This window comes from Oceanibium sediminis (genome assembly GCF_003265325.1).
In the GTDB taxonomy this organism is placed as follows: domain Bacteria; phylum Pseudomonadota; class Alphaproteobacteria; order Rhodobacterales; family Rhodobacteraceae; genus Halovulum; species Halovulum sediminis.
Genome location: NZ_QGNX01000003.1, coordinates 451,000 through 556,154, shown reverse-complemented (window position 1 = coordinate 556,154; position 105,155 = coordinate 451,000). Strand labels below are relative to the sequence as shown.

The following is a 105,155-nucleotide window of genomic DNA, read 5'->3' as shown; positions in this document are numbered from 1 at the left end:
ACTCAGGCGAATGCTGCTTCCGTTTCGACATCTCTGATCTCCTTCTCGTCGAAGATCAGCAGACAGCAAATCATAGCTTACGTCAGCGTCCGATTTTCGGGGGGCAGCTCAGTAACAACCGGTGAGCTTTTCCCTCCTCGCGGGGAATACGCGACCGTTATTCAGGCGCTAAACTCGCTCACTCCACGTCAACGGGCCTCAGCAATCAAATTGCTTCTGACTTTTGTGAATGCTCTTGAAGAGAAATAGTCCCTTAGGTCCGCCCATTTCCATGGCCACCAATATGGGAAGTCAGTTCGCATGAGCCGGGCTGACGATAGCGATGCCAAGACAGCCTTTCCGGCGGCCTAGTGGACTGCCACAGATCCGGCCCATCTGCGGGCGGCCGCAGATCGTCGAATGGCAGGGCGTCCCTTCGCGCCCTCCCCTCACCCTCTGGCCAGCACCACGTGCGAGGAGTGGGGGAAGCGCATCGCGGTTCCGTCGAAGCACGGGCCAAGGCCCTGCAGGAACGCGTCTATGGCGCCTTCGATCCTGTCGTGCGCCAGTCCTGAAAGCTTGTCGCCGGTGTGCATGCCACCCATCGCGCCAGCGGCGAAGGCCCTTGCGTCCGGGTGGTGGAGGGTCAGCGTCACGGCGTCGATCTGCACGTCCCGGAAGCCGGCGCCCTCGAACAGGGCGTGCAGCCTGTCACGCTCCGGCAGCCCGCAGATCGCGCGGACCGCGTTCCCCGCGTCCGGCCCGGCGAATGCGTCCAGCGCGTTTGCCTGGGCCTGCAACATCGGGTTGGCGTCGAGTCCCCGCTGGACGCAGAAGGCGACGCGCCCGCCGGGTTTCAGCACGCGGCGCACCTCGGCCAGAGCGGCGGCCTTGTCGGGGAAGAATTGCAGCGCCTGCTGGCAGAGGACCAGGTCGAAGCTGGCGTCTTCGAACGGCAGATGCGCGGCGTCCGCCTGGCGCCAATCGATGTCGGACGCGGCACCGGCGCCCAGGGCACGGGCCACCTCAAGCATCTCGGCGCTGTGATCGGCGGCCGTCAGGCTGGCGATATCGACGCCTGACCCGGCAATCGCGCGGGCGACGACCCCGGTCCCGCAGGCGAGGTCGAGAATATCCTCCCCCGCCCGGGGATCGGCGCGCCGGACAAGTTCTTGCGCCCAGGGCTCGAAGATGACCGGCACCAGGACGGACTGGTACCGGTCGGCGAAGGTTGTCGCCCTGGCTGCGGTTTCGGTCATCTTGCGTTCCCCCGACGGAAGGCGGGCGGCGGATCGGCCCGCGGAATGCTCCCAAGCCCTTGTGCGAAAGTCTAACCGATTGCGGGGCGCAAATACAGGCTGAGCCGCGCGTCGGGGACCCGGCACCATCGGCGGAAAACTCCCCCGGTGATTGATCGGGAACAAACTTCGTTCCCCGGGGGTGGCGTATCCAGCCTTCATGACCAAGAAAATTCTGTCCCTCCTGATCGTCCTGATCGCCGTGACCCTGGGTGCCCCGGCGATGGCGCAGACGTCGCCATCGGTCCTGTCCCGCTTCCTGCCCGAGGTCGCCCCCGGCGACCTGGTCGAAGGGGCGGACGCCTGGGGCGCGATCCGCAGCGATGTGCCCGTCGCCCCCGTTCTGCGCGGGGGCGAGGTGCTGGGCCACGTCTTTATCACCTCGGACTTCGTGGGCACCACGGGGTATTCGGGCAAGCCGATCCACACGATGGTCGCCATCGACGGCGATGCGCGTGTGCTGGGGGTTGACCTAGTCAAGCATTCCGAGCCGATCGTGCTGATCGGCATCCCGGACCGCAAGATCCGCGACATGGCCGCGGGCTATCGTGGCGTGGACCTGGTGGCGGAGGCAGCAAAGCGCGGCTCGGCGCATGACCTGAACATCATCTCCGGCGCGACGGTCACGGTGATGGTGATCGACGACGGCATCATCCGCGCCGGGCTGAAAGTGGCGCGCGCCCTTGGCCTGGGCGGTCTGACGGCCCAAGTGGCCAGCGGCCCCGCCTTCGAGGTGGACGCAAGCGCCGAAGCGCCCGAGGACTGGATGGAGATGGAAGGCGACGGCACCGTGCGCCGCCTGTCGCTGGACGTGGGCCAGGTCAACTCCGCTTTCGAGGCGATGGACGATCCCCGCGCCGCGCGGCGCGCGCTGAGCGAGCCGCCCGAAACCACCTTCATCGACATGCAGATGGCGCTGGTCAGCGTGCCCGGCATCGGGTCCGCGATCCTGGGCGAGGCCGAGCAGCGCAACCTGACGGAGTGGCTGGAACCGGGCGAGCACGCCATAGCCGTCTTCGGGCGGGGGATGTATTCCTTCAAGGGCTCGGGCTACGTGCGCGGCGGAATCTTCGATCGGATCGTGCTGATCCAGGACGACCTGACCGTGCGCTTCCGCGACCGGGGCCATCGCCGCATCGGGACCATCGCTGCCGAGAATGCACCCGAGTTCACCGAGCGGGACATCTTCAAGATTCCCGCCGACCAGGGGTTCGATCCCGCCCGCCCCTTCCGCCTGCAACTTCTGGTCCAGCGCGAGGTGGCGGCGATCGAGAAGGTCTTCACGACCTTCGAGCTGGGCTACCAGCTGCCCCCCGCCTACCTGCGCGCGCTGGCGCCGCCCGCCCCGCCTGCCGACACCGCCGCCAGCGGCCCGTCGGCGGACGAACTTGCCGCGCAATCCGAGCTGTGGCGCCGGGTCTGGCAGGGCAAGACGGTCGAAATCGGCGTGCTCGCGGCGATGCTGACCGCGCTGACGGCGGTGTTCTTCTTCCAGGGCTGGGTCACACGCTCGGCACGCTTCACCTACTGGTTCCGCATGTCGTTCCTGGCGGTGACGCTGGTGTTCCTCGGCTGGTACGCCAACGCGCAGCTTTCGGTGGTGAACCTGATGGCGCTGTTCGGCGCACTGACCACCAACTTCAGCTGGCAGGCGTTCCTGCTGGATCCGCTGACGTTCATCCTGTGGTTCTCGGTCGCGGCGGCGCTGCTGTTCTGGGGGCGCGGGGCCTATTGCGGCTGGCTCTGCCCGTTCGGCGCGTTGCAGGAGCTGACGAACCAGGCCGCGCGGCGCATCGGCATCCCGCAGATCACCCTGCCCTGGGGCCTGCATGAGCGGCTCTGGCCGATCAAGTACATGATCTTTCTGGGGCTGTTCGGCGTCTCGCTCTATTCCATCGAGCAGGCCGAGCGCCTGGCCGAGGTGGAGCCGTTCAAGACCGCCATCGTGCTGAAGTTCATGCGCGCCTGGCCCTTCGTGGCCTATGCCGTCGCGCTGCTGATCGCCGGGCTGTTCGTCGAGCGGTTCTACTGCCGCTACCTCTGCCCGCTTGGCGCGGCGCTGGCGATCCCGGCGCGGCTGCGCATGTTCGACTGGCTGAAGCGCTACAAGGAATGCGGCAACCCCTGCCAGACCTGCGCCAACGAATGCATGGTCCAGGCGATCCACCCCACAGGCGAGATCAACCCCAACGAGTGCCTGAACTGCCTGCATTGCCAGGTGCTCTACCAGTCCGAAACGAAATGCCCGGTCGTCATACGCAAGCTGAAGCGGCGTGCGGCGGTCGGATCGGCCGAGGTGCCCCGCAAGGACGCGGGCGCGATCGGCAATCATCCCAACTTGAAACAAGGGGAAAGGAAGGAAAGCCATGCCTGATAAAGTGACAAAGGGCGTCAGCAGACGGGGGTTCCTCGGCACCACCGCCACGGGCGCAGCCTACCTCGGAAGCGGCGGCGGCAAGCTCGGCCTTCTGGGCGGCACGGCGGCGCTGGGTGCCGCAGGCGCGACGCGCGCAAGGGCGCAAGCCACTGGCCACGAAGGGCTGCCCGGCCCCGGTGAGCTGGACGAATACTACGGCTTCTGGTCCTCGGGCCAGACGGGGGAGATGCGCATCCTTGGCGTGCCGTCGATGCGCGAGCTGATGCGCGTGCCGGTGTTCAACCGCTGCTCGGCCACGGGCTGGGGGCAGACCAACGAAAGCCTGAAGGTGCTGACCGAAGGCATGCTGCCGGAGACGAAGGAGTTCCTGGCCGCGCAGGGCAAGAAGGTCCATGACAACGGCGACCTGCACCACGTCCACATGTCCTTCACCGAAGGCAAGTACGACGGGCGCTTCCTGTTCATGAACGACAAGGCCAACACCCGCGTCGCGCGTGTGCGCTGTGACGTGATGAAGGCCGACAAGATCATCGACATTCCCAACGCCAAGGCGATCCACGGGCTGCGTCCGCAGAAATGGCCGCGCACCAACTACGTCTTCGCAAATGGCGAGGACGAGGTGCCGATGGTCAACGACGGGCAGGTGCTGGATGATCCCAGCCAATACGTGAACTTCTTCACCGCCGTGAACGCGGACGAGATGACCGTGGCCTGGCAGGTGATGGTGTCGGGGAACCTCGACAACACCGACGCGGATTACGACGGGAAATACGCGTTCTCCACCTCCTACAACTCGGAAATGGGGATGACCCTGCCCGAGATGATGGAAGCGGAGATGGACCACGTCGTCATCTTCAACATCGCCGAGATCGAGAAGGGCATCGCCGAGGGCGACTTCATCGAGTTGAACGGCGTCAAGGTGATCGACGGGCGCAAGGGCCGGAACAAGAAGTATACCCGCTACGTTCCGATCCCCAACAGCCCGCACGGCATCAACATGGCGCCGGACCGGGTGCACCTTTGCATCGCGGGCAAGCTATCGCCCACGGTCAGCGTGCTGGATGTCACGAAGTTCGATGCGTTGTTCGAGGATGACAGCCTCGACCCGCGCTCGGTCGTGGTGGCGGAGCCGGAACTGGGCCTCGGCCCGCTTCACACCTGTTTCGACGGCAAGGGCAACGCGTTCACCACGCTGTTCCTCGACAGCCAGGTGGTGATGTGGAACATCGAAGACGCGATCCGGCTTTATAACGGCGAGGACGTGGACCCGATCCTGAACAAGCAGGACGTGCACTACCAACCGGGCCACAACTCCACCTCCATGGGCGAAACGCTGGAGGCGGACGGCAAGTGGTACCTGTCGATGAACAAGTTCTCGAAGGATCGCTTCCTCAACGTCGGTCCGCTGAAGCCGGAGAACGAGCAGCTGTTCGCGCTGAACGGTACCGAGATGGAGCTGCTGCACGACGGGCCCACCTTCGCCGAGCCGCATGACTCGATCATCGTCCACCGCTCGGTCGTAAACCCCAAGAACGTCTGGGACCGCAACGACCCGATGTGGGCCGACGCCCGCGCCCAGGCGGAAGCGGACGGGATCGACCTGGACGACTGGCAGGACAGCGTGATCCGCGACGGCGACAAGGTGCGCGTCTACATGTCCAGCCAGGCGCCGGAGTTCAGCCTGCCCAGCTTCACCGTGAAGCAGGGGGACGAGGTGACGGTCTATGTCACCAACTTGGACGACATCGACGACCTGACTCACGGCTTCTGCCTGAACAACCACGGCGTGGCGATGGAAGTCGCGCCGCAGGCGACCGCCTCGGTCACGTTCACGGCGTCGAAACCGGGCGTCTACTGGTACTACTGCCAGTGGTTCTGCCACGCGCTGCACATGGAAATGCGCGGCCGCATGTTCGTGGAGCCGACAGGCACATGATCCGGCGCGTCCCCCTTTTCGCCCTTGCGGCGCTGCTGGCGACGGCGTTCTGCGCCGCCGCCGCGACGGTCACGGTGCCCGCCGACGCGGGCCGCCTGGCCCGCGCGCTGGCCGGAGCGGAAACGGGGGACGTGCTGATCCTTGCACCGGGGCGGCACGCCGGCCCGGTGACCATCACATTCCCCCTGACACTGCGCGGCGAACCCGGCGCGGTGATCGACGCGGGTGGCGCGGGCTCTGTCGTGACCGTGGACGCGCCAGACGTGACCGTCACCGGGCTGACGCTGACCGGATCGGGCCGCTCGCACGAGGAAATCGACTCCGGCGTCAGCCTGACCCGAAACGCCCGGCGCGCGCAGATCCTGGACAACGACATCACGGGCAACCTTTACGGCGTGGACATTCACGGCGCGCGGGACGCGCTGGTAAAGGGCAACCGCGTCACCGGGCTGCGCCTGCAACGCATGAACGCGCGGGGCAACGGCATCTACGTCTGGAACGCCCCCGGCGCGGTGGTCGAGGACAACGATATCCGCTTCGGGCGCGACGGCATCTTTTCCAACATCTCAAAGCGCAACACCTATCGCGGCAACCTGATGCGCGACCTGCGTTTCGCGGTGCATTACATGTACACCAACGACAGCGAGATCGCGGACAACGTCTCAATCGGCAATCACCTTGGCTTTGCGCTGATGTACTCGGACCGGATTACCGTGCGGGACAACATCTCGATCCGTGACCGGGACTACGGGCTGATGCTGAACTACACCAAGGCGTCGGACATCTTCGGCAACGTTGTGCTGCGCGGCGCCGAGAAATGCGGCTTCATCTACAACAGCCACCGGAACCTGCTGGCCGAGAACATCTTCGACGGCTGCGATATCGGCATCCATTTCACCGCCGGGTCCGAGCGGAACACGATCACTGGCAACGCCTTCATCGCGAACCGCACGCAGGTGAAATACGTCGGCACCAGCCACGTGGAATGGAGCCATGAGGGCCGTGGCAACTACTGGTCGGATCACCCGGCGTTCGATCTGAACGGGGACGCGCGCGCCGACAGCGCCTATCGCCCCAACGACCTGATGGATCACATCCTGTGGTCCCAGCCCGCGGCGAAGCTGCTGCTGGGCGCCCCGGCGGTGCAGCTTGTGCGCTGGAGCCAGGAACAGTTTCCCGCCACCCTGCCCGGCGGCGTCGTGGACAGCCACCCGCTGACCGCCCCGCCCCGGCGCGCGGTTCCCGACACATACCTCGAACTGGCCCGGCACGATCCGCTCTGGGCGACAGGAGATCGACGTGACGATACTGAGCATTTCCAAGCTGACTAAGCGCTACGGGCGCAGCCCGGTGCTGGAGGGCGTGGACCTGGCGCTTTCGCCGGGTGAGCGGGTGGCGCTGCTCGGGCATAACGGCGCGGGCAAATCCACGCTGATGAAACTGGTGCTGGGCCTAACACGGGCCAGTGCCGGGCGGATCGAGGTGGCGGGCCATGCCCCCGGATCCGCCGTGGCGCGGGCGCTGACCGCCTACCTGCCGGAAAACGTGGCCTTCCACCCCTCGCTCAGCGCGCGCGAGCAGATCGCCCATTACCTGCGCCTGCGTGGCAAGAACCCGCGCGACGCCGCCCCCCTGCTGGAGCGTGTGGGCCTTGGCGATGCGATGGACCGGCGCATCGGCACCTATTCCAAGGGGATGCGCCAGCGCGTCGGGCTGGCGCAGGCGCTGATCGGGCGGCCCCGCCTGATGGTGCTGGACGAGCCGACCAGCGGGCTGGACCCGGTGTCGCGGCGCGAGTTCTATGCCCTGCTGGAGGAACTCGCCGCCTCTGGCAGTGCGATCCTGCTGTCCTCCCACGCCCTGTCCGAGGTCGAGACAAAGACCGACCGCATCGTCATCCTGTCGCGCGGGCGCAAGGTGGCCGAGGGCACGCTTGACGCCCTGCGCACCGAAGCGGCGCTGCCCCTGACGGTTCACTTGCGCCCCCGCGAAGGGCAAGGGCCCGCGCTGGCCGCCGCCTTTCCCGAAGCGCAGCGCCGCGCCGACCTGCTGACGCTGACCTGCCCGCCCGCGGAAAAGATGGCGCTGATGGCGCGGCTGTCGCGCGCGAACGGGGCGCTGGCGGATTTCGACCTGCTGCCACCCAGCCTTGACGACATTTACGCCCAGATCAGCGGGAGGGCCGCGTGATGATCTCCCGTATCCTGTCCACCGCCCGGATCGAGTTCCTGATCGCGCTCAGGAACCGCTGGGTCACCATCGCGATCGCGATGATGATGCTGTTCTCGCTGGTCCTGTCGGTCGCGGGCTCTGCCCCCTCTGGGGCGCTCGGGGCGGATCGCCTGTCGGTGACGGTGGCGAGCCTGACCTCGCTGTCGGTCTACCTCGTGCCGCTGCTCGCGCTGCTGATTTCCTTCGACGCCGTCGCCGGAGAGGTGGAGCGCGGCACCCTGCCCCTGCACCTGACCTACCCCCTTGGGCGGGGCGGGCTGCTGGCGGGCAAGCTGGCTGCGCAACTGCTGGTCGTCGCCCTGGCGGTGACGCTGGGTTACGCGGTGGCCGCCGTCGTCGCGGTGCAGGCCAGCGGAGCGGCGGCGCTGGCGGGGCTGCCCGCACTGTTTCGCCTGATCTGGACCTCGGTCCTGCTGGGGGCGGTGTTCCTGTCGCTGGGGCACGCGATGTCCTCGCTCTCGCGCCGTCCGTCGGGGGCGGCGGGCATGGCCATCGCGTTGTGGCTGGTGTTCATCGTGCTTTACGACCTTGGCCTGTTGGCGGCGGTCGTGGCCGATGACGGCGGCGCCTTCACCACGCGGGTCTTTCCCTGGCTGCTGGTCGCCAACCCGGCGGATGCGTTCCGCATCTTCAACCTTGCCGCGTCGGACGCGGTGGGGGCGGCCTCCGGGCTGGCGGGGGCGGCAGATGCGATCGCGATCTGGAAGCCGCTCGCCTCGCTGCTGCTCTGGCCGCTGGCCGCCGCACTGCTGGCGCGCGCCGCCTTTGGAAGGGTTCAGCCATGAAACGCCTGTTCTTCGCCTTCGGCATCCTTGCCCTTGCCGCCTGCCGGGAGGAGGTCGTGCAAAAGCCCGATCCCGTGCCCCTGACGGCCGAGGCGGTGGGCTACTACTGCCAGATGGAGCTGCTTGACCACGAGGGACCGAAAGGCCAGGTCCACCTGGACGGGCTGCCCGCGCCGCTGTTCTTCGGGCAGGTGAAGGACGCCGTCGCCTACCTGCACATGCCCGAGCAAAGCCACACCGTGCGCGCCACCTACGTGCAGGACATGGCAAGCGCCACAAGCTGGGCCGCGCCGGGCGCGTGGATCGCGGCGGAAGACGCAGTATACGTCATCGGCTCAAGCCAAATGGGCGGCATGAACGCGCCGGAATTCGTGCCCTTCGCGACAGCGGACGCCGCCCGCGCCTTTGCCGCGCACCACGGCGGCGAGGTCCGCCGCTTCGCAGAGATCGCGCCCGAGGACGTGCTGGCCCCTTCCACCCCTTCCACCGCGCACGGGGGGCATGACGCCGACGCGGATATCAGCGCCCGGCTGAAGGCGCTGAGCACCACGAACGGGAGCAATTGAGATGAGACTTTCACGACGCCGTTTCCTGATGTTCGCCTCCACCGCCGCGCTGGCCGCCCCCCGGGCGCAGGCCTACCGCTGGCAAGGCACCGCGCTTGGGGCGCGCGCGCAGATCGTGCTCGACCATCCCCGGGCCGAGCGGATCACCCGCGACGCCCTGGCCGAGATCGACCGCCTGGAAGACGTGTTCAGCCTGTACCGGCCCGGATCTCACCTGCGGCGGCTGAACGCCGCGGGCCGCCTTTCGGCGCCGCCCTTCGAATTGCTGGAATGCCTCGCGACCGCGCGGCGCGTGCACGCGGTGACAGGCGGGCGCTTCGATCCCACGGTGCAGCCGCTCTGGCAGGCGATGGCGCAGGCTTGGGCCGCCGGGCACCCGCCGGACGCGCGCGACGTGGCGCAGGCGCGCGCGGCAATAGGTTTCGGGCGGGTACGCTTTGACAGCACCGCGATCCAGATGGACCCCGGGCAGCGCTTGACCCTGAACGGCATCGCCCAGGGCTATATCGCGGATCGCGTCGCCCGCCTGATGCGCGCCGAAGGAATCCAGGACGTCCTGGTCGACACGGGCGAGATCGTCGCGCTCGGCGGGGCGGACGGTCGGGGCGGCTGGCCCGTCACCATCGCGCACAGCCCCGAGAGGCGCCTGCTGACAAATCGCGCGATAGCGACATCCGCCCATGACGGAACGGTGCTGGACCCCAGGGGGCGGGTCGGGCATATCCTTGACCCTGCATCGGGGGCCGAGCGCCGCCCGGTGGTGCGCAGCATCTCGATCAGCGCGCCCAGCGCGGCGCTGGCCGATGCGCTGTCGACGGGGCTGAGCCTTGCCGGCGGCACGGCGGAGGTCACGGCGACGTTGCGCCAACTCAAAGACGTCCGGCTGGAAAACCTCCAGACAGACCCGGAAACCCAATGACGAAGGAATACAGGATGCACATGAAACTGACCATGCCGATAGCTGCCGCGCTCTCCCTCTTCGCGGGTGCGGTTCAAGCCGCTGACCCCGCCACGGGGGAATCGGATTTCAAACGGTGCCGGGCCTGTCATGCCATCACCGCCGACGACGGAACCGTCATCCAGAAGGGTGGCATGACCGGGCCGAACCTTTATGGCCTGATCGGGCAAGCGCCGGGCACTGTCGAAGGCTTCAGCTACGGCCCCTCGCTGGTGGCCGCGGGCGAGTCCGGCGTCGTCTGGGACGAGGAAAACCTCGCCGAGTATATCGAGGACCCGAATGAATGGCTCCAGGAAGTCCTGGACGATCCCAGCGCCAAGTCCCGCATGACTTACAAGCACCGCAAGGGGTCCGAGGACATGGCCGCCTACCTCGCCACGCTCGGCGGCGACAGCTGAGACGCTTGAATTCGGGGCGGCGGGCGGGCTCTGAACCCGCCCGCCGCCCCGGATGACTCCCCGGCGGGGTTGCCCCGCTGAATATGTTTCGCTTTCCGCCCGAATCCGCTACCGGTGAATGGACCATCTTGTCCTTCCGCAGCCCCGGGCGAAAACGTGCTCAAACTCGACGCAAGCCTTCTGAACGACATTCCGCCCTTCTCGCGCCTGTCGTCCGACCAGATCCGCGAGATCCTCGACCAGGCCACGCCCCAGCGCTGGGACGAGGGCGCGACGGTCTTTCGTGCCGGGGACGAGGCGGAGCGTTTCTTCCTGCTTCTCGACGGCACCATACGGGTCGTGCGCACGACGCCCGAGGGTGAGCAGATCGTGCCCCTGCACATCCCGCGCGGCCAGCTTTTCGGAATCGCCCCTGCGCTCAGCCTGACCGCCTATCCCGCCAGCGCGGTCGCGGCCGAGGAATGCCTGACCCTGTGCTGGCCGTCCCGGCTTTGGCAGGGGTTCGTCGCGCGCTACGACGGCTTCGCGTCCGAAACCTGGCGCACCATCGGCGAGCGGATGCAACACCTGCACGACAGGGTAGAGGAACTCGCGACCCGCGCGGTCGAGCAGCGGATCGCCGCCGTCCTGTTGCAGATCCTCAACCAGTCCGGGCGCAAGGTGAAGACAGGGATCGAGATCCCCTTCCCCATCACCCGCGCCACCATCGCCGAGATGACGGGAACCACCCTGCACACGGTCAGCCGGTTGCTGTCTGCCTGGGAAAAGCAGGGCATCGTCGCCAGCAGCCGCAAGCACATCACGGTCACCGACCCGCACAGGCTGGTGCTGATCAGCGGCTCCGGCGCGGATCAAAGCTTCCTGAAGTGATCGCGTGCAGCTCGGCGCGGAAATCGGCTTCGTCCAGGCGGTATTCCCGGCAGGCATCGACCACGGTGTGAAACCGCGCGATCGGGCAACCGACACATAGCATTCCATGTTCCACGAAGATCGCGGCCGTGGGCGGCCAGAACCGGAACATCTCGTCCAGCGTCAGGTCGGGATCATCGAGGTCCTTCTGCATGACGGCTCTCGTCGCTGGGTCCTGCCCCACCCTGTCAGATTTCGCCCGGGCCGAGGTTGTGCTGCCGCAAGAACCACGCCGAAGAGGTAGGAAATCCGCACGCCCCGTCAGCGCAGGCTTGTGCAATCGCCCCCTCATGTGCTGATCTCGTCTGGCGGCAGTTATGACGCGGGCCCCCGACAGGGGCGCGCGCAACAACTTTCCGCAGGGCGCGTGGAGTGTCTTCCGGACCCGCCCGGCGTCGTTTGGCGCAGAAACCTCCGCATATCGCGGGTGCCCGGTTGCGGGCATCAGAACATGCGTTGCCGGGGCCTTGCTCCCCCGGATCATGGAAGGAAGACCATAATGCGTGCAGGCGTCATCGGACTTGGAAACATGGGCAGCGGTCTGGCCCGCAACCTGATCGCGAAAGAGTTCGAGACCACCGGCCTCGACCTGTTGGAGGCGCGGCAGAAAGCCTTCGCCGACATGGGCGGGCGGCCCGCGACATCGGTCGCCGAGGTGGGCGCGGCGGCGGATGCGGTCTTCGTCATGGTGATGAACGGGGACCAGGCGAAAGCCGTGATCCTCGGGCAGGACGGGCTGGTCAGCCACATGCCGCGGGGCGGCGCGGTGATCCTGAGCGCGACGGTGAAACCCGCGGAAGCACGCGAGATCGGCGCCGCGATGGACGGCTCGGGCGTGCACCTGATCGACACGCCGGTGTCGGGTGGCTTTCCCGGTGCGCAGGGGGGCACGCTGACGATGATGGCCGCTGCCCCTGACGACGTGCTCGACGCTTTCGCGCCGGTGATGCAGGCCGTCAGCGCCACGATCCACCGCGTCGGCACCGCCCCGGGCGAGGGGCAGACAGTCAAGGCCTGCCTGCAATCGCTGATCGGCTCAATCTTCTCGGCCACGTTCGAGGCCGCGGCCCTGGCCGCCAGGGCGGGCGTTCCGGGGGAAACCCTGCTCAAGGTCTTTTCCACTAGTAGCGCGGGATGCGGCTGCGTGAACACCGCGCTGGAAAACATCATCGACCGGCGGTTCGAAAACACCGGCTCGGGCATCGGCACGATGCACAAGGACCTGACCATCTCCATGGACCTGGCGCGCGAGCTTGAGGTGCCGATGCACACCGCCGCCGCCGCGATGCAGATCTTCCACGCGGGCAAGTCGAAATACCCCGACGGCGACAACTGGGCCTGCACACGCGTGATCGAGGATATCGTTGGGGCGCAACTGCATCGCGGGGGGGCCAAATGAAGCTCGGGGTGATCTGCGATGGCATCAGCCGGGACCTGGCCCATGTCGTCGATGTCATGGATGAGTTTGGCCTGGAATACGCCGAGATCCAGTTCGTGGGTGAGACGGAAGTCGGCGATTTCAGCCCCGAAGAGCTGCGCGAGATCGACTCGCTGCTGCGCGGCAGGGGCAAGCCGGTGTCCTGCCTGTCCCGGCACGTCTTCGCGGGGATGACGGCCGCGAACAGGCCCGGCGACGCTCTGCACACCACCCATATGGACGCTCTGAAGCGGGTCATCGACACCGCGCATGTGCTGGGCAGCCCGCTGGTGCGGATCATGACGCCGAAGAAGGAGCAGATCCTCTGGGGCCACAACGGGGCGGAGGTCTGGAACGTCGCCCATGGCGCCTGGAACGCGATGCTGCCCCTTATCGCCCCGGCCATCGACTTGGCCCGCGACGCTGGCGTCACCTTGGTGGTGGAGACCGGGAACGGCACCATGGTCAACTCAGCCTTCACCGCGCGGAAGCTGATCGACGACCTCGACGCGAAAGGCGTGCTGAAGGTCCTGTGGGACCCCGCCAACAACTGCTGGTGCCATGAGCGCGCCTTTCCCGACGGGTACGACGAGTTGCGCGGCGGCTACCTCGGCCATGTGCATATCAAGGACGTGACCGTGGACACCCCTCGCGCGACGCTGCGGGTTGAGCGGATGGGGGAAGGCCAGCTTGCCGAGCAGTTCCAGCCGCTCGCCGATGCGATGCGCGCCGACGGCTATGACGGGGTGATCAGCTTCGAAAGCGTCTATCACCCCGGAAACGGCGATTTCGAGCAGGGGTTCCGCCAGTGCATCGGGCGCTTCAAGGCGCATTTTTCCTGAGCCAGCGGGCGGCGTTCCAGGCCGCGGACAGGCCCGTGGGACGGCGGCCCCGGACAGGAATGCAACCGGTTGCAAAAATCTGAAATTTCGGTACATTGAGTCGCATCACCAAGGGACTCGCGTGACGGCATGCAGTTGATCGCCCTAAACCACATGACGGCTCCGGCGCTTGATACTGAAGCGTTGCTCCATCTGGCGCAGGACCTCGGCTTTGCCGGGGTCGAATTGCGCAACGACCTGGCCCGCCCGCTGTTCGACGGCCTGGCCCCGCGCCGTGTCGGCGCGCTGGCCGAGCGCTGCGGCCAGCGGATCCTGGCCCTGGCCGAGGTCAAGGCGTTCAACGATCCCGACCGGCCCGATTTCGACGATGCTGTCGCCCTCGCCCAACTGGCGCGGGACTGCGGCGCGCAAGGCATCGCGCTGATCCCGCGCGTCGCGCGCAAGGCTATCCCCCGCGAGGAACAAATCGCCGCGCTGGAAACGGCGCTGACCCGGCTGCGCCCCCTGCTTGAGGCAGCGGAGGTGACCGGCCTGATCGAACCGCTCGGCTTCGTTGAAAGCACGCTGCGCCACAAGCAGGACGTGGCCGAGGTGCTGGACACGATGGGTAACCCGCCGTGTTTTCGCATCGTGCATGACACCTTCCACCACCACATTGCAGGCGGCGGCCCGGTCTTCGCCGCGTTGACGGGCATCGTGCATGTCTCCGGCGTGGTGGACCCCGATGTCGCCCCGGACCAGATGACCGACGCGCACCGCGTGCTGGTCGACGCCGGCGACCGGCTGGGCAATATCGACCAGCTGCGCGTGCTCCGCGCCGCGGGCTATGACGGCCCCGCCTCGTTCGAGGCGTTCGCGCCCGAAGTCCACGCCCTAACCGACCCCGCCAGTGCGCTGGCGGCGTCCAAGAGTTTCATCGAAACCCGGATGCAGGAACTTACCGCATGACGGGCGACATGAACCAGCAACCTCACAAGAGGTCCCGGCATTCATCACTCGTGCGCCGGGCACGATCCAAGGGAGGAAACAAATGAAAAAGATGCTTTTGACAACCGGCCTCGTCACGCTGCTGGGCACCTCGGTCCTGGCCGAAACCATCGGCGTTTCGATCGCCCGGTTCGACGACAACTTCCTGACCGTCATGCGCAACGGCATGGAAGAGCACGCCGCCACGCTGGACGGCGTCGACCTTCAGGTCGAGGACGCGACCGACGACGTGGCCAAGCAGCTTGACCAGATCAACAACTTCATCGCCTCGGGCGTGGACGCGATCATCGTCAACATCGTTGACACCTCGGCCGCCGACGCGATGAGCGCTGCTGCCGAAAGCGCGGGCATTCCCCTGGTCTACGTCAACCGCGAGCCGACGAACGTGGATACGCTGCCCGACAACCAGGCTTTCGTGGCCTCCAACGAGATCGAGTCCGGCACGCTGAAGGCGTTCCAGATCTGCCGCAACCTGCGGGCCGCGGGCAAGTCGGGCGGCGCACGCGCCTACATGCTGATGGGCCAGCTGTCCAACCAGGCCGCGATCCAGCGTTCCAAGGACGTCGAGGACGTGCTGGCGATGGACATGTGCAGCTTCATCACCCTGATCGACAGCCAGACGGCGGAATGGTCCCGCGACCAGGCGCAGGATCTGATGACCAACTGGCTGTCCTCGGGCGAGCCCTTCGACGCGGTCTTCGCCAACAACGACGAAATGGCCATCGGCGCGATCCAGGCGATGAAGGCCGCGGGCATCGACATGGCCGACGTGGAAGTCGGCGGCGTCGACGCGACCCAGGACGCGCTGCTGGCCATGCAGGCCGGTGACCTGGACGTGACGGTGTTCCAGGACGCCAACGGCCAGGGCGCAGGCTCGGTCGATGCGGCGCTGGCGCTGGCGCGCGGTGAGGACGTGGAGCAGAAGGTCTACATCCCCTTCCAGCTGGTCACCCCGGACAATGTCGACGAGTTCCTGTCGCGGAACTGATCGCCCGGCAAACATATGGCAGGGGGCCGCGTCGGTGGCGACGGCCCCCTACCCCACAATACGAAAACGCGGCATCCAGGGGGAATGACTGATGGCAGAGGCAAGCCACGGCACCGGCGGACTGACCTTCGACAAGACCAAGCGGCAATGGCCGAATGAAATGAACGTCTTTGGCGCGCTGATCCTGATCGTCGCCATCTTCGAGGGGCTTGGCGCGCTGATCATGGGGCAGAGTTTCCTGTTCGACAGCAACGACCGCTTCGACAGCATCTTCAACGAGGCGCGGCTGAAGATCATCATCCTCCAGGTGGCGATCATCGGCATCATCGCGCTGGGGGTCACGCAGGTCATCATCTCGGGCGGGATCGACCTGTCGTCGGGCTCGGTCGTGGGGGCCACGGCGATGATCGCCATGAGCTTCGCGCAAGTGGCCGAGGTGAACGGCAACCCCAACCCCAAGGCGGTGTTCGGCCCGGCATGGATGGACCTGCCGATCCTTGTGCCGATCATGGTCGGCCTGCTCTGCGGTATCTTCGCGGGCATGATCAACGGGCTATTCGTGGCCTATGCCCGCATTCCCCCCTTCATCGCGACGCTGGGGATGATGGTCTCCGCGCGCGGGGTGGCGAAGTGGTGGACGTCCGGCCAGCCGATTTCCTTCCCGACGGAAAGCTACGCGGCGATCGGCAAGGGCATGATGCCCGTCATCATATTCGTGGTGCTGGCGGTGCTGTTCCACCTGGTCATGAAATACACGCTTTACGGCAAGCACACCTACGCCATCGGCTCGAACGAGGATGCGGCGCGGATGTCGGGCATCAACGTCGCGCGCCACAAGGTGCTGGTCTATACCATCGCGGGGATGCTGGCCGGGGTTTCGGCCATCGTGCTGACGTCAAAGAACCTGACCGCGCAGTCGGGCATGGGCATCATCTATGAACTCGACGCCATCGCCATGGCGGTGATCGGGGGCGTGTCGCTTGCGGGCGGGCGCGGCTCGATCATCGGGACGGTGATCGGGGCGCTGATCTTCGGCGTCATCATCTCGGGCTTCACGTTCCTGCGGCTCGACGCCTTCTACCAGGAAATGGTGAAGGGCGGGATCATCGTGGGGGCCGTGGTCCTCGACCAGTGGCGCCAGCAACGCGCCGCGCGCAGGGCATGAGGGGGACAAGACCATGAGTGACACCATTCTGGAAACCAGGGATCTCACCAAGCACTACGGCGGCGTGCACGCGCTTGAGGGGGCGGACTTCGTGCTGAAGCGCGGCGAGCATGTCGCCATCATGGGCGACAACGGGGCGGGCAAATCCACCTTCGTGCGCCAGATCACCGGGGTGGAACAACGCACCCGCGGCGACATCATATTCGACGGCAAGCCGGTGCATTTCGCCGGCCCGCTGGAGGCGCGCGAGGCCGGGATCGAGACCGTGTTCCAGACGCTGGCCCTGGCCGACGACCTGGACGTGCCCGACAACCTTTTCCTGGGGCGCGAAAAGCTACGCTTCAAACTGGGGCCGTTTTCGATCCTGGACTACAAGGGGATGCGAGAGGCGACGCTGGCGGGGCTGGAAAAGACCGCCGTGAAGATCCCCAACATCCGCAACACCATCCGCAACATGTCCGGCGGGCAGCGCCAGTGCGTCGCCATCGCGCGCACCGCCACTTTCGCCAGCAAGCTGACGATCATGGACGAGCCGACCGCCGCCCTTGGGGTGCAGGAAACCGCGCAGGTGGAAAACATCATCCGCACCCTGAAAGAACAGGGCGAAAGCCTGATCCTGGTCAGCCACAACATGCGCCAGGTCTTCGACCTGGTGGACCGCATCGTGGTGTTCCGCCGCGGGCGGATCGTGGCGAACCTGATGAAGGAGGACACCGACGGCCAGGACGTGGTGGCCTACATCACCGGCGCCAAGACCGGCGCGGAATACGAGGGCGCGGCGTGAAGCTGATCGACCTGACGGACCCCTTCTTCCGCCCGCGCTGGGTGCGGGCGGCGGTGGTCGGCGTCGCGATTGCCTGGGGGCTGTTCGAATTCGCCACAGGCGCGCCGTTCTGGGGCGTTTTCTTCGTCGGGCTCGGCGCGGTCACCGCTTGGCGTTTCGCCACCATCGACTATGGTGCGCCCGACTGATCCCCCCCGCTTCGCAGGTTGAGAAAGGCGCTGCATGGCCGTGACCCTGAAAGACGTTGCCGAACTGGCTGGCGTTTCCCGCTCGGCCGTGTCGCGCACCTTTACCGAGGGCGCCTCGGTGTCCCAGCGGACCCGCGAGAAGGTCCTGGCGGCGGCGGAAAAGCTCGGCTACAGCCCGAATTTCATCGCCCGCTCACTGGCAACCCGGCGCACGAAGATGATCGGGCTGGTGTCCAACAACTTTCATAACCCGATCTTCCTGACCGTCTTCGACCAGTTCACCCGCGGCCTCCAGGAACGGGGCCTGCGCCCGCTGCTGGTCAACCTGTCGGGCGAAACCGAGCCGACGCATTCCGTGCAGATGCTCCAACAGTACTCGGTGGACGGGGTCATCGTCGCCTCCTCCACGCTGAAGCCGGGGTTTTCCAAGGCGTTCCGCGATGCGGGGATGCCGGTGGTGCACACCTTCGGGCGCTATGCGAAGGCCCCGCTGGTGCACGTGGTGGGCATCGACAACGTCGCCTGCGGGCGCATGGCCGCGAATGAGCTTGTGCGGCGCGGCTACAAGCGGCTCGCCTTTCTCGGCGGACCGGCGGCGGCAACCTCGACCCAGGACCGGCAGAAGGGGTTCCTCGACGCGCTTGAAAAACTGCCCGGGATCGAGGTGAGCGTTTCCTTCGCCGAGGCGTATTCCTTCCGCGCCGGGCGAAACGAGATGCTGCGCCTGCTCGACCAGGGCCAGCAGGCCGAGGCGTATTTCTGCGGCGATGACGTCCTTTCCATCGGCGCGCTCAGCGCCGTGCGCGACCGTGGCCTGGCCGTGCCGGGGGACATCGGGATCATCGGGCTGAACGACATGGAGATGTCGGGCTGGCAGAACATCGACCTGACGACGATTCACCAACCGATCGAGCAGATCATCGACGCCTCGATCGAGGTGATCGTCGCCATGCTGGAGGATCCGGCCATGAAGCCGGAAGCCCGGCTGTTCCCCTGCACGGTTGTCGAACGCGGCACCCTGCGCCCGGCGGCGTAAGAGCGGCGAAAGGGCCGGCCCCAGCCCTTGGGGTGGCGCTTTTCCCTTCGGCATTCCGCGCTTTATACCAGCCATATGTCAGAGCCGGTCACGCACCGCCCGGCGGCAGCCAAAGTGCCATCCCGCCCGGACTGGCTGGCGCTGGCCCGGCACGCTGCGCACTTACCTCCGGGCCGGGTGCGATCCATAGGGTGGGTTATTCCAACCCACCCTTCGCGATGCGCCTACCCCTCGCGGAACATCGGGGGGCGGGCGTCCAGCCACGCGCCATCCTGCTTGCCGGACTGCGCCACCGCGACCACCGCCGCCATGGAGCGTAATCCGTCTTCCGCACGGGGATACAGGTTCGCGGCCGGGTCCATCTCGCGCCCCGCCTTGCGGGCGGAGATCGCCTCGTGGAGGTCCTTGTAGATGTTGGCGAAGGCCAGCGGCATCCCCTCGGCATGGCCGATGGTCACACGGCTGGTGCGGTCCGCCTCGGGCGAGAGGTTCGCCTCGCCCCGCTCGATCACCTGCAAACGCTGGCCGAGCGGCATGTAGTAAAGCTGGTTCGGTTGCTCCTGCGCCCAGCGCAAGCCGCCCGTTTCCCCGAACACCTGGATGCCGAGCCCGTGCTGCCGCCCGATCGCCACCGAAGATGTCCAGAGCCGCCCGACCGCGCCGCCGTCCATGCGGAAGTTGACCATCGCGTCATCCTCCAGCACGCGGCTCTCGATGCAGGACACGGTGTCGGCACTCAGCTTCGTCACTTCCTGGCCGGTCACGAAACTGGCCATGTGCAGCGCGTGGATACCGCAATCGGCGAACTGGGCCGAAACCCCGGCCTGCGCCGGATCGTAGCGCCAGCGCACGCGCGGGTTGTCGGCGTCCGCCGCATCCGCGTGATGGCCGTGGGCGAATTCCGCGTTGACCAGCCGCACTTTGCCGATGTCACCGCGCGCGATCATCGCCTTCATGTGGCGCACCAGCGAATAGCCCGAGTAGCCGTAGTTCACCGCGCAGATCCGGCCGCTGGCGGCGGCGGTGCGCACGATGTCCTCGCCCTCCTCCACCGTCATGGTCATGGGCTTTTCGCAGAGCACGTGAAACCCGGCCTCAAGGAAGGCCTTGGTGATCTCGTAATGGGTGGCGTTGGGGGTGGCGACGGTGACCAGGTCCACCCGGTCGTCGCGATTGCGCTCCCCCTCCAGCATCTCCTGCCAGCTGCCGTAGGCGCGATCGCCCAGGCCAAGGCGGCGGCCGTAGTCGATGCCCTGCTCGGCGCGATGGTCGAGCGCGCCGGCGGCAAAGGTGAACAGCCCGTCGAGCCCCGCGCCAAGGCGGTGTGCCGGTCCGATCTGGCTGCCTTCGCCGCCGCCGATCATGCCCCAGTTGAGTTTCTGCATGGTCGTAGTCCTTCTCAGAAACCGATGCTTTCCAGGTAGGCGCGGTTCGCCTTCGCATCCTCCATCGGGGTGCCGGGCAGGGACGGGTCGCAATCCTGCTCGACCGTGCACCACCCTTCGAAGCCCGCGTCCAGCAGCACCTGGCGCACGGCGGGGAAATCCACGTCGCCTTGGCCGAGGTTGCAGAAGATGCCCTGCCCGCAGGCCTTGTAGAAACCGGTGCGGTTGGCCACCACCTCGGCCTTCACGGCCGGGTCGATGTCCTTGAAGTGCATGTAGCTGATCCGGTCGATATGGCGTTTCATGAAGGCCACCGGGTCGTACCCGGCGTAGGAATGATGCCCGGTGTCGAAGCAGATTTTCAGGATCTTTTCGTCCACCTCGTCCAGCAGACGCTCCAGCTCCGGTTCGAAATCCATGAACCCGGCGGCATGGGCGTGGATGCCCACGGTCAGGCCGTATTCCTCGGTGCCCATTTTCGCGATGGTGGCCAGCCGGTCGCGGAACGCTGCCCATTCGGCGGCGTCCATCTGCTCGGCCTCGTCCGCGCGACCGGCGGTCGGCGCACGCCGTTCCGAGATGCTGTCGATCAGCACCAGGTGCTTGGCCCCATGGGCCACCAGCGCCTTGCAGGTGCGCTGACTGGCGTCCATCACGTCATCCCATTTCGCGGGATCGTGGAAGGCGCGGAAGATCACGCCGCCGATCAGGGTCAGGTCGTTCTTCGCCAGTTCCGCACCCAGGATCGCCGGGTCTTCGGGCATGTAGCCGATGGGGCCAAGCTCGATCCCCTTGTAGCCTGCCTCGGCGCATTGGCTCAGCACCGACTGCCAGCTGGGATAGGACGGGTCGGACGCGAACTCGATACCCCAGGAACAGGGCGCGTTGCCGATACGGATAGTCATTGGGATGCTCCCCTTTTTCAGAAATCTTCTATGTCGACCCAGACCGCCGCGTCCGAGGACGCGTGGGCGGCGGCGACGATCCGGTTGACCTCCATCCCGTCGCGGAACGTGGGCCAGATGCTTTCGCCTGTGTGAATGGCGGTCAGGAAATCCTTTGCCTCGATGATGATCTGGTCCTGGTAGCCGGTGCCATGACCGGGCCCGAGGCAGAACGGCTGGTAGTCGGGATGCGCCGGCCCGGCAAGGATCCTGGTGAAGCCGCGCGTCGCCTCCTCCCCCTCCATACGGTAGAGCCAGAGGGCGTTCTGATCCTCCTGGTCGAAGCGGATCGCGCCCTTCGTGCCGGTGACCTCGTAAGCGTAGCCCATCTTGCGCCCGGTCGCGATGCGGCTGAAGTGCATCGCCCCCATGGCGCCGCAGCCGAAACGCACCATCATCTGCGCCTGGTCGTCGTTGGTCACCTCGCCGCCGGGGCGGGTGGCGTGCACCGTCTCGACCTCGGCCACCAGGCTTTTCACGGGGCCGACAAGGGCCAGCGCGGCGTTGATCATATGCGGGGCCAGGTCGCCCATGGTGCCGTTGCCCATGCCGGTGGTGCGCCAGGTGGCGGGGGCCTCGGGGTCGGCGAAGAAATCCTCGGTATGTTCGCCCCTGAACCAGGTGATGTCCCCGATCGCGCCCTCGGCGATCAGCTGGCGCGCGTATTGGGACGCGGGCGTGCGGATGTAGTTGAAGCCGACCATGTTGATCGCGCCCGAGGCTTCCGCCGCCGCAACCATGGCGCGGCTGTCCTCCAGCGTCGCGCCCAGCGGCTTTTCGCAAAACACCGGCTTGCCAAGGTCGAAGGCCGCTTCGGCGATGGCGCGGTGGGTCTGCTGGGGCGAGGCGATGACAACCGCCTCGACGCGCGGGTCGTCCACCAGAACTTGCCAGTCGTCCGTCGCCCGCGCGAAGCCATAGGCCCGGCGGTACCGCTCGGCCGAGGTGGGCGTGGTCGCGCAGATCACCTCCAGCCGGGGGCGCAGGGCGGTGTCGAAGACCCCGCCAACGGCGGCGTGGGCCACGGAATGCGCCTTGCCCATGTAGCCGCCGCCGATGATGCCGATTCCAATCTCCGTCATGCGTCGACTCCTTCGGGGCTGGGTGGTGAAATACGGTTTGCAACCGGTTGCAAAACTTGTATCCTGAGAATCGAAAATCCGTCAATGGGCAATCGCATGACTGACACACCTCGCACTGTAACTCTGACCACCGCACAGGCGATCATCCGCTGGCTGGCCGCCCAGTACATCGAGATCGACGGCAAGGAAGTCCGCATCTGTGGCGGCGGTTTCGGCATCTTCGGGCATGGCAACGTCACCTGCCTGGGCGAGGCGCTTTATACCATGCAGGACGAGCTGCCGCTCTATCGCGGGCAGAACGAACAGGGCATGGGCTTCGCCGCCGCAGCATACGCGAAATACAACCTGCGTCGGCGCTTCATGTTCACCACGGCCAGCGCCGGGCCGGGCACCGCGAACCTGCTGACGGCGGCGGCGCTGGCCCATGCTAACCGCCTACCGATGCTGATGCTTTGCGGCGATGCCTTCCTGACCCGCCTGCCCGACCCGGTGCTGCAACAGCTTGAGCATTTCGGCAACCCGAGCCTGGGCCTGAACGACGCGTTCAAGGCCGTCAGCCGCTACTGGGACCGGATCACGCATCCCGCGCAGGTGATCCAGTCGCTGCCCGCCGCGCTGAACACCATGCTGGACCCCGCCGATTGCGGCCCCGCCTTCATCGGCCTGCCCCAGGACGTGCAGGGCTGGACCTACGACTACCCCGAGGCGCTGTTCGAGAAGCGCGTGCACCGCATCCGCCGCCAGGCGCCCGACGCGGGCGAGGTGGCCGACGCCATCGCGCTGCTGAAAACCGCCAAACGCCCGATGATCATCGCGGGCGGCGGCGTGCAGTATTCCGGCGCCGTGGCCGAACTGACCGCCTTTGCCGAAGCCGCGCAGGTTCCGGTGGTGGAAACCATCGCCGGGCGCGCCAACATGCTGGACACCCACCCGCTGAACATCGGCCCGATCGGCGTCACGGGTTCGGACAGCGCGAACACCATCGCCGAGGAAGCGGATGTGATCCTGGCCGTGGGCACCCGCCTGCAGGACTTCACCACCGGTAGCTGGACCGCGTTTTCGCACGACGCGAAGTTCATCGGCGTGAACGTGGCGCGCCACGACGCGGCCAAGCACCTGTCGATGACGGTGGTGGGCGATGCCAAACTGGCGCTTCAGGCGCTGGCGTCAGACTACCGCGCGCCAGAGTCTTGGGTGACCCGCGCACAGGCCGAGCGCGCAAAATGGGTGGACTACGTGGCCGAGAATGTCGCGCCCGGCAACCGGCCCAATTCCTACGCGCAGGCCATCGGCGTGGCCAACGCGCTGGTGGAAAAGCGCGACCGTGTGGTCGCCGCCGCCGGGGGGCTTCCGGCGGAAGTCACCGCCAACTGGCGTACGCTGGACATCGGCACCGTGGACGTGGAATTCGGCTTTTCCTGCATGGGCTACGAGATTGCCGGCGGCTGGGGCGCACGCATCGCCCAAGCCGAGGTGGAGCCGGACGCCGACACCGTCGTCTTCACCGGTGACGGGTCGTATTTGCTGATGAACTCGGACATCTACTCCTCGGTCCTGACGGGCAAGAAGATGATCGTCTGCGTGCTCGACAACGGCGGCTTCGCGGTGATCAACAAGTTGCAGAACAACACCGGGAACGAGAGCTTTAACAACCTGATCGTGGACACGCCCACGGTGGACAAGCCCTTTTCCATCGACTTCGAGGCGCACGCCGCCGCTATGGGCGCGGCAGCCGAAACCGTGTCGAACCCCGCCGAATTCGCCGAGGCGTTCAAGCGCGCGAAAGCCTCCGACAAGACCTACGTCATCTGCATGAAGGTCGACCCCTACGAGGGCTGGACGACCGAGGGCCACGCCTGGTGGGAAGTGGGCACCCCCCATGTGACCACCTCTGACCGGGTGCGCGCAGGGCATCTGGAACAGGAATCCACCCGCCCCCGCCAGCGGAAGGGCGTGTGATGAAGGTGCTCGACGGCATCCGCCGCAACGACTTCATCATCGTGGGCCGCGTCGGCATGGACCTGTTCCCCGACCCGCCCGGCACCGCGACCGAGGATGGCACCGTGTTCCACGCCGACATGGGCGGCTCGTCCGCCAATACCGCCGCCGGGATCGTCAAGCTGGGCGGCAAGGCGGCGCTGGTCACCCGCGTCTCCGACGACGCGGTGGGGCGGTTCTGCGTGAACAAGCTGCACCACTACGGGGTGGACGCCACCCACGTGACCCCCGTGGGGGGCGAGGCGCGAAACTCCCTCGCGCTGTACGAAAGCCGGGTGGAAGGGCACCAGTCGGTGATCTATCGCAACGGCGCGGCAGATTTCGAGATGTCGGTTGAGGATGTCGAGGCGGTGGACTACGCCCGCTACGGCGCGCTGGTCACCGCTGGCACCGTGTTCGCCGCCGAACCCTCCCGCTCCGCCACGTTCCGCGCGTTCGAACTGGCCCGCGCCGCCGCGCTGCCGATCATCTTCGACGTGGATTACCGCCCCTATTCCTGGCCCTCGCCGCAAGTGGCGGAGGAGGTGCTGAGCCGCGCGGGCGCGATGGCCGACGTGATCGTGGGCAACGACGAGGAATTCGGCTTCATGGCCGGGGGCATTGACAAGGGCCTGGACAAGGCCCGCGCCCTGGCCGCCGACAGCGCGGAAATCGTCATCTACAAGATGGGCGAAAAGGGCGCTGTCACCTTCAGCAACGGGCAGGAGCTGCACACCGGCATCTACCCGGTCACGGCGCTGAAACCCACCGGCGCGGGCGACAGTTTCATGGCCGGGTTCCTCAGCGCGCTGGCGGGCGGCCATGACCTGGAAGCGGCGGTGCTGCGCGGCTCGGCCTGCGCGGCGATCGTCGTGGGCAAACCGGGCTGCGCGCCCGCCATGCCCTTCCCCGCCGACCTTGACGCGTTCCTGAAGTCCCACCCCGGGCCCTCTGCCCCTGAAGCGAAGGACTGAACCATGCACATCGCCCCCTATGACAACCGCAACAAGCCCATCGTGGACGTTGAAGACGCGACCGTGCCGCTCAACTACTTCAACATCGTCAAGATGAAGAAGGGCGAAGCGTTCGAATACGCCGTCCCCGGCTATGAGACCTGCATTGTCCCCGCCACCGGCACCGTCGATGTTGAGGTGGAGGGCTTTGCCGCAACCGGCATCGGACAGCGCACCGTGGACGTCTGGGATGGCGAGCCCGAGGGCGTCTACGTTCCCAGCGGTGCGAAGGCGACGATGGTCTGCACCTCGGACGCGGCGGAGGTGTTCGTCGCCGGCGCGCGCTATGACAAGGTGCTGGACCCCTTCGCCGTGCGCGCGGATGAGCTGGACCTCGTTCAATACGGCTCGGACGACACGAAGACGCATCGCAAGATCAAACACATCCTCGGCACCAAGTACCACGACAAGGTGGGTCGGCTGCTGGTGTCCGAACTGTTCACCGTGGGCGCGGGGGGCTGGTCGGGCTTTCCCAGCCACAAGCACGACACGGACCGCCTGCCGCTGGAAACGCGCCACGACGAGACGTACAACTTCCGTTTTAAGCCCAACCACGGCTCAGGCGTGCAGATGCTGCAGCGTGAGGATGGCAAGCCGGGCGACGCCTATCACATCGTCGACGGCTCCACGATCTGTCTGGACAGCGGCTATCACCCCTGCGCCGTGCTGCCGGGCTACGAGATGTATTATTTCACCATCCTGGGCGGGCTTTCGCAGCGCTCCCTCGTGCAGTTCTTCCAGCCGTCCCACGCGGACCAGCTGGAAACCATTCCCGGAATCAAAGACATGATCGCCAAGTTCAAATGAGCCTTGTTACCTTAAGCGACGTGCTGCAACCCGCGCTGAAGCAGGGCTATGCGGTGGGGGGCCTTGTCACGCTGGGCTGGGAGGACATGCGCGCCTATGTCCGCGCGGCCGAGGCGGTGGGCTGCCCGGTGATCCTGCAGGCCGGGCCAAGCTGCCGTGCACACACCCCCCTGCCCGTGCTGGGCAAGATGTTCCGCCACCTGGCCGAGCACGCATCGGTGCCCGTGGTGGCGCATCTCGACCACGGCTACACCCACGACGAATGCTCGCAAGCGCTCGACAGCGGCTTCACCTCGCTGATGTTCGACGGATCGCGCAAACCCCTTGAGCAGAACATCGAGGAAACCCGCGCCATCGTGGACATGGCCCATGCCGCCGGGATTTCCTGCGAGGGGGAGATCGGCTTCGTCGGCTATGACCAGGGGGAGGCGTCGGCCGGGACCGACCCGGAGGAGGCCGCCCGTTTCGCCACCAAAACCGGCGTGGACGCCATGGCGATTTCCGTCGGGAACGTGCACCTGCAACAGGACAAGACCGGCGGACTGGACATGGCGCGCATCCGCGCGATCGAGGCGGTGACGGACGTGCCACTGGTGATCCACGGCGGCTCCGGCGTGCCGGTGGCCCAGCGCACGGAACTCGCGAAAACCTCGGCCGTCTGCAAGTTCAACATCGGCACCGAGCTGCGCATGGCCTTCGGCGCGGCGCTGCGCAAGGCCGTCAAGGCGGACCCGGAGCGTTTCGACCGGGTCACGATCCTCAAGGAAACCGAAGACCCGGTGACCGCTGCCGCCGCCGAGGTGCTGCGCGCCTTTGCTGCCCCGAACATGAAAGGCTGACCCATGATCAGAATTGCCCTGCTTGGCTGCGGCCGCATCGGCCAGGTGCACGCGCGCACCCTGAAAGCGCTGGACGCGGCGCAGGTGACGGCGGTGTCCGACTTCCTGCCCGAAGCCGCCCAGCGCCTTGCCGCCACCCTTGGCGCCGAGGCGCGCGAGACGGCGGCGATCATCGCTTCGGACGACGTGGACGCGGTGGTCATCGGCACCCCCACCGACACCCATTACGACCTGATCCACGCCGCCGCGAAGGCCGGCAAGGCGATCTTCTGCGAAAAGCCGGTGGACCTGAGTTCCGACCGGATCGGCGATTGCATCCGCGCCGTCGAACAGGCGGGCGTGCCCTTCATGACCGCCTTCAATCGCCGGTTCGATCCGTCCTTCGCCACGCTTCAGGGGCGCATCGCAGCGGGGGATATCGGCGACGTGGAGCTTGTCACGATCCTGTCCCGCGACCCCTCCCCGCCCCCGGCGGAGTACATCAAGTCCTCGGGCGGGATTTTCCGCGACATGATGATCCATGACTTCGACATGGCCCGCTTCCTTCTGGGCGAAGAGCCCGTCGAAGTGCATGCCATGGGCTCTGTCCTGGTGGACCCGGCCATCGGGGAAGCGGGCGATGTGGACACGGCGGCGGTCATGCTGCGCACTGCCAGCGGCAAGATCTGCCAGATCTCCAACTCGCGCCGCGCGACCTACGGCTATGACCAGCGGATAGAGGTGCACGGCTCCAAGGGACTGCTGCGCGCCGAGAACAAGCTGGAAAACACCGTCGAACTCGCCACCGAGGCCGGTTTCGCCCGCGCCCCGGCGCTCAACTTCTTCCTTGAGCGCTACGAGGACGCCTACCGCCGCGAGATGGAGCACTTCATCACCGCTCTCAGCAAAGGCACGCCGGTCAGCCCCTCGATCACCGACGGGCTGAAGGCGCAGCTTCTGGCGGATGCGGCCAGCACCAGCCTGCAAAGCGGCAAACCCGTGGCGCTGTAAGCGCCACGTGACATCACGGCGGACCGGCGCGGGGCATTCCCGCGCCAGTCCGCCGAAGCGCTTGCCAGTGCAATTCGGCCGGCGCGCGGACCAGCGCAAAATGCGCTGCACAATAACCGGGCATTTCGGGCCCTTTGTGAGTAACCCCATTCGGCGCGACCACAATTCCTTGCAACATTACTGTGCCCGCTTAACATGCCGTTAAACCAAAACTTGGGGAGTCGTCATGTCTGAAGCGTTATTGCCGGACCAGTTTCTTTATTCGCGCAAGGGACCGTGGCCACAACCATCGCCCTCACATCCGATGAAATGCGCGGACGAGGTTCTGAACATTCCGCCGATGGAAGCGCTTCTGTTCAACGAAACCATCGGCGCGCGCTATCTCGAGGCGCGGGTCGGCTACCCGCCGGTGGCGGCGCGCTACGCCTCAGAGGTGTTTGAATGGGCCGGACCGACCACGGAGCATTTCACCAACCTGATGAACAACACCCTGTTCACCCGGTTCAAGAAGCCCCTTGCGGGCGAAGACCTGAAAAGCCTGGCCGGGGCGCTGCCCGACCTGCCCGAGGCGAAGATGTCGCTTTCGGATGCGAACGCGCAGTTGTTCAAATACGATTTCACCGCGATGGACCTGGTCAAGCCGATCGACGGCACCTTCGTCGCGCCGACGGTGGTCTACTTCAAGAAAGCGGCGGGCGGCGACGCGATGGTCGCCTCGATCCGGATCAACGGCGTGCATTTCAAGCCCGCGAACCCGGTGGACCGGGCCTGGGCGCTGGCGATGATCTATGCCTTGCAGGGCGCGGCCTACCACGTGCTGTTCGTGGTGCATCCCGCGCTGCACTTCCCGATGGATTCGGTGAACGCGATCACCAAGACCTCAGTTCCCATGGGCCATCCGCTGTTCCAGCTGTTCCACCCGCACAGCGCCTATTCCCTGCCGCTGGACAACGCGGTGCTGGAAAGCGCGGAATCGGTGGTGAACAACAACGCCCAGGGGACGCGCTTCGATCCGCTGACGGCCGACGCCTACAACCTGAAGCTGCTGTTCGGGGCCGGCTATACCGGGCTGAAGGGCGAGAGATACACCAACGGCTACCCGCAATACAGCTACATGGAACCGCAGCTGGACTTCGACAGCGGTTATTCCACCTGGCTCTCGGCCTATTTCAAGGACGCTTTCCTACCGTTCTGCACCGAGGTGGCGAAATACATCATCGAGGATCCCCGCAAGGAAAACCTGATGCCCTATGTCGAGCAATGGGCGAAGTACTGCCACACCCATGTCCTCGGCTTCATCCACCCGGACGAGGTGAAGGACGCCGACAGGCTCGGCTATGCCATGGCGGTCTATACCTGGAATGCCTCGGTCAGCCACGGCGGGGATCACTGGAGCTTCGCGCAACAGGTCCAGCCGGTGGAGAAATGCCTGCGCATCCGCGTAGCCCCCCCCACGGCCGAGGACGTGGGCAAGCCGGTCGATTTCGCGGGCAAGTTGTTCACCGGCAACGACATGCAGCGCGCCGCGCTTTGCCAGTACATGTTCTTCCAGACCTGGGCGATCAAGCCGAACCTGGCGGAGACAATGTACGCCTTCACCAACAAGCGCCTGCAGGACGCCTATGACGCGTTCCAGGTGGCGTTGCACGCGGTGAACGACCGGATGAAGGCCGACGCCAGCACCTATTTCCAACCGCTTGTCCCGGACGCCAGCATCGGCGCCTCGGGCACCTACGAGATGACGATCCCGCAAAGCATCCAGTACTGAGCGGGAGGTCGGGGCACACCATGCATACCGCTGGACTGAGCATCGGGCAGACGCTTGACGCGTCGCCTGCTGGAGTCCTGCTGCGCGGGCAGCTTGGGGGCACCCCTGTCCTGGTGCGCCGCCCCGGCGCGGGCGCGCAGGGCTTGCGGGCCATGGCGATGTGCCAGTCCGCGCTGGACCTTGCCGCGCTTGCCGGCGGCGCGACGCTGCCTGCACAGCGGTTGGTGGACACGCCCGACGGCGCGGCCCTGGCGCTGGAGGATGACGGCGGCACGCTGCTTTCCGCGCTGATCCCGGCCGAGGGGTTCCGGCTGGACCGCCTGCTGGAACTGTCGCTGGCCATCGCGCGTGCCACCGAAGGGCTGCACCGCGTGGCGATCCTGCATTGCGACATCCGCCCCGGCACGCTGATCCTGTCCGAGGATGGCGCGACGGTGCGCTTCGTCGCGCTGGACTCCGCACTGCGCCTGCAACCGGGCGTGCAGGCGCAGGCGGAAAGCGCGCCGATCCTCAGCCACGCCGCGCCCGAGCGTTCGGGGCGGATCGAAAGCGGCATCGACGAGCGGGCGGACCTCTACAGCCTGGGCGTCACGCTCTACCAGATGGCGTGCGGCGCGCTGCCCTTCACGCAGGCCGATCCCGCGGCGCTGGCCCATGCCCATATCGCGCTGCCCGCCCCGGACCTGGCGCTAGCCCGGCCCGACTTGCCCAGGCCTTTCGCCGACATCGTGCATCGCCTGCTCGCCAAGGACCCGGACGAGCGCTACGCGACCGCGCACGGGCTGGCGCATGACCTTCAACTCTGCCTCGACAGCTACAACCGGACTGGCACCGTGCGCCCGTTTCCGCTGGGACAGCGGGACGTCACGTCGCTGTTTCGCCTCAGCGACAGGATCTATGGCCGGGACGCGGAGCTGAGCCGCATCATGGCGCTATATGACGGCGGCCCGCCCGAGGGGCGGCGCGCCTTTGCCACCGTGGCCGGTCCTTCGGGGATCGGCAAGACCGCCTTCGTCAACCGCCTGCGCCTGCCGCTGGCGCGCAACGGGGGGCGGTTCCATACCGGCAAGTTCGACCAGTTCCGCCGCGACCAGCCCTACCTGGCGCTGATCGAGGTGGCGCGCTCGCTCATGCGGCGCGAACTGGCCCAGGATGCCGCCACGCTGGAACAGCGCCGCCAACAGGTGCAGGAAGCCGTGGGCGACTACGGCGCGCTGCTGACCGAGTTGATCCCCGAACTCGGCCGCATGCTCGGCCCGCAACCGCCCGTGGAGGCGATCCCCCCGGCGGACGCGGCGCGCCGCTTCAACGCGCTGATCCTGCGCTACCTGCGCTGTTTCGCCAGCATCGACGCCCCGCTGGTGATCTTCGTGGACGACCTGCAATGGGCCGATCCCGCCTCACTCAGCCTGCTGGAGATGATGGGCACCACCGCCGGGCTGGAGCCGGTGTTCTTCATCCTCGGCTATCGCAGCAACGAGGTCGGCCCCGGCCACCCCGCCCTCCACACCATCGCCGCGATGGAGAAGGCGGCGGACGAGACCGCCCGGCTGACCCTGCGCCCGCTCGCCACCTCGGACCTGCGCGCGCTGGTCGCGGACACGCTCTATCGCAGTGACGCGGACAGCACCGGGCTGGCCGATCACATCGCGCGCGTCTCCGCAGGCAATGCCTTCTTCGCCCGCGAGTTCCTGACCGCGCTGCATGAGCGGGGCCACCTGACCTTCAGCCCCGAGGCGGGGCACTGGGAATTCGACCTGGCCAACATCCGCGAACAGGGCGTTCCCGACAGTGTCGCCGTGTTCCTGACAGAGCGCCTCGACACCCTGCCCGCCGGTACGCTGGACCTGCTCGACACCGCGTCCTGCGTGGGCAGCGAATTCGACCTCGGCTCGCTGTCCAGCGTCCACGGGCTGCCCGGCGCGGCCACGGCGCGCGGCATGGTGCCGGCGGTGGAAAGCGGCATCGTGGTGCCGCTCGGCGGGGAACATGCGGTGTTCGCCGCGCTGGACCGGCTGGGCGCGGGGCCCACGGGGGGCGCGGAACAGGGGCTGGCGAACGCGCGCTACCGCTTTCGCCATGACCAGGTGCGCCTTGTCGTGCACGACCGGCTGGACGATGCGCGCCGCGCGGAACGCCATCTTCAGGTGGGCCGGCTGCTGTTGCAGGAACTGGACGCCGAGGCGCTGTCCGCACGGGTGGTCGAGGTTTTCACCCATATCGCCGAGGGCGCGCCGCTGGTCATCGATCCCGCAGAACGCCGCCGCTACGCCGAGCTTGGCCTGCGCGCCGGGCGCAAGGCGCGCCAGGGCCTGGCCTTCCAGACCGCGCGCGACCTGCTGGACGTGGCACAGAGCCTGCTTCCCGACACCCCCTGGGCGACGGCGCGCCCCACCATCACCGGCCTGCTTCTGACCCGCGCCGAATGCGCCTTCGCGGTGGGCGACATCGAGGAGCTGGAACGGCTCTCGGACGAGGCCCTGACCCATGTTCGAGAGCCCGAGCATATCGCCGCGATCCAGGGGCTCAGGATCCGCTACCTCGCGACGGAGAACCGCAATGACGACGCGGCGGATATCGTTGTCGCCGTGTCCAACACGCTGGGCGTGCCCCTGCCCCGCAAACCCCACAAGGGGCATGTGCTCGCCGCCGTCGCAAGCGCGCTTGCGGTGCAGGGCCGGCGTGCCCCGGAGGATTTCGCCGACCTGCCGGAAACCGACGACAACCAGATCCGCGCCGCGATCCGCTTCGCCACGCAAACCTCCGGCACCGCCTATTTCGCGGAACCCAACCTTCTGCCCCTGATCGGCATTACCGCGACCCGGCTCAGCCTGAAGCACGGGCTAAGTCCCGCCTCGCCCTACGGGTTCGCGGTCTGGGCGCTGGTGCTGTGCGGGGTGCTCGGCATGATCGACCGGGGCTACGCCTTCGGCCAACTGGCCCTGACCACCGGCAAGCGCTATGGCGGCGGGGACGAGGCGCGCGCCCGCTTCGTGTTCAACACCTTCATCCGCCACTGGAAGGAACCGCTGGAGGCCGCCGTCGGCCCGCTGTTGCAGGACTGGGCCCAGAACCGCGATGCGGGCGACGAGGAGGACGCGACCTATTGCGCGGGCGTGCTGCTTTACACCGACCTGTTCTCGGGCCGCGCGCTGGACATGGACCAGCGCTACGCCGAGGTGGTGGACTACCTGCGTGACTGCAACATGGAGCATGTGAAACACACCTTCCTGTCCTGGGTAGAACTGATCCGCGCCTTGCGCCGCCCCGTTCTGGACGAAGTCCTGAGCGGCCCGCTCTACGATCACCCCTCGAAGATGGCCGAGGCGCTGGAGCGCAACCACGGCGTGCAGATCACCCAGACCGCGCTGTCCTCCGGCATCCTGCATCACTACGCCGGTCGGCTTGAGGCAGCGGAGGAAAACTTCGCCCTGTCCGCGAAATACGAGGAAAACGCCGTCGCGCAGGTCCTGGTGCCCGCGCTGGCGTTCTATCGCGCGCTGAACGCCTTCCAGCTTGCCGCGACGCTGCAGCGCCCGCGGGCGCGCAAGCTGCGCCGGATCGCACGGGCGCAGATGCGACGGGTGGCCACCTGGGCGAAGTACTGCCCCGCCAACATGGCCCACCGCCTCGACCTGCTGCGGGCGGAACAGGCGCTGGCGGCGGGCGACACCGGGCGCGCGATCCTCGCCCTGACCCGCGCGACCGAGGCGGCGACGGCCCGCGCCCCGCTGTACCAGGCAATGGCGCAAGCCCGCCTTGGCGACGTGCTGGAACAGGCCGGCAACCCGTCCGAGGCGGCCAACTCCCGCATCCGCGCCGCGCAGCTGTTCGACGCCTGGGGCGCGCCGGCGCTGGCCAACCGGCAGCTCGACCGCACCGGCGGCATGGGCCGCCTGGCGCCGGTACAGGACTCCGCCGCCGCCACCGGCTCCGCCGCGCTGGACCTGCGCAACTTCATTTCCAGCATCGGCGCCGTCGCGACCGAGATCGACCGCGACGCCCTGATCGAGCGCCTGCTCGGCGCGGTTCTTCAGGGGGCCAACGCCGATCGCGGCGTGCTGATCCTGATGGACGAAGCTTCCCGCCCCGTGGTGGAGGTGGAGGCCCGAACCGATACCCCGCCCGAACCGCTGGCCATCCCGCTTGACGATTTCACCGCCCTCGCCCGCCCGGCGGTGGACCTGTGCCTGCGCACCGGCGATACGATCGTCATCAACGTCGCCCTGTCAGACCAGCTGCTGGATGGGGATGCCCATGTGCGCGGCACCGGGGCGCGCGCAATTCTCTGCGTGCCGCTGTCCGTCCAGGGGCGCACGACGGGCGCGATCTACCTTGAAAACAGCGTTGCCAGCCACGCCTTCACCGAGGGCCGTGTCGAAATCGCCGAGGCTTTCTGCACCCAGGCCGGGATCAGCCTGGAGAACGCCCGACTCTACGCGCGGGTGCAGGACGCGCTCGACGCGCAGACCCGCCAGACCGAGGCGAACCGCCGCTTCGTCCCCGAGGCGCTTCTGTCCAACCTCGGCTATGAGAGCATCACCGACGTCAGCCTGAACGAGGCGGTCGAAACCCCGATGAGCGTCGTTTTCGCCGACCTGCGCAGCTTCACCCGGATCTCCGGCGGGATCGGCCCGAAACGCACGATCGAGATGATCAACCGCTACCTCAGCCACGTGCAGCCCGGCATCGCCGCCAACAAGGGGTTCGTCGGCAATTACATGGGCGACGGGTTGCTGGCCCTGTTCCCAGTCAGCGCTGAAATGGCCCTTTTCGGGGCGCTGTCGATGATCAAGGGGCTTGAGGGCTACAACCGCGAAAGGGCCGACCTGCCCGAGCTGCGTTTCGGCATCGGGGTCGAAACCGGGCCGGTGATCCTTGGCATGGTCGGCGACACGGACCACATGCAATGCGGCGTGCTCGGCGACGCGGTGAACACCGCCTCGCGGATAGAGGGGCTGACCAAGTTGTACCGCACGCCGCTGCTGCTCAGCCGCACCACCGTGGACGCGCTCGGCGCGCCGGACCGATTCGATCTGCGCCCGCTCGGGCCCGCGCATGTGGCCGGGCGCAAGGCCCCGGTCGACTTGTTCGAATGCCTCGACGCGCTTCCCGAGGCGCAACGCGCCAACCGCCTTGCGACGCTGCCCGTTTTCAAGGCGGCGCTGGACGCGCTTCAGGACGGCGCTTTGGGGGAGGCCGCCGAAGGCTTCCGCGCCGCGGCAGCCGCTGCGGGCGGCGACCCGGTGGCCGACGCGCTGGCCGCACGGGCCGAAACCGCCATGGCAGACCCCGTCGCCGCGGGACGCGCCGCGGAATAGGCGCCACAGGGCAGAAATACCACATAAATCACCTGGTCTCGGCGCATAAGGGCGCATTGGCTGAAAAATGTGGGCACTATTAACCACACAGTAAGCAGAACCGTGTTGGCTGAACGTGCCGGGGGCGATCCCGGTGGTAAACCGGGCAGGCCCGTCGTGAGCTATGAGATCTTGATTCCCACCCTAGGATTCGCCGCTGTCGGCTTCGTTGTCACACTGGCGGCGTGGCACGTCTTGCAGTGGTGCAACGGCCATTTGCCCTGGCTGGGCCGGGCCGCGCGCGCGGCCTCCGATCCGGGGCCCCGGCCTGCCCCGGAAAAGGCAGCCGCCCCGGTGGAACCCGCGCCCACCGCGCCGCCCCCGCCGCGCGACGCGGCGCTTTCGGGGCTTGAGCGCATCGAAAGATCCCTCGCCGTGATGGCCGAGGCGCAGGTGACGCTCGTCACCGCCGCGCACCGCCAGGAAGCCGCGTCGGAGCAGGGCGGCGACGGTTCGCCGCCGGGGCTTGCCACGCAGGAATTGCAGGACATCCTCGGCGACGTGCGCAAACGCCTGGCCGAGCCCGCCGCCGCTGAACAGGTCATGCAGGAGGTGCGCGACGCCCTCGCCGGCCTGCCGGAGATGATCGCCGCCCAACTCGCCGCGCGCAAGGAAGAGGAAGAGTCGCGGCTTCAACGCCTCTCCTCCCAGATCTCCGCCGCGCTCAGCGATCAGGCGGCCACGCTGGAAAAGGGCATCACCCAGAAACTGGCCGACGCCCTGCCGCGCCTCGACCAGAAGGCGGACCTTAACGCCCGGCTCAGCGCGCAGACCGACGTGGCCAAGCGCCAGGCCGCGGTGAGCGCCCGGATCGAGCGGCAACTGAGCGCGCTCTCCTATCGCATCGGCACTGACGCCGACAGTCCGCCAGCCCCCCAAACCACGCGGGACGACCAGGCAAAGGACGCCGCGCAGCCCCCCCGGCAGGGCGCAAGCGAAGACGTTTCCCCCCCGGTCACCCTGCGCCCCTGGCTGCGCCCGGCACGGCCCGCGCCCGCCGCCACATCCGAACCGGAATCCCCGCCGCGCCCACGCTCCGCCCCCGCGTTCGACCCCACCGCAAGTACGGATGGTGAGCCGCCCACGCGGATACACTGGCCCCGCGAACAGCAATCATGAGCCCCGCAAAGCCAAACCGGCCGTGACCCTCCACTGGCAGGACGGGCGGAACAGCCCGCCAACCGCGCGCGGCATCCCTGCCCCGGCAGGACAAACAAACGCGGGGAAAACACCGGTTCCTGCCGTGACGCCTCACGTCCCCCCCAGTGGGCATTACCGCAGCGCCTCCGCCGACACCTCGCACCATGATCGCGCCACCTCGCCCCGATCGGCCCCCGCCGCGCGCCCTTGTAACCCCCCGCGCGCGGGCCTATGCCTTTGACATGGTTGAGCCCGTGCATATTAACCACGCCCCCGTCGGTGCCATCCCCGCCCCCGTGCGGGATAATCTGCGTGGTGTGATCTGGATCCTGATCTCGGTGCTCGGGGCCAGCGCAATGAGCATCGGCGTGAAGGCCCTCGGCGCCAGTATCGACAGCCGGATGCTCGTCGCCCTGCGCGCGGGATTGAGCGTGGCACTGCTGCTGCCCGCCCTGTTGGTCGTGCGCCAACTACGCGCGATGCGCTTCACCAAGCCCTGGCTACACCTGACGCGCGGGACGCTGATCGCCGTCGCCACGCACCTTGGCTTCTACACGCTCACCGAACTCCCGCTTGCCACCTCGGCAGTGCTGATGATGACCGCGCCGATCTTCGCCACCGTCATCGCCGCGCTCACCCAGAACGAATACGTCGGCCCCCGGCGCTGGGGCGCCGTGATCGTCGGCTTCCTCGGCGCCATCGTCATCCTGCGCCCCGGCCTCGCGCCGCTGGACTGGGCGATGGTCACGGCCCTCGGCTCCTCCGCCTGCTTCGCCATTGCCCTCACGCAGTCTCGCGCCCTGGCCGAGGCCGATGGCCCGGTCGCCGCCTATGTCTCCTCCGTCGTCGTGACGCTGGTGCTTTCGATCCCCGTGGCGCTGCCGGTGGCCAGCCTGCCGCCCACCGCCCTCGCCTGGGGGCTTGTCGCGGTGGTCATGGTCAGCGGGATCATCCGCGGGATCGCCGATATCCAGGCCTATCGCCACGCCGAGGCATCGGTGCTGGGCCCCGTGACCTACCTGCGCCTGGTACTGATCGGATTCGGCGGTTATTTCTTCTTCAGCGAAAAGCCCGACATCTACACCTATCTCGGGGCGGCGATAATCGTCGGTGCCACGCTTTACATCGCCCGGCGCGAGGCGATGTCGCGGCGCCAGGCCCGCGCCGCGATGAAAGCCTCAGAATCGCTTGCGGGCCCGTAGCGCCGCTGAAATCGTGCCGTCGTCCAGGTAGTCCAGCTCCCCACCCACAGGCACGCCCTGCGCAAGAGAAGTGACCTGCACGGCCGATCCCTCAAGCCGGTCGGCGATGTAATGGGCCGTGGTCTGGCCGTCCACCGTGGCATTGAGCGCGAGGATCACCTCCTCCACGCCGCCCGCCTCGATCCGGCGCAACAGGTCGGGGATGCGCAACTCCTCCGGCCCCACGCCGTCCAGCGCCGACAGGACGCCACCCAGAACGTGATAGCGGCCCCGAAAGGCGCGCCCTCGCTCCATCGCCCAAAGGTCGGCCACCTCCTCCACCACGCAGATTTCCGCCGAGGACCGCTTGGGATCGCTGCAAATCGCACATTGCGCCCCGGAACCAAGGTTGCCGCAGGTCTCACAGGTCCGCACGCTCGCCGCCACATCCGCCAGCGCGCGCGCAAGCGGCTCCATCAGCTGCACGCGCTTTTTCAAAAGCGCCAATACCGCCCGGCGGGCGGAGCGGGGGCCAAGCCCCGGCAACCGCGCCAGCAGGTCCACAAGTCGTTCGATTTCCCGTCCCGCGTCGCTCATGCCCTGTTGTTTCGGGCCGGGCGGGAACAGTCAAGCACCCAAAAGCCGGCGCCCCCCAAAGGGCCACGCCTGCAACCGGCTCCGTGCCGGGGGCGGGGCGATACACCGCCCCTCCAAAGTCTCAAAATATCCCCGCCGGAGGCTCCGGCGACGGCCCGCCCGTGCTCAGAAAGGCAACTTCATGCCCGGCGGCAGGTCCAGCCCTTCCGTGACCTTGGCCATCTCGGCTTGCGAGCGTTCGGCCGCGCGCTTCTGGGCGTCCTTGATCGCGGCAAGGATCAGATCCTCGGCCACTTCCTTGTCTTCGGGCGAGAAGATCGAGGGATCGATTGACAGGCCCGTCAACTCGCCCTTCGCGGTGGCGGTGGCCTTGACCAGCCCCGCGCCGGCCTCGCCCTCGACGGTGATCGTCTCAAGGTTTTGCTGCGCCTCGGCAAGCTTCGCCTGCATCTCCTGCGCCTGTTTCATCATCTTGGCCATATCGCCAAGACCGCCCAGTCCCTTCAGCATCTCTTTTCTCCGCTTGTCATCGGGATCCGCAGGATCCGCATCGGACAGACATACGCACGCCACGGCATGGGAACAAGGCCACGCGGCTGCTTGGAGCACGCGAAAACGTAGTACGGGATCAGTCGAAATCGTCCAGCGGGTCCCAGTCCTCGCCCTGTTCCTCGTAGGGAACCACCGGCTCGGGGGCTTCCTCCATCGGTTCGGTCACCTTGATGTTGGCGTCGCTCACGCCGGGAAAGGCGGCGATGACGGCCTGCATCAGCGGGTGGCGCATCGCCTGGCCGATCAGGTCCGTGCGCCGGGCGGCGTTCGCCTCGGCGATGGTTTCCCCGCCACCTTCGGAGACGACGGAAACGCCCCAGCGCACGCCGGTCCAGGCCTGCAACTGGCGCGCCAGCCGCGCAGCCAAGTCGCGCGGTGCGTCGGGCGTCGGCTCGAACTCCAGCCGGCCGGGGGCATAGCGCACAAGGCGGACATGGGATTCCACCTCGACCAGCAGGCGCATGTCCCGGCGCGTGCGGATCAGGGCGATCACGTCTTCGAAGGTTTCATAGCGCAGCAGCGCCTCGTTCTGTTCGGCCACGGCAGGTTGGGCCGCGCTCATCCGCGCGCCGCCACCGCCGCCGCCATGTCCGCCGCCCTGTGGCGCCATGCCCGCCGGCGCCGCCGAAACCGGGCCCGCGCCATTGCCGCCACCGTTGCCATTGCCACCGCCCCCACCGGGGCGCGGCGCGCCCAGTCCGGGCGGCGCGGATTTCAGCTTCTGCACCAGTTCCCCGGGTGTCGGCAGGTCCGCCACGTGAGTCATGCGGATCACCGCCATTTCGGCGGCCATCATCGGGCTGGGGGCGGCGGCTACCTCCTCCAGCGCCTTCAGGCACATCTGCCACATCCGCGCCAGCTGGCGCAGGCTCAGGCCCCCGGCCATCTGCTGGCCTCGGTCCCGTTCCGTCGGGCTGACGGTGGGGTCGTCGCCCGCTTCGGGCGTCACCTTCAACAGGGACACCCAGTGCGTCACCTCGGCCATGTCGCGCAGCACCGCAACCGGGTCCGCGCCATCGGCGTATTGCCCGGACAGTTCGGCCAGCGCGCCCCCGGCGTCGCCCTTCATCACCAGGTCGAACAGGTCCATCACCCGGCCCCGGTCCGCCATGCCGAGCATGGCGCGCACCTGGTCGGCGGTCACCTCGCCATGGCCATGGGCAATCGCCTGGTCCATCAGGCTGAGCGCATCCCGGACAGAGCCTTCGGCGGCACGCGCGATCAGCGCCAGCGCGTCGTCGGCCAGGGCCGCGCCTTCCTTTTCGGCGATGCCGCGGAGGTGGGCGATCATCACCTCCGCCTCGATCCGGCGCAGATCGAAGCGCTGGCAACGGCTGAGGACCGTGACCGGAACCTTGCGAATCTCGGTCGTGGCGAAGATGAACTTCACATGCTCGGGCGGTTCCTCAAGCGTCTTCAGCAGCGCGTTGAACGCGCTGGTCGAGAGCATGTGGACCTCGTCGATGATATAGACCTTGTAGCGCGCGCTGGCGGCCCGGTAGTGCACGCTGTCGATGATCTCGCGGATGTCGCCGACGCCGGTGCGGCTGGCGGCGTCCATCTCCATCACGTCAACGTGGCGGCCCGCGCCGATGGCGATGCAGGATTCGCACTGGTCGCAGGGCGTGATCGTCGGCCCGCCGGTACCATCCGGCCCGACGCAGTTCAGCCCCTTGGCCACGATGCGTGCCGTGGTCGTCTTACCCACCCCGCGCACCCCGGTCAGGATGAACGCATGGGCGATGCGGTCCGCCTCGAAGGCGTTCTGAAGGGTCTGCACCATCGCGCCCTGCCCGATCAGATCCGCGAAGGTCGAGGGCCGGTACTTGCGCGCCAGCACCTGGTAGGGCGCTTGCGCTGGTGCTGGAGCGTCAGCCGGAATCGGGGCGGAAACGTCGGTGTCAGTCATGGTCGGAATCGCTAGCAGGATTCGGCCCCTTCGGGAACCGAATTGACCCCGCGGGGGCATGGAATTCCGCCCGGTGCCAGGCCCGCGCGGAGGGGGTCCGGAGTAAGCGATTGAATTTATGTAAAACTCCGTCACAAAACGTGACAAATCCCAAGATTGTTTCCGCCATAATAATGCAACAATTTCGAATCATCGTGGCGGTGTAACAGGTGGAGGGCAATGCGCCCGCACTGCTTGCAAGTCTTTGATAGGTCTGTATTACCTCATCAATTCGGGCAGCGCGCGCGCATTTCGGCTGGCAGGCCGGGTCACCCCGATCCACCAAATCTGGTGACGGCATTGTAACCGTTACCGCGTCATGAGTGAGGGTATGACCATGGGTGCAATCCAGTTTTATGCTGCCAGTGGGGATGGTGTGCGCGATGCGCATTTCGCCCCCGCCTTCGCGCGCGATCTGCGCCGCGCGGCCCGCGAAGCCAACGACCGGTACGAGCGGATCGCCGCCGTGACCCTGCGCGACCGGCAGGGCAAACACCGCGAATTTCTGGTGCTGGACACCGATGGCGGCAGTTTCTTCGCGCCGATGGACGGGCATGACCCCAGCCAGTGGCACATCCCCCATTCCGTCCTCATGTCCGCGGCGCGCGCGCCGGTGAAACGCAATCGGACCGCGCCCTCGCTTGCGGTGCTGTCCAGCTTTGTCGGCGCGACCCGGATCCGCACGGTCAACGGGGAAGTCCCGGTCCGCGATCTGCGCCCCGGTGACAGCATCATCACCGCTGACGAGGGCCCGCAGCCGCTGCGCTGGATCGGGCGCACCACCCATGTGGCCCGTGGCGGCTTCACCCCGATTCACATCCGCGCGGGCGCGCTGGGCGCCAATGGGCCGGACAAGGAAATGCTGGTCTCTCCGCAGCTTCAGATCCTGATCGCCGGCCCGCGGGCCGAGGCGCTGTTCGGTCTGTCCGAGGTGCTGGTTCCCGCCAGCGACTTGCTTGACGGCGCCGGGCTCTCGCTTTCCTGCGGCAATGACATCGTCAGCTATTACACGCTGCTGATGGATCGCCACCAGATCATCTTCGCCAATGGCGCGTGTTGCGAAAGCTTCCACCCCGCCCTCGCGCCGCCGCACCTGATGGACGACCGCCTGCGCGCGGAACTCACCGACGTGATGCCGCACCTGGCCCAGGGGTTGAGCGCCTATGGCGACCGCGTGCGCATCTCGGTCCACGATCCGAGTGCGCGGGCCTGGCTGAACGGCTGATGTAGGGAAAAGGGTGAGAGGCTGAACACGACCCGAACGGGACTCGTTACGGCTGCTTCCTTCCGGATCTGACCGGGTTGGCGAGGCGTCCGCCCGCGCCAACCTCTCGACTCGCCATATAAGACGTGATCCCCGGATGGGCAAGCGGCGCGGACGCGGATTGTGTGGCGGGTTCCGGGCTTCCCCGCGCACCGCCGCCTTCCCATGTGCCGGCCCAGGCGCTAAGCCGGGAGGCAGACCAGCACGAAGGACGAAATCCATGTTCGACAGCGAATCGGTCCTCTTCGGCGGCGGCGGGATCGACCGCGCCGGCCACCTGCGCGAGGACACCGGCCCCCTGCTGGCCGATCCGCGGACGCGCACCTGCGTGTTCTGGCGCGGCAAGGCTGTGTTCGAAGGACCCCAGCACGCGCCGCGCCTTGCCTGGCTGCCGATTTCATCCCCCCTGGTGGAAGAAGCGACGGACGCGCCGATCTTCCTGGGCCTGGATGGGGGCGCGCCACGATTCGCACACGACATCTCCCCCTGGGAGGATCCCGCCGCCGATCCCGCGACGATGGCGCTGTTCGTCGACACCTCGACCAACCGGCACCCGGCCATGACCGAGGACCAGGCGTTCCTTGACCTGCGCGCGGCCATGGGCGTGCTGGACCCGCGCGACGCCGGTGACGCGGCAGCAGCGAAGGGCATCTTCGCCTGGCACGAGACCCACCGCCATTGCGCGCGCTGCGGCGCGGCCTCCGAAGTGTCGCTGGGCGGTTGGCGGCGCACCTGCCCGGACTGCGGCGCACACCACTTCCCGCGCACGGACCCCGTGGTCATCATGCTGATCACCCATGGCCCGCGACTGCTCATGGGGCGCTCCCCCGGCTGGCCCGAGGGCATGTACTCGCTGCTGGCGGGGTTCATGGAGCCGGGCGAAACCATCGAAGCGGCCGTCCGCCGCGAGGTGCTGGAGGAAAGCGGCATCCCCGTCGGGCCGGTCAGCTACCTGTCCAGCCAGCCCTGGCCCTTCCCCGCCTCGCTGATGATCGGCTGCCGGGGAGAGGCACTGGACGACAAGATCACGCTCGACCCGGTGGAACTGGAGGACGCCTTCTGGATCACCCGCGAAGAGCTGATCGCCGAACACGTCAGCCCGACGCCGCGAATCCGCCCCGCCCGCAAGGGGGCCATCGCGCATTTCCTGATCGATCACTGGCTGTCGGGCCGCATCCCCCAGGCGGGCTGAGGCCTGCGGCCTCGATCCAGCGCGGCCCTCAGCCCCGGTCGCGGGCGGCCGGGTATGTGCCGAGGATATGCAGGTAATCGGTGAAGAAGCGCAGCTCCTCCAGCGCGAGCGCGACGGCGCGATCCTCGGGGTGGCCCTCGATATCGGCGTAGAACTGCGTCGCGGTGAATGAGCCGCCGAGCATGTAGCTTTCCAGCTTCACCATGTTCACGCCGTTGGTCGCAAACCCGCCCATCGCCTTGTAAAGCGCGGCCGGGATGTTGCGCACGCGGAACAGGAAGGACGTGATCACCTTCTCGCCCTGCGGCGCGGCGACCGGCTCGGGGGACATGATCAGGAAGCGCGTCGTGTTGGACTTGTTGTCCTCGATCGCGTCCGCCAGCACCTCCAGCCCGTAGATCTCCCCCGCCAGGGGCGAGGCGAGCGCGGCCATCGTGGGATCGCCCTGTTCTTTCACGTGCTTGGCCGCCCCGGCGGTATCGAACCCGGCGACCCGCGCGATGCCATGCTCCTTCAGGAAGCCCCGGCACTGGCCCAGCAGGACGCTATGGGATTCCGCCCGCGTCACCTGGTCAAGCCGCGCGCCCGGCACGCCCAGCAGGTTGATGTGCACGCGCACGAAATGCTCGCCCACGATGTGCAGGCCGGATTCGGGCAGCAGCTGGTGCACGTCCGCCACGCGGCCATAGGTGGAGTTTTCCACCGGAATCATCGCCAGGTCCGCGCTGCCGCTGCGCACCAGGTCGATCGCCCCTTCAAAGGTGGTGGCGGGCAGCGGCGTCATGTCGGGCCGCGCCTCCAGGCAGGCCTGGTGGGAATAGGCCCCGAGTTCGCCCTGGAACGAGATTACCCCGCTTTGTCCGCTCATCGTCTCTGCCCCTGCCAATGTCGTTTGGTCGCGCCTTCTATACCTTGCGAAAGCATAGGGGAAGCGGATAGACAAGTCGCGACGGGGCGCCTATTGGCGGCCGAAAGACATATGACAAGAACGATTGGGTCCAGCATGAACACCATGGAAATCACCAAGATCGTCGGCGGGCTCTGCGGAAGCCTTCTGGTCCTGCTGCTGATCGAAACCGGCGCCGGTGCGATCATTCACCCTGCCAGCGGGCACGGGGACGACCATCAGAACGCTTATGTGATCGAGGTCGAGGACGCTGCCGCCACCACCGAAGTGGCCGCAGAGCCCGAGGTCGATTTCGGCGAAGTCTACGCCGCTGCGGATGCCGCCGCCGGTGAAGGGCTGTTCCGCGCCTGTTCGTCCTGCCACAAGCTGGAAGATGGCGCGAACGGCGTCGGTCCCTACCTTTACGCCGTGGTCGGCCGGGATATCGGTGGCGTCGACGGGTTCTCCTATTCCGACGCGCTGGCCGGCAAGGGCGAGGCATGGACCCCGGAAAACCTGAATGGCTTCCTTGCGAACCCCTCGGACTGGGCGCCGGGCACCAAGATGAGCTACCGCGGCATGCGCGACGTCGAAGACCGCGCCGACCTGATCAAGTACCTGGAAAGCATCGGCGGCTAAACCCGCCCCGCCTGACAGAACACCAAACGGCCCCGCCATCGTGCGGGGCCGTTTGCGTCTGGCCCCCTCGCCCGCGTCCGCCCGCGGGATTGTGAGCCAAGGCACGGGCTTTCGCCTTTACCCTCAGTCAAATGGGATTACTCTCTGACAGGAAAGTTCAGGGAGAGAGGTTACCATGCCAATACGCCCCGCCACAGAAATGACCACCCGGACAGCGACGGCCAAGGCCGATCCCGTGCGCCCGCTGCTTGCGACGCTCGCCAGCTTGAGCGTCCTTTTCGCCGCCCTGATCTGGGCCGGCGTCGCGCGGGCCGATGCCCATGTCACCAAGGCCCACGGCATCTCGATCTTCGGAGAGTTGAAATACGGCCCCGACTACCCGCATTTCGACTACGTGAACCCCGACGCCCCCATCGGCGGCACGATGCGCTTCGTGGGTGTCGGCGCGTCCACCACCTTTGACAGCCTCAACCCGTTCATTCTGAAGGGCAACGCCGCGCAAGGCCTGGGCCTGATGCACGACAGCCTGCTCGTCGGCTCGGCGGACGAGGCGGACAGCGCCTACGGCTTCATCGCCGAGTCGCTGGAATACCCCGAGGACCGCTCCTGGGTGATCTTCAACATGCGTCCGGAGGCGACCTTTTCCGATGGTGAGCCGATCGAAGCGTCGGACGTCGTCTTTTCCCTCGATATCCTGCGCGAGAAGGGGCACCCGACCTACCAGATCGCCTACAAGGACATCCAAAGCATCGAGGCGCTGGACACCCACCGCGTCAAGTTCACCTTCGTCCCCGAGGCCCCGAAACGCGAGCTGATCCAGCTGGCGGGCGGCCTGTCGATCCTGCCCGAGCATTACTGGGCAGAGCGGGATTTCGCCGAATCCTCGCTTGACGCGCCGGTCAGTTCCGGCGGCTACGTGGTGGAGGACGCCAACCCGGGCCGCTCCATCACCTATTGCCGCAACCCCGATTACTGGGGCTGGGACCATCCCGCCAATATCGGCGCGAACAACTTCCAGTGCATCACCTACGAATATTTCACCGACCGCACCGTCGCCTTCGAGGCGTTCAAATCCGGCGCCTACTACCTGCACGAGGAATTCTTCTCCAAGCTCTGGGCCACCGCCTATGACTTCCCCGCCATCGACAAGGGCTGGGTCGTCAAGACCTCGATCCCGGACAACCGCCCCTCGGGCACGCAGGGCTTCTGGATCAACACCCGCCGCGACAAGCTGCAGGACCCGCGGGTGCGCGAAGCCATCGGCATGATGTTCAACTTCGAATGGTCGAACGAGGCACTATTCTACGGCATCTACGAACGTACCGACAGCTTCTGGGAAAACACCCGGACCATGCAGGCCGAGGGGCTGCCCGAGGGCGCAGAGCTGGAGGTGCTGGAGGAGTTCCGCGACCAGCTGCCCGCGCGCATCTTCGACGAACCGGTCTTCACCCCCGTGGAAAACAGCGCGGACCGGCTGTCCCGCTCGGTCATCCGCCGCGCGAACGCCCTGCTTGACGAGGCAGGCTGGACCCTTGACCAGGGCATCCGCAAGAACGCTGAGGGCGAAGTTCTTGCCCTCGAGATTGTGGACGATAGCCCCGCGTTCGAGCGGATCATCAACCCCTTCGTGGAAAACCTCAAACGCGTCGGCATCGACGCGCGCCTGGCCCTGATCGACGCGGCCCAGATGGAACAGCGCCAGAAGGACCTGGACTACGACCTGATCCCGGGCCGCCTGGTGATGTCCCTGACGCCGGGGCTGGAACTGCGCCGCATCTTCGGCGCCGACAGCGCCGCGCAGCCCGACACGCTGAACTTCGCGGGCGTCGCCGACCCGGTGGTCGACGCGCTGATCGAGCGCATCATCGAGGCAGACAGCCGCGAAAGCATGGAGGCGCACGTGCGCGCCCTTGACCGCGTGCTCCGGGACAAGCACATCTGGGTCCCGAACTGGTACAAGGGAGAGCACAACATCGCCTACTGGGACATCTTTGGCCGCCCCGAGGAAAAGCCGCTTTATTCGCGCGGCGACGCCTATTGGTGGATCGACCAGGACAAGGTCGACGCCCTGAAAGCCGCGGGAGCACCGCTGCCGTAATATGGGCGCCTATATCCTAAGACGACTGTTGCTGGTGATCCCGACGCTGTTCGGGATCATGCTGATCAACTTTGTCCTGGTGCAATTCGTGCCCGGCGGCCCGATCGAACAGATCATCAGCCAGCTGGAGGACGCGGGCGCCGCCACGGACCGCATTTCCGGCGGGGCATCCGAAGTCGGCGGCGGCGAGGACGGCGGCTACCAGGGAGCGCGCGGCCTGCCCGCGGACTTCATCGAGGATCTCGAACGCCAGTTCGGCTTCGACAAACCCGCCTGGCAGCGGTTCCTCGGCATGCTCTGGAACTACATCCAGTTCGACTTCGGCGAAAGCTACTTCCGCTCCATCTCGGTCATTGACCTGGTGCTGGAAAAGATGCCGGTGTCGATCACGCTGGGCTTGTGGTCCACGCTGATCGCCTACGTGATCTCCATCCCGCTGGGCATCCGCAAAGCGGTGCGCGACGGCTCGCGCTTTGACACCTGGACCAGCGCCATCATCATCGCCGCCTACGCGATACCGGGCTTTTTGTTCGCGATCATGCTGCTGGTGTTCTTTGCCGGGGGCTCCTACTTCCAGTGGTTCCCCTTGCGCGGCCTCACCTCCGACGGGTGGGAGGATTTCTCTACCTGGCACAAGATCACCGATTACCTCTGGCACATCGTGCTGCCCGTCACCGCCGCCACCATCGGCGCCTTCGCCACGCTGACCCTGCTGACGAAGAACTCCTTCCTCGATGAAATCCGCAAGCAATACGTGGTCACCGCCCGCGCCAAGGGCCTGAAGGAAACGCGGATCCTCTACGGCCACGTGTTCCGCAACGCCATGCTGATCATCATCGCCGGGTTTCCGGGCCTGTTCCTGGCCGTCCTCTTCGGCTCCTCCCTGATCATCGAGGTGATCTTCTCCCTCGACGGGCTGGGAAGGCTCGGGTTCGAGGCGGTGCTGAACCGCGACTACCCGGTGGTCTTCGGCACGCTCTATTTCTTCGGGCTGATCGGCCTGCTGATCGGCATCGTGTCCGACCTGATGTACGTCTGGGTGGACCCGCGTATCGACTTCGAGAGCCGCGAGACATGAAGCTTTCCCCGCTGAACCAACGCCGGTGGCGGAACTTCCGCAGCAACCGGCGCGCCTTCTGGTCGCTGATCGTCTTCAGCGTGCTGTTCTTCATCGCCCTCTTCGCGGAATTCGTCGCCAACGACAAACCGCTGCTGGTCAGCTACCGGGGCGAAATCTTCACCCCCGTGACCAGTTTCTACCCCGAAACCACCTTCGGCGGCGATTTCCAGACCGAACCCGACTACTGGGAACCCGAACTGATCTGCCTGGTCAAGACCGGCGGGCTGGAAGCCTGTTTCGACGACCCCGAGGGTGTGATCGCCGACGCCGCGGACGGCGAATTCGAAGGGGAACGGGTCGAAGCGGGCTGGATCCTGCGCCCGCCCGTGCCTTACGCCTTCAACACCATCAACTACGGTGTGGCCAACGCCCCTTCGGCCCCGGACGCGGACCACTGGCTCGGCACCGACGACCAGACCCGCGACGTGCTGGCGCGGGTGATCTACGGCTTTCGCATCTCGGTCCTCTTCGCGCTGATCGTGACCTTCTTCTCCTCGCTCGTGGGAATCGTCGCGGGGGCGGTGCAGGGCTTCTTCGGCGGCTGGTTGGACCTGATCTTCCAGCGCCTGATCGAGATCTGGGGCGCAACGCCCGCCCTTTACGTCATCATCATCATGGGCGCGATCTTCACCATGAATTTCACGCTGCTGACCTTCCTGATCGTGCTGTTTTCCTGGACCGCGCTGGTCGGCGTGGTGCGCGCGGAATTCCTGCGTGCGCGCAACTTCGAATACGTCCGCGCCGCCCGCGCCCTGGGCGTGTCGGACACCACGATCATGTTCCGCCACATGCTGCCCAACGCCATGGTCGCCACCGTCACGCTGCTGCCCTTCCTGATCACCGCCGCCGTGGGCACGCTGACCGGGCTGGACTTCCTCGGCTTCGGCCTGCCCCCCTCCTACCCCTCGCTGGGCGAGCTGGCCCTGCAGGCCAAGAACAACCTGCAAAGCCCGCACCTGGCCTGGGCGGCCTTCGTCTCGCTCACCGTGCTCCTGTCGCTGATGGTCTTCATTTTTGAGGGGGTCCGCGACGCCTTCGACCCACGAAAGACTTTCCAATGAATGCGCCCTTGTTGCAGGTGGACGGGCTGACCGTCGATTTCGTCCAGGATGGCGCGACGACAGCGGCCGTGCGCGGCGTCAGCTTTGCCGTGAACGCCGGGGAAACCGTGGCGCTGGTGGGCGAATCCGGCTCCGGCAAGTCCGTCACCGCGCTTTCCACCGTCAAGCTGCTGGCCGACAGCGCGCGCATCGCTGGCTCCGTCACCTATGACGGGCAACAGATGATCGGCGCCTCGGACACGCTACTGCGCCAGGTCCGGGGCAACGACATCAGCTTCATCTTCCAGGAGCCGATGACCTCGCTGAACCCGCTCCACACGCTGGAAAAGCAGTTGGGCGAGGCGCTGGCCCTGCACTCTGGGCTTGGCAAAGCGGCGGCGCGCAAACGCACGCTGGAACTGCTCGAACGCGTCGGCATCCGCGACGCCGAACGCCGCCTCTCTGCCTACCCGCACCAGCTGTCGGGCGGCCAGCGCCAGCGCGTGATGATCGCCATGGCGCTCGCCAACGGCCCGCGCCTGCTGGTGGCCGATGAGCCCACCACCGCGCTTGACGTCACGATCGAGGCGCAGATCCTCGACCTCCTCGCCGAAGTCCAGGCGGAGGAGAAGATGGGCATGCTCTTCATCACCCACGACCTGAACGTCGTGCGCCGCATCGCGGACCGGGTCTGCGTCATGCAAAACGGCGAGATCGTGGAACAGGGGCCCACCGAAACCATCTTCACCGCGCCCGAACACCCCTACACCCGCAAACTCCTCGCGGCCGAGCCGACAGGCCGCCCCGAACCAGTGGCGCAGGACGCTGCCGAGGTCGTCCAGACCGAGGACCTGCGCATCTGGTTCCCCATCAAGCGCGGCTTCCTGCGCAAGACCGTGGACCACGTGAAGGCGGTGAACGGCGCCACTCTCTCGGTCCGGCAGGGCGAAACCCTCGGCATCGTGGGCGAATCCGGCTCCGGCAAGACCACCCTCGCCCTCGCCGTGATGCGGTTGATCTCCTCGCAGGGACCGATAACCTTCGACGGGCAGCGCATCGACGGGCTGAAGAACCGCGAGTTGCGCCCCCTGCGCGGCGCCATCCAGATGGTCTTCCAGGACCCCTACGGATCGCTCAGCCCCCGCATGACCGTGCAACAGATCATCGCCGAGGGGCTGTCCGTGCACAAACGTCCCGGCACCCCGCGAGAGCTCGTCGCCGAAATCATGCACGAAGTCGGCCTCGACCCGGCCACGATGGATCGCTACCCACACGAATTCTCCGGCGGGCAGCGCCAGCGCATCGCGATCGCGCGCGCCATCATCCTGCAACCGAAACTCGTAGTGCTGGACGAGCCGACATCGGCCCTCGACATGACCGTGCAGGTGCAGATCGTCGAGCTTCTGCGCACCCTCCAGAAACGCCACCGCCTGGCCTATATCTTCATCAGCCACGACCTGCGCGTGGTCCGCGCGCTCAGCCACAAGGTGCTGGTCATGAAACAGGGCGACGTGGTCGAGGCGGGAACCGGATCGGCGATCTTCGACACCCCCGAAAATCCCTACACCCGCGAACTGCTCACCGCCGCCTTCGGAACCCCCGGCGGGGCGGCCAGCTAAGCGCCGCCCGCCCCCACTTTACTCAAGAAATACTCCCGCCGGAGGCCCCCGCCAACCAAGCGCACCGCACCCGGCAAGCACGCAAAACCAGCCCACCGCGGCGGGGCCCCGCATCCGCGCCAGCGGATACGGGGGGCAAACGTCTCAAGCCGCCAGGCTTTCCGCAGGATCACCGGGCGGCAGGACCGATCAGTCCTCCATCGCCTCCAGCTCGTCGATGAAGCCCTCGATCATCGACAGGCCCTTGTCCCAGAAGGTCGGGTCGCTTGCGTCTAGGCCGAAGGGGGCCAGCAACTCGCGGTGCCCTTTCGAGCCGCCCGCGCGCAGCATGTCGAAGTACTTGTCCTCGAAGCCCTCGCCCCCCTCGCGGTAGACCGCGTAAAGCGCGTTCACCAGCCCGTCGCCGAAAGCATAGGCATAGACGTAGAAGGGCGAGTGGATGAAGTGCGGGATGTAGGACCAGAAGCTTTCGTAGCCGTCCATGAAGTTGAACACGGGGCCAAGGGATTCGTGGCTGACCTCCATCCAGATCGCGTTGATCTGGTCGGGCGTCAGCTCCCCTTCACGGCGCGCCGTGTGCAGGCGGCACTCGAAGTCGTAGAAGGCGATCTGGCGCACGACCGTGTTGATCATGTCCTCGACCTTGCCCGCCAGCAGCGTCTTGCGCGCAGCTTTGTCCGGCGCGGCGGCCAGTAGTTTCTGGAAGGTCAGCATCTCGCCAAAGACGGAGGCCGTTTCCGCCAGCGTCAGCGGGGTGGAGGACAGCAGTTCCCCCTGCCCCGCCGCCAGCAGCTGGTGCACCCCGTGGCCCAGTTCATGGGCCAGGGTCATCACGTCACGCTGTTTGCCAAGGTAGTTCAGCAGCACGTAGGGGTGCACGTCCGTCACCGTGGGGTGCGCGAAGGCGCCGGGGGATTTGCCGGGCGTCGCGGGCGCGTCGATCCAGCCCTTTTCAAAGAACGGCTCGGCCAGCTCGGCCATGCGCGGATCGAACCCGGCATAGGCGTCCAGCACGGTCTTGCGCGCGTTCGGCCAGTCCACCAGCTTCGGGTCTTCCATGGGCAGGGGCGCGTTGCGGTCCCACACCTCCAGCTTGTCGAGGCCAAGCCACTTCGCCTTCAGCGCGTAGTAGCGATGGGACAGCCGGGGATAGGCCTTGACCACCGCGTCGCGCAGCGCCTCGACCACCTCCGGTTCCACGTCGTTGGCCAGGTGGCGCGACATCTGCGGCGTCGGCAGCTTGCGCCAGCGATCCTCGATCTCCTTCTCCTTGGCCAGGGTGTTGGTGATCCGCGAGAACAGCGGCAGGTTCTTCGTGAACACCTCCGCCAGGGCGCGGGCACCGGTTTCGCGCCGATCCCGGTCGTGGTCGGTCAGCAAGTCCAGCGTCGCTTCCAGCGGCATTTCCTCGCCGTCCACGTCAAAGCGCAGCCCGGCCATGGTTTCGTCGAACAGCCGGTTCCAGGCCGCCGCGCCGACAACGCCCTGGTCATGCAGGAACTTCTCCAGCTCGTCCGAAAGCTGGTAGGGCTTCATCTTGCGCACCCGGTCCAGCACCGGCTTGTAGCGCGCAAGGTCGGCACTCTCGGCCAGGTGCGCGTCCAGCGTCGCGTCGGGAATGCGGTTCAGCTCCAGCGTGAAGAAGACCAGCGCCGTGCTGGCGTCATTCACCTTGCCGTGCATGTCGGAATAGAATTTGCCCCGCTCGGGATCGGTGGTGTTTTGGGCGTGCAAGAGTCCGGCATAGGACATGATGCGCCCGATCAGCGTGCTGATGCCCTCGTAGCGCTGCACCGCGTCCAACAGGCCCGCGGCATCCAGATCGACAACCTTGCCTTCGAAATCGGCGGCGAAGGCGGCGCAGTCCTGCGCCATCCGCTCCAGGTCGGCTTTCAGCGCGTCGGACTCCATGCCCGGATACAGGTCGTCCAGGTTCCAAACGGGCAGGTCGCCCAGGGTCTTGCCGCCAGCGGCGTCGGCCCCGTCACGGGGAAGGATCTTGGGTATCATGGATAAAAAGGCTCCGGAATATGCGGGATCAAAGGTCGATCGAGGGGTTTTCGGTCTGGAAATCCTCGGGCAGTGGCGGGGCATCGGGCTTGCGCCGGATGATGATATCGCCGTTGGGCAGGATTTCGGGCATTTCGTAGTACACGAAGCCGCCGAGCATCTCGGACAGGCGCTGCAGTTCTGGCAGCAGCTCGTCCATTAGCTGTTCCATCTCGGGGCCGATATCGTTGAGGAACTCGCGCATCATCTGCTCGGTACGGTCCGCGAAGCGTTCCGAGAAGCGTTCCATGAACGGGATGATGGGCTCGCCCTCCGGGCTGATTTCAGGGCTTGTGTCGGGGCTGGGCGCGGGGCTGTCCGGCGCATCCTGCGCGGCGGCAGGTGCGGCTAGGGCAAGGGCGAGGGCGAGGATCAGGTGTCTCATCCCGCAGATATGGGGGCGGCGGGGCGATTTGTCATCCCAGATCGATACTGACCGGAAAGTGATCCGAGGCCGCCAGCAGCGCATCGCGCAGGGCTGCGTCCTTGTAGATGCGCGGGTCGTCGAACGGGTGCCAGATACGCCAGCGCGGGTGCAACGTCTCGCGGATGTCGGGGCTGACCATCACGTAGTCCAGGATGGCGTTCACGTAGCGGCGGAAATCGCGGTTGTAGAAGCGCGCCGTGCCCATGAAGAACCCCTGCCGCGGGTTGGCCCAGGCATCGGCGTTGGGGTCGTAGAGCCGGGTTTCGGGCTGCTCGTGGTAGCCCATCACCACCTCGACCGAGGAGCGCCCGAACAGCTTTTCGTAATGGTCCAACCCGGGGCCGTCGTTCAGGTCGCCCATGACGATCAGCGGCATCTGCTCGCGCAGCATGTCCTCGATCCGGCGGCGCAGCCAGACGCATTGGGCCAGCTGCTTGCGCCGGTTCGCGATGGAAATCGCCTGTTCCTCCGCCGCGTCGCTGGCCTTGTGGGGGGCCTTGGACTTGGCGTGCACGCCAATCAGGCGCAGCGTCGGGAAGCCCGGCGCGGTCATCGCCAGTTCCAGCGGCGGCTTGGAAAAGACGTGGATGTCGGGCTGGTCGTCCACGTCCACATCCATGCGGAACTCGGTATCGAATCGCGGGGCGCGCTCGGTTTCCATCGGATCGTGGGTCAGCTTGAGCACGTCGGGATCGTAGAGCGCGGCGATTTCCTGCATCGTGCCGTTCGCGTAACCGATGATCGCCTTGTTCTGGCGCAGGCCGTAGGTCTTTGCAAAGCCCTCCAGCGCGCGCACGGTGGACTGGGTCAGCCCGTGGTTCGGGGCCTCGATCACCATCAGCACATCGGCGTTCAGACGCTCGATCCCGTAGGCGATCCCGTCTGCCTGCGTGGCGCGGGTAACATCGTGGCGGCGCGACCAGTCCTCGTCCGCGATCAGCCTGTCGCGGGCGTCGAACAGCGCCGAGAACCATTCGATGTTCCAGGTGGCCAGGCGCATCATTCAGACCCGCTCTGCGGACTGGATCTGTTCCCAGGCGTGGTTGATCACCGCCAGACGGCGGTTGGCCAGCTTGATCGCCTCCTCCGGCAGGCCCTGCGCCAGCAGGTGATCTGGGTGGGTTTCGCGCACCAGCTTGCGCCAGGTGCGGCGCGCGTCCTCGTAACTGGCGTCGGGCGGCAGGCCCAGCACGGCGCGGGGGTCCTGCTCGGCGTCGGGGACGTAGCGCGCGCGGATCGTGCGAAAGCAGGACTCCGTCAGCCCGAATGCGCCGGAAACCTCGAAAAGGAAGCGATCCTCGGCGTCGTGGTAGTGGCCGTCCGCGGTGGCGACGTGGAACAGCCCCTCCAGCAGGTTTTCCAGCACCTCGCGGTTGCCCCGGAACATCTGCCCGATGCGCGCGGCATAGGTGTCGAACCCCGCCACATCCTGACGCGCCAGGTTGAAGACCCTGGCTGCCGCCGCCTCGTCCGCCTTGGGGATCGAGAAGACCTCGCGAAAGGCGCGCACCTCGTCACGGGTGACGCGCCCGTCGGCCTTGGCCATCTTCGCAGCGAGCGAGATCACGGCGATAGTGAACGCGACAGAGCGTTCGGGCGGCGTGCGCAACCGCTCGAATATATCCGACAGGCTATCCCCGGCGGCCAGCGCGCGCAGCGCCTCGGCTATACGTTCCCAGATCGACATGAGCGGAGCCTACCTTTGCGCGCGCGCGGGGGCCAGAGCGCTCACAGCGATTTCTGCGCCAGGATCAGGTCCAGGTCGCGGCCGAACTTGTGGCCCACGGCGGGAAGCTGCCCCGCCTTGACGTAGCCATGGGTCGCAAAGAAGCGCAGCGCGCGGGTATTCTCGCCCGAGATGCCCGCGACCAACGTCCTGATACCCGCCGATTTCGCCGCCGCCTCGATCGCGTCGAGCAGTTGCGCGGCCAGCCCCGCGCCGCGCGCCTGTGGCGCCAGCATCAGCGAGACTTCGGCGGTGTAGCGATAGCCGGGACCGGGGCGGAACTCGTGAAAATTCGCGAATCCCAGCACTGCGGGGCCATCCGCCATCACGCGCCAGGACTTGGCGTTGACCTCTTCCGCAAGGGTCTGGGCGGTCTTTTCGACGGTGGTGAAGGTGGCCGTCGTCTCGGCCACGAGGGGGGCGCGGATCGCCGCGATGCCGGGGGCGTCCTTTGGGGTCGCAGGGCGAATCTTGGGCATGGGGGGCTCCGTGATTGCTCTTGTCTTTCCAACGCAATATCCCTGTTCGGGTCAAGAGCAGTTAGAAGGGTTTAGGCATGAGCACCTGGGATTTCTGGATCGACCGCGGCGGCACCTTCACCGATATCGTCGCACGTGACCCCGAAGGCACCCTGCACAGCGCCAAGCACCTGTCCGAAAACCCCGAAGTCTACGCCGACGCCGCGCTGCATGGCATCCGCCGCTTCCTCGACCTCGGGGCCGGGGACAAGATCCCGCTCGCGCGCATCGGCGCGGTGAAGATGGGCACCACCGTGGCCACCAACGCCCTGCTGGAGCGCAAGGGAGAGCCCGTCGCCCTTGTCACCACCCGCGGCCTGGGCGAGCAGCTGCGCCTTGGCTACCAGCACCGTCCCAAGCTGTTCGAGCGGCACATCAAGCTGCCCGAAATGCTCTACCAGCGCATCATCGAGGCGGACGAGCGTGTCCGCGCCGACGGAACCGTTGAACAACCCCTGGACGAGGCGAAGCTGCGCCGGGAACTGGAGTCAGCGAAGGCGGCGGGCATCGACGCCGTGGCCATCGTCTTCGTGCACGGTTACCGCCACCGAGCGCATGAAGCCGCCGCCGCCGCCATGGCGCGCGACCTTGGCTTTGCGCAAGTCTCCGTCAGCCACGAAGTCAGCCCCCTGATGAAAATGGTCAGCCGGGGCGACACGACGGTGGTGGACGCCTACCTCAGCCCGATCCTGCGCCGCTACATCGACCGCGTCGCCAGCGCCTTCGACGGCGATCCGGCAGGCAAGCTGATGTTCATGCAATCCTCCGGCGGGCTGACGGACGCGCAGCTGTTCCAGGGCAAGGACGCGATCCTCTCCGGCCCCGCGGGGGGCGTCGTGGGGGCCGTGCGCACCTCGGCCATCGCGGGCGAGGAGCAGATCATCGGCTTTGACATGGGCGGCACCTCCACCGACGTGTGCCACTACGCGGGCGAGTTCGAGCGTGTGCTGAACACTGCCGTCGCCGGGGTGCGGATCACCGCGCCGATGATGCACATCCACACCGTGGCCGCCGGGGGCGGCTCGCTGCTGCAATACGACGGCATGCGCATGCGTGTCGGCCCCGAAAGCGCGGGCGCCAACCCCGGCCCCGCCGCCTACGGGCGCGGCGGGCCGCTGGCGGTGACCGACGCCAACGTGCTGACCGGCCGCCTGCGCCCGGAATTCTTCCCCGAGATCTTCGGCCCCGACGCGGACCGCCCGCTCAACGTCACCGCCACCCGCGCCGCCTTCGAGGAGCTGGCAGCCGACATCGGCCTGAGTGCCGAGGCAGCCGCAGAAGGCTTCCTGCGCATCGCCGTGGAAAACATGGCCAACGCGGTGAAGACCATCAGCGTCCAGCGCGGCTACGACGTGCAGGACTACTGCCTGACCGTCTTCGGCGGCGCGGGCGCGCAGCACGCCTGCGCCATCGCCGACACGCTGGGCATGTCGCGCTGCCTGATCCACCCCTACGCCTCGCTCCTGTCGGCCTACGGCATGGGGCTGGCGGATATCCGCGCCTCCCGCATCGAGGCGATGGAAGCCGAACTCAGCGACACCACCCGGCTGGAAGCCGCCGTCCAGCTGGAATCCCTCAGCGTCGACGCGTTGGGAGAGGTGGAGGCGCAGGGCATCCCCGAGCGCCAGATCGCCATGACCCAGACCCTGCACCTGAAGGTGAAGGGCACCGACACCGCGCTGCCCATCGCCTTTGACGACCTCGACGCGATGCGCGACGCCTTCGCCACCGCCCACCGGGCGCGCTTCGGCTTCGATCCCGGCGACGCGGGCCTCGTGATCGAGGCCGTCTCGGCCGAGGCGATCGGCGCCGCCGCCGACATGCAGGAAGCCGAGCAGCCCCTGCAAAGCCGCGACGAAACCGACTACCCCACCGCCATGACCGCCCCCGTCTTCATCGACGGCGACTGGGTGGACAGCCGCTTCGTGCGCCGCGCGGACCTGCGCCCCGGCGATACGCTCAGCGGCCCCGCCGTGCTGGTGGAGGATCACACCTCGATCCTGGTCGCGCCGGGCTGGCGCGCGCGGATCACCGCCCATGATCACGTGGCGCTGGAACGCGCCGTCGCCCGTCCGAAAACCGCCGCCATCGGGACCGAGGCAGATCCGATCATGCTGGAGGTGTTCAACAACCTCTACATGTCCATCGCCGAGCAGATGGGCGCGGTGCTGGAAAACACCGCCGCCTCCGTCACCATCAAGGAACGGCTCGACTTTTCCTGCGCGGTCTTCGACGCCGCCGGGGACCTGATCGCCAACGCGCCGCACATGCCCGTGCACCTCGGCTCCATGGGGGCCAGCGTGAAGACGGTGATCGCCCAGAACCCCGACATGGCGCCCGGCGACGTCTACGTGCTGAACGCGCCCTACAACGGGGGCACCCACCTGCCCGACATCACCGTGGTCACCCCGGTCTGGGACGACGCGGGGGAACGGGTGCTGTTCTACACCTCGGCGCGCGGCCACCACACGGACGTGGGCGGGCTGACGCCGGGCTCCATGCCCCCCGACAGCCGCTCGATCCACGACGAAGGGGCCTATATCGATAACTGGAAACTGGTCGACCGGGGCCACTTCCGCGAGGCGGAGACGCGCGACCTGCTACTTAGCGCCAAACACCCGGTGCGCGCTGTGGACATCAACATCGCGGACCTCAAGGCGCAGGTCGCATCCTGCGAAAAGGGCGCGCAGGAACTGCGCAGGATGGTCGCCCACTTCGGGCTGGACGTGGTCGAAGCCTACATGGGCCACGTCCAGGACAACGCCGAGGAATGCGTGCGCCGCGCCATCACCACCCTGTCGAACGCGACCTACACCTACCACATGGATCCCGACTTCGACGGAATGGACCGCAAGATCGAGGTGAAGATCACCGTCGACCACGCGGCGCGCTCCGCCACGGTGGACTTCACTGGCACCACCGGGCAACTGGCCACCAACTACAACGCGCCAGAGCCGGTGACGATGGCCGCCGTGCTCTACGTCTTCCGCCTGCTGGTGGACGACAACATCCCGATGAACGAAGGGGTGATGAAACCGCTGAAGGTGATCCTGCCCCGCGGCACCATGCTCAGCCCCGAATACCCCGCCGCCATCATCGCCGGTAACGTGGAAACCAGCCAGGCCGTCACCTCGGCCCTGCTGCTGGCGCTCGGCGTGCAGGCGGCGGCGCAATCGACGATGAACAACACCACCTGGGGCAACGACAACTACCAGTACTACGAAACCATCTGCGGCGGCTCCGGCGCAGGCGTGCTGCCCGACGGCAGCGGCCACCCCGGCACCTCGGGCGTGCACACCCATATGACCAACTCGCGCCTGACCGACCCGGAGGTGCTTGAATGGCGCTTCCCCGTCCTGCTTGAGGAATTCTCGATCCGCCACGGCTCCGGCGGCGACGGGGCCTTCCGCGGCGGCGACGGAACCCGGCGCAAGACCCGCTTCCTGGAACTGATGACCCTCGCCCTGCTCGGCGGCCACCGCGTGGTGCCGCCCCCGGGCCTCGGCGCGGGCGGGCCCGGCGCGCTCGGCATCAGCCGGGTGATCCGCGCGGACGGACGCATCGAAACCCTGCGCTCGGCCGATAAGACGGACGTGGGCCCGGGCGATGTCTACTGGCTCGACACACCCTCGGGGGGCGGCTACACGCCGGGCTGATCGCCCCCCACTTTACTCCCGAAATACTCCGGGGAGCGCGAGGGGCTGGCCCCTCGCTCCCCCCGCCGCCACCGGGGGCCTACGCCGCTACGTGATCTCCCCGTCATAGATCATGTCGATCCCGACCTGGTTCGCGCGGCTGAACTCCAGCGGACAGGCAAAGGGCGTACCGTGACGCACGCTGTCGTTGAAGGCGTCGATCTGAAGGGTGTAATGCTCCACCCCGCCGAACCGTACCCGCGTCTCCACCCCGTCGCGCATCATCCGCACCATCGGATCGCCATAGGCAAACGGGTTGAACGGCGCTTCCACCGTGATCCAGCCCCGTGTGCCGTGAAAGGTCATCTTCTGGCGCAGCGCCATGCGCATGGAGACATAGAAATCCAGCCCGAAGCTGGGAAACTCCATCTCCACCCGCGCGGAGGCGTCCACGCCGCTTTCCCAGGTGATCCGGGATTGCGCCGCCAGCGGCTCGGCCCCGGTGACAAGCCGGGTGCTGACCAGCGGGTATACCCCGATGTCGCGCAGCGCGCCGCCGCCCAGTTCCGGCTGGTTACGGATGTTGGCGGGGTCGGGGTTGTGATAGGTGAACACCCCCTGCACCTGCGACAGGGTTCCGATCTCGCCATTTGCGACCAGGTCGCGCACGTGGTCCCACTGGGGGTGGTGACAGACCATGAACGCCTCTGCCGCCAGCTTGCCGGTGGCGTCGCGCGCGGCGATCAGTTCGTCGATCTCCTCCGCGCGCAGGGCGATCGGCTTTTCGCACAGCACATGCTTGCCCGCCTGCAGCGCGGCACGGGTCCAGGGCACGTGATCGGCGTTGTGCAGCGGGATATAGACCGCGTCGATATCCGGGTCCGCCAGAAGCGCGTCGTAATCGCCAAGCACCCGCGCGCCGTAGGGGGCGGCCAGCGCCTCGGCCTTGCCGGGCGTGCGGCTGGCGATCGCGGCCAGCCGTCCCCGCTTGCTTTGATGGATCGCCGGGGCCACCCAGTCCTTCGCGATCTTGGCCGCGCTCAGAATGCCCCAGTTCACGTGGTCCGCCATGCGCCCGCTCCTTCCCTGATGTTTGTTACCTCAGGGGTAGGCACATCGCGCAGGTCCCGCAAGGGCCGGCTCAGGGCTCGTCGCGGTCCAGCAGCATCATGAAAACGCCGAATTGGACGCCGGAAAACACGATCCCGTTGAGGAAGAAGAACACGAACAGCGCCCGCGGCCCGCCCTGCACCGCCGTGACCAGGTGGCCGATCCCCGCGATGTTGTAGAGCACGACCAGCCCCGTGAAGATGGCCGAGATGCCAAAGCCGATCAAGCAATGCAGGATATAGACCCGCACCAGCCGGGGCAGCCCGGCCAGGGTGCGGGGGTGCCGCGTGAAAGGATCGTCCAGCCGCATAGCAATCACCCCCGCGCGTTAATTGAACAAGCGTTCACCTTGTTCGTCGATCACCTGCCGCGCCTTGGCGCTGGCCGCCTTGACCGCATCCTCGGCACTGGTGAACGTGTCGGCGCGGATCATCTTGTGGCTGCGCGTCTCGCCGCCCACCTCCTTCTCGATCCGCGCGGCAAGGCGGAACTGCCCGCCCTCGGGGATCGGCTCGGGGATGATGCGGAACCCGTTGTGGGTTTCCGGCTCGACCTCCGGGGTGGAGGCGCCGCCACCGAAGAGTTTGGAAAATAGGGACATCGGGGTGCTCCTGTTAATCTGGTTTCAGGATAGCCCGATGCGATACGGGGCGAAAGACCGGACGGGTCATATCGCGCGACAGAAGGGCAGCGCCCGTCCGCGGGTGGGCGTGTGCGCCGCTGGTTTTCCGTGATTTATCCTCGCCAGCCCGAGCGCGGCAGGGTCAAGGCGCACCGCTCCCAAAGCGCCCGCCCGGGGGGCCGACGGGCGCTGCCCGGCGGCGCTGGCGCGCCTTGTTCCGGGCTTTAGCTGTGGTCTGCGGAGCTTTCGCCCGCGCTTACTGATCCAGGAAAGACCGCAGCTTGCGGCTGCGGCTCGGGTGCTTCAGCTTCCTGAGCGCCTTCGCCTCGATCTGGCGGATGCGCTCGCGGGTCACGCTGAACTGCTGGCCGACCTCCTCAAGCGTGTGGTCGGTGTTCATGCCGATGCCGAAACGCATCCGCAGAACCCGCTCCTCGCGCGGGGTCAGGCTGGCCAGAACCCGGGTCGTGGTTTCCTTCAGGTTGCCCTGAATGGCGGACTCCAGCGGCAGGACGGCGTTCTTGTCCTCGATGAAATCGCCGAGCTGGCTGTCTTCCTCGTCGCCGATGGGCGTTTCGAGGGAGATCGGCTCCTTGGCGATCTTCATCACCTTGCGGACCTTTTCCAGCGGCATCTGCAGCTTTTCGGCCAGTTCCTCGGGCGTCGGTTCGCGGCCGATCTCGTGCAGCATCTGGCGGCCTGTGCGGACCAGCTTGTTGATCGTCTCGATCATGTGGACCGGGATGCGGATCGTGCGCGCCTGGTCCGCGATGGAGCGGGTGATCGCCTGGCGGATCCACCACGTCGCATAGGTCGAGAACTTGTAGCCGCGGCGATACTCGAACTTGTCCACGGCCTTCATCAGGCCGATGTTGCCTTCCTGGATCAGGTCCAGGAACTGCAGGCCGCGGTTGGTGTATTTCTTCGCGATGGAGATCACGAGGCGCAGGTTCGCCTCGACCATTTCCTTCTTGGCGAGGCGGGCTTCCTTTTCGCCCTTCTGGACCTGGCTGACGATTCGGCGGAATTCGCTGATGTCGACGCCGACATACTGGCCCACCTCGGCCATTTCGGCGCGCACCTCTTCCACCGCGCCGCGGTGCTTTTCGGTCAGCACGTCCCAGCCGCGGCTTGGCAGGGCGGAGACACGCTCAAGCCAACCGGGCTCAAGCTCGTTACCACGGTATTCGTCGATGAACTCGCGGCGGTTGATGCGCGCGCTGTCGGACAGCTTCACCATCGCGCCGTCAAGGCTCATGATCTTGCGGTTGATGCCGTAGAGCTGGTCGACCAGCGCCTCGATCCGGTTGTTGTGCAGGTGCAGCCCGTTGACCAGTTCGACGATTTCCGAGCGCAGGCGCTGGTAGTCCCGCTCCTGGTTGGCGGAGAAGCTTTCGTCGTGGCTCATCGCGGCGGACATGCGATTGTCCTGCATCTGCGACAGCTTCACGTAGTCGTCGGCGATGCGGTCCAGCGTTTCGAGGACCTGGGGCTTCAGCTGCGCTTCCATCGCGGCCAGCGACAGATTGGCCTGCTCTTCCTCCTCGTCCACGTCGTCGTCGGAGGTGTCGCCGCCCTCAGCCTCATCGTCTCCGTCGGACTTCGCCTCGGCAGTCTGATCGGACTTGCCGCCCGCCTTCGCCTCGGAACCGGAGGTGTCGCCGCCTTCGGCGGTTTCAGTGACGGCCTCTTCCTCGTCCTCCTCGTCCATGGCGGCGCCGAAGGTGGTTTCAAGGTCGATCACGTCGCGCAGCATGATCTCTTCTTCGAGAAGCTCGTTGCGCCAGATGGTGATGGCCTGGAAGGTCAGCGGGCTTTCGCACAGGCCCAGGATCATCGTGTTGCGGCCAGCTTCGATCCGCTTGGCGATGGCGATCTCGCCCTCGCGGCTGAGCAGTTCGACCGAGCCCATCTCGCGCAGGTACATGCGCACCGGATCGTCGGTACGATCCAGGTTTTCCGTGCTGGTGGTGGTGGTCGCCAGTTCGCGGGAGCTTGAGGTGCCGTCCACGACGGCGGGGGTGGCGTTGCCGCCCTCTTCCTCGGCTTCCTCGGCCTCGATCACGTTGATGCCCATTTCCGAGAGCATCGCCATCACGTCCTCGATCTGCTCGGAGCTGACCTGGTCGGAAGGCATCACCTCGTTCAGTTCGTCATAGGTGATGAAGCCCCGCGCCTTGGCGTTGGCGATCATCTTCTTGACGGCGCCCTGGCTCATGTCGAGCAGGTTGCCCGCCATGTCCTGTACGTCTTCGCCCTTGGGCTGATCAGCGTCTTTCGCTGCCATCTGGCTCTCCTTCCTGCCGACATTCTTGCCGGTTGGCCTGTCGCGTTTCACCCCACGAAGGGCCCTGGATTGATCTGCTAACGCAGGGCCGGGGCCGAATCACGGGCCGGGCCAGGTGTTAGCGAGACTCTGGTCTGCGAATCACTGATTCGCAATGTGATTCTACCTGCTGCGCCTTAACCAGATTTGCTGGTCGATCAGTTTTTGCAGTTGTCGGGACAAATCGCTTTCATCCTTCAGTTCGTTCTCGCCCCCCGGCGTCGCCTTGCGGCTTGCGTCGCGCGCGGCGCTGGCCTGGGTCAGGCGCCATGTCAGCCCTTCGTCGGCAACGCCGGTGATCTCTTCCTCGGCGTCGCGCAGCTCGGCGGCCATTCCGGTTTCCGCCATCTGGCGCGCCAGTTCCAGCTTCACCGCCGCCGCCGCGTCGTTCTCGGACGCGTCTTCGGACAGGTAGGGGTTGTCGCGTAGCTGTCCAATTTTCAGCAGCCCGATCGCCGGATCCTCCCCCGTCTGGGCCTTTGCCGCGGCGCGTAACGGCGCCCGTGGACCTTGCGCCCCGGACTCGTTCTGCCCTGCTTCCCCATGTGCCGGATTCCCAGCTTCAGATAGGGGCTCATCGAGCAGGCGCAAGAGCAGCCGGCGCAGCCCGTCGAGGTCTGCGCATAGGAAATGCGCCCGCTCCAGGTCCGGTTCGGCCGCCCGCGCCACGGACAGGTGGTTGAAGCATCCGAGCAGGATCGCGCTTTCCCGCACCCGTGCCTCGCTGACCTCGTCCGAGGTGGTCGCGGCCCGCGCCAGCAGCGACGAGCGCGTGGCGGGCAGCGGCCCGGCGGGTGCGCCGCGCGCGCCGAATCCCTTGCCGCCCTTCCCGCCCTTGCCACCGGGCGTGAAACGAGGCTGGCCGTAGGAGCGCTGCGCAGGCCGGAAGAGGTTGTAGCGCAGCTCGCGGATCGCTTCCTTGTAGTGGCCCTGCAGTCCGGGGTCGCGGATTTGCGCGATGGCGGTGTGCAGGCGCTTGTCCAGCGCCGCGCGCCGCTCGGGGCTGTCGAAAACCTGCCCCTCGGTCTCGCGCCGCCAGAGCAGGTCGACCATCGGCACCGCGCCTTCCAGCATCTCGCGCATCGCGCCCGCGCCCTGGGCGCGGATCAGGTCGTCCGGGTCCAGCCCCTCGGGCATCAGGCAGAAGCGCAGCGCCTTGCCCGGCTCCAGCAGCGGCAGCGCGGTGTCGATGGTACGCTGCGCTGCGCGCAGGCCCGCGGTGTCGCCATCGAGCGCGATCACCGGCTCATCGGAGATGCGCCACATCATCTGGATCTGGTCGGGCGTGATCGCGGTGCCCAATGGGGCGACCGCATGGCCGATCCCGGCCTGGGACAGGGCGATCACGTCCATGTACCCCTCGGCCACGACCAGGGCCTGCGCCTTGCCCGCCGCCTCGCGCGCGAGGGCGATGTTGTAGAGCGCGCGGCCCTTGTCGAACAACGGCGTTTCGGGGGAGTTCAGGTATTTCGCCCGCGCGTTCGGGTCCATCGCGCGGCCCCCGAAGGCGATCGCGCGGCCCCGCGCATCGCGGATCGGGAACATGATGCGGCCGCGGAACCGGTCATAGGGCGCACCGCCGTCATCGGGCTTGATGGCCAGTCCGGCGGCGACGATATCGCCGAGCGGCACGCCCTTGCCGGCAAGATGCTCGGTCATCGCGGTGCGGCTGTTGGGGGCGAAGCCGATCTCGAAGCGGGCCAGGGTTTCGGCGGTCAGCCCGCGCCGTTCAAGATAGCTGCGCGCATCGGCTGCGGCGGCGGTGGACAGTTGCAGCCGCGTCCATTGTACGGCCAGTTCCATCACCTCGGCCAGGCCCTTGCGGGTATCGGCGCGTTTCTGTGCCGCGGGATCGGCTGCGGGCATGGTCATCCCCGCCTCGCGCGCGAGGATTTCGACCGCTTCCATGAAGCTGACGTTTTCCGTCTCACGCACGAAGCTCAGCGCGTCGCCTTTCGCGTGGCAGCCGAAGCAGTAGTAGAAGCCCTTGCGGTCATCGACATGGAAGCTGGCGGATTTTTCCTGGTGGAAAGGGCAGGACGCCCAGAAGTCGCCCTTGCCCTGGTTCGACTTGCGCGCATCCCACGACACCTTGCGCCCTGCGACCTGTGCGATCGAGGTGCGGGTTCTGAGCTCGTCAAGGAATCCATCGGGCAGGGCCATGGGTCCAATATCGGTTTGCTGGCGCGTTCCGCAAGGGAGTCGTCGCACCCGAAGAGTCTATTGCCTCCGGCGGGGATATTTCGGGACTTTGGAGCGCGGGCGGGGATCAGGCGCGGCGCCAGCGGCTCATGAGGTCGCCGCCGAGGGCCTTGTGTTCGGCCAGGGTGAAGCGTGGCGCATCGTCGAGGGAGGTCAGGCCGAGGGCCGCGAAGGCGGGCAGCCCGTCGCCGCCGATCACCTTGCCGGCGGTCATCAGGATCAACTCGTCCACCAGTCCCGCCGCCACCAGCCCCACGGCGAGCGTGCCGCCCCCTTCGCAGAGGATGCGCGTCAGCCCCTCGCCCCCGAGGCGGGCCATTGCGGCGGCGAGGTCGATGCCCCCCCGCCCCGGCGGCAGTTCGAACAGGCGCGCGCCCGGCAGGGCGGGCGGGTCGCCCAGCGGGCCGTGCAGCAGCCAGAGCGGCTGGTCGGCGGCGCTGGCGGCTAGGCGGCTGTCCGCGCGCAGGCTGAGGCGCGGGTCGATGACGATGCGCACCGGGGGGCGCGGCGTTTCGATCCCCTCGCGCACGTCGAGCATGGGGTCGTCGGCCCGGGCGGTGCCCGCGCCGATCATCACCGCGTCATGGGACGCGCGCAAGGCGTGGACCTGGCAGCGTGCCTCAGGCCCCGTGATCCAGCGGCTGACGCCGGAACCGAGCGCAATACGCCCGTCGAGCGACACGGCCAGTTTCAGCGTGACCCAGGGGCGGCCCTGCTGGCGGTTGAGGAAATAGCCTTCGTTCAGGGCGCGCGCCGCGGCTTCGGCCACGCCCGTTTCCACGGCGATCCCGGCATCGCGCAGGATGGCCAGGCCCCGGCCCGCCACGCGGGCATCGGGATCGCCGGTGGCCACGACGCAGCGGCGGATTCCGGCAGCGACCAGCGCATCCGCGCAGGGCGGCGTGCGGCCGTGATGGGCGCAGGGTTCCAGGGTGACATAGGCGGTGGCGCCGCGGGCCGCCGCGCCGGCGGCGGCAAGAGCCTCTGTCTCGGCATGGGGGCGGCCGCCGGGGCGCGTGGCCCCTTCGCCGACCACCTGCTCGCCCTGCACCAGCACGCAGCCGACCGCCGGGTTCGGCCACACCGTCCCGAGGCCCGCCTCGGCCAGGGCCAGGGCGCGGGCCATCCAGCGCACGTCCTCGGCGGCATCGGGCACGGCTCAGTCCTTGTCTTTGTCGTCGATGACCTGGGGGCGCAATTCAGAGACGAAATCCTCGAAGTCGTCCGCCGCCTGGAAATTCTTGTAGACGCTGGCGAAGCGCACGTAGGCGACGGTGTCGATCCGCGCGAGGGTTTCCATCACGATCTCGCCGATCTTGTCCGATGGGATATCCGCGTCGCCCATGCTTTCCAGCCGCCGCACGATGCCACTGATCATCTGGTCCACGCGCTCGACCTCTACCGGGCGCTTCTGCAGCGCGATACGGATCGAGCGTTCCAGCTTGTCCCGATCGAAGGCTTCGCGCTTGCCCTGCTTCTTGATGACCACGAGATCGCGCAGCTGCACCCGCTCATAGGTGGTGAAGCGCCCCGCGCAGGCCGGGCAGGACCGGCGCCGCCGGATCGCCACGTGATCCTCTGCCGGTCGGCTGTCTTTCACCTGAGTATCGACATTTCCGCAGAACGGACACCGCATCTGGCGCGCCCCCCTCTCCCAATATATTATATGCATCTAGCCTTAGCGGGCGGGATTGGTAAAGCTACAAGATGCTGGCGGCGACCCGATCTGTTGCCTATTTGCCGAATCGCAAGGCAAGAAAATGGCCGGAGCGTCCGTTCGCCCTAGCTTGAGCCTCAAGCAACTTCGCGGAGGACACCATGACCACCAAGACCATGTTCCTGACCGGCGCATCCAGCGGCATCGGTGCCGCCACCGCCCGTGCCGCCGTGGCGGCGGGCTGGAACGTCGCGCTTTTCGCACGCTCGGCCGACAAGATCGAGGCATTGGCGGGCGAACTGGGCGCGCAGGCGCTGGCCTTGCCCGGCGACGTGACGCAGGAAGCCGCGCAAGCGGAGGCCATCGCGCGCACTGTCGCGCATTTCGGCGCGCTTCATGCGGTCTATGCCAATGCCGGCCTTGGCGCGACGGCCATGGGGACCGAGGCGGGCGAGTTGGCGAACTGGCGCGAGATGCTGGACGTGAATATCTGGGGCGCGCTTCTAAGCGCGAAACTGGCGCTGCCGCACCTGAAGGAAACGAAGGGTCACATCCTGCTGACCGGCAGCCTGGCGGGGCGCGCCAAGCTGAAAGGCTCGGTCTACGGGGCGACGAAATGGTTCATCCATGGCTGGGCCGCCAACCTGCAGGAGGAAGTGCGCGAATGGGGCGGGCGCTGCACCGTCATCGCGCCGGGGATGGTGGACACGCCCTTCTTTGACGAGTCGAAGCCCCAGGGCCTGCGCCCCGAGGATGTGGCCAACGCCGTTGTCTATGCGCTGAACCAGCCCCCGACGGTGAACGTGGGAGAGGTCTTCCTGATGCCCAACCCCGAGGCGGGCTGACGCGCATTTTCGGGCTCGGGCTCAGTCTGAGGCGATGTGTACAGCCACCTCGCGCCGGTGGGGAGCGTGGCGATGCTCGAGCAGGTAAATGCCCTGCCAGGTGCCGAGAACCATGCGACCGGCCCGGAACGGGATCTGAAGCGAGACCGGCAGCAGCGCCGCTTTGATATGCGCGGGCATGTCGTCGGGCCCCTCGGAGCGGTGGGTGATCCAACCCATCGCGGGATCGTCAGCATCCGGGACCAGACGTTTCAGGAAGGCGTTCAGGTCGGTGCGCACCGACGGGTCCGCGTTTTCCTGGATTAGTAGCGAGCAGGAGGTGTGGCGCACGAACAGCGTCACAAGTCCCGCGTCAGCCCCCGCCCGGTCTAGGCAGGCGGCCACTTCCGCCGTGATCTCTGTCAGGCCGGGACCACGGGTCTGCACGATCAGGGCGGACTGTGACACGGGCGCGGCTCCATCACCAAGTACCGGGTGCCTGCCGCGTTCAGCCGCTCTTCGGAGACGGTCTGGAACCCGGCCCCCTCAAGCACGGCGCGCGGCGCGCCCTCTGCCCCGGAAAAGATCGGCAAGCCCTGAACGAAGTCAATGGGCTCGATCGTTAGGTGGACCCGGTGGATCGCCCCGTGGGCCAGGAACCAGTCGTGCACCGTCGTGCCGCCGAGGATCAGCCCGCGGCGCAGGGGATGGACCGCTTCGACCAACGCGGGCAGGTCATCCGGCGTGGTGCCGCCGGGATCGAGCCAGAGCTGCGTCGGGCGCTGCCAGCCTGCCCGGCTGCGCGACAGCACGATGCGCCGACGCTCAGGTCGGTCCGCCGCAAGATGGGTGTTGCGGCCCATGATCGCCCAGTCGGCCGCCTCGACATCGCGGAAGAACAGCGCCTGTTCTTCGGCACTCGCCCAGTCCTGGGGCGGATGATCGGGGGCGCGCGCGATGAAACCGTCGCGGGTGGCGACGATGGCGAGGGTGAACTGCGGCGGGGCGGGTGTGGTCATGGCGTCGGGCATAGCCCGCGGGGTGCCCGGATCGCAAGCGTGCGTGCTGGGTGGCGGGCGTGGGAGCCTCCGGCGGGGATATTTGGAGACTTTGGAAAAAGGGGGAGCATCAAGGGCGGCGGTGTTCTTGAAGGGGGAGGCCGCGCGCCCGTGAGGGGGGAGTGCCGGGCACGGCGGCCCGAAAAAAGGGGCGGCCGCCGTGCCGGGCAGGGATCAGGCGTCTTCCGTTTCCAGTGCGACGCCACGGTCTACGGCGATGGAGCGCATCGCCTTTTGCAGCTTCTCGAAGGCGCGCACCTCGATCTGGCGGATACGTTCGCGGCTGACGCCGTAGACCTGGCTCAATTCCTCCAGCGTCATCGGCTCGTCCTTCAGGCGGCGTTCCGTCAGGACGTGGCGCTCGCGCTCGTTCAACCCTTCCATCGCGGTTTCGAGCATGTCGCGCCGGGTTTCGAGTTCGTCCCGCTCGGCGTATTGGCTGGCCTGGTCGGCATCTTCGTCCTCGAGCCAGTCCTGCCATTCGGCGGCGCCCTCACCGTCGGTCTTGATCTGCGCGTTCAGCGAGGCATCGCCGCCCGACAGGCGGCGGTTCATCGAGATCACTTCTTCCTCGGTCACGCTGAGTTCCGTGGCGATCCGCGCGACGTTCTCAGGCCGGAGATCGCCTTCCTCGAGAGCGCCGATCTTGGTCTTGGCCTTGCGCAGGTTGAAGAACAGCTTCTTCTGCGCGCTGGTGGTCCCCATTTTCACGAGGCTCCAGGAGCGAAGGATGTATTCCTGGATCGCGGCGCGGATCCACCACATGGCATAGGTCGCGAGGCGGAAGCCCTTTTCGGGATCGAAGCGCTTCACCGCCTGCATCAGGCCCACGTTGGCTTCGGACACGACCTCGGCCGTGGGCAGGCCGTAGCCGCGGTATCCCATGGCGATCTTGGCCGCCAGGCGCAGGTGCGAGGTGACAAGCTGGTGCGCAGCGCCGGTGTCTTCGTGATCGACCCAGGCCTTCGCCAGCATGTATTCCTGCTCCGGCTCCAGCATGGGGAACTTCCGGATTTCCTGCATGTAGCGCGTCAGGCCCTGCTCGGGCGACGGCGCGGGAAGATTGGTGTAACTCATGAAATGCAGTCTCCCTCATCGTGCAAATGCTATGTAAGCATTGCTCACTCCCCATTCAAGAGGCATCTTTGTCAGGTATTTACGCGGGCACCTCCTGCAATGCCGTTAACAGTTTCGTGAAGCTCTCGGGGGGGGGGGCGCTGAAGCTGAGCGCCTGCCCGCTGACGGGGTGCTTGAAGCCCAGCGTTCCCGCGTGCAGCGCCTGGCCCGGCAGGGCGGCCAGCGCGGCGGCCACCGGGGATCCGGCAAGGGCGGCGGGCAGCTTGCGCGCGCCGCCATAGGTGGGATCGCCCATCAGCGGGTGGCCGATATAGGCGGCATGGACCCGGATCTGGTGGGTGCGCCCGGTTTCCAGGCGGCAGCGCACGTGCCCGGCGGGGCCGCACGCGCCCAGCGGCGTGATCCGCGTGATGGCGTGGCGCCCCTCCCCGTCGCGGCGGATCGCCATCTTCTTGCGGTCCGCCTTGTGCCGCCCGAGGGGGGCGTCGATCTTCAGCACACCCCCGGATTCCGAGGAGACGCCCGCCAGCCCCATGACCCGGGGATCGCCCGCGTCCGGCAGGCCCCAGGTCAGCGCCTCGTAGATGCGGTCGATGTCGTGGCGCGCAAAGGCCTTGGACAGCGCCTGGTGCGCCACGTCGGACTTCGCCACCACCAGCAGCCCCGAGGTGTCCTTGTCGATCCGGTGCACGATGCCCGGGCGTTCGGTGCCGCCGATGCCGGACAGGCTGTCCCCGCAATGATGCATCAGCGCGTTGACCAGCGTGCCGGTCCAGGCCCCCGGCGCGGGGTGCACGACCATGCCCGTGGGCTTGTTCACCACGATCAGGTCCGCGTCCTCGTGCAGGATGGCGAGGGGGATGTCCTCGGCCAGGATCTCGGCCGGTTCGGGGGCGGGCACGGTCAGATGCAGCACCGCGCCGGGCGCCACCTTCTGCGAGGCGCTGCGCGCGGGTGCGCCGTCCACGCTGACCTGGCCGGCGGCGATCAGCGCCTGCAGGCGGGACCGGGTCAGGCCCAGCGCCTCTGGCACAATCGCCATCAGTGCCCTATCAAGGCGCTCGGGCGCTGTGCCGATGGCCGCGGCCTCTATGATGTCTACGGGTGGTTTCATGAGCGACGACTTTATCCAGCAGGAGGCCCCTGAGCCACCCCGGATCCGCACGCTGCGGCGCTTGGTGACAGCGCTGACGGTGGTGCTGACCCTTGGCATGATCATCGTCGTCGGGCTGCTGGTCTGGCGGCTGGTCGCGACACCGGCGACGCCGCCCCTGCCCGGCACCGTCGCCCTGCCCGCAGGGCAGGAGTTGACGGGCTATGCGCAGAACCCCGACTGGGTGGTGCTGATCACCCGGGACGGGAACGGCGCGCAGTACCTGCACCTTGTCGCGCCGGGCGAAGACACCCCCCATCAGAGCGTCACGGTCACCCCGCTGGCGGAGTGATCACCGCCGCCAAAGATGCGCGAAGTGTTTCAGGCGGTCCTGTAGCCGCGCCACCAGCCGGTGGCGAAGGGTCGCCGGGCGGCTGACCCCAGTGCCGCCCGTGGCGAGCCGCTCCAGGATCACCTCCGCCGGGGCGGCAAGGCCGGTTTCCGCATCGAAATAGCGCGGGTAGGCGATCAGCGCCGCGTGGATCAGCGCGGCCAGGTCCGGGCGGGCGGTACGGCGCGGCGCGGCCTGCCCGTGATCCTCCGTCAAGCCCCATCCCGCGTAGAACGGCATCCCGAGGCAGTGCACCGACTTGCCGCGCAACAACGCCTCGAACCCCATGAGCGAGGTCATGGTCCAGACCACGTCCACCTGTTCCAACGCCTCGGCGGCGGACATCTCGCGGGCCACGTGATCGGCCAGGGCGGCCAGGTCGCCCTCGGGCACCGCGCCGGTGCGCAGGCCGACCTCCACGTCCGGGTGGGGTTTGAAGATGATAAAGGCGTCCGGGAAATGGGCGCGCGCACGGCGCAGCAGTTCCAGGTTGGTGGAGACGTCGCGCGTGCCCGTTCGGATCGAGGCGTCGTCCTCCACCTGCCCCGGCACCAGCACCTTCAGCCGACCGCCGGCGTCGGGCAGCCTCGCGGACTGGCCGACGTTGTACTTGGTCAGCCGCGCGGCGACGATGGCGCGGCCCAGCGCCTCGGCGCGGGCCCGCGCGGCGTCTGTCAGCCCGGCGCTTTCGTTAATGATCCGCTCCAGCCGGCTTTCGCGCGTCGGGTCGAAGTAGATTCCAAGGTCATCCAGCACCAGCGAGGCGGCGGGCAGCAGTTGCGCCCCTAAGCCGACCGAGCGCAGGAAGCCGTCCTCCGCCCGCCACAGCAGCACGCCCTGCGCCGCCACCAGGTCCCGCACGGCCGTGGTTTCCTTGCCCGCCCAGAGCAGAACGGTGCGCCCCGTGTCCTTCGCCCGCGCGACGGCTCTTTCGGGATCGCTTTCGAACAGCGGCGCCGTGGGACCGGCCAGGAAGGTGCGCAACGGGCGATGCTTCCACGGACTCATCCCCGCGCAGACGAAGGGGCGGCGGTTTTCGCGGTAGGCACGCGCCTGGGCGGCCAACGCCTCTGCCGCCACCTCGAAGCTGGTGGCTTGGTCGCGGTAGGGGTCGTACCAGAGCGGGTAGTCGATCATGGCCCCGTGGAACAGCTCCGCCGCGCTGAGTGTGCGGGTACGGCGCGGGATCGGGGCGCGATCGTCGCTCAGCCCCCACCCGGCATAGAAGGGCTGGCCGAACACGACCGGGCGATGGCCCGCCAGGATCGCCTCGAACCCCATCTGGGACGACACGGCATAGACGGCGCGCGCGCCCTCCAGCAGCGCCCAGGGGTTCACCGGATCGGCGCAGATTTCCGTGTGCGCGTCCAGGTCGCCGGGGCCGAAGTGCCCCTTGCGATGGCCCGAGGCGGTCACGGGATGGGTGCGCAGCACGATCCGCGCGCCGGGGTGTTCCGCGCGCGCTGCCGCCAGCGCGGCGGCGAAACTCTCCGGCCCTGCCCCGGCATGGGCGATGGCGGCATCCCCTGCGGTCTGGTCGATCACCAGCACGTAGCCCGGGTCCGGCAGGGGCGCGTCCGGGTCCCAGTCGCTGTACTTGGAAAGCCCCTCGGCGCGCAGGAAGGCGATGCCCCGCTCGGCCCGCGCCAGCGCCGCGGCGTCGTACTGCGTGCTTGCCAGCAACCGCTCCAGCGCGGAAGGTTGCGCGGCGTCGTAGTGCAGCGCCTCCGGGTCGGCGAGCAGCCCGATCGGCGGCTCCCCCGCCTGCCCGGGCCGGACCGAGCGCAGGAAGGCATCCTCAACGTTCAGCACCGGCTTGTTCCAGCGCCGCGCCACCCACAGCCCGCGTTTCGAAACCGGGCGGCGGCCCCAGACCGCCACCGCGTCGGCGCGCGCCGGGGAAAACCCCGGCGTCACGTCCCAGCCGTGAAGCTCAAGGATGCGGCGCAGACGGGCGTTGAACAGGAACCCCCCGGTATAGACCGCAAGCTTGCGGCGGGCCGGGCGGCTCACTCCGTCGCCAGGTCGACCGTCCGGGTCAGCACCGTCGCGAAGTTCAGGGTGCGGGAGGTCGCGTCGAGTACTCTGGTCCATGCCACGAAGGGGGCCTCGGTGATGTAGATCGTGTCACCATCCCGGATCTGGAAATCCTTCGCAAGGAAGATGCCGCCGGGGTTGGTCAGGTCGATCACGTAGGCAAAGGGTTCCTCCGCGCCGACGGCCGGGTCGCCCGTGACCTTGCGGGCGATGGATTCCCGCTCGCGGCGGAAGATGAAGATGCCGGTCGGGTCCGAAAGCGTGCCGTTCAGCCCGCCGACGGCGGCCAGCGCCTCGACCACGTTGATGTCCCCGAACGGGAACGGCACCAGCGCCTGGGTGCCCGTCGCACCCATGGCGGTGAAGGACCTGCGGTCCTCCTCGACGATGATGGTGTCCCCGGCGCGCAACGCGATGTCGAACGAGGGGTTGTCATAGATGTCCTGCAGGTAGACCGTGCCGCTGCGCCCATCGCGCCGCACGGTGACGGTGGCCACGTCGGGGTTGACCGTCACCCCGCCCGCGCGCGCGATCATCGCCGCCAGCCGCGAGGTGGAGGGCTGCACCGGGTAGACGCCCTGCGCGCCCACGCCGCCGATCAAGTTGATCGTCGCGCCATCGCCGATGAGGCGGCGCACCTCGACCTGGGGGTCGGGGGTCTGGATGCCAAGCTCCTCGGTGATCAGCATGCGCAACTCGGCCGGGGTCTTGCCCGCCGCCGATAGCGTGCCCGCGTAGGGCATGAAGATGTTGCCCTTCTGGTCGACCTGGATTTCCTGCAGCACCGCCAGCTTCTGTCCGGTGCCGACCAGCAAGCCGTTGTCCACGTTTTCCCAGACGGTGATCGACAGCGTGTCGCCCGCGTTGATCGCGTCCGAGCGCAGCCGGGGCTTGTTCAGGAACTCCGCGCTGAAGCCGCGCGTGAACTCGATCCGGGTCTGCGCCGCGATCTGCGGGTTGACCAGGACCACGTTCAGATCCCCGCCCACGCGCTTGGAGGCGGCGACGATCTCGTCCGCGCTGGGGCCCGGTCGCGGCAGCGAACACGCGGCCAGGACAAGGCTGCATAGGGATACCGCTGCGAAACGCAGCAAGGGCCTGTAAATCATGGTCACGCTCGATCGCCTTTTGAACAAGGTCTGCATACGTCTTAGCCCGCCCGGGGCGGATGCGCAAAGCGCGGCGGGCGGGATCAGCGGGTGTTGGCCGACAACTGTGGCCTTGGGGTTTCACCCCGCCGGCCAATGGTTTCGTAGGGATCGCGGTTTTCAAGCATGATGTCGATCACGTTGCGGATCACGTCCGCCCGCCCGGAAGCGGTGTAGAATCCCCCGGGAAACTGCGAGGTTTCCAGCAGGAACTGCCGGTAGAGCATGTACGCCTCCCGGTCTGGCTTGCGTGGGTTGGCGAAGAACTCGTCCACCGGCTGGTAGCTGACGAATTCCGGCTGCGAATAGACCGAGCGCCCGAAGGCCTTCAGCGGCATGCCGCGCCACAGCACCTGCTGCCCGGCGGTGGAATTCACCGTCACGGCGGTGGAGGCCTTGTCCAGCATCTCGCCCAGCTTGCCGCCGCGGATCATCTGAACCCGGTCCTCGATCCCGTAGGTCTTCGCGGCCGCGGCGATCAGCTTGTCCAGCGGCTCGCGCCCATCCTCCAGCGGGTGGGTCTTGAACACCAGCCGGTGGTGCTTGGGCGCGCCGCGCGCAAAGCCCTTCACGCAGACGTCGATGAATTCCGAGATGTGGTTGAAATCGCTGTGATCGCGGAAAGACGCGTCATGCGCCAGTTGCAGCAATACAAGGTGATACCGCGCGCCGGATTCATCCAGCTTGCGCGTTTCCCGGCGGCGCTCGCGGGCCTGCAATGGGAACAGAACCAGCCGACGCAGGTAAAGCCGCAGCTCCTTCCAGACGGTGATCGTGCGGTGCGGGCGGTATTCCTTGTACTTCCAGTTCAGGAACAGCACCCGGAAGTGATAGAGCGCCCCGTTGAAGATGTGATGCCAAAGCGCCCCCCATTGCGCCGGGGCCTCGGGCACGTCGCCCTCTTTCCCGGCCAGCAGGGCGCGCATTTCGGGGATCGTCATGCGCATCAGGCGCGAATTGCCGTTCACGCCGCCCCGCTCGTAGGTCACCCAGTAGGGGCGCAGGTAGCCTTCCTCGAAACAATGGATCGAGATGCCCCGCTCTTTCGCGATATCGCGCGCGACCTGGTGGATGTCCCGGGTGTCCCCGTAAAGCACGATGTCGGTCACGGGGTGGCTGTCGAGGAACGCGGTGTAGAATTCCGCCCAGTTGGATTTGTCGTCCAGGAAGGGCGTGTACTGGGCGCGATGCTTCCAGCTCAGCTCGTCCCCGGCGTTGAAGCCGATGCGGTGCACGGTCGCGCCGGCGCGCGCCAGCATTCCTGCAAGGTCACTGAAGAACCGCCCATGCGGCCCCTGCAAGAATAGAAAATACCGTCCACTCATTCTTAACCCTTTGTCCCTCAGCGTTTTTCGCTACCACAGATTCGCATGGACAGAAATCCATAACCGTCTGCGGCCGGCCACTCGGCAGAAACCGACAAGCCTTGCCCCCGGGCGGCGGCTCTTGTATCTCCGCGGCCTGAGATGCCGGGAAGGATAGGCCGACATGTTTACCGGAATAATAACTGACATCGGCGAAATTACGGCTGTCGAGCGGCGCGGCGACCTGCGTGTGCGGATTGCCACTTCCTATACAGCCGACTCCATGGACCTGGGCGCCTCCATCGCCTGTGACGGCGTGTGCCTGACCGTGGTGGACAAAGGCCAAGCCGAGGACCGCGCCTGGTTCGACGTCGATGCCTCTGCCGAGACGCTGGACAAGACGACGCTGGGCGACTGGCAGGTGGGCCGCCGGATCAACCTGGAACGCGCGCTGCGCCTTGGGGACGAACTGGGCGGGCACATCGTGTCGGGCCACGTGGACGGGCTGGCCGAACTGCTCTCGGCCGTGGACGAAGGCGACAGCACGGTGATGACCTTCGCCGTGCCGGAGGCGCTGGCCCGTTTCATCGCGCCGAAAGGCTCGGTCGCGCTGAACGGCACCTCACTTACGGTGAACGACGTGGACGGCGCGCGCTTCACCATCAACGTCATCCCCCACACGAAAGAGGTGACGACCTGGGGCGACATCGCCCCCGGTGACCGCCTCAACCTTGAGATCGACACCCTGGCCCGCTATGTCGCCCGCCTGGACGAGATGCGGAAAGGCTGACCCATGGCCAAGGACGACACATACGCCAACGCCATTTCCTCGGTGGAGGAGATCATCGAGGACGCGCGCAACGGGCGCATGTTCATCCTGGTCGACCACGAGGACCGCGAGAACGAGGGCGACCTGGTAATCCCCGCGCAGATGGCCACGCCCGAGGCGATCAACTTCATGGCCACCCACGGGCGCGGGCTGATCTGCCTGACGCTGACGGGCGACCGGCTGGACAAGCTGGGCCTGCCGCTGATGGCGGCCTCCAACTCCTCGCGGCACGAAACCGCCTTCACCATCTCGATCGAGGCGCGCGAAGGCGTGACCACCGGCATTTCCGCCCATGACCGCGCCCATACCGTGGCGGTGGCCATCGCGCACGACTCCGGGCCGCAGGATATCGCTACGCCGGGCCACGTGTTCCCGCTGCGCGCGCGCGACGGCGGCGTTCTGGTGCGCGCGGGCCATACGGAAGCGGCGGTGGACATCTCGCGCCTTGCGGGGCTGAACCCCTCGGGCGTGATCTGCGAGATCATGAACGACGACGGCTCCATGGCCCGCCTGCCGGACCTGGTGTCCTTCGCCCAGCGCCACAACCTGAAGATCGGCACGATCTCCGACCTGATCGCTTACCGGCGGCGGCACGACAACCTGGTGCGCGAAACCACGGTGCGCCAGGTCACCTCGGAATACGGCGGCAACTGGACGCTGCGCGTCTTCACCGACGAAACCGCCGGGGCCGAGCACCTAGTGCTGACCAAGGGCGACCTTACCACGCCCGAGCCTGTACTGGTGCGCATGCACGCCGCCAACCCGCTTGAGGATCACCTCGGGCTGACGCCGGGGCGCTCTCACCAGGTCAGCGACGCGATGGAAACTATCGCCCGCGAAGGGCGCGGCGTGGTCGTGCTGCTGCGCGACATGGACATGAAGCTCAGCTTCGATGGCGAGGCCGCGCCACAAACCCTGCGCCAATACGGCGTCGGCGCGCAGATCCTCGGCGCGCTCGGGGTGCATGACATGATCCTGCTGACCAATTCGCCCCGCCCCAATGTCGTCGGGCTGGAAGGCTACGGGCTTTCCATCGCCGATACCCGCCCGCTGAAAGGAACCGCCTGACATGGCGTTGACACATGCCACCCTGCCCGCCCCGGTGTTCGATGAACCGACCCGCGTGCTGATCGTGACCTCCCCCTACTACACCGACATCGCCGAGCAACTCGTGACCGGCGCGCGCGCCGCCTGCGAAGCCTCCCGCGTGATGTATGACGAAGTGTCCGTGCCCGGCGCGCTGGAAATCCCCCAGGCGATGGCGATCGCCGCGAAAAGCGGGCAGTACGACGGGTTCGTCGCGCTCGGCTGCGTGATCCGGGGCGAGACGACCCATTACGAGACCGTCTGCAACGACAGTTCCGCCGGACTGATGCGCCTTGGCCTGCAAGGGCTGTGCATCGGCAACGGCATCCTGACCGTGGAAAACGCGGAACAAGCCATGGTCCGCGCCGAGGCGGCGGGCCAGAACAAGGGCGGCGGCGCGGCGGAAGCGGCGTTCCACCTGATCACCCTGAAGCGACGCTTCACCCCCGACAACACCCCCCGCCGCGCGCCCGAGGGCGAGATCCTGCTGGCCAAGGGCGGAGACACAGTATGAGCACCCCGACAAAAACCGACAAACGCCAGCAACGCTCGACCGCGCGGCTGTTCGCGACCCAAGCGCTGTTCCAGATGGAAGCGTCCGACGCCACGCTGGACGACGTGCGCGAGGAATTCGAAACCCACCGCTTCGGCGCCGAGATCGACGGCGAGACCTATGCCGAAGGCGATCTGGACCTGTTCCGCGCCCTTCTGAGCGGCGCGGTCGAGCGCCAGGGGCGGATCGACAAGCTGACCGATGCGGCGCTGGTCGCCAAGTGGCCGATCGCAAGGATCGACCCGACGATCCGCGCACTGTTCCGCGCAGCGGGTGCGGAACTGCTGAGCGGAAAGACGCCGCCACGGGTGGTCATCAACGAGTTCGTCGACGTCGCGAAAGCTTTCTTTCCCGACGGGCGGGAGTCGAAATTCGTTAACGCCGTGCTCGATCACATGGCCCGCGACGTCAACCCCGAAGCCTTCGCGTAACCGGCCTTGATACCGCCGCATTGCCCGGCCTAGTCTGCGGCAGGCGGCAGGATCAGAAGGCGGAGCAGGCGGTTGCGGCAGAGCATCAGGACAGCGGCAATTCTTGCCTGCGGGCTGCTGCTTGGCACGGCCGCCGCCGCCCCTGCGCAGGACACGCCTGCACCGCGCATCACCCCCCATGAGGTGACGCGCAATCCCGACTACATGGACGCGCTCATGCTGCGCCGGGTGCAGGCGGACATCACCTATATCGCCGAACTTGAGGGTGAACTGCCCCTGGACGGCCTGCCGCTTGAACCCCCGCCGGAACCGGCGGATGACGTTCGGGACGTGGACGCGCAAGCCGACCTTCTGGGGCGGATCGTCGTCTTCGGCGGGCTGGCCGCGCTGGCGCTTCTGCTGTTCTCCAAACGGGCCGCCCTCGGACATCTTCTCGGCGGTGGCCGCGCCCGCCCGGACCAGGCCCGGTCGGCGGGCAAGCAGGTGGACGCGCCAGAAGAAAGCACGCCCACGGGGCTACTGACCCGCCTGTCCCGCGCCAAGAACCGCGAGGCGGCGCTGGTCGAGCTGCTGGAAGCCGTCCTGTCGGCGGCGGCGCGCGCCAACGGTCTGCGCGTCGGGCGCTCGGAAACCGCGCGCGAACTCCTGCGTCGCCTGCCCCGCGACTGGCCCCACCTCGGCGGCCTCAGGACCATCGTGATGACCGAGGAACTGGTGCAGTTCGGCGGCCGCCCTCTCGCCCCGGAGGCGTTCCGCACCTGCCTGCACGAAGCGCACCCGATCCTGCGCGCCACGGGTGAGGCATGAGCGGGCCGGGGCGCACCCGCGGGCTGGAAGCCCTGGGTATCGGCGCGCTCGTGCTTGCCGGTGCGCTGGTCGCCTATGCCTTTTTCGCCCCCGGCCAAATGCCGCTTGAGCGTTCGGCGCTTGGGCATCGCGGGCTGGTCCACTGGTTGCAGGCAGAAGGGCAGGATGCCCGCTACGCCGGGTTCGAGACGCTGACCTACGGCGACCCGACCCTGCGGGTCCTGCCGATCGCGGATACTGACCTGGACGCGCCCTTCACCCGCCCCGCGGAAGACCGCGCCTATCTGATGACCGGCACCGAACGGGATCTCTACCGCTTCACGGCCGAAAACAAGCTGCGCGGGCTGAAAACCCTGGTCCTGGCCCCCAAATGGGCCCGCGCCCTGCGCCATGCCGGGCTTGCCCATTACAGCCTGCTGCTGGAGCCTGACGAGGCCAGCCGCCCCTTCCTCACGCTTGATTTGACCGAGACGCCGCTGGAGCGGCTGTCGCCGCGCCTGGTGACTTTCGACGCCGCGCTGCCCGACGGGCCTCGGTACGACCTCACCCTTTACGCGCCGCAGGTCTTCACCGAGCCGCTGGCAGAGGGCTGCACCCCGCTGCTGTCCGCACCGCGCGGGCACCTGCTGATCGAATGCGCGCGCGGCGGCGATGCGCCGCCGACGATCGCGCTGTCCGATCCGGACCTGCTGAACAACCACGGGCTGGCGCTGGGGGACAACGCCGCCCTCGCCAGCGAGCTTGTGGCGCGGCTGTCGGCGGGCGCGCCGGTGCTGGTTGATACGACGGATTACCTGTTCACCTTTCCCGTAGTGCCCCCGCGCGAGCAGCGCAGCTGGTCGGAACTGTCGCGCTTCTACGCCTATCCCTTCTCCATTGCCTGGGGCGGGCTGGCGATCCTGACCGTGCTGCTGCTCTGGCGCGCCGCTGTGCGCTTCGGGCCGCCGCGCAAGGTGTTCCAGGACCAGATGAGCGCCGCGCGCAGCAGCTCGATCCGGGCCAAGGCGCGGGTTCTGCGCCTGGCGGGCAACGACCGGCGGCTGTTCGAGACCCATGTGGCCAACCGCCTGCGCCGGATCGAGCGCGCGCTCTTCGGGCAGGTCGCACCCGGCGATCCCCAGGCGCGGATCGTGGAGTTCGTGAAACGCCGCGACCCCGCGCTCGCGGCGGGGTTTGCGCAGGCTGCCACAGCCATTACAACTGCGCCCTCAGGGACCAGCGCCGAAACCCTGGCCCGCGCGCTGGACGACTTCGAATTGCAGGCCAGAAGGATGATGAATGAACCTTGATACGTTTCAGGCCACAGCCGACGCCATCCGCGCGGAAGTGGGCAAAGCCGTTCACGGCCAGGACGACACCATCGACATGGTGCTCATCGCGCTGTTCGCGCGCGGCCACTGCCTGCTGGAAGGGCCGCCGGGCACCGCGAAGACCCTGCTCGCACAGGCCTTCGCCTCGGCCATGCAACTCGACTTCGGACGTATCCAGTTCACCCCCGACCTGATGCCCGGCGACGTGCTGGGCGTGAACCTGTTCGACTTCGGCACCTCCGCCTTCCGCCTGACCAAGGGCCCGGTCTTCACCGAGGTGCTGCTGGCGGACGAGATCAACCGCGCCCCGCCCAAGACGCAGGCCGCCCTGTTGCAGGTGATGAACGAGCGTGTCGCGACCATCGACGGAACCGATTACCCGCTGGGCGAGACGTTCTTCGTCATGGCCACGCAGAACCCGATCGAGCAGCAGGGCACCTACCCCCTGCCCGAGGCGCAGCTCGACCGGTTCCTGTTCAAGCTGATCATCGACTTCCCCGCCCGCAACGCGGAAATGGAGATCCTGCGCCGCCACGCCGCGCAACCGCTCGGCCATGCCGCCCGCACCCGGGCGGTGCGCCCTGTGCTCGATGCCGCCACCCTGGCGGCGGGGCGCAAGCTGATCGACGGGATCCGGCTGGATGAAACGATCCTCGGCTACATCCTCGCGTTGGTGCGCGCCACCCGCGAGGACCCGGAAATCCGCCACGGAGCCTCCACCCGCGCGGCGGACGCGGTGGCCAGCGCGGTGCGCGCAGCGGCGGCGCTGGCGGGGCGCGACTACGCCATCCCCGACGACGTGCAGCGCCTGGTGATCCCCGCACTGCGGCACCGCATCGTGCTCGGCCCCACGGCGGAAATCGAGGGCCGCACCGAGACCGACGCGATGACCAACATCCTGAACAGGGTCGAGGCGCCGAAATAATGCGCCCGGGCCGCAGGCTTCTGGTCTATGGCGTGGGCGCGCTGGCGCTGAGCCTGCTGATCATCGCCCTGCCCGCGCTGCCCGACGCGCTTGCGCCGGCGGTCTGGGCGGCGCTGCTGCTGGCCGCGGCGCTGGATGCCGCGATCAGCCCGGGGCGCCGGGCGCTGACGCTTGCGCTGGCGCCGCCGGGTCAGGTCTTTTCCGGCGAAACCGCCAGCCTGGCCTTGCAGATCCGCGCCGACGCGCCCCGCCGCATGCCCGCGCTGGCCGAGGCGCGGGTCGAACTGTCCGAGGACCTGGGCGGCCAACTGTCCTTCCCCCTCATCCGCACGCCCGACGGCGCAACGGGCGAGATCCGCATCCCCGCGCGCAAACGCGGGGTCTTCGCGATCCACGCGGTCTGGCTGTCCTGGCCCAGCCGCCTGGGACTTTGGGAATTCACCCCGCGCTACGCGTTCGACGCCGAGCTACTCGTAGAGCCGAACATCCGCCCGGTGAGTTCCGGCCAGATCGACGCCACCGTGCAATCCGAGCTTTACGGCGTGAAGGACACCGTCACCCGTGGCGAGGGGTCCGAGTTCCACCAGCTCGTGGAATTCACCACCGGCATGGACAGCCGCACCATCGACTGGAAACGCTCGGCCCGGCATCGGGACCTGGTGGCCAAGGAAATGCGCGCCGAGCGCAACCACCAGATCATCCTGTGCCTCGACAACGGCTATCTCATGCGCTCGGAAGTGGCGGGGCTGGCGCGCATCGACCACGCGATCAACGCCGCGCTCTGCGTCGCCTGGGCAGCGGGGCTGGGCGGGGACCTTGTCGGGCTGTATTCCTTCGACGCCGAGCCGCGCCACTATCTGCCGCCCCAGCCCGCGCGCGCCGGGTTCGCGGCGCTGCGCGCCGAAATGGCGGGACTTGCCTACCAGAAGGTGGAAAGCAACCACACACTGGCGCTGGCGCACCTCGGCGCGCTGCTGAAGCGCCGCTCGCTGATCGTGATCTTCTCGGACTTCGCGGATACGACGACGGCGGAATTGCTGGTGGAAAACCTTGCCGTTTTGAACCGCCAGCACGTGATCCTGTTCGTCACCCTGCGCGATCCCGGCCTTCAGGCGGGCCAGGACGGGGACGCGCGCGACGCTACCGCCGTGGCGGAGGCCGTGGTGACAGCCGACATGCTGCGCGAACGCCAACTGGTGCTGGACCGGCTCGCCCGGCTCGGCGTACTGTGCCTTGAAACCGCCCCCAACGAGTTGAGCCCGCGCCTGCTGTCTGCCTACCTGGATATCAAGGCCCGCGAATTGATATGAGCAACGTCGCCGCCGCCCTTATCCGCTCCGTCCGCTTTCGCGCCGAACGCGAGGCGGACTGGCGCGCGCTGGAACACATCGTCACCAAGGCCGAGAAGCGCGGCCTCCAGTCCCTGACCTTCCAGGAGGCGCAGTCGCTGGCCACGCTTTACCGGCAGGCCATGGCCTCGCTTTCCACGGCGCGGGAAATCTCGCTCGATAACGCGCTGCTGCAATACCTCGAGGCGCTTTGCGCGCGGGCCTACCTGGCCGTCTACGCCCCCCAGCAACAGCTTGGCGGGCTGATGTCCCGGCTGTTCCTGACCGGGATGCCGGGGGCGGCGCGGCGGCTGCTGCCGCTGATCCTGATCGCCTACCTGATCCTCGCCCTCGGGGCGGCGGTGGGCTACCTTCTGTTCCAGGACGATCCGACCTGGTACAACACCATCGTGCCCGGCGGGCTGGCGGGGGATCGCGGGCTGAACGCCACGCGCGAGCAGTTGATGTCGGCGATCTACTCGGGCGGCGACGCCGGCTCGGGGGATCTCGCGGCCTTCGCCTCGGTGCTGTTTTCCCACAATACGCGGATCGCGATCTTCATCTTTTCGCTCGGGGTGCTGATCTGCGTGCCCTCGGCGGTGCTGACCTTCTACAACGGCATGATCCTCGGGGCGTTCGTGGCGCTTCACGCGGACCGAGGGCTGCTGACGGACATCCTGGCGTGGCTTTCGATCCATGGCATCACGGAGCTTTCGGCCGTCGTCATCGCCTGCGCAGGTGGGCTGCACCTTGGGCAGGCGATCCTGTTCCCGGGCGACATGCGGCGGCGCGATGCCCTGCGCTACAACGCGCGCGACGCGGTGAAGCTGGCGATCCTCGCCGGGGTCATGCTGACGGCGGCCGCGGGGCTGGAAGCCTTTGGGCGGCAATGGATCCAGGACCCCGCCATACGCGCGAGCGTGGGGATCGCCATCGGGCTGGCGTGGCTGACCTGGCTGGCCTTCGCCGGCCGCAAAGAGGGGCGCGCGCGATGAGCCCCCGCCCCGCCGATACGCGCCGCCTGCTAACCGACTTCATCCCCCCCGAGGGCGTGCCTATCCGCTTCACCATCGCCGGGCTCGGCGCGCGGATGGTGGCGCAGATGACCGACATCCTGATCACCGTCGCGGCGCTGATAGCGATCATGGCGGCGCTGTTCTTTTCCGACCTGCTGCCGCTGAACGGGCTGCTGATCGTCGGCGCGCTGCTGTTCTTCGCCATCCGCGCGCCCTATTACACCCTGTCCGAGATCCTGATGAACGGCCAGACGCCCGGCAAGCGCCTGTCGGGGCTGAGGGTGATCTCGGCCGACGGGCGCACGTTGTCCGCCCATGCAGTTACCGTGCGCAACCTGATGAAAGAAATGGAGATCTTCATCCCCGGCACCCTGCTGCTGGCGGGCTCCGACCTGGACGGGTGGACGACGGCGATGCTGCTGGTGTGGATCACCATCTTGCTGGCGGTGCCGCTAATGAACCGCAAGCGCCAGCGGCTCGGCGACATGACGGCCGGGACCTACGTGGTCAACCTGCCGACCCCGGTGCTGCTGCCCGACCTCGCCGACGATCCGGCGGCGGACCGCAACCACACGTTCCTGCCCCACCACCTGGATCACTACGGGCGTTACGAGTTGCAGACCCTGGAAGCCCTGTTGCAGGTGGACGCCGGGGCCCTGACCAAGACCGCGCGCAAGATCCACGAGCGCAACCTGCAGAAGGTGGCGGCTACCATCGCAAAGCGCATCGGCTACCACCGCCGCCTGACCGAGGACGAGGCGGAGAGCTTCCTCCTAGCCTTCTACCGCACGCAGCGCGGCTACCTGGAAAACCGCAAACTCTTCGGCGACGCGCGGGAGGACAAGTTCCACCGCGATTCGCCCACCGACTGAGCCCCGGAAGGAGCGACCATGGCGAGCAAGACCCGGACGCCGCCACGCGTCCCCCTGCGACCGGCGGCCCTGATCTCGGAAAGCGTCCGGATGCTGTTCCGCCGCTTCGGCGTGTTCTTCACGGTGACGGTAGTGCTGTTGCTGCCGGTTCTGCTGCTCAGCTTGGCCGCCGATGCGGTGTTCCTGAACATGAGCGGATCGGGGGCGGGCTACGGCGGCAGCGGCAAGGTGTTGGCCCCGATCCTGGGCAGCACCGCCGGCGCCGGCCTCGGCTGGCTGGTGGCGAGCATTGTGTCCGGGCTTTCGGGCCTGGCGGTCCACGGGGCGGTCGTGGGGATCGCGCTGAACGAACACGCCGGGCGCCCGGCCCGCCCGCTTGCCGCGATCGGGCGCGCTTTCCTGACGCTGCCGCTGCTGATCCTGTTCAGCGGCGCCCTTGCCTTGCTGCTCGGCGCGGTCGGGTTCGGCCTGGTCTGGCTGGCCGAACAGGTGGGCGCGCGGATCGGGTCGGCGGTGGGCTTCGGAATCATGTTGCTGATCTTTCCGGCGGCGCTCTACCTGTTCGCAAGATACGCGGCCCTCGTTCCCGTCCTGATCGCGGAACGCCCCGGCCTGCGGCCCCTGTCCCGCGCGGCTGAGCTGAGCCGCGGCTACCGCTGGCCGATGGCGGGGGGGCTGATGCTGGCCGGGCTGTTGACGATGCTGCTGAACGGGCTTTTCAGCCTGGCCCAGATCGTGACCTTCGGCATCCTGTTCGACATGGACAGCGGAATCCGGCAAGTCCGGGAACTGGCGCTGCTTCTGGTCCGGCTGGCGGGGCTTCTCGGCTGGACCCTGAGCATGAGCCTGCTCGGGATCTTCCTCGCACTGCTCTACACCCGGCTGCGCGAAATCCGCGAAGGCCCGAGCGCGGAAAAGCTGCAAGAGGTGTTCGAATGACGCGCCTCACCGCTGCCACGCTGGCGCAGGACACAGCGGGCCTGCTGCGCCGCTTCGGGGCGGCGCTCTACCTCGACTTCCTGGCGCTGGGCGTGGCGGCGACGACGCTGCAAAGCCTGCTCGCCCCGGAATCGTTGCGCCGCCTGACGCGGGGCGATGTCGATGCCTCTGTCTTTGCGCTGATCACGGACCCGGCGATCCTGGGCGAAGAGGCGCTGTTCACGATCCTGTTCGCGGCGGGGTGCCTGCGCATCTGGCGCGCCAGCGGGGGGGAAACATCCGATCCCGCGGCCGCGCTGCGCCAGATGCTGGCGCCGCTGATCGTACTGTCGCTGGCGACCGGGTTCCTCGCCTATTTCGGGATGTTCCTGCTGATCCTGCCCGGCATCGTCGTGCTGGCGCTGACCACCACGCTGGTGCCGATGATCGTGATCGAGGGGCGCGGCTGGTTCGCGCTGCGCGCCACGCTCAGCCAATGCCGGCCGGCGCTCGGCGTGCTGTCGTTGGCCTGGGCGCTGACGGTGATCCCGCTGGTGATCGTGGCCACCGCCGTCGGCCCGCCGCCGCTGGCGGCGGACGCGCCGATCACCGCGCTCTGGCTCGGCTGGCTGGCACCGGACCTGATCGCGGCGATGGTGTCCACGCTGACCCTCGCCATGAGCATGGCCGCCTACCTGAGGCTGCAGCCCGCGGGTGGCGCCGACCTGGAGGATGTTTTCCGCTAGGGCGAAAACCGGGGTGGCGCGCGCTAGGCACGCCCCCCGGCTTCAAGACGTCAGTTGAAGCGGTTGTCCCTCGGGAAGCCGCGCGGGGCCATCTTGCCCGCGCCGGCGCGCTTGCCGACCCAGTCGGTGACATCCTCGGTCCGGGTGCGCCCGGCGGGGTCCTTCCAGCTCAGCCCATCCGCCAGCACGAAGGTGGTCACATCCGCCAGCCCCGAGGCCGAGCGGTCCAGCGGCGCCAGCCCGAAGGGCACCTTCTGCAGGCGCACGCCCTTGCCCCGGCCCAGTTCGGGCAGTTCCGACAGCGGGAACACCAGCAGCTTACGGTTCTGTCCCACGCTGGCCACGTGATCCCCCGTCACGACACGGCAGGCAATAGCGCGCACGCCGTCCTTGACGTTCAGCACCTGCTTGCCCGCGCGGGTCTGCGCGATCACGTCGTCGCCCGGCACCACGAAGCCGTTGCCCGCGTCCGAGGCGACCAGCAGCATCTGCCCCGGCTTGTGCACGCTCAGCGTCACGATCTCGGCCTCGTTGGGCAGGTCCACCATCAGGCGCACGGGCTCGCCCATGCCGCGCCCGCCCGGCAGGTTCGACGCCGCCAGCGTGTAGAACCGCCCGTTCGCGCCGAACACCAGCAGCTTGTCCGTGGTTTCCGCGTGGAAGATGAAACGCGGCCCGTCGCCGTCGCGGAACTTCAGCTCCGAGTCCAGCGCGATATGGCCCTTCATCGCCCGGATCCAGCCCATTTTCGAGCAGACAACGGTGATCGGCTCCCGCTCGATCATCGCTTCGAGCGGCACCTCCTCGACTTCCGGGGCCTCCTCGATCTGGGTGCGGCGGCGGCCCTCGGGGGTGCCCTTGCCGAACAGCTTGCGGATTTCGCGAAGCTGATCGCCGATCCGGGCCCATTGCAGCCCCTCGTCGGCCAGCAGGTCCTGCAGGTCCGTACGCTCAGCCAGAAGCTCGTCACGCTCGCGGCGCAGCTCCATTTCTTCCAGCTTGCGCAAGGAGCGCAGGCGCATGTTCAGGATCGCCTCGGCCTGCACGTCCGTCAGCTCGAACTCGGCCATCAGCGTGGCTTTCGGCTCATCCTCGTAGCGGATGATCTCGATCACCCGGTCGAGGTTGAGATAGGCGGTCAGGTAACCTTCCAGCACCTCAAGGCGGTGATCGATCTTGCCGAGGCGATAGCGCGCCCGGCGACCCAGCACGTCGCGCCGGTGGTCGAGGAAGGCGCGCAGCACCTCCTTCAGCGAGCAGACCTTGGGCGTGCGCCCGTCGACCAGCACGTTCATGTTCAGGTTGAAGCGCGTTTCCAGTTCGGAGGCGCGGAACAGCGCCTCCATCAGCACGTTCGGCTCCACGCTGCGTGAGCGGGGTTCGAGGATCAGGCGGATATCCTCGGCCGATTCGTCGCGCACGTCGGCCAGGATCGGCAGCTTCTTGGCGGTGACCAGCTCCGCGATCTTCTCGATCAACCGGCCCTTCTGCACCTGGAAGGGGATCTCGGTGACGACGATCTGCCACTGGCCGCGGCCCAGGTCCTCCACCTCCCATTTCGCGCGCACACGCATCGCGCCGCGCCCGGTGCGATAGGCCTCGGCGATGGCCTCTCGCCCCTCGACCAGCACGCCGCCGGTGGGGAAATCGGGCCCCGGAATGTAGTTCAGCAGCGTGTCGTCGCGCGCGTCGGGCGTGCGGATCAGGTGCAAACAGGCGGCGACCAGCTCATCGATGTTGTGCGGCGGGATGTTCGTCGCCATGCCCACCGCGATCCCGCTGGAGCCGTTGGCCAGCAGGTTCGGGAAGGTGGCGGGCAGCACGACCGGCTCACTGTCCGAGCCGTCGTAGTTCGGGCGGAAATCGACCGCGTCCTCGGCCAGGCCCTCCATCAGGCTCATGGCGGCGGCGGTAGCGCGGGCTTCCGTGTAGCGCGCGGCGGCGGGGTTATCGCCGTCGATGTTGCCGAAGTTGCCCTGCCCGTCCACCAGCGGCACGCGCATGTTGAAGTCCTGCGCGAGGCGAGCCAGCGCGTCATAGATCGCCTGGTCGCCGTGGGGATGGAAGTTCCCCATCACCTCGCCGCTGATCTTGGCGCATTTGCGGAACGGGCCGGTGGGTTCCAGCTTGAGGTTGCGCATGACGTAGAGGATGCGCCGGTGCACCGGCTTCAGCCCGTCGCGCACGTCCGGCAGCGCGCGATCGGTGATCGTGCTCAGCGCATAGTTCAGATACCGCTCCCCAAGCGCCCGGCTCAGGGATTCGGTCAGGTCGCCCTGCGGCGGTATGTCGGGTGTGTCGATGTCGTCAGCCATAGATGTTGTGGTACACCGCCCGGTTTGAACGGTCCAGCGCGGAAACGCGGGGCGGGGCCTTATTCAGCGGGGATTTGCGGGGGTACAACGCAGCTGCGCGCGGCGTGAAGCCGCCGTCGTGAAGTCCCGTGCCGCGAACAGCCGCACCCAAAACTCGATTCATCGTCTATGATGGAAACAGGATCGCTTTCATTCCCTCCCCCGGCAGGAGAGTGGCACCATGGCCCAAGCAGGTTTCCAAGACACGAACGCCCTCGTTTCGGCGAACTGGCTCCAAGCGCATCTGTCCGACCCGGACCTGCGCATCTTCGATTGCACCTCCTACCTGCGATACGGAGAAAGCGAAGATCACCCCTACAGGTATATCAGCGGTCGTGCCGACTATGACGCGGGCCATATCCCCGGCGCAGTCCACCTGGACCTGCAGGGCGCGTTTTCAGACCCGCACAGCCCCTTTCTGATGACCCTTCCCCCGGCCAGCGCCGCCGCCGAGGCATTTGCCCGCCATGGCGTCGCCGAAGGCACCCGCGTGGTGCTTTACGCCCGCGACAGCATGCAACGCGCGACGCGGTTCTGGTGGATGCTCCGCTGGCTCGGGTTCGACGATGCCGCGGTCCTCGACGGCGGCTACAATCATTGGGTGGCCGAAGGGCGCCCCATATCAACGGCGCGAGGCGGGTATCCCCGGGGCAGCTTCTCGCCCATCCCGAGACCCGAAGTCTTCGCAGGAAAGAACGAAGTGCTTGCGGCGATCGGCACGCCGGACACATGCCTGATAAATGCGCTGAACTCGAGCCTGCACAGGGGCGAGGATGCGAGCTATGGTCGGCCGGGTCACATCCCCGGAAGCGTCAACATCCCTGCGGCCTCCCTGCTGAACCCCCAGACATTCGAGATGCTGTCGCCAGGGCAGCTTGCGAAGGTATTCGAAAGCGCGGGAATCACCCACGGCAAACGGATCATCACTTACTGCGGCGGCGGGATAGCCGCGACGCTTGACGCCTTCTGCCTGCATCACCTCGGGCACCGGAACGTCTCGGTCTACGACAACTCCATGAGTGAATGGGCAGCGGACCCGGATCTGCCAATGGAAACCGGCTGACGCCGGGGACTAGTGGCATCCGGCTTTTCCGAAGGCGGTATCCGGTATCGTGGGGCATGTGCCCGCCTGTCATTCGCACGCCCCGGCGCGCTGCCGTGGCCATGTCGCCTGGCACCCGCCGCGCCCCCACGCCCGCTTTCCGTGACACAGCCCCGCCTGCCCGCTGGATCAACAACCCTCTTTGGGTCATGCTGATGCCCATGGGCCACCCTGCCAACGACACCTCCCCGCGCGTGCGCCGCTGGACTTACACCGCCGAGGCGGACGAGGTATCCCTCGTCCTGCCCGATGGGTGTGTCGATATCCTCGTGTCCTCCTGCCCCCGGACCGGGCGTGAGGTGGTTGGCCTCACCGACTGGGACGCCGCACCACGGCAGGTGAGGCTCGCGGCGGGCACCACCCTGACCGGCTATCGCTTGCGGCCCGGCTCCACTGTCCGCCTGCCTGATCTCAGGATCGAAAGCCGGGAGCTGTCGATCTTGGAGGCGGAGATCGAGGGCGCGGCACGGCACGACCCGGAGGTGACCGAGATCATCGACGCCCTCGGCCGTCCGGGCGGCAGCGTCGCGCGCCTGGCCCGGCAGCAGGGCGTGTCGGAACGCACCCTGCAACGCCATTTCAGGACCCTGTCCCTGCCGACCCCGGTCTTCTGGCGTCAGCTGGGGCGGGCACGGCGGGCGGTGCAGGCGCTGCCGGTTCGCGTGCCGCTGTCGGATATCGCGCTGGAATACGGCTACAGTGACCAGGCCCACATGACGCGGGAGTTCGTGCGCTGGTTCGGACAAACGCCCCAGCAGCTTCGCCGAAACCCGGGCACCATGAACGACCTGGCGCAACCGGGTTTGGGCAATTGGTCAGCGGGGATCGGCCTGAAGCCTGAGGGCCCGGCGTAGGAAATCCTCGCACCGCTTGTCTTCGATGTCGAACAGGCTGGCAAGCTTTATGTGACGTCGATGCTTTCCACGGCCTTCCAGGATTTCCCCCGGGTCGTCCAGCCGCGCGCCGTTCGTGAACTCCAGCGAGACGTGGTCCTTGTGGGCGAAGACTCCGCAGAACTGCGACCTGGGCTCTCCGGGGATGCTTTCGACCATGGTGCCGCCGTATTTTCCGACGAACACCGCCTCCGGCGCGACCGAAAGGGCCAGGGCTTTCAACCGCGCGACAATCTCATCCATCATCGCGTCACCCGGGCATCTGCACGGCCGAGCAGATCTCGATCAAATAGCCATTCGGATCCGCCACGTAGGATGTCGTCTGCCCCCAGGGTTCATCGCGCACATCCTGGATCAGCGTCGCACCGGCATCGAGCGCCCGTCGCAAGGCCCCCGACACGTCATCCGTTTCGAACGCGATCTCGAACGTCGGCGCAGCAGGCTCAGGCGCAGCCGGGGTCTTGCCCAACTGGCGCATCAGCGCGGTCGAGGAAAAGGCCAGCTTGGTGGTCCCGGTCGCCAGCTCACCGTAATCGCCGCTTTCGTGCAGGAAGGTCCGCTCGAAGCCGAAGGCCCGCTCGAAAAAGTCCAGGGACGCCGCAACGTCCTCCACGTAGAAAATTGTATAACGAAAGATCATTCGAATTCCCTCGGTTATGGTTCTTGCAAGACAGCCCTACGCCGCATCGGGATGATATGTCTTGAAGAAAACCGACATTCATTGGCGGGGCGATCTCAGGCACTCCCCCCGCTCACGTCAACGTGTCGCGTGTCAGCCCCGGCGTGGGCTGGTATGACGGGCGGACAACCCCAGCCGCACGGAAAGACCGGGCATGACTCAGAAGACCATCCTTATCACCGGCTGCTCCTCGGGCATCGGCCATGACGCCGCCCACGGGCTGGCGGCGCGGGGCTGGCGGGTGTTTGCCACCTGCCGCCAACCGGACGATTGCGCCCGCCTTCAGGGCGAGGGGCTGGAGAGCTTCCCACTCGACCTGGCGCAGGAGGACAGCATCGCCGCCGGCGTGGAGGAAACCCTTTCGCGGCTGGGCGGCGCGCCCGATGCGCTGTTCAACAACGGCGCCTTCGCCCTGCCCGGGCTGGCGCAGGACGTGCCCCGCGCGGGGCTGCGCAGCCTGTTCGAGACGAACCTTTTCGGGCAGATCGACCTGACCAACCGCCTGCTCCCGGCGATGCAGGACCGGGGCGCCGGGCGGATCGTGATGAACTCCTCCATCCTCGGCTTTGTCGGGGCGCGGGCGCGGGCGGCCTATGTCTCCAGCAAGTTCGCGCTGGAGGGGTACACGGATGTCTACCGGCTGGAAAACCGCCACCCGAACATACACTTCGTGCTGATCGAGCCGGGGCCCGTCACCTCCTCGATCCGGGCCAAGGCGATTCCCCATTTCGAGCGCTGGATCGACTGGGAAAAGTCGCGAAACCGCCGTTTTTACGAAACCCAGCTGATGCCCCGGCTCTACAACGCCACCGGGCCCAAGGACAGTTTCGAGTTGCCCGCCTCGGCGGTCACGCGCAAGCTGGTTCATGCGCTGGAATCCCCGCGCCCGAAATTGCGATACTACGTCACCACCCCCACATACATGGCCGGGGCGATGAAACGCGTCTTGCCCACCCGGCTGATCGACCGGGTGTTGCGCAAATTCTGAAGGCTGCGGGGGGTGACTTCGGCGCTGGCCGAGTTAGCTGCCCCGCAAAGCGAAAACCGATAGGAGCCACTATGGCCGACAATCCGCTGTTCTACGTCGCCCTCTTCGCCTGTCTCGCCGTGGTTGCGGTGCTGCTTGTCGGGATCGGCGGCTTCGCCAAGGGGGGCGATTTCAATCGCAAGTACGCCAACAAGATCATGCGGCTGCGGCTTCTGATGCAATTCATCGCGGTCATCGTGATCGTGGTCGTAGTCTGGGTCAGCCGGGGGGCAAACTGATGGTCGTTCTGAACAAGATCTACACGCGCACCGGGGACGCCGGGGAAACCGCGCTCGGCAATGGCAGCCGGGTGGCGAAACACTCGCCGCGTGTCACCGCCTATGGCACCGTGGACGAGGCGAACGCCACCGTGGGCCTTGCGCGGCTGCACGCGGAAGGCGCGCTCGGCGCGCGGCTGTCGGCGATCCAGAACGACCTGTTCGACCTGGGCGCGGACTTGTGCACGCCGGACATGGAGCTTGACCACGAACGGGAATACCCGCCACTGCGCATGACCGCCGCGCAGGTCACCCGCCTCGAGGCCGAGATCGACGAGATGAACGCAAACCTCGAACCGCTGCGCAGCTTCATCCTGCCCGGAGGCAGCGCGCTGGCCGCCCACCTGCACCTGTGCCGCACCGTCAGCCGCCGTGCCGAGCGGCTGGTGGTGGAGCTTGCGACGACGGAAAGCGTGAACGAAAGCGCGCTGCGCTACCTCAACCGGCTCAGCGACTGGTTCTTCGTCGCCGGTCGGATCGCCAACAACGACGGCAAGGACGATGTCCTCTGGGTGCCCGGCGCGAACCGGGACTGACCCAAGACTTCGGAGAACGAAAAACGGGCGGCCCAAGGGCCGCCCGTTCGCATTTGTGCAGCGGGCTTTGCGCCCGCGCCGCGCTTACTGGTCGGAAACCATCGTGGTGGAACCGAAGGCCTGGAAGCCGCCGATGACGCCCACGGTTCCGGTACCGTCGTTGACGTTACCGGTCATTACACCGCCCACTTCCTCGCCGCCGGGGCCGAAGAAGGTGGCATCCACATCCAGCGTGCCCGAAACGATCGGGTCGGTGATTTCCATGGCGCCGGTGAACCCGTTGCCTGAAATGTCGCCGGTCAAAACCGCGAAACCGCTGTTCGCCAGGTCTTCCCCGAACGTGCCTGTCACACCGCCGGACGCGAAATCGACCATGATTTCCGCGCCGCCGCCAGCTTCTAAGCTGTCATCCCTGCCCGTCGTGTCAAAGATACTGAACTCGCCCGTATACGTGACAGAAGCGTCGGGCAGGTTCTCGATACGCGTCTCTGCCCCGACGACACCGATGCCGACGTTGCCACTGCTGGCGCTGCCGAAGAGTACCGCGCCGGAATAGCTACCGCCGGAACTGTCGAAAACGGCGAAGTTACCGTTCTGATCCGCGTAGAAGATGCCCCCATCTGGACCGGGCGCTTCGGTCGCATCCAGCGTGTAACGCGTGCCGCCGATGGTCAACTTGATCTGCTGGTAGTCAGGGCTCACCTCCAGCAGGGCCTCGCGCGGGCGGGGATTGGTTTCATTCAGGGCGGCTTGCGCGACGCCCCCCGACACACCGCCGTCCACCATCTTGGAGGCCATGATATCGGTCGGAGCGTCCGCGTATTGATGCGTGATGCCATTGTTGCTGGAGCCACAGGCCGCCACGCTCGCCATCAGGCCAACGACAGAAATTGTTCGAAGCATAATAATAGTTCCTTGGGTATTCACAATTAACGCGGCGCTCCTGAAGAGCGACTAAGGCAGGAATAAGGCAAGCGCGCCGGCGGCGCGGCCCGGACCGGGCCGATCGCTGGCGCGCGCCCTGTGCCACGGCCAAGGAAAACTGGCCTCCCGGCGGTACTTACCCGCGAGATTCGCAATTTTATGTTTTTTTCCAGGGCCCTGGCCTCAACAACCCAGGGCGATACATTCCGTCTTGAACTGCCCCATTACCGCCACATTCGACCCTCCGGCCGTCACGTCGCCGGTCAGGGTGCCGCCCAACTCCTCCGCGGCGGGGCCGAAGAAAGTGCCATCCACGTTCAGCGTGCCCGACAGGTCCGCGTTGCTCACCACGAGGTCGCCCTCGATGCCGTTGCCCGCGACCTGGCCGGTCAGCACACCGAACCCGTCCGGCGTCAGCCCCTCGCGGAAATCCCCCGTGACCCCGCCCGAGACGAAATCGACCGTGATCTCGGCAAAGCCGTTGGCGCCCGCGGCAGCCGTTTGCGTCGGGGCGCCGACGAACTGGAACAGCCCGTCGTAGGTGAGCGTTGCATCGGGCAGATTCGCCTCGGGCGTTTCGGCGCCGAGGATCCCAAGCGCGATGACCGCGCCGCTGCCGTTGGTGAACTGCACGACGCCGGAATAGTCGCCGCTGCCTGTCAGGAAGGTAGCGGTGTTGCCGACGGCGTCCAGGTATAGCCCGCCGTTTTCCGAGCCGGGCTGGAATTGCGTCGCCTTCAACTGGTAGCGGGTGCTGCCGATGGTCAGGAAAACCTCCTGGTAATCCTCGCTCGCCTCCAGCATGGCGGCGCGCTTGCGGCTGCTGTTGCTCAACACGTTCAACTCGGCCAGCGCGCCCGACACGCCCCCGTCCACCATCTTGGATGTCATCACGTCGGCTGAAGAGTCCGCGAACTGGGGCGTCACGCCGTCCCCACCGCCGCCTCCGCCGACAGCGCCTTCGCATGCGGCAAGGCCGAGGATCAGCAATCCGGCTGGAACGTGTCGATACATGGGATGGCCCCCTCCAAAGCGTTAATGAAGTGTTAACGCTAGTGGCAGGGGCCCGCGCGCGCAACATGCCAGGGACTTCCGTACGCGCCCTCGTCCGAATGGAGGCGACATTCTTGCCCTTGCACCCCTCCCCAAGGAAAGGCTACTCAAATCGCAGATTTTCGGCCCGGGGATGCGGGAAGGGTGTCTTCACGTCCCCAAGGACAGACCCCGCCGCCGCTTCGGAGAAGGCAACCACCACCTGCCCGGGGCCCCGGGCAAACCTAGGGAGAGCGCGAGACATGAAGGTCCTTGTCCCCGTCAAACGGGTGATCGATTACAACGTCAAGGTTCGTGTGAAGGCGGACGGATCGGGTGTCGATCTGGCGAACGTCAAGATGTCCATGAACCCCTTCGACGAGATCGCCGTCGAACAGGCCATCCGCATGAAGGAAGCTGGCCAGGCGGACGAGGTTGTCGCCGTTTCCATCGGCGTGAAGCAGGCGCAGGAAACCCTGCGCACGGCGCTGGCCATGGGGGCGGATAGCGCCATCCTGATCGTGGCCGCCGACGACGTGAACACCGACATCGAGCCGCTGGCCGTCGCCAAGCTGCTGAAAGCGGTGGTCGACGAGGAACAGCCCGGCCTCGTGCTCTGCGGCAAGCAGGCGATCGACAACGACATGAACGCCACGGGGCAGATGCTCTCCGCCCTGCTCGGCTGGAGCCAGGCGACCTTCGCCTCCGAGATCGCGGTCGAGGGCGAGCACGCCGTCGTCACCCGCGAAGTGGATGGCGGGTTGCAGACGATCAAGGTGAAGATGCCCGCCATCGTCACCGTGGATTTGCGCCTGAATGAGCCGCGCTACGCCTCGCTGCCCAACATCATGAAGGCCAAGAAGAAGCCGCTCGATGAAAAGACTCCCGCCGATTACGGCGTGGACGTCGCCCCGCGTCTGACGGTGGTGTCCACCACCGAACCCGCGGCCCGCGCCGCTGGCGTGATGGTTGGCTCGGTCGATGAACTTGTCGCGAAACTCAAAGACGAAGCGGGGGTGATCTGATGGCTGTTCTTCTTCTTGCGGAAGTGACCGACGGTGAACTGGCGCTGGACGCCACCGCCAAGGCCGTGACCGCCGCCGCGCAACTGGGCGACGTGACCGCGCTCTGCGCCGGGGCGTCCGCCGCTGCCGCCGGTGAGGCCGCCGCGAAGATCGAGGGCGTCGCCAAGGTGCTGGTGGCCGAGGATGCCTCGCTGGGGCACCGCCTTGCGGAACCCACCGCCGCGCTGATCGCGTCGCTGGCCGGGGACTACACCCACATCGTCGCCCCCGCCACGACCGACGCCAAGAACATCCTGCCCCGCGTCGCCGCACTGCTGGACGTGATGGTGATTTCCGACGTCTCCGGCATCGTGGACGCGGACACGTTCGAGCGCCCGATCTATGCAGGTAACGCGATCCAGACGGTGAAGTCGGGCGATGCGATCAAGGTCGTCTCGATCCGTACCTCCACCTTCGATGCTGCCGGTGAAGGCGCTGCGGCCCCGGTCGAAAGCATTTCGGCCGCCGACAATCCCGGCCTGTCCGAATGGGTCGAAGACAAGGTCGCCGCAAGCGATCGCCCGGACCTGACCTCGGCCAAGGTCGTCGTGTCCGGCGGGCGCGGCGTCGGCTCGGAAGAAAACTTCGCCCTGATCGAGCAGCTGGCGGACGCGCTTGGCGCAGCCGTGGGCGCCTCGCGCGCCGCCGTGGACTCGGGCTATGCCCCGAACGACTGGCAGGTGGGCCAGACCGGCAAGGTCGTCGCGCCCGAGCTTTACATCGCCGTCGGCATCTCCGGCGCGATCCAGCACCTGGCGGGGATGAAGGATTCCAAGGTCATCGTCGCGATCAACAAGGACGAGGAGGCGCCGATTTTCCAGGTGGCCGACTACGGACTTGTGGCCGACCTGTTCGACGCTGTGCCGGAGCTGAAGGACAAGCTGGGCTGAACGCCCCGCACAACCAATCGCGCGAAGGGCCCGGAACCATTCCCGGGCCCTTTTCGTTGGAATGTGGCAATGATGAAAACAGGACTCTCCGCGCCGCGCAGCATCGGCGACGTACTCACCCAGCTAGAGTCGCTGGGCGATAGCGACAGCGTGACCATCGGAGAGATCCTCGGCTCCTACGGTCAGAAGTCCTTCCTGCCGACGCTGATGATCCCCGCGCTGATCGTCACCTCGCCCCTGTCGGGCGTACCGCTGCTGTCCTCGATCTGCGGGCTGACCATCGCCGCGACGGCGGCACAATGGCTGACGGGGCGCGACCGGATCTGGATGCCCGCCTTCCTGGCGCGCCGCAAGGTGTCCGGCCCGCGCCTGAAGGCAGGCGCCGCAAAGCTGGAGGGGTTGGGGCGCTGGCTCGACTCCCGCTCGCACGAGCGCTTCAGTCCATTGTTGCGCCGCCCGCTGCGCTGGTTCCTGCCGCTGGCCTGCATGCTCGCCGGGCTGGCGATGCCGTTCCTCGAGTTCGTGCCGCTGACCAGTTCCATCCTTGGCCTTGCGGTGCTGCTGATCGGGGGCGGGGTGCTGATGCGCGACGGGCTTTTCGCTGCCGTCGGCCTGACGGTCATGGCCCTGGCCGCCAGCATTCCCTTGTCGCTGCTGCTCTGAGGCGGCGAAATAGGTGCCTGGCGCGGGTCCTGCGTTGTAGACGCCGCCGGTTTGCCCTAATCAGGCAGCGAACAGGCATAACGCAGGAGAGGGTCCATGACCGACATTCGCTCAATTGGCGTGATCGGCGCAGGTCAGATGGGGGCCGGTATCGCCCATGTGTTCGCGCTCGCGGGCTACGACGTGCAGATGAGCGACATCTCGGAAGAGGCTCTGACGCGCGCCATGGACAGCATCACCGCCAACCTGGAACGCCAGGTCCGCGGCGACAAGATCACCGAGGCGGAGATGAAGGCGGCCCTCGCCCGCATCTCCCCCACGATCGACCTCGCCCCCGTCGGCGCCACCGACCTGGTGATCGAGGCCGCGACCGAGAACGAGGCCCTGAAGCACGAGATCTTCCGCAACCTCGCGCCGCACCTGGCGGATCACACGATCCTGACGTCGAACACCTCCTCCATCTCGATCACGCGCCTCGCCTCCGGCACGGACCGCCCCGAGCGCTTCATGGGGTTCCACTTCATGAATCCAGTGCCGGTGATGCAGCTGGTCGAACTGATCCGGGGCATCGCGACGAACGAGGAAACCGTCGAAACCCTGCGCGGCGTGGTCGAGCGGATCGGCAAGACCGCCTCCTCGGCTGAGGATTTTCCCGCCTTCATCGTGAACCGCATCCTGGTGCCGATGATCAACGAGGCGATCTACACCCTTTACGAGGGCGTGGGCACCGTGCGGTCCATCGATACCTCCCTGAAGCTGGGGGCAAACCACCCGCTGGGGCCGCTGGAGCTGGCGGATTTCATCGGGCTGGACACCTGCCTTGCGATCATGAACGTGCTGCACGACGGGCTGGCGGACACCAAGTACCGCCCCTGCCCGCTGCTGGTGAAATACGTCGAGGCCGGCTGGCTGGGCCGCAAGACGGATCGCGGCTTCTACGACTATCGCGGCGAGGAGCCGGTGCCGACCCGCTGAGCGGCGGCAAGTCGATCTCTGAAATGTGAGCGGACCGGGGCGCGGCGCTGCGCTATCCTTCCTTGTGAGAGAGGGGGGCGTGATGCGCAGCCTGTTCGCCACCATCGTCTGTCTGATGGCCCTGCCCGCACTGGCCCTTGCGGCGGAATGGTCCGTGGTCGAGCCCGAAACCCGGGTCGAGGTGGACGTGGCCTACCTCGGCTCGGTGGTGACGATGCGCTTTGACACGGTCAAGGGCGCGATCCTGTTCGACGAAAAGCACCCCGAGCGCGCGAAGGCCAACATCCTTGTCGGCACGCGCGACGTGGACACCGGCCTTGGCATCGTCAATGCGCTGGTGCGCAGCAAGGACTACCTGAACACCAACGCCTACCCGACCATCGGCTTTCGCCTGCGCAAGCTGGTGCAGACCAGCAAGTCCACCGCCGATATCTTCGGTGACATGACGCTGCTCGGCATCACCCGCCCGGTCGCCTTCCGCGCCACGGTCTTCCGCTATGGCCCAAGCCCCGTCGATCCAGCACGCTTCGACGCCGGCTTTACCCTGAGCGGCGCGGTGGACCGGCGGGAGTTCGGCCATACCGAGGGCTATCCCGCGGTCGCGGCGATACTGCCCGTGCGCATCCGGCTGCTGATGCGCTCCGCCGGATGAACCAAACAGTGTAAGCGCTTGCTGGCCACTGTATCAGAATTGGCGACAATCAGTTGGGGCGTTTGCCCGCTGACAAAGGGGCCCTGACGGCCATATGACGCTCCTCGACAGTTCTTGAAAGGAGCCACACCAATGATCCGCACCCTGACCCTTGCCGCCGCCCTTGCCACCGCGCCCTTGGCCGTCTCTGCCACCGAGTGGGAGCTGGACAAGGCCCATACCGCTATCGTCTTCGAAGTCAGCCACTTCGGCTTTTCCAACACCGTCGGCGTGTTCCGCGACATCGAGGCCGACATCACCTTCGACGCCACCAACATCCCCGCCACCGCCGTGTCGGTTAGCGTGGACGCCGCCAGCATCGACACCTTCTTTGCCGAGCGCGACGAGCATATCCGCACCGGCGATTTTCTTGACGTCGCCGCCCACCCCGAGATCACCTTCACCTCCACCAGCGTGGTGCAGACAGGCGACGACACCGCCGATGTGACCGGAAACCTGACAATCCTGGGCGAAACCGAGGAAGTCACCTTCGCCGCCACCCTGAACAAGATCGGCGCGAACCCCTTCGATCCCTCGCGCCAGGTGGCGGGCTTCCGGCTGACCGGGGAAATTGACCGCACCGCCTTCGGCATGGACTATGGCGCACCGGCAATCGGGGCGATTATTCCCGTCACCATCGACTTGGAGATCGGCGCCCCCGCCGACGCAAGCTGACGCCGCTGCGCCCCCGCCGCCTGTTTCGCGCGCGGGGGCCCGCCCCTGAAGGAGGCCGCAGATGAGCCTGAAGAACACCACCACCGCCTGGGGCTGGCCCGCCCGCGTTCTGCACTGGGTCATGGCGCTGATGATCCTGGCAATGCTGGGCGTGGGCACCTACATGGCCAACTTCGAGAAGGACCTGATCGCCCGGCTGGAACTGGTGCAGACCCATAAAAGCGTAGGCTTCACGGTCTTTATCCTGGCGTTGATCCGTATCGGCTGGCGGCTGGCCAACCGCGACACGCCCGCCCTTCCACCCGCGATGCCGCGCTGGCAGAAGGCGGCCTCCCACGCGTCACACCTGGCGCTCTACCTGCTGATGCTGGCCCTGCCGTTGAGCGGCTGGCTCATGGCCTCCTCCTCGCCATTGAATGACGAGGGGGCGTACCCGATGCGCATCCCCAACATGGTCTTCGGCCTGTTCGAGATGCCGGACCCGTTTCCCGTCGGCTCCAAGGCGCTGAGCGATGCGCTCTACCAGTTGCACGGTGCGCTGGCGCTGGCACTGGAGCTGATCCTGCTGGTGCACCTCGGCGCGGCGCTGAAGCACCATTTCGTGGATGGCGATACGGTGCTGAGCCGGATGGTGAGCGGTCGTGGCCAGCGTTAGCACCCGGCCCCGGCGCGGGAGCCTCCGGCGGGGATATTTGAAGACTTTGGAAGGGGGGCGCGGGTCAGTCGGAGGGGCTCCAGCGGTGCACCTCGCCCGTTATGCCGTGCAGCCCACCGGGAACGAGCGCGCGGCCCAGCACCCGGTCGGGGTTGGTGGGGGGCGGGAAGGTGACCGGCACCTTCTCGAATCCGAAGCGGCTGTAGTAGGGCGCGTCGCCCACCAGCAGGACCCGTTCCCAGCCCGCCGCGGCGCCCCGCGCCAGCCCCTCGGCCATCAGGAGCGCGCCGAGCCCTTCGCCCTGCCGCGTGGGGTGCACGGCGATGGGGCCGAGCAGCAGCGCCGGGGCGTTGGTGTCCCCCACGCGCACCGGCCAGAAGCGCAGGGCCCCCGCCAGCACGCCATGGGAATCGCGCGCCACGCAGCTGAGGCTGACGAGCGGCGGCACGCCATCGCGCAGCCGGTAGGAGCTGAGCGCCGTGCGCCCGGGCGCGAAGGTCAGGTCGTAGAGGTTTTCGACCTCATACATGTCGGCCGGGGTTTCTTCGGTGATGCGGTACATGGGACGCGGGACTCAGGCTGGGGAGGGGGCAAGCGGACGGAAAGGGTATCTACCCTCGTCGCTGGCCTGTCTTGCGCGTTCGCCCCATGGTGCAAGTGCCCCTTTCCGCATGTCTCACCGGGGTTTGCGGTATCACGCAACGTGCGGGGCGTCCAACGAAACCGGGCGCGTCCCCTGCCCGCCCGGGACTATCGGATTTCGATCCGGCTGAAATCAAGGTAAAGCGGTCCGAGCCCGCATTTCGAGGAGACGCCCATGTTCTACCGTCCCGGCATCGATGACCACGGCCTGCCGCACAACCCGTTCAAGGCGATGGTCACCCCGCGCCCGATCGGCTGGATTTCCAGCCAGGACGCCGAGGGACGGGTGAACCTTGCGCCCTACAGTTTCTTCAACGCGCTGTCGGATGCGCCGCCGCTTGTCATGTTCTCCAACAACGGGGGCAAGCCGGATCAGCCCTACGCCAAGGACAGCGTCGCCAATATCCGCGCGACGGGCGAGTTCGTGGCCAATGTCGTCGGCTTTGCCATGAAGGACGCGATGAACGCCACCTCGGGCAACTACCCCGCGGGCGAGGACGAGTTCGCGATCGCTGGGCTGACGCCCGAGCCCTCGGCGCTGGTCGCGCCGCCCCGCGTCGCCGGGGTGCCCGGCGCGCTGGAGTGCAAGCTGTGGAAGATCATCGACCTGCCGGGGCAGAACAACGTCATGGTGATCGGCGAGGTCATCGGCATCTACATCGATCCGGCGATGCTGAACGAGGGGATTTTCGACGTGACCCGCTACGCCCCGCTGGCCCGGCTCGGCTACCGCGACTATGCCGCCGTGCGGGAGGTGTTCTCGCTGACCCGCCCCGGCCAGGACTGAGGACCGGGGGACGCCCGCTCACAGGGTGTTGGCGAACAGGTCCACCGGCGTCGCCACACTCATCCCCCCGTCCAGCGGCAGGATCGCGCCGGAGACATAGGCCCCCGCCGCCGAGCACAGGAAGATCGCCGCGCCCGCGAGGTCCGATTCCCGGCCGATACGGCCGAGCGGCACGTTGCGCCCGACCCTCTCGGCACCCTCGGGGGTGCCGGTGGCGAAGGCAGTCATCTTCGAGGGGAACGGGCCCGGCGCAAGGGCGTTGGCGGTGATGTGGTCGGGCGCGAATTCGGCGGCGAAGACCTTGGTCATGTGATGCACGGCGGCTTTGCTCATCGTGTAGGAATAGGCGCCTTCGGTCACCGGAACGCTGCCCATGACGGACCCGATGTTGAGGATCCGCGCCGGGTTCTCAGCGCTGGCGGCGGCCCTGAGCAGGGGCAGGAGGCTGCGCGTCAGGGTGAACATGCCGGCCACGTTCACCCCCATCACCCGGGCCCATTGCTCATGCGGGAAGGTTTCGATCGGCGCGCCCCAGGAAACACCGGCGTTGTTCACCAGGATGTCGAGCCTGTCGGTGCGCGCGCCGACCTCCTCGACCAGGTCGGCGATTCCCTGTTCCGTGGCGACATCGCCGCCGAACCCGGAAACGCTGCCAGCCAGGCCGTCCCCGGCGATCCGCGCCGCCGCCGCGCGGCAGGACTCGGCCTTGCGGCTGGCGATCATCACCTCGGCCCCGGCCATGGCGAGACCCCTGGCGATCATGTATCCGACCCCGGTCGCACCGCCGGTCACCAGCGCGCGCCGACCCACGAGAGAAAATAGTGACGTCAATTCAGACATTTCAGCACCTCGCCCCCTGTAAAACGCCCCCGGCCAGAGAAAAGGGGACGCGACGTTAACCTTATGCTTGACATAAACTCGCCTCAATTCTGAGGGAAATAACACTCACCGGGGCGCTAGTGTGTGTGTGCGTAATGATCCTGTTTGTATGTATCCTCTCTGGGGCTATTGGTGCGTCTGTCGCTGGCGGACTTTGGCCGGAACGCAGCTTCTCGAGCGGAATTACGGTGGCGACCGGTATGATCGGCGGGACAATGTCCTGGACCATCGCGACCGGGCTGGACGTGATCGTGCCCGATGTCTCCACCTTCCTCACAATCTTTGCGATCGGCGGCGCGGGCGGCGCGATGCTGAGCATGGGCCTGGCGAGCCTGCGCAACATCCTGCGCTCTCGCTGACCACCATCCGGCAGGCGCGAGCCGGGATCCGTGTGACGGTCAGTCCCGGGGAAGCCCCAGCACATCGATCATGTCATAGGCGCCGGGCCCCTTGTCCCGCCCCCAGAGCGCGGCGCGCACCGCGCCACGGGCAAAGATCATGCGGTCCGTCGCGATATGGCGCAGGACGATGCGCTCTCCGGGGGCGGCGAAGATGACGTCGTGTTCGCCCGCGACATCGCCGCCGCGCAGGGCGGCGAACCCGATGGCGCCGGGCGCGCGAGCCCCGGTGAGCCCGTCACGGCCCCGCTCGGCCACGTCGGCCAGGGTGACGCCACGCCCTTCGGCGGCGGCCTCGCCCAGCATCAGAGCGGTGCCCGAGGGCGCATCGACCTTGTGGCGGTGGTGCATCTCCACCACCTCGATATCGAAATCCTCGCCCAGGGCGGCGGCGACCTGGCGCGTCAGGCGGGTCAGAAGGTTCACGCCAAGGCTCATGTTGCCCGCGCGGATCTGCACCGCGTGGCGCTGCGCGGGTTCCAGCGCGGCGATATCGTCGTCGGACAAGCCGGTGGTGCCGATCACATGCACCGCGCGCGCCTGCGCGGCCAGCGTGGACATCGCGACCGTATTGGCCGGCGTGGTGAAGTCGATCACCGCATCGGCCCCGGCAAACACCTCGAGCGGGTCATCGGTGACGGTCACGCCCCGCGCCGGGCCGCCGGACACTTCGCCAAGGTCGCGCCCGATCCAGTCGTGGCCCTGACGCTCGGTCACGCCGGTCAGGCGCGCGCCCTCGGCTGCGCCGACCGCCTCGATCAGCATCTGGCCCATGCGCCCGGCCGCGCCCAGCACCCCCACTCTCATCGCATCGCCCATTGGATCCGCCCTTCTGAATTCGCATCTCGCCTGAAGCGTCATAGCGTCCCGCGCGGCGCTTGGCAAAGCCTGCCGAAAGGCTTAGATGAGGCGCTCAAACCAAGGGTGACCCATGGCAAGACAAAGCACTTCCGGCCCATCGGGGCCCAGCCAGCGGCAATTGCGCGTGGGCGAGTTGATCCGCCGCGCCCTTTCGGACACGCTGGCGCGCGGGGATCTGTTCGATCCCGACCTCGACAAGACCTCGATCACCGTGAGCGAGGCGCGCATCACGCCGGACCTCAAGCAGGCGACCGTCTATGTCCTGCCCCTCGGCGGCGGAGAAGCCGACCTCGTGATCGAGGCGCTGACCCGCAACAAGCATGAACTGCGCCGCGCGGTGAACAAGGCCGTGGCGCTGAAATACTCGCCCGAGTTGACGTTCAAGGTGGACCACACCTTCGACCGGATGGACGAAACGCGCGCGCTACTGTCCGATCCCAAGGTGCAGCGCGACCTGGCCGCCCCGGACGAGGACTGACACGCATGGCACGGCGAAAGAAGGGCCGGGCGCTGACCGGCTGGCTGATCGTTGACAAGCCCGCGGGCGTCACCTCCTCCGCGGTGGTGAACAAGGCGCGCTGGCTGTTGCAGGCGCAGAAGGCGGGGCATGCGGGCACGCTGGACCCAGCGGCCACGGGGCTGCTGGTCATCGCCTTCGGCGAGGCGACGAAGGCCCTGCCCTACATCACCGACGCGCTGAAGGCCTATGACTTCACCGTGCGCTGGGGTGCCGCCACAACGACCGACGACGCCGAGGGCGAGGTGATCGCCACCAGCCCCGACCGTCCGACGGAAGAGCAGATCAACGCCGCCCTGCCCGGCTTTCGCGGCGACATCAC

General features: G+C 67.2%; 100 protein-coding genes and 1 other RNA gene (1 of these 101 running past the window's edge). 64 read left to right on the top strand and 37 right to left on the bottom strand.

Going from position 1 to position 105,155, the window contains the following annotated elements:
* Nucleotides 1–428: 428 nt before the first annotated feature.
* Nucleotides 429–1,238, bottom strand: a complete 810-nt coding sequence (locus DJ029_RS11160; RefSeq protein ID WP_157966345.1) for a methyltransferase domain-containing protein — start codon at nucleotides 1,236–1,238, stop codon at nucleotides 429–431.
* 199 nt (nucleotides 1,239–1,437) lie between these two features.
* On the opposite strand from DJ029_RS11160, the gene DJ029_RS11155 reads away from it, so the two are divergent.
* The 9 genes from DJ029_RS11155 (at nucleotide 1,438) to DJ029_RS11115 (ending at nucleotide 11,399) form a co-directional block, all read left to right on the top strand.
* Entirely contained in the window at nucleotides 1,438–3,651 is a 2,214-nt protein-coding gene (locus DJ029_RS11155) for a NosR/NirI family protein (RefSeq protein ID WP_112322521.1), read from the top strand.
* Nucleotides 3,644–5,590, top strand: coding sequence for a TAT-dependent nitrous-oxide reductase (gene nosZ, locus DJ029_RS11150; RefSeq protein WP_112322520.1), 1,947 nt, complete (start codon nucleotides 3,644–3,646; stop codon nucleotides 5,588–5,590). Before DJ029_RS11155 ends, nosZ begins: the two co-directional genes overlap by 8 nt.
* On the top strand, nucleotides 5,587–6,921 hold the full coding sequence (locus DJ029_RS11145) for a nitrous oxide reductase family maturation protein NosD (RefSeq protein ID WP_112322519.1): 1,335 nt from the start codon (nucleotides 5,587–5,589) through the stop codon (nucleotides 6,919–6,921). Before nosZ ends, DJ029_RS11145 begins: the two co-directional genes overlap by 4 nt.
* Nucleotides 6,896–7,780, top strand: coding sequence for an ABC transporter ATP-binding protein (locus tag DJ029_RS11140; protein ID WP_112322560.1), 885 nt, complete (start codon nucleotides 6,896–6,898; stop codon nucleotides 7,778–7,780). Before DJ029_RS11145 ends, DJ029_RS11140 begins: the two co-directional genes overlap by 26 nt.
* On the top strand, nucleotides 7,780–8,607 hold the full coding sequence (locus DJ029_RS11135; protein WP_112322518.1) for an ABC transporter permease: 828 nt from the start codon (nucleotides 7,780–7,782) through the stop codon (nucleotides 8,605–8,607). Before DJ029_RS11140 ends, DJ029_RS11135 begins: the two co-directional genes overlap by 1 nt.
* Nucleotides 8,604–9,173 (top strand): nitrous oxide reductase accessory protein NosL, encoded by a 570-nt coding sequence (locus DJ029_RS11130; RefSeq protein WP_112322517.1) that lies wholly within the window; start codon nucleotides 8,604–8,606, stop codon nucleotides 9,171–9,173. The genes DJ029_RS11135 and DJ029_RS11130 overlap by 4 nt, the downstream gene beginning before the upstream one ends.
* A 1-nt stretch (nucleotide 9,174) precedes the next feature.
* Complete coding sequence (locus DJ029_RS11125) at nucleotides 9,175–10,092, top strand: FAD:protein FMN transferase (protein WP_112322516.1); 918 nt, start codon at nucleotides 9,175–9,177, stop codon at nucleotides 10,090–10,092.
* A gap of 14 nt (nucleotides 10,093–10,106) precedes the next feature.
* A complete protein-coding gene (locus tag DJ029_RS11120; protein WP_112322515.1) occupies nucleotides 10,107–10,529 on the top strand; it encodes a c-type cytochrome in 423 nt (140 codons plus the stop codon).
* 156 nt (nucleotides 10,530–10,685) lie between these two features.
* Complete coding sequence (locus DJ029_RS11115) at nucleotides 10,686–11,399, top strand: Crp/Fnr family transcriptional regulator (RefSeq protein WP_112322514.1); 714 nt, start codon at nucleotides 10,686–10,688, stop codon at nucleotides 11,397–11,399.
* On the opposite strand, the gene DJ029_RS11110 is transcribed toward DJ029_RS11115, so the two are convergent.
* A complete protein-coding gene (locus tag DJ029_RS11110; RefSeq protein ID WP_112322513.1) occupies nucleotides 11,362–11,592 on the bottom strand; it encodes a DUF1858 domain-containing protein in 231 nt (76 codons plus the stop codon). The genes DJ029_RS11115 and DJ029_RS11110 overlap by 38 nt on opposite strands.
* 345 nt (nucleotides 11,593–11,937) lie before the next feature.
* Between DJ029_RS11110 and DJ029_RS11105 the strand changes: the two genes are divergently transcribed.
* The 8 genes from DJ029_RS11105 to DJ029_RS11070 all read left to right on the top strand — a co-directional run bounded on the left by DJ029_RS11105 (nucleotide 11,938) and on the right by DJ029_RS11070 (nucleotide 18,845).
* Nucleotides 11,938–12,837 (top strand): NAD(P)-dependent oxidoreductase, encoded by a 900-nt coding sequence (locus DJ029_RS11105; RefSeq protein ID WP_112322512.1) that lies wholly within the window; start codon nucleotides 11,938–11,940, stop codon nucleotides 12,835–12,837.
* Entirely contained in the window at nucleotides 12,834–13,697 is an 864-nt protein-coding gene (locus tag DJ029_RS11100) for a sugar phosphate isomerase/epimerase family protein (RefSeq protein ID WP_112322511.1), read from the top strand. The genes DJ029_RS11105 and DJ029_RS11100 overlap by 4 nt, the downstream gene beginning before the upstream one ends.
* 129 nt (nucleotides 13,698–13,826) lie before the next feature.
* Nucleotides 13,827–14,645 carry a TIM barrel protein gene (locus DJ029_RS11095; protein ID WP_112322510.1) on the top strand — a complete coding sequence of 273 codons (819 nt, stop codon included), beginning with the start codon at nucleotides 13,827–13,829 and terminating at the stop codon, nucleotides 14,643–14,645.
* Nucleotides 14,646–14,727: 82 nt separating this feature from the next.
* Nucleotides 14,728–15,672, top strand: a complete 945-nt coding sequence (locus DJ029_RS11090) for a sugar ABC transporter substrate-binding protein (RefSeq protein ID WP_112322509.1) — start codon at nucleotides 14,728–14,730, stop codon at nucleotides 15,670–15,672.
* 91 nt (nucleotides 15,673–15,763) lie between these two features.
* On the top strand, nucleotides 15,764–16,837 hold the full coding sequence (locus tag DJ029_RS11085) for an ABC transporter permease (protein ID WP_112322508.1): 1,074 nt from the start codon (nucleotides 15,764–15,766) through the stop codon (nucleotides 16,835–16,837).
* A gap of 13 nt (nucleotides 16,838–16,850) precedes the next feature.
* Nucleotides 16,851–17,621, top strand: coding sequence for an ATP-binding cassette domain-containing protein (locus DJ029_RS11080; protein WP_112322507.1), 771 nt, complete (start codon nucleotides 16,851–16,853; stop codon nucleotides 17,619–17,621).
* Nucleotides 17,618–17,809, top strand: coding sequence for a hypothetical protein (locus DJ029_RS11075; RefSeq protein WP_232823046.1), 192 nt, complete (start codon nucleotides 17,618–17,620; stop codon nucleotides 17,807–17,809). Before DJ029_RS11080 ends, DJ029_RS11075 begins: the two co-directional genes overlap by 4 nt.
* 34 nt (nucleotides 17,810–17,843) lie before the next feature.
* The gene (locus DJ029_RS11070; RefSeq protein ID WP_112322506.1) at nucleotides 17,844–18,845 is read left to right on the top strand and encodes a LacI family DNA-binding transcriptional regulator; all 1,002 of its coding nucleotides are present in this window, start codon (nucleotides 17,844–17,846) and stop codon (nucleotides 18,843–18,845) included.
* A 224-nt stretch (nucleotides 18,846–19,069) separates the two neighbouring features.
* Here the strand turns inward: DJ029_RS11070 and DJ029_RS11065 are convergent, their stop codons facing one another.
* From DJ029_RS11065 to DJ029_RS11055, 3 genes are read right to left on the bottom strand one after another with little or no spacing between them, the layout of a single operon-like run.
* Nucleotides 19,070–20,230, bottom strand: coding sequence for a Gfo/Idh/MocA family protein (locus DJ029_RS11065; RefSeq protein ID WP_112322505.1), 1,161 nt, complete (start codon nucleotides 20,228–20,230; stop codon nucleotides 19,070–19,072).
* A 14-nt stretch (nucleotides 20,231–20,244) separates the two neighbouring features.
* Nucleotides 20,245–21,135: a TIM barrel protein gene (locus DJ029_RS11060; protein ID WP_112322504.1), complete on the bottom strand. Its 891-nt coding sequence runs from the start codon at nucleotides 21,133–21,135 to the stop codon at nucleotides 20,245–20,247.
* 17 nt (nucleotides 21,136–21,152) lie between these two features.
* Nucleotides 21,153–22,256, bottom strand: coding sequence for a Gfo/Idh/MocA family protein (locus DJ029_RS11055; protein WP_198671118.1), 1,104 nt, complete (start codon nucleotides 22,254–22,256; stop codon nucleotides 21,153–21,155).
* A 96-nt stretch (nucleotides 22,257–22,352) separates the two neighbouring features.
* Here DJ029_RS11055 and iolD point away from each other — a divergent pair, with 96 nt between their 5' ends.
* The 9 genes from iolD to DJ029_RS11010 all read left to right on the top strand — a co-directional run bounded on the left by iolD (nucleotide 22,353) and on the right by DJ029_RS11010 (nucleotide 37,352).
* A complete protein-coding gene (iolD, locus tag DJ029_RS11050) occupies nucleotides 22,353–24,215 on the top strand; it encodes a 3D-(3,5/4)-trihydroxycyclohexane-1,2-dione acylhydrolase (decyclizing) (protein ID WP_112322502.1) in 1,863 nt (620 codons plus the stop codon).
* Complete coding sequence (gene iolC, locus DJ029_RS11045) at nucleotides 24,215–25,207, top strand: 5-dehydro-2-deoxygluconokinase (RefSeq protein WP_112322501.1); 993 nt, start codon at nucleotides 24,215–24,217, stop codon at nucleotides 25,205–25,207. The genes iolD and iolC overlap by 1 nt, the downstream gene beginning before the upstream one ends.
* Before the next feature lie 3 nt (nucleotides 25,208–25,210).
* The gene (locus tag DJ029_RS11040) at nucleotides 25,211–26,053 is read left to right on the top strand and encodes a 5-deoxy-glucuronate isomerase (protein ID WP_112322500.1); all 843 of its coding nucleotides are present in this window, start codon (nucleotides 25,211–25,213) and stop codon (nucleotides 26,051–26,053) included.
* Entirely contained in the window at nucleotides 26,050–26,892 is an 843-nt protein-coding gene (locus tag DJ029_RS11035) for a class II fructose-bisphosphate aldolase (protein WP_112322499.1), read from the top strand. The genes DJ029_RS11040 and DJ029_RS11035 overlap by 4 nt, the downstream gene beginning before the upstream one ends.
* A gap of 3 nt (nucleotides 26,893–26,895) precedes the next feature.
* Nucleotides 26,896–27,882, top strand: coding sequence for an inositol 2-dehydrogenase (gene iolG, locus DJ029_RS11030; protein ID WP_112322498.1), 987 nt, complete (start codon nucleotides 26,896–26,898; stop codon nucleotides 27,880–27,882).
* Between the two features lie 226 nt (nucleotides 27,883–28,108).
* Nucleotides 28,109–29,650: a hypothetical protein gene (locus tag DJ029_RS11025; protein WP_198671117.1), complete on the top strand. Its 1,542-nt coding sequence runs from the start codon at nucleotides 28,109–28,111 to the stop codon at nucleotides 29,648–29,650.
* A gap of 20 nt (nucleotides 29,651–29,670) precedes the next feature.
* A complete protein-coding gene (locus DJ029_RS11020; protein WP_112322496.1) occupies nucleotides 29,671–34,971 on the top strand; it encodes an AAA family ATPase in 5,301 nt (1,766 codons plus the stop codon).
* A gap of 156 nt (nucleotides 34,972–35,127) precedes the next feature.
* Nucleotides 35,128–36,129, top strand: a complete 1,002-nt coding sequence (locus DJ029_RS11015) for a hypothetical protein (RefSeq protein WP_112322494.1) — start codon at nucleotides 35,128–35,130, stop codon at nucleotides 36,127–36,129.
* Between the two features lie 275 nt (nucleotides 36,130–36,404).
* Nucleotides 36,405–37,352, top strand: coding sequence for a DMT family transporter (locus DJ029_RS11010; protein WP_198671116.1), 948 nt, complete (start codon nucleotides 36,405–36,407; stop codon nucleotides 37,350–37,352).
* Here the strand turns inward: DJ029_RS11010 and recR are convergent.
* The 3 genes from recR to DJ029_RS10995 form a co-directional block, all read right to left on the bottom strand.
* On the bottom strand, nucleotides 37,329–37,928 hold the full coding sequence (gene recR / locus DJ029_RS11005) for a recombination mediator RecR (protein ID WP_112322490.1): 600 nt from the start codon (nucleotides 37,926–37,928) through the stop codon (nucleotides 37,329–37,331). The genes DJ029_RS11010 and recR overlap by 24 nt on opposite strands.
* A gap of 165 nt (nucleotides 37,929–38,093) precedes the next feature.
* A complete protein-coding gene (locus DJ029_RS11000; protein ID WP_112322488.1) occupies nucleotides 38,094–38,438 on the bottom strand; it encodes a YbaB/EbfC family nucleoid-associated protein in 345 nt (114 codons plus the stop codon).
* Between the two features lie 118 nt (nucleotides 38,439–38,556).
* Nucleotides 38,557–40,389, bottom strand: a complete 1,833-nt coding sequence (locus DJ029_RS10995; protein ID WP_112322486.1) for a DNA polymerase III subunit gamma/tau — start codon at nucleotides 40,387–40,389, stop codon at nucleotides 38,557–38,559.
* Between the two features lie 370 nt (nucleotides 40,390–40,759).
* Here DJ029_RS10995 and DJ029_RS10990 point away from each other — a divergent pair, with 370 nt between their 5' ends.
* Nucleotides 40,760–41,653: a Hint domain-containing protein gene (locus DJ029_RS10990; protein WP_157966344.1), complete on the top strand. Its 894-nt coding sequence runs from the start codon at nucleotides 40,760–40,762 to the stop codon at nucleotides 41,651–41,653.
* 11 nt (nucleotides 41,654–41,664) lie between these two features.
* Here DJ029_RS10990 and ffs read toward each other — a convergent pair.
* An RNA gene (gene ffs, locus DJ029_RS10985) (signal recognition particle sRNA small type) lies at nucleotides 41,665–41,762 on the bottom strand.
* A 150-nt stretch (nucleotides 41,763–41,912) separates the two neighbouring features.
* Here ffs and nudC point away from each other — a divergent pair.
* Nucleotides 41,913–42,884, top strand: coding sequence for an NAD(+) diphosphatase (gene nudC / locus DJ029_RS10980; RefSeq protein ID WP_112322482.1), 972 nt, complete (start codon nucleotides 41,913–41,915; stop codon nucleotides 42,882–42,884).
* A gap of 28 nt (nucleotides 42,885–42,912) precedes the next feature.
* On the opposite strand, the gene DJ029_RS10975 is transcribed toward nudC, so the two are convergent.
* Nucleotides 42,913–43,752: a prephenate dehydratase gene (locus tag DJ029_RS10975; RefSeq protein ID WP_112322480.1), complete on the bottom strand. Its 840-nt coding sequence runs from the start codon at nucleotides 43,750–43,752 to the stop codon at nucleotides 42,913–42,915.
* A gap of 111 nt (nucleotides 43,753–43,863) precedes the next feature.
* On the opposite strand from DJ029_RS10975, the gene DJ029_RS10970 reads away from it, so the two are divergent.
* The 5 genes from DJ029_RS10970 (at nucleotide 43,864) to DJ029_RS10950 (ending at nucleotide 50,286) form a co-directional block, all read left to right on the top strand.
* Entirely contained in the window at nucleotides 43,864–44,409 is a 546-nt protein-coding gene (locus tag DJ029_RS10970; protein ID WP_112322478.1) for a c-type cytochrome, read from the top strand.
* Nucleotides 44,410–44,584: 175 nt separating this feature from the next.
* Nucleotides 44,585–46,507: an extracellular solute-binding protein gene (locus tag DJ029_RS10965; protein WP_232823045.1), complete on the top strand. Its 1,923-nt coding sequence runs from the start codon at nucleotides 44,585–44,587 to the stop codon at nucleotides 46,505–46,507.
* Between the two features lies 1 nt (nucleotide 46,508).
* The gene (locus DJ029_RS10960) at nucleotides 46,509–47,585 is read left to right on the top strand and encodes a microcin C ABC transporter permease YejB (RefSeq protein ID WP_112322475.1); all 1,077 of its coding nucleotides are present in this window, start codon (nucleotides 46,509–46,511) and stop codon (nucleotides 47,583–47,585) included.
* The gene (locus tag DJ029_RS10955) at nucleotides 47,582–48,688 is read left to right on the top strand and encodes an ABC transporter permease (RefSeq protein WP_112322473.1); all 1,107 of its coding nucleotides are present in this window, start codon (nucleotides 47,582–47,584) and stop codon (nucleotides 48,686–48,688) included. The genes DJ029_RS10960 and DJ029_RS10955 overlap by 4 nt, the downstream gene beginning before the upstream one ends.
* The gene (locus DJ029_RS10950; protein WP_112322471.1) at nucleotides 48,685–50,286 is read left to right on the top strand and encodes an ABC transporter ATP-binding protein; all 1,602 of its coding nucleotides are present in this window, start codon (nucleotides 48,685–48,687) and stop codon (nucleotides 50,284–50,286) included. Before DJ029_RS10955 ends, DJ029_RS10950 begins: the two co-directional genes overlap by 4 nt.
* 189 nt (nucleotides 50,287–50,475) lie before the next feature.
* Here DJ029_RS10950 and DJ029_RS10945 read toward each other — a convergent pair whose 3' ends face one another.
* From DJ029_RS10945 to DJ029_RS10925, 5 genes are read right to left on the bottom strand one after another with little or no spacing between them, the layout of a single operon-like run.
* Nucleotides 50,476–52,296, bottom strand: a complete 1,821-nt coding sequence (locus tag DJ029_RS10945; protein WP_112322469.1) for a M3 family oligoendopeptidase — start codon at nucleotides 52,294–52,296, stop codon at nucleotides 50,476–50,478.
* A gap of 28 nt (nucleotides 52,297–52,324) precedes the next feature.
* A complete protein-coding gene (locus DJ029_RS10940; RefSeq protein ID WP_112322467.1) occupies nucleotides 52,325–52,720 on the bottom strand; it encodes an AAA+ family ATPase in 396 nt (131 codons plus the stop codon).
* Between the two features lie 31 nt (nucleotides 52,721–52,751).
* A complete protein-coding gene (locus tag DJ029_RS10935; RefSeq protein ID WP_112322558.1) occupies nucleotides 52,752–53,762 on the bottom strand; it encodes an endonuclease/exonuclease/phosphatase family protein in 1,011 nt (336 codons plus the stop codon).
* A gap of 3 nt (nucleotides 53,763–53,765) precedes the next feature.
* The gene (locus DJ029_RS10930; RefSeq protein WP_112322466.1) at nucleotides 53,766–54,449 is read right to left on the bottom strand and encodes a molecular chaperone DjiA; all 684 of its coding nucleotides are present in this window, start codon (nucleotides 54,447–54,449) and stop codon (nucleotides 53,766–53,768) included.
* A gap of 41 nt (nucleotides 54,450–54,490) precedes the next feature.
* Complete coding sequence (locus DJ029_RS10925) at nucleotides 54,491–54,967, bottom strand: GNAT family N-acetyltransferase (protein ID WP_112322465.1); 477 nt, start codon at nucleotides 54,965–54,967, stop codon at nucleotides 54,491–54,493.
* A gap of 77 nt (nucleotides 54,968–55,044) precedes the next feature.
* Between DJ029_RS10925 and DJ029_RS10920 the strand changes: the two genes are divergently transcribed.
* On the top strand, nucleotides 55,045–58,662 hold the full coding sequence (locus tag DJ029_RS10920; RefSeq protein WP_112322463.1) for a hydantoinase B/oxoprolinase family protein: 3,618 nt from the start codon (nucleotides 55,045–55,047) through the stop codon (nucleotides 58,660–58,662).
* 87 nt (nucleotides 58,663–58,749) lie between these two features.
* Here the strand turns inward: DJ029_RS10920 and DJ029_RS10915 are convergent, their stop codons facing one another.
* The 7 genes from DJ029_RS10915 to nrdR form a co-directional block, all read right to left on the bottom strand.
* Nucleotides 58,750–59,712, bottom strand: coding sequence for a Gfo/Idh/MocA family protein (locus DJ029_RS10915; protein ID WP_112322462.1), 963 nt, complete (start codon nucleotides 59,710–59,712; stop codon nucleotides 58,750–58,752).
* A 70-nt stretch (nucleotides 59,713–59,782) separates the two neighbouring features.
* Nucleotides 59,783–60,061 (bottom strand): hypothetical protein, encoded by a 279-nt coding sequence (locus DJ029_RS10910; RefSeq protein ID WP_112322460.1) that lies wholly within the window; start codon nucleotides 60,059–60,061, stop codon nucleotides 59,783–59,785.
* 18 nt (nucleotides 60,062–60,079) lie between these two features.
* Entirely contained in the window at nucleotides 60,080–60,352 is a 273-nt protein-coding gene (locus DJ029_RS10905) for an HlyU family transcriptional regulator (RefSeq protein WP_112322459.1), read from the bottom strand.
* A gap of 277 nt (nucleotides 60,353–60,629) precedes the next feature.
* Nucleotides 60,630–62,660, bottom strand: coding sequence for an RNA polymerase sigma factor RpoD (gene rpoD / locus DJ029_RS10900; protein WP_112322457.1), 2,031 nt, complete (start codon nucleotides 62,658–62,660; stop codon nucleotides 60,630–60,632).
* A gap of 162 nt (nucleotides 62,661–62,822) precedes the next feature.
* Nucleotides 62,823–64,862: a DNA primase gene (gene dnaG, locus DJ029_RS10895; RefSeq protein ID WP_112322455.1), complete on the bottom strand. Its 2,040-nt coding sequence runs from the start codon at nucleotides 64,860–64,862 to the stop codon at nucleotides 62,823–62,825.
* A gap of 106 nt (nucleotides 64,863–64,968) precedes the next feature.
* Entirely contained in the window at nucleotides 64,969–66,027 is a 1,059-nt protein-coding gene (gene ribD, locus DJ029_RS10890) for a bifunctional diaminohydroxyphosphoribosylaminopyrimidine deaminase/5-amino-6-(5-phosphoribosylamino)uracil reductase RibD (RefSeq protein ID WP_112322557.1), read from the bottom strand.
* A 33-nt stretch (nucleotides 66,028–66,060) separates the two neighbouring features.
* Nucleotides 66,061–66,537, bottom strand: a complete 477-nt coding sequence (gene nrdR / locus DJ029_RS10885; RefSeq protein WP_112322454.1) for a transcriptional regulator NrdR — start codon at nucleotides 66,535–66,537, stop codon at nucleotides 66,061–66,063.
* A 182-nt stretch (nucleotides 66,538–66,719) separates the two neighbouring features.
* Here nrdR and DJ029_RS10880 point away from each other — a divergent pair, with 182 nt between their 5' ends.
* Entirely contained in the window at nucleotides 66,720–67,403 is a 684-nt protein-coding gene (locus DJ029_RS10880) for an SDR family oxidoreductase (RefSeq protein ID WP_112322452.1), read from the top strand.
* A 21-nt stretch (nucleotides 67,404–67,424) separates the two neighbouring features.
* Here DJ029_RS10880 and DJ029_RS10875 read toward each other — a convergent pair whose 3' ends face one another.
* From DJ029_RS10875 to DJ029_RS10860, 4 genes are all read right to left on the bottom strand, one after another.
* Entirely contained in the window at nucleotides 67,425–67,850 is a 426-nt protein-coding gene (locus tag DJ029_RS10875; protein WP_112322451.1) for a secondary thiamine-phosphate synthase enzyme YjbQ, read from the bottom strand.
* Complete coding sequence (locus tag DJ029_RS10870) at nucleotides 67,832–68,401, bottom strand: dihydrofolate reductase family protein (RefSeq protein WP_157966343.1); 570 nt, start codon at nucleotides 68,399–68,401, stop codon at nucleotides 67,832–67,834. The genes DJ029_RS10875 and DJ029_RS10870 overlap by 19 nt, the downstream gene beginning before the upstream one ends.
* 213 nt (nucleotides 68,402–68,614) lie before the next feature.
* Entirely contained in the window at nucleotides 68,615–69,517 is a 903-nt protein-coding gene (gene rpoH / locus DJ029_RS10865) for an RNA polymerase sigma factor RpoH (RefSeq protein ID WP_112322449.1), read from the bottom strand.
* 79 nt (nucleotides 69,518–69,596) lie between these two features.
* A complete protein-coding gene (locus tag DJ029_RS10860; RefSeq protein ID WP_112322448.1) occupies nucleotides 69,597–70,631 on the bottom strand; it encodes an RluA family pseudouridine synthase in 1,035 nt (344 codons plus the stop codon).
* Between DJ029_RS10860 and DJ029_RS10855 the strand changes: the two genes are divergently transcribed.
* The gene (locus DJ029_RS10855; protein WP_112322447.1) at nucleotides 70,630–70,962 is read left to right on the top strand and encodes a DUF6476 family protein; all 333 of its coding nucleotides are present in this window, start codon (nucleotides 70,630–70,632) and stop codon (nucleotides 70,960–70,962) included. The genes DJ029_RS10860 and DJ029_RS10855 overlap by 2 nt on opposite strands.
* Here DJ029_RS10855 and DJ029_RS10850 read toward each other — a convergent pair whose 3' ends face one another.
* From DJ029_RS10850 to DJ029_RS10840, 3 genes are all read right to left on the bottom strand, one after another.
* Nucleotides 70,963–73,014 (bottom strand): capsular polysaccharide biosynthesis protein, encoded by a 2,052-nt coding sequence (locus tag DJ029_RS10850; protein WP_232823044.1) that lies wholly within the window; start codon nucleotides 73,012–73,014, stop codon nucleotides 70,963–70,965.
* Nucleotides 73,011–74,147 carry a polysaccharide biosynthesis/export family protein gene (locus tag DJ029_RS10845; protein ID WP_112322556.1) on the bottom strand — a complete coding sequence of 379 codons (1,137 nt, stop codon included), beginning with the start codon at nucleotides 74,145–74,147 and terminating at the stop codon, nucleotides 73,011–73,013. The genes DJ029_RS10850 and DJ029_RS10845 overlap by 4 nt, the downstream gene beginning before the upstream one ends.
* An 83-nt stretch (nucleotides 74,148–74,230) precedes the next feature.
* Nucleotides 74,231–75,511, bottom strand: coding sequence for a capsule biosynthesis protein (locus DJ029_RS10840; RefSeq protein ID WP_112322444.1), 1,281 nt, complete (start codon nucleotides 75,509–75,511; stop codon nucleotides 74,231–74,233).
* Between the two features lie 163 nt (nucleotides 75,512–75,674).
* Here DJ029_RS10840 and DJ029_RS10835 point away from each other — a divergent pair, with 163 nt between their 5' ends.
* The 12 genes from DJ029_RS10835 (at nucleotide 75,675) to DJ029_RS10780 (ending at nucleotide 86,311) form a co-directional block, all read left to right on the top strand.
* On the top strand, nucleotides 75,675–76,280 hold the full coding sequence (locus DJ029_RS10835; protein ID WP_112322443.1) for a riboflavin synthase: 606 nt from the start codon (nucleotides 75,675–75,677) through the stop codon (nucleotides 76,278–76,280).
* A gap of 3 nt (nucleotides 76,281–76,283) precedes the next feature.
* Complete coding sequence (gene ribB / locus DJ029_RS10830) at nucleotides 76,284–77,387, top strand: 3,4-dihydroxy-2-butanone-4-phosphate synthase (RefSeq protein WP_112322442.1); 1,104 nt, start codon at nucleotides 76,284–76,286, stop codon at nucleotides 77,385–77,387.
* 1 nt (nucleotide 77,388) lies between these two features.
* A complete protein-coding gene (locus tag DJ029_RS10825) occupies nucleotides 77,389–77,919 on the top strand; it encodes a 6,7-dimethyl-8-ribityllumazine synthase (protein ID WP_112322441.1) in 531 nt (176 codons plus the stop codon).
* A complete protein-coding gene (gene nusB / locus DJ029_RS10820) occupies nucleotides 77,916–78,389 on the top strand; it encodes a transcription antitermination factor NusB (RefSeq protein WP_112322440.1) in 474 nt (157 codons plus the stop codon). The genes DJ029_RS10825 and nusB overlap by 4 nt, the downstream gene beginning before the upstream one ends.
* Nucleotides 78,390–78,461: 72 nt before the next feature.
* Nucleotides 78,462–79,196 (top strand): DUF4129 domain-containing protein, encoded by a 735-nt coding sequence (locus DJ029_RS10815; RefSeq protein WP_112322438.1) that lies wholly within the window; start codon nucleotides 78,462–78,464, stop codon nucleotides 79,194–79,196.
* A complete protein-coding gene (locus DJ029_RS10810; RefSeq protein WP_112322437.1) occupies nucleotides 79,193–80,485 on the top strand; it encodes a hypothetical protein in 1,293 nt (430 codons plus the stop codon). Before DJ029_RS10815 ends, DJ029_RS10810 begins: the two co-directional genes overlap by 4 nt.
* Nucleotides 80,475–81,431, top strand: a complete 957-nt coding sequence (locus DJ029_RS10805; RefSeq protein ID WP_112322436.1) for an AAA family ATPase — start codon at nucleotides 80,475–80,477, stop codon at nucleotides 81,429–81,431. Before DJ029_RS10810 ends, DJ029_RS10805 begins: the two co-directional genes overlap by 11 nt.
* Nucleotides 81,431–82,741: a DUF58 domain-containing protein gene (locus DJ029_RS10800; RefSeq protein ID WP_112322435.1), complete on the top strand. Its 1,311-nt coding sequence runs from the start codon at nucleotides 81,431–81,433 to the stop codon at nucleotides 82,739–82,741. Before DJ029_RS10805 ends, DJ029_RS10800 begins: the two co-directional genes overlap by 1 nt.
* The gene (locus DJ029_RS10795; RefSeq protein ID WP_112322434.1) at nucleotides 82,738–83,754 is read left to right on the top strand and encodes a stage II sporulation protein M; all 1,017 of its coding nucleotides are present in this window, start codon (nucleotides 82,738–82,740) and stop codon (nucleotides 83,752–83,754) included. The genes DJ029_RS10800 and DJ029_RS10795 overlap by 4 nt, the downstream gene beginning before the upstream one ends.
* Nucleotides 83,751–84,647, top strand: coding sequence for an RDD family protein (locus DJ029_RS10790; protein WP_112322433.1), 897 nt, complete (start codon nucleotides 83,751–83,753; stop codon nucleotides 84,645–84,647). The genes DJ029_RS10795 and DJ029_RS10790 overlap by 4 nt, the downstream gene beginning before the upstream one ends.
* An 18-nt stretch (nucleotides 84,648–84,665) precedes the next feature.
* Entirely contained in the window at nucleotides 84,666–85,586 is a 921-nt protein-coding gene (locus DJ029_RS10785) for a hypothetical protein (RefSeq protein ID WP_112322432.1), read from the top strand.
* Entirely contained in the window at nucleotides 85,583–86,311 is a 729-nt protein-coding gene (locus tag DJ029_RS10780) for a hypothetical protein (RefSeq protein ID WP_112322431.1), read from the top strand. The genes DJ029_RS10785 and DJ029_RS10780 overlap by 4 nt, the downstream gene beginning before the upstream one ends.
* 50 nt (nucleotides 86,312–86,361) lie before the next feature.
* On the opposite strand, the gene parC is transcribed toward DJ029_RS10780, so the two are convergent.
* Complete coding sequence (parC, locus tag DJ029_RS10775; protein WP_112322430.1) at nucleotides 86,362–88,626, bottom strand: DNA topoisomerase IV subunit A; 2,265 nt, start codon at nucleotides 88,624–88,626, stop codon at nucleotides 86,362–86,364.
* Between the two features lie 220 nt (nucleotides 88,627–88,846).
* Here parC and DJ029_RS10765 point away from each other — a divergent pair, with 220 nt between their 5' ends.
* A complete protein-coding gene (locus tag DJ029_RS10765) occupies nucleotides 88,847–89,728 on the top strand; it encodes a sulfurtransferase (RefSeq protein ID WP_112322428.1) in 882 nt (293 codons plus the stop codon).
* 101 nt (nucleotides 89,729–89,829) lie between these two features.
* On the top strand, nucleotides 89,830–90,621 hold the full coding sequence (locus DJ029_RS10760) for a helix-turn-helix domain-containing protein (RefSeq protein WP_232823051.1): 792 nt from the start codon (nucleotides 89,830–89,832) through the stop codon (nucleotides 90,619–90,621).
* Here DJ029_RS10760 and DJ029_RS10755 read toward each other — a convergent pair.
* Both DJ029_RS10755 and DJ029_RS10750 read right to left on the bottom strand, forming a co-directional pair.
* Nucleotides 90,583–90,906, bottom strand: a complete 324-nt coding sequence (locus tag DJ029_RS10755) for a DUF1801 domain-containing protein (RefSeq protein ID WP_112322426.1) — start codon at nucleotides 90,904–90,906, stop codon at nucleotides 90,583–90,585. The two genes, DJ029_RS10760 and DJ029_RS10755, sit on opposite strands and share 39 nt — an antisense overlap.
* A 4-nt stretch (nucleotides 90,907–90,910) precedes the next feature.
* The gene (locus DJ029_RS10750) at nucleotides 90,911–91,300 is read right to left on the bottom strand and encodes a VOC family protein (RefSeq protein ID WP_112322425.1); all 390 of its coding nucleotides are present in this window, start codon (nucleotides 91,298–91,300) and stop codon (nucleotides 90,911–90,913) included.
* A 193-nt stretch (nucleotides 91,301–91,493) separates the two neighbouring features.
* Here DJ029_RS10750 and DJ029_RS10745 point away from each other — a divergent pair, with 193 nt between their 5' ends.
* From DJ029_RS10745 to DJ029_RS10735, 3 genes are all read left to right on the top strand, one after another.
* Nucleotides 91,494–92,327, top strand: a complete 834-nt coding sequence (locus DJ029_RS10745) for an SDR family NAD(P)-dependent oxidoreductase (RefSeq protein WP_112322424.1) — start codon at nucleotides 91,494–91,496, stop codon at nucleotides 92,325–92,327.
* A 71-nt stretch (nucleotides 92,328–92,398) separates the two neighbouring features.
* Nucleotides 92,399–92,605, top strand: a complete 207-nt coding sequence (locus tag DJ029_RS10740; protein ID WP_112322423.1) for a twin transmembrane helix small protein — start codon at nucleotides 92,399–92,401, stop codon at nucleotides 92,603–92,605.
* Nucleotides 92,605–93,180, top strand: a complete 576-nt coding sequence (locus DJ029_RS10735) for a cob(I)yrinic acid a,c-diamide adenosyltransferase (protein ID WP_112322422.1) — start codon at nucleotides 92,605–92,607, stop codon at nucleotides 93,178–93,180. Before DJ029_RS10740 ends, DJ029_RS10735 begins: the two co-directional genes overlap by 1 nt.
* 84 nt (nucleotides 93,181–93,264) lie before the next feature.
* Here DJ029_RS10735 and DJ029_RS10730 read toward each other — a convergent pair whose 3' ends face one another.
* The gene (locus tag DJ029_RS10730) at nucleotides 93,265–94,083 is read right to left on the bottom strand and encodes a transferrin-binding protein-like solute binding protein (protein ID WP_112322421.1); all 819 of its coding nucleotides are present in this window, start codon (nucleotides 94,081–94,083) and stop codon (nucleotides 93,265–93,267) included.
* A gap of 204 nt (nucleotides 94,084–94,287) precedes the next feature.
* The gene (locus DJ029_RS10725) at nucleotides 94,288–95,118 is read right to left on the bottom strand and encodes a transferrin-binding protein-like solute binding protein (RefSeq protein WP_112322420.1); all 831 of its coding nucleotides are present in this window, start codon (nucleotides 95,116–95,118) and stop codon (nucleotides 94,288–94,290) included.
* 281 nt (nucleotides 95,119–95,399) lie between these two features.
* Between DJ029_RS10725 and DJ029_RS10720 the strand changes: the two genes are divergently transcribed.
* From DJ029_RS10720 to DJ029_RS10690, 7 genes are all read left to right on the top strand, one after another.
* The gene (locus DJ029_RS10720) at nucleotides 95,400–96,161 is read left to right on the top strand and encodes an electron transfer flavoprotein subunit beta/FixA family protein (RefSeq protein WP_112322419.1); all 762 of its coding nucleotides are present in this window, start codon (nucleotides 95,400–95,402) and stop codon (nucleotides 96,159–96,161) included.
* Nucleotides 96,161–97,090 (top strand): FAD-binding protein, encoded by a 930-nt coding sequence (locus DJ029_RS10715; protein ID WP_112322418.1) that lies wholly within the window; start codon nucleotides 96,161–96,163, stop codon nucleotides 97,088–97,090. Before DJ029_RS10720 ends, DJ029_RS10715 begins: the two co-directional genes overlap by 1 nt.
* Before the next feature lie 69 nt (nucleotides 97,091–97,159).
* Nucleotides 97,160–97,753: an exopolysaccharide biosynthesis protein gene (locus tag DJ029_RS10710; protein ID WP_232823043.1), complete on the top strand. Its 594-nt coding sequence runs from the start codon at nucleotides 97,160–97,162 to the stop codon at nucleotides 97,751–97,753.
* 96 nt (nucleotides 97,754–97,849) lie between these two features.
* Nucleotides 97,850–98,728, top strand: coding sequence for a 3-hydroxybutyryl-CoA dehydrogenase (locus DJ029_RS10705; protein WP_112322417.1), 879 nt, complete (start codon nucleotides 97,850–97,852; stop codon nucleotides 98,726–98,728).
* A gap of 82 nt (nucleotides 98,729–98,810) precedes the next feature.
* A complete protein-coding gene (locus DJ029_RS10700) occupies nucleotides 98,811–99,380 on the top strand; it encodes a YceI family protein (RefSeq protein ID WP_112322416.1) in 570 nt (189 codons plus the stop codon).
* 132 nt (nucleotides 99,381–99,512) lie between these two features.
* Entirely contained in the window at nucleotides 99,513–100,094 is a 582-nt protein-coding gene (locus tag DJ029_RS10695; RefSeq protein WP_112322415.1) for a YceI family protein, read from the top strand.
* A 61-nt stretch (nucleotides 100,095–100,155) separates the two neighbouring features.
* Nucleotides 100,156–100,749, top strand: coding sequence for a cytochrome b (locus tag DJ029_RS10690; RefSeq protein ID WP_112322414.1), 594 nt, complete (start codon nucleotides 100,156–100,158; stop codon nucleotides 100,747–100,749).
* A 64-nt stretch (nucleotides 100,750–100,813) separates the two neighbouring features.
* On the opposite strand, the gene DJ029_RS10685 is transcribed toward DJ029_RS10690, so the two are convergent.
* The gene (locus tag DJ029_RS10685) at nucleotides 100,814–101,311 is read right to left on the bottom strand and encodes a GNAT family N-acetyltransferase (RefSeq protein WP_112322413.1); all 498 of its coding nucleotides are present in this window, start codon (nucleotides 101,309–101,311) and stop codon (nucleotides 100,814–100,816) included.
* Nucleotides 101,312–101,566: 255 nt separating this feature from the next.
* Between DJ029_RS10685 and DJ029_RS10680 the strand changes: the two genes are divergently transcribed.
* Nucleotides 101,567–102,178: a flavin reductase family protein gene (locus DJ029_RS10680; RefSeq protein WP_112322412.1), complete on the top strand. Its 612-nt coding sequence runs from the start codon at nucleotides 101,567–101,569 to the stop codon at nucleotides 102,176–102,178.
* Between the two features lie 18 nt (nucleotides 102,179–102,196).
* Here DJ029_RS10680 and DJ029_RS10675 read toward each other — a convergent pair whose 3' ends face one another.
* Complete coding sequence (locus tag DJ029_RS10675; RefSeq protein ID WP_112322411.1) at nucleotides 102,197–103,018, bottom strand: SDR family oxidoreductase; 822 nt, start codon at nucleotides 103,016–103,018, stop codon at nucleotides 102,197–102,199.
* A 239-nt stretch (nucleotides 103,019–103,257) separates the two neighbouring features.
* Between DJ029_RS10675 and DJ029_RS21740 the strand changes: the two genes are divergently transcribed.
* Entirely contained in the window at nucleotides 103,258–103,416 is a 159-nt protein-coding gene (locus tag DJ029_RS21740) for a hypothetical protein (RefSeq protein WP_157966341.1), read from the top strand.
* Nucleotides 103,417–103,455: 39 nt separating this feature from the next.
* On the opposite strand, the gene dapB is transcribed toward DJ029_RS21740, so the two are convergent.
* Entirely contained in the window at nucleotides 103,456–104,274 is an 819-nt protein-coding gene (gene dapB, locus DJ029_RS10670) for a 4-hydroxy-tetrahydrodipicolinate reductase (protein WP_112322410.1), read from the bottom strand.
* Nucleotides 104,275–104,386: 112 nt separating this feature from the next.
* Here dapB and rbfA point away from each other — a divergent pair, with 112 nt between their 5' ends.
* Together rbfA and truB are read left to right on the top strand one after the other, a co-directional pair.
* Nucleotides 104,387–104,794, top strand: a complete 408-nt coding sequence (gene rbfA / locus DJ029_RS10665) for a 30S ribosome-binding factor RbfA (protein WP_112322409.1) — start codon at nucleotides 104,387–104,389, stop codon at nucleotides 104,792–104,794.
* A gap of 5 nt (nucleotides 104,795–104,799) precedes the next feature.
* Nucleotides 104,800–105,155, top strand: the start of a protein-coding gene (gene truB / locus DJ029_RS10660; protein ID WP_112322408.1) for a tRNA pseudouridine(55) synthase TruB. 559 nt of this gene lie beyond the right edge of the window; only the first 356 of its 915 coding nucleotides appear in the window; its start codon is at nucleotides 104,800–104,802; its stop codon lies off the right edge, out of view.

Coding starts and splice junctions, on each gene's coding strand:
- DJ029_RS10870 (WP_157966343.1), bottom strand. CDS start 68,401: ATGACCACACCCGCCCCGCCGCAGTTCACCCTCGCCATCGTCGCCACC.
- DJ029_RS10695 (WP_112322415.1), top strand. CDS start 99,513: ATGATCCGCACCCTGACCCTTGCCGCCGCCCTTGCCACCGCGCCCTTG.
- DJ029_RS11100 (WP_112322511.1), top strand. CDS start 12,834: ATGAAGCTCGGGGTGATCTGCGATGGCATCAGCCGGGACCTGGCCCAT.
- DJ029_RS10690 (WP_112322414.1), top strand. CDS start 100,156: ATGAGCCTGAAGAACACCACCACCGCCTGGGGCTGGCCCGCCCGCGTT.
- DJ029_RS11025 (WP_198671117.1), top strand. CDS start 28,109: ATGTCTGAAGCGTTATTGCCGGACCAGTTTCTTTATTCGCGCAAGGGA.
- DJ029_RS10940 (WP_112322467.1), bottom strand. CDS start 52,720: ATGAGACACCTGATCCTCGCCCTCGCCCTTGCCCTAGCCGCACCTGCC.
- DJ029_RS10970 (WP_112322478.1), top strand. CDS start 43,864: ATGACAAGAACGATTGGGTCCAGCATGAACACCATGGAAATCACCAAG.
- DJ029_RS10905 (WP_112322459.1), bottom strand. CDS start 60,352: ATGTCCCTATTTTCCAAACTCTTCGGTGGCGGCGCCTCCACCCCGGAG.
- DJ029_RS10785 (WP_112322432.1), top strand. CDS start 84,666: ATGGCGAGCAAGACCCGGACGCCGCCACGCGTCCCCCTGCGACCGGCG.
- ribD (WP_112322557.1), bottom strand. CDS start 66,027: ATGGCCCGCGCCCTGGCCCTGGCCGAGGCGGGCCTCGGGACGGTGTGG.
- DJ029_RS10855 (WP_112322447.1), top strand. CDS start 70,630: ATGAGCGACGACTTTATCCAGCAGGAGGCCCCTGAGCCACCCCGGATC.
- nrdR (WP_112322454.1), bottom strand. CDS start 66,537: ATGCGGTGTCCGTTCTGCGGAAATGTCGATACTCAGGTGAAAGACAGC.
- DJ029_RS10960 (WP_112322475.1), top strand. CDS start 46,509: ATGGGCGCCTATATCCTAAGACGACTGTTGCTGGTGATCCCGACGCTG.
- DJ029_RS10915 (WP_112322462.1), bottom strand. CDS start 59,712: ATGGCGGACCACGTGAACTGGGGCATTCTGAGCGCGGCCAAGATCGCG.
- DJ029_RS10935 (WP_112322558.1), bottom strand. CDS start 53,762: ATGCGCCTGGCCACCTGGAACATCGAATGGTTCTCGGCGCTGTTCGAC.
- DJ029_RS10715 (WP_112322418.1), top strand. CDS start 96,161: ATGGCTGTTCTTCTTCTTGCGGAAGTGACCGACGGTGAACTGGCGCTG.
- nusB (WP_112322440.1), top strand. CDS start 77,916: ATGAGCACCCCGACAAAAACCGACAAACGCCAGCAACGCTCGACCGCG.
- DJ029_RS10760 (WP_232823051.1), top strand. CDS start 89,830: ATGTCGCCTGGCACCCGCCGCGCCCCCACGCCCGCTTTCCGTGACACA.
- DJ029_RS11035 (WP_112322499.1), top strand. CDS start 26,050: ATGAGCCTTGTTACCTTAAGCGACGTGCTGCAACCCGCGCTGAAGCAG.
- iolD (WP_112322502.1), top strand. CDS start 22,353: ATGACTGACACACCTCGCACTGTAACTCTGACCACCGCACAGGCGATC.
- recR (WP_112322490.1), bottom strand. CDS start 37,928: ATGAGCGACGCGGGACGGGAAATCGAACGACTTGTGGACCTGCTGGCG.
- DJ029_RS10810 (WP_112322437.1), top strand. CDS start 79,193: ATGAGCGGGCCGGGGCGCACCCGCGGGCTGGAAGCCCTGGGTATCGGC.
- rpoH (WP_112322449.1), bottom strand. CDS start 69,517: ATGAGTTACACCAATCTTCCCGCGCCGTCGCCCGAGCAGGGCCTGACG.
- DJ029_RS10735 (WP_112322422.1), top strand. CDS start 92,605: ATGGTCGTTCTGAACAAGATCTACACGCGCACCGGGGACGCCGGGGAA.
- DJ029_RS10910 (WP_112322460.1), bottom strand. CDS start 60,061: ATGCGGCTGGACGATCCTTTCACGCGGCACCCCCGCACCCTGGCCGGG.
- iolG (WP_112322498.1), top strand. CDS start 26,896: ATGATCAGAATTGCCCTGCTTGGCTGCGGCCGCATCGGCCAGGTGCAC.
- DJ029_RS10945 (WP_112322469.1), bottom strand. CDS start 52,296: ATGATACCCAAGATCCTTCCCCGTGACGGGGCCGACGCCGCTGGCGGC.
- dnaG (WP_112322455.1), bottom strand. CDS start 64,862: ATGGCCCTGCCCGATGGATTCCTTGACGAGCTCAGAACCCGCACCTCG.
- DJ029_RS10965 (WP_232823045.1), top strand. CDS start 44,585: ATGCCAATACGCCCCGCCACAGAAATGACCACCCGGACAGCGACGGCC.
- DJ029_RS10790 (WP_112322433.1), top strand. CDS start 83,751: ATGAGCCCCCGCCCCGCCGATACGCGCCGCCTGCTAACCGACTTCATC.
- DJ029_RS10710 (WP_232823043.1), top strand. CDS start 97,160: ATGATGAAAACAGGACTCTCCGCGCCGCGCAGCATCGGCGACGTACTC.
- DJ029_RS10795 (WP_112322434.1), top strand. CDS start 82,738: ATGAGCAACGTCGCCGCCGCCCTTATCCGCTCCGTCCGCTTTCGCGCC.
- DJ029_RS11055 (WP_198671118.1), bottom strand. CDS start 22,256: ATGACGGAGATTGGAATCGGCATCATCGGCGGCGGCTACATGGGCAAG.
- parC (WP_112322430.1), bottom strand. CDS start 88,626: ATGGCTGACGACATCGACACACCCGACATACCGCCGCAGGGCGACCTG.
- DJ029_RS10835 (WP_112322443.1), top strand. CDS start 75,675: ATGTTTACCGGAATAATAACTGACATCGGCGAAATTACGGCTGTCGAG.
- nudC (WP_112322482.1), top strand. CDS start 41,913: ATGTTCGACAGCGAATCGGTCCTCTTCGGCGGCGGCGGGATCGACCGC.
- DJ029_RS11090 (WP_112322509.1), top strand. CDS start 14,728: ATGAAAAAGATGCTTTTGACAACCGGCCTCGTCACGCTGCTGGGCACC.
- dapB (WP_112322410.1), bottom strand. CDS start 104,274: ATGGGCGATGCGATGAGAGTGGGGGTGCTGGGCGCGGCCGGGCGCATG.
- DJ029_RS21740 (WP_157966341.1), top strand. CDS start 103,258: ATGATCGGCGGGACAATGTCCTGGACCATCGCGACCGGGCTGGACGTG.
- DJ029_RS10990 (WP_157966344.1), top strand. CDS start 40,760: ATGACCATGGGTGCAATCCAGTTTTATGCTGCCAGTGGGGATGGTGTG.
- DJ029_RS11040 (WP_112322500.1), top strand. CDS start 25,211: ATGCACATCGCCCCCTATGACAACCGCAACAAGCCCATCGTGGACGTT.
- DJ029_RS11110 (WP_112322513.1), bottom strand. CDS start 11,592: ATGCAGAAGGACCTCGATGATCCCGACCTGACGCTGGACGAGATGTTC.
- DJ029_RS11020 (WP_112322496.1), top strand. CDS start 29,671: ATGCATACCGCTGGACTGAGCATCGGGCAGACGCTTGACGCGTCGCCT.
- DJ029_RS10800 (WP_112322435.1), top strand. CDS start 81,431: ATGCGCCCGGGCCGCAGGCTTCTGGTCTATGGCGTGGGCGCGCTGGCG.
- DJ029_RS10705 (WP_112322417.1), top strand. CDS start 97,850: ATGACCGACATTCGCTCAATTGGCGTGATCGGCGCAGGTCAGATGGGG.
- DJ029_RS11125 (WP_112322516.1), top strand. CDS start 9,175: ATGAGACTTTCACGACGCCGTTTCCTGATGTTCGCCTCCACCGCCGCG.
- DJ029_RS11145 (WP_112322519.1), top strand. CDS start 5,587: ATGATCCGGCGCGTCCCCCTTTTCGCCCTTGCGGCGCTGCTGGCGACG.
- rpoD (WP_112322457.1), bottom strand. CDS start 62,660: ATGGCAGCGAAAGACGCTGATCAGCCCAAGGGCGAAGACGTACAGGAC.
- rbfA (WP_112322409.1), top strand. CDS start 104,387: ATGGCAAGACAAAGCACTTCCGGCCCATCGGGGCCCAGCCAGCGGCAA.
- DJ029_RS10780 (WP_112322431.1), top strand. CDS start 85,583: ATGACGCGCCTCACCGCTGCCACGCTGGCGCAGGACACAGCGGGCCTG.
- DJ029_RS11130 (WP_112322517.1), top strand. CDS start 8,604: ATGAAACGCCTGTTCTTCGCCTTCGGCATCCTTGCCCTTGCCGCCTGC.
- DJ029_RS10765 (WP_112322428.1), top strand. CDS start 88,847: ATGGCCCAAGCAGGTTTCCAAGACACGAACGCCCTCGTTTCGGCGAAC.
- DJ029_RS10825 (WP_112322441.1), top strand. CDS start 77,389: ATGGCGTTGACACATGCCACCCTGCCCGCCCCGGTGTTCGATGAACCG.
- DJ029_RS10930 (WP_112322466.1), bottom strand. CDS start 54,449: ATGTCGATCTGGGAACGTATAGCCGAGGCGCTGCGCGCGCTGGCCGCC.
- DJ029_RS11060 (WP_112322504.1), bottom strand. CDS start 21,135: ATGACTATCCGTATCGGCAACGCGCCCTGTTCCTGGGGTATCGAGTTC.
- DJ029_RS10725 (WP_112322420.1), bottom strand. CDS start 95,118: ATGTATCGACACGTTCCAGCCGGATTGCTGATCCTCGGCCTTGCCGCA.
- DJ029_RS10920 (WP_112322463.1), top strand. CDS start 55,045: ATGAGCACCTGGGATTTCTGGATCGACCGCGGCGGCACCTTCACCGAT.
- ribB (WP_112322442.1), top strand. CDS start 76,284: ATGGCCAAGGACGACACATACGCCAACGCCATTTCCTCGGTGGAGGAG.
- DJ029_RS10700 (WP_112322416.1), top strand. CDS start 98,811: ATGCGCAGCCTGTTCGCCACCATCGTCTGTCTGATGGCCCTGCCCGCA.
- DJ029_RS10880 (WP_112322452.1), top strand. CDS start 66,720: ATGACCACCAAGACCATGTTCCTGACCGGCGCATCCAGCGGCATCGGT.
- DJ029_RS10745 (WP_112322424.1), top strand. CDS start 91,494: ATGACTCAGAAGACCATCCTTATCACCGGCTGCTCCTCGGGCATCGGC.
- DJ029_RS10840 (WP_112322444.1), bottom strand. CDS start 75,511: ATGAGTGGACGGTATTTTCTATTCTTGCAGGGGCCGCATGGGCGGTTC.
- DJ029_RS10720 (WP_112322419.1), top strand. CDS start 95,400: ATGAAGGTCCTTGTCCCCGTCAAACGGGTGATCGATTACAACGTCAAG.
- DJ029_RS11155 (WP_112322521.1), top strand. CDS start 1,438: ATGACCAAGAAAATTCTGTCCCTCCTGATCGTCCTGATCGCCGTGACC.
- DJ029_RS11095 (WP_112322510.1), top strand. CDS start 13,827: ATGCAGTTGATCGCCCTAAACCACATGACGGCTCCGGCGCTTGATACT.
- DJ029_RS10805 (WP_112322436.1), top strand. CDS start 80,475: ATGAACCTTGATACGTTTCAGGCCACAGCCGACGCCATCCGCGCGGAA.
- DJ029_RS10680 (WP_112322412.1), top strand. CDS start 101,567: ATGTTCTACCGTCCCGGCATCGATGACCACGGCCTGCCGCACAACCCG.
- DJ029_RS11000 (WP_112322488.1), bottom strand. CDS start 38,438: ATGCTGAAGGGACTGGGCGGTCTTGGCGATATGGCCAAGATGATGAAA.
- DJ029_RS10755 (WP_112322426.1), bottom strand. CDS start 90,906: ATGATGGATGAGATTGTCGCGCGGTTGAAAGCCCTGGCCCTTTCGGTC.
- DJ029_RS10730 (WP_112322421.1), bottom strand. CDS start 94,083: ATGCTTCGAACAATTTCTGTCGTTGGCCTGATGGCGAGCGTGGCGGCC.
- DJ029_RS11160 (WP_157966345.1), bottom strand. CDS start 1,238: ATGACCGAAACCGCAGCCAGGGCGACAACCTTCGCCGACCGGTACCAG.
- DJ029_RS10675 (WP_112322411.1), bottom strand. CDS start 103,018: ATGTCTGAATTGACGTCACTATTTTCTCTCGTGGGTCGGCGCGCGCTG.
- DJ029_RS10975 (WP_112322480.1), bottom strand. CDS start 43,752: ATGAGCGGACAAAGCGGGGTAATCTCGTTCCAGGGCGAACTCGGGGCC.
- DJ029_RS11080 (WP_112322507.1), top strand. CDS start 16,851: ATGAGTGACACCATTCTGGAAACCAGGGATCTCACCAAGCACTACGGC.
- DJ029_RS11120 (WP_112322515.1), top strand. CDS start 10,107: ATGCACATGAAACTGACCATGCCGATAGCTGCCGCGCTCTCCCTCTTC.
- DJ029_RS11085 (WP_112322508.1), top strand. CDS start 15,764: ATGGCAGAGGCAAGCCACGGCACCGGCGGACTGACCTTCGACAAGACC.
- nosZ (WP_112322520.1), top strand. CDS start 3,644: ATGCCTGATAAAGTGACAAAGGGCGTCAGCAGACGGGGGTTCCTCGGC.
- DJ029_RS11135 (WP_112322518.1), top strand. CDS start 7,780: ATGATCTCCCGTATCCTGTCCACCGCCCGGATCGAGTTCCTGATCGCG.
- DJ029_RS10955 (WP_112322473.1), top strand. CDS start 47,582: ATGAAGCTTTCCCCGCTGAACCAACGCCGGTGGCGGAACTTCCGCAGC.
- DJ029_RS10740 (WP_112322423.1), top strand. CDS start 92,399: ATGGCCGACAATCCGCTGTTCTACGTCGCCCTCTTCGCCTGTCTCGCC.
- DJ029_RS11065 (WP_112322505.1), bottom strand. CDS start 20,230: ATGCAGAAACTCAACTGGGGCATGATCGGCGGCGGCGAAGGCAGCCAG.
- DJ029_RS11070 (WP_112322506.1), top strand. CDS start 17,844: ATGGCCGTGACCCTGAAAGACGTTGCCGAACTGGCTGGCGTTTCCCGC.
- DJ029_RS10925 (WP_112322465.1), bottom strand. CDS start 54,967: ATGCCCAAGATTCGCCCTGCGACCCCAAAGGACGCCCCCGGCATCGCG.
- DJ029_RS10995 (WP_112322486.1), bottom strand. CDS start 40,389: ATGACTGACACCGACGTTTCCGCCCCGATTCCGGCTGACGCTCCAGCA.
- DJ029_RS11105 (WP_112322512.1), top strand. CDS start 11,938: ATGCGTGCAGGCGTCATCGGACTTGGAAACATGGGCAGCGGTCTGGCC.
- iolC (WP_112322501.1), top strand. CDS start 24,215: ATGAAGGTGCTCGACGGCATCCGCCGCAACGACTTCATCATCGTGGGC.
- DJ029_RS10685 (WP_112322413.1), bottom strand. CDS start 101,311: ATGTACCGCATCACCGAAGAAACCCCGGCCGACATGTATGAGGTCGAA.
- DJ029_RS10950 (WP_112322471.1), top strand. CDS start 48,685: ATGAATGCGCCCTTGTTGCAGGTGGACGGGCTGACCGTCGATTTCGTC.
- DJ029_RS10860 (WP_112322448.1), bottom strand. CDS start 70,631: ATGAAACCACCCGTAGACATCATAGAGGCCGCGGCCATCGGCACAGCG.
- DJ029_RS10750 (WP_112322425.1), bottom strand. CDS start 91,300: ATGATCTTTCGTTATACAATTTTCTACGTGGAGGACGTTGCGGCGTCC.
- DJ029_RS10845 (WP_112322556.1), bottom strand. CDS start 74,147: ATGATTTACAGGCCCTTGCTGCGTTTCGCAGCGGTATCCCTATGCAGC.